At 42.3% G+C, this 103862-nt stretch carries 83 protein-coding genes, 1 rRNA gene and 1 pseudogene; 34 read left to right on the plus strand and 51 right to left on the minus strand.

All coding sequences use genetic code 11. The features are described from left to right. Positions 1-136 precede the first annotated feature (136 nt). The 6 genes from ABMY45_RS19835 to ABMY45_RS19860 all read right to left on the minus strand — a co-directional run bounded on the left by ABMY45_RS19835 (position 137) and on the right by ABMY45_RS19860 (position 4618). On the minus strand, positions 137-1168 hold the full coding sequence (locus ABMY45_RS19835; protein WP_349289380.1) for a hypothetical protein: 1032 nt from the start codon (positions 1166-1168) through the stop codon (positions 137-139). Between the two features lie 112 nt (positions 1169-1280). Continuing rightward, positions 1281-2063: a hypothetical protein gene (locus ABMY45_RS19840; RefSeq protein WP_206471912.1), complete on the minus strand. Its 783-nt coding sequence runs from the start codon at positions 2061-2063 to the stop codon at positions 1281-1283. A 383-nt stretch (positions 2064-2446) separates the two neighbouring features. Then, positions 2447-3022: a hypothetical protein gene (locus tag ABMY45_RS19845; RefSeq protein ID WP_206471911.1), complete on the minus strand. Its 576-nt coding sequence runs from the start codon at positions 3020-3022 to the stop codon at positions 2447-2449. A 49-nt stretch (positions 3023-3071) separates the two neighbouring features. Further along, complete coding sequence (locus ABMY45_RS19850; RefSeq protein ID WP_206471910.1) at positions 3072-3695, minus strand: hypothetical protein; 624 nt, start codon at positions 3693-3695, stop codon at positions 3072-3074. Between the two features lie 126 nt (positions 3696-3821). Then, the gene (locus ABMY45_RS19855) at positions 3822-4184 is read right to left on the minus strand and encodes a hypothetical protein (RefSeq protein ID WP_349289381.1); all 363 of its coding nucleotides are present in this window, start codon (positions 4182-4184) and stop codon (positions 3822-3824) included. Further along, the gene (locus tag ABMY45_RS19860) at positions 4181-4618 is read right to left on the minus strand and encodes a hypothetical protein (RefSeq protein ID WP_349289382.1); all 438 of its coding nucleotides are present in this window, start codon (positions 4616-4618) and stop codon (positions 4181-4183) included. Before ABMY45_RS19860 ends, ABMY45_RS19855 begins: the two co-directional genes overlap by 4 nt. 248 nt (positions 4619-4866) lie before the next feature. On the opposite strand from ABMY45_RS19860, the gene ABMY45_RS19865 reads away from it, so the two are divergent. Next, entirely contained in the window at positions 4867-5838 is a 972-nt protein-coding gene (locus ABMY45_RS19865) for an integron integrase (protein WP_130165411.1), read from the plus strand. A 203-nt stretch (positions 5839-6041) separates the two neighbouring features. On the opposite strand, the gene ABMY45_RS19870 is transcribed toward ABMY45_RS19865, so the two are convergent. Continuing rightward, on the minus strand, positions 6042-6740 hold the full coding sequence (locus ABMY45_RS19870) for a hypothetical protein (RefSeq protein WP_349289383.1): 699 nt from the start codon (positions 6738-6740) through the stop codon (positions 6042-6044). Between the two features lie 332 nt (positions 6741-7072). Here ABMY45_RS19870 and ABMY45_RS19875 point away from each other — a divergent pair, with 332 nt between their 5' ends. Further along, positions 7073-7681, plus strand: a complete 609-nt coding sequence (locus ABMY45_RS19875; protein WP_349289384.1) for a hypothetical protein — start codon at positions 7073-7075, stop codon at positions 7679-7681. Between the two features lie 106 nt (positions 7682-7787). Here ABMY45_RS19875 and ABMY45_RS19880 read toward each other — a convergent pair whose 3' ends face one another. The 3 genes from ABMY45_RS19880 to ABMY45_RS19890 all read right to left on the minus strand — a co-directional run bounded on the left by ABMY45_RS19880 (position 7788) and on the right by ABMY45_RS19890 (position 10443). Beyond that, a complete protein-coding gene (locus ABMY45_RS19880) occupies positions 7788-8408 on the minus strand; it encodes a LysE family translocator (protein WP_349289385.1) in 621 nt (206 codons plus the stop codon). A 104-nt stretch (positions 8409-8512) separates the two neighbouring features. Further along, positions 8513-10126, minus strand: coding sequence for a PepSY-associated TM helix domain-containing protein (locus ABMY45_RS19885; RefSeq protein WP_349289386.1), 1614 nt, complete (start codon positions 10124-10126; stop codon positions 8513-8515). Then, the gene (locus tag ABMY45_RS19890; RefSeq protein WP_211865734.1) at positions 10123-10443 is read right to left on the minus strand and encodes a hypothetical protein; all 321 of its coding nucleotides are present in this window, start codon (positions 10441-10443) and stop codon (positions 10123-10125) included. Before ABMY45_RS19890 ends, ABMY45_RS19885 begins: the two co-directional genes overlap by 4 nt. 540 nt (positions 10444-10983) lie before the next feature. Between ABMY45_RS19890 and ABMY45_RS19895 the strand changes: the two genes are divergently transcribed. The 3 genes and pseudogenes from ABMY45_RS19895 to ABMY45_RS19905 all read left to right on the plus strand — a co-directional run bounded on the left by ABMY45_RS19895 (position 10984) and on the right by ABMY45_RS19905 (position 14420). Continuing rightward, the gene (locus ABMY45_RS19895; RefSeq protein WP_349289387.1) at positions 10984-11733 is read left to right on the plus strand and encodes a transporter substrate-binding domain-containing protein; all 750 of its coding nucleotides are present in this window, start codon (positions 10984-10986) and stop codon (positions 11731-11733) included. 115 nt (positions 11734-11848) lie between these two features. After that, positions 11849-13999, plus strand: coding sequence for a DUF6351 family protein (locus tag ABMY45_RS19900; protein ID WP_349289388.1), 2151 nt, complete (start codon positions 11849-11851; stop codon positions 13997-13999). 62 nt (positions 14000-14061) lie between these two features. Then, positions 14062-14420, plus strand: a pseudogene (locus tag ABMY45_RS19905) (gamma-glutamylcyclotransferase family protein). A 45-nt stretch (positions 14421-14465) separates the two neighbouring features. Here the strand turns inward: ABMY45_RS19905 and ABMY45_RS19910 are convergent. After that, the gene (locus tag ABMY45_RS19910; protein WP_174169342.1) at positions 14466-15527 is read right to left on the minus strand and encodes a hypothetical protein; all 1062 of its coding nucleotides are present in this window, start codon (positions 15525-15527) and stop codon (positions 14466-14468) included. A gap of 373 nt (positions 15528-15900) precedes the next feature. On the opposite strand from ABMY45_RS19910, the gene ABMY45_RS19915 reads away from it, so the two are divergent. Beyond that, entirely contained in the window at positions 15901-16656 is a 756-nt protein-coding gene (locus ABMY45_RS19915; RefSeq protein WP_010605259.1) for a hypothetical protein, read from the plus strand. 287 nt (positions 16657-16943) lie between these two features. On the opposite strand, the gene ABMY45_RS19920 is transcribed toward ABMY45_RS19915, so the two are convergent. Together ABMY45_RS19920 and ABMY45_RS19925 are read right to left on the minus strand one after the other, a co-directional pair. Beyond that, a complete protein-coding gene (locus ABMY45_RS19920; protein ID WP_349289389.1) occupies positions 16944-28736 on the minus strand; it encodes an Ig-like domain-containing protein in 11793 nt (3930 codons plus the stop codon). Positions 28737-28975: 239 nt separating this feature from the next. Next, entirely contained in the window at positions 28976-30043 is a 1068-nt protein-coding gene (locus ABMY45_RS19925; RefSeq protein WP_349289390.1) for a TIGR03032 family protein, read from the minus strand. A 165-nt stretch (positions 30044-30208) separates the two neighbouring features. On the opposite strand from ABMY45_RS19925, the gene ABMY45_RS19930 reads away from it, so the two are divergent. Beyond that, a complete protein-coding gene (locus ABMY45_RS19930) occupies positions 30209-31501 on the plus strand; it encodes a sulfotransferase (RefSeq protein ID WP_349289391.1) in 1293 nt (430 codons plus the stop codon). Here ABMY45_RS19930 and ABMY45_RS19935 read toward each other — a convergent pair whose 3' ends face one another. Together ABMY45_RS19935 and ABMY45_RS19940 are read right to left on the minus strand one after the other, a co-directional pair. After that, positions 31502-32017, minus strand: coding sequence for a GNAT family N-acetyltransferase (locus ABMY45_RS19935; protein ID WP_349289392.1), 516 nt, complete (start codon positions 32015-32017; stop codon positions 31502-31504). Between the two features lie 10 nt (positions 32018-32027). After that, entirely contained in the window at positions 32028-32786 is a 759-nt protein-coding gene (locus ABMY45_RS19940; RefSeq protein ID WP_349289393.1) for a sulfotransferase domain-containing protein, read from the minus strand. Positions 32787-32836: 50 nt separating this feature from the next. Between ABMY45_RS19940 and ABMY45_RS19945 the strand changes: the two genes are divergently transcribed. Next, positions 32837-33391: an aspartyl/asparaginyl beta-hydroxylase domain-containing protein gene (locus ABMY45_RS19945; protein WP_017216640.1), complete on the plus strand. Its 555-nt coding sequence runs from the start codon at positions 32837-32839 to the stop codon at positions 33389-33391. Here the strand turns inward: ABMY45_RS19945 and ABMY45_RS19950 are convergent. From ABMY45_RS19950 to ABMY45_RS19975, 6 genes are all read right to left on the minus strand, one after another. Then, entirely contained in the window at positions 33351-34637 is a 1287-nt protein-coding gene (locus ABMY45_RS19950) for a S8/S53 family peptidase (RefSeq protein WP_017216639.1), read from the minus strand. The genes ABMY45_RS19945 and ABMY45_RS19950 overlap by 41 nt on opposite strands. A 126-nt stretch (positions 34638-34763) precedes the next feature. Beyond that, positions 34764-35294 (minus strand): tail fiber protein, encoded by a 531-nt coding sequence (locus tag ABMY45_RS19955; protein ID WP_349289394.1) that lies wholly within the window; start codon positions 35292-35294, stop codon positions 34764-34766. A gap of 11 nt (positions 35295-35305) precedes the next feature. Beyond that, a complete protein-coding gene (locus tag ABMY45_RS19960; protein WP_349195788.1) occupies positions 35306-35824 on the minus strand; it encodes a tail fiber protein in 519 nt (172 codons plus the stop codon). 13 nt (positions 35825-35837) lie between these two features. Beyond that, the gene (locus ABMY45_RS19965; protein WP_349289395.1) at positions 35838-36386 is read right to left on the minus strand and encodes a tail fiber protein; all 549 of its coding nucleotides are present in this window, start codon (positions 36384-36386) and stop codon (positions 35838-35840) included. 12 nt (positions 36387-36398) lie between these two features. After that, on the minus strand, positions 36399-36698 hold the full coding sequence (locus ABMY45_RS19970) for a hypothetical protein (RefSeq protein WP_349289396.1): 300 nt from the start codon (positions 36696-36698) through the stop codon (positions 36399-36401). A gap of 203 nt (positions 36699-36901) precedes the next feature. Further along, positions 36902-37510, minus strand: coding sequence for a hypothetical protein (locus ABMY45_RS19975; RefSeq protein WP_349289397.1), 609 nt, complete (start codon positions 37508-37510; stop codon positions 36902-36904). 279 nt (positions 37511-37789) lie between these two features. Here ABMY45_RS19975 and ABMY45_RS19980 point away from each other — a divergent pair, with 279 nt between their 5' ends. From ABMY45_RS19980 to ABMY45_RS19995, 4 genes are read left to right on the plus strand one after another with little or no spacing between them, the layout of a single operon-like run. Then, the gene (locus ABMY45_RS19980; RefSeq protein ID WP_349289398.1) at positions 37790-41662 is read left to right on the plus strand and encodes a TOMM system kinase/cyclase fusion protein; all 3873 of its coding nucleotides are present in this window, start codon (positions 37790-37792) and stop codon (positions 41660-41662) included. Beyond that, positions 41655-43142 carry a hypothetical protein gene (locus ABMY45_RS19985; RefSeq protein ID WP_349289399.1) on the plus strand — a complete coding sequence of 496 codons (1488 nt, stop codon included), beginning with the start codon at positions 41655-41657 and terminating at the stop codon, positions 43140-43142. The genes ABMY45_RS19980 and ABMY45_RS19985 overlap by 8 nt, the downstream gene beginning before the upstream one ends. Beyond that, positions 43135-43380: a hypothetical protein gene (locus ABMY45_RS19990; RefSeq protein ID WP_069019668.1), complete on the plus strand. Its 246-nt coding sequence runs from the start codon at positions 43135-43137 to the stop codon at positions 43378-43380. Before ABMY45_RS19985 ends, ABMY45_RS19990 begins: the two co-directional genes overlap by 8 nt. A gap of 20 nt (positions 43381-43400) precedes the next feature. Continuing rightward, positions 43401-44315 (plus strand): hypothetical protein, encoded by a 915-nt coding sequence (locus tag ABMY45_RS19995; protein WP_349289400.1) that lies wholly within the window; start codon positions 43401-43403, stop codon positions 44313-44315. Positions 44316-44460: 145 nt separating this feature from the next. Here ABMY45_RS19995 and ABMY45_RS20000 read toward each other — a convergent pair whose 3' ends face one another. Beyond that, positions 44461-46638, minus strand: a complete 2178-nt coding sequence (locus tag ABMY45_RS20000; protein ID WP_349289401.1) for an OsmC domain/YcaO domain-containing protein — start codon at positions 46636-46638, stop codon at positions 44461-44463. A gap of 262 nt (positions 46639-46900) precedes the next feature. Here ABMY45_RS20000 and ABMY45_RS20005 point away from each other — a divergent pair, with 262 nt between their 5' ends. Further along, positions 46901-47803 (plus strand): phytanoyl-CoA dioxygenase family protein, encoded by a 903-nt coding sequence (locus ABMY45_RS20005; protein ID WP_211865762.1) that lies wholly within the window; start codon positions 46901-46903, stop codon positions 47801-47803. A gap of 81 nt (positions 47804-47884) precedes the next feature. On the opposite strand, the gene ABMY45_RS20010 is transcribed toward ABMY45_RS20005, so the two are convergent. From ABMY45_RS20010 to ABMY45_RS20045, 8 genes are all read right to left on the minus strand, one after another. After that, complete coding sequence (locus ABMY45_RS20010) at positions 47885-48493, minus strand: GNAT family N-acetyltransferase (protein ID WP_349289402.1); 609 nt, start codon at positions 48491-48493, stop codon at positions 47885-47887. Positions 48494-48621: 128 nt separating this feature from the next. Then, a complete protein-coding gene (locus tag ABMY45_RS20015; protein WP_349289403.1) occupies positions 48622-49215 on the minus strand; it encodes a sulfotransferase family 2 domain-containing protein in 594 nt (197 codons plus the stop codon). A 70-nt stretch (positions 49216-49285) separates the two neighbouring features. Next, positions 49286-49948: a hypothetical protein gene (locus ABMY45_RS20020; RefSeq protein ID WP_017216626.1), complete on the minus strand. Its 663-nt coding sequence runs from the start codon at positions 49946-49948 to the stop codon at positions 49286-49288. A gap of 398 nt (positions 49949-50346) precedes the next feature. Next, a complete protein-coding gene (locus ABMY45_RS20025; protein WP_349289404.1) occupies positions 50347-53463 on the minus strand; it encodes a CusA/CzcA family heavy metal efflux RND transporter in 3117 nt (1038 codons plus the stop codon). Positions 53464-53475: 12 nt separating this feature from the next. Next, complete coding sequence (locus ABMY45_RS20030) at positions 53476-55203, minus strand: efflux RND transporter periplasmic adaptor subunit (protein ID WP_349289405.1); 1728 nt, start codon at positions 55201-55203, stop codon at positions 53476-53478. Then, positions 55196-56518 (minus strand): TolC family protein, encoded by a 1323-nt coding sequence (locus ABMY45_RS20035; RefSeq protein WP_349289406.1) that lies wholly within the window; start codon positions 56516-56518, stop codon positions 55196-55198. Before ABMY45_RS20035 ends, ABMY45_RS20030 begins: the two co-directional genes overlap by 8 nt. Next, positions 56518-56991 carry a DUF411 domain-containing protein gene (locus tag ABMY45_RS20040; RefSeq protein WP_227387849.1) on the minus strand — a complete coding sequence of 158 codons (474 nt, stop codon included), beginning with the start codon at positions 56989-56991 and terminating at the stop codon, positions 56518-56520. Before ABMY45_RS20040 ends, ABMY45_RS20035 begins: the two co-directional genes overlap by 1 nt. A gap of 124 nt (positions 56992-57115) precedes the next feature. After that, entirely contained in the window at positions 57116-57499 is a 384-nt protein-coding gene (locus ABMY45_RS20045; protein WP_349289407.1) for a hypothetical protein, read from the minus strand. A gap of 152 nt (positions 57500-57651) precedes the next feature. Here ABMY45_RS20045 and ABMY45_RS20050 point away from each other — a divergent pair, with 152 nt between their 5' ends. Then, a complete protein-coding gene (locus ABMY45_RS20050; RefSeq protein WP_010605235.1) occupies positions 57652-58260 on the plus strand; it encodes an outer membrane beta-barrel protein in 609 nt (202 codons plus the stop codon). A 33-nt stretch (positions 58261-58293) separates the two neighbouring features. Here ABMY45_RS20050 and ABMY45_RS20055 read toward each other — a convergent pair whose 3' ends face one another. Beyond that, on the minus strand, positions 58294-59211 hold the full coding sequence (locus ABMY45_RS20055) for a LysR family transcriptional regulator (RefSeq protein WP_239422179.1): 918 nt from the start codon (positions 59209-59211) through the stop codon (positions 58294-58296). Positions 59212-59327: 116 nt separating this feature from the next. Between ABMY45_RS20055 and ABMY45_RS20060 the strand changes: the two genes are divergently transcribed. Then, positions 59328-59957 (plus strand): LysE family translocator, encoded by a 630-nt coding sequence (locus tag ABMY45_RS20060; RefSeq protein ID WP_211865778.1) that lies wholly within the window; start codon positions 59328-59330, stop codon positions 59955-59957. 68 nt (positions 59958-60025) lie between these two features. Here ABMY45_RS20060 and ABMY45_RS20065 read toward each other — a convergent pair whose 3' ends face one another. Continuing rightward, entirely contained in the window at positions 60026-61060 is a 1035-nt protein-coding gene (locus ABMY45_RS20065; protein ID WP_174169404.1) for an MBL fold metallo-hydrolase, read from the minus strand. 197 nt (positions 61061-61257) lie between these two features. Here ABMY45_RS20065 and ABMY45_RS20070 point away from each other — a divergent pair, with 197 nt between their 5' ends. Both ABMY45_RS20070 and ABMY45_RS20075 read left to right on the plus strand, forming a co-directional pair. Further along, entirely contained in the window at positions 61258-61869 is a 612-nt protein-coding gene (locus ABMY45_RS20070; RefSeq protein WP_010377743.1) for a TetR/AcrR family transcriptional regulator, read from the plus strand. A gap of 120 nt (positions 61870-61989) precedes the next feature. After that, positions 61990-62700, plus strand: coding sequence for a DUF4336 domain-containing protein (locus tag ABMY45_RS20075; protein ID WP_349289408.1), 711 nt, complete (start codon positions 61990-61992; stop codon positions 62698-62700). A gap of 74 nt (positions 62701-62774) precedes the next feature. Here the strand turns inward: ABMY45_RS20075 and ABMY45_RS20080 are convergent, their stop codons facing one another. After that, a complete protein-coding gene (locus ABMY45_RS20080; RefSeq protein WP_010605229.1) occupies positions 62775-64331 on the minus strand; it encodes an AbgT family transporter in 1557 nt (518 codons plus the stop codon). 186 nt (positions 64332-64517) lie between these two features. Here ABMY45_RS20080 and ABMY45_RS20085 point away from each other — a divergent pair, with 186 nt between their 5' ends. Beyond that, the gene (locus ABMY45_RS20085; RefSeq protein ID WP_010605228.1) at positions 64518-65381 is read left to right on the plus strand and encodes an HDOD domain-containing protein; all 864 of its coding nucleotides are present in this window, start codon (positions 64518-64520) and stop codon (positions 65379-65381) included. Positions 65382-65496: 115 nt separating this feature from the next. Continuing rightward, positions 65497-66729 (plus strand): divalent metal cation transporter, encoded by a 1233-nt coding sequence (locus ABMY45_RS20090; protein WP_349289409.1) that lies wholly within the window; start codon positions 65497-65499, stop codon positions 66727-66729. Between the two features lie 384 nt (positions 66730-67113). Here the strand turns inward: ABMY45_RS20090 and ABMY45_RS20095 are convergent, their stop codons facing one another. The 6 genes from ABMY45_RS20095 to fadI form a co-directional block, all read right to left on the minus strand. Next, positions 67114-67389, minus strand: a complete 276-nt coding sequence (locus ABMY45_RS20095; protein ID WP_010377735.1) for a YfcL family protein — start codon at positions 67387-67389, stop codon at positions 67114-67116. Between the two features lie 13 nt (positions 67390-67402). After that, positions 67403-68524 (minus strand): ATP-NAD kinase family protein, encoded by a 1122-nt coding sequence (locus ABMY45_RS20100; RefSeq protein ID WP_349289410.1) that lies wholly within the window; start codon positions 68522-68524, stop codon positions 67403-67405. Further along, complete coding sequence (locus tag ABMY45_RS20105; protein ID WP_045990526.1) at positions 68514-69080, minus strand: elongation factor P hydroxylase; 567 nt, start codon at positions 69078-69080, stop codon at positions 68514-68516. Before ABMY45_RS20105 ends, ABMY45_RS20100 begins: the two co-directional genes overlap by 11 nt. A 76-nt stretch (positions 69081-69156) precedes the next feature. Next, the gene (locus ABMY45_RS20110; protein ID WP_235368676.1) at positions 69157-70689 is read right to left on the minus strand and encodes a sensor domain-containing diguanylate cyclase; all 1533 of its coding nucleotides are present in this window, start codon (positions 70687-70689) and stop codon (positions 69157-69159) included. 204 nt (positions 70690-70893) lie between these two features. Continuing rightward, positions 70894-72996, minus strand: coding sequence for a fatty acid oxidation complex subunit alpha FadJ (gene fadJ, locus ABMY45_RS20115; protein ID WP_349289411.1), 2103 nt, complete (start codon positions 72994-72996; stop codon positions 70894-70896). Next, the gene (fadI, locus tag ABMY45_RS20120; RefSeq protein ID WP_349289412.1) at positions 72996-74306 is read right to left on the minus strand and encodes an acetyl-CoA C-acyltransferase FadI; all 1311 of its coding nucleotides are present in this window, start codon (positions 74304-74306) and stop codon (positions 72996-72998) included. The genes fadJ and fadI overlap by 1 nt, the downstream gene beginning before the upstream one ends. A gap of 268 nt (positions 74307-74574) precedes the next feature. On the opposite strand from fadI, the gene ABMY45_RS20125 reads away from it, so the two are divergent. From ABMY45_RS20125 to ABMY45_RS20165, 9 genes are all read left to right on the plus strand, one after another. After that, positions 74575-75531, plus strand: coding sequence for a MoxR family ATPase (locus tag ABMY45_RS20125; RefSeq protein WP_010377722.1), 957 nt, complete (start codon positions 74575-74577; stop codon positions 75529-75531). 4 nt (positions 75532-75535) lie between these two features. After that, positions 75536-76489, plus strand: a complete 954-nt coding sequence (locus ABMY45_RS20130) for a DUF58 domain-containing protein (RefSeq protein ID WP_349289413.1) — start codon at positions 75536-75538, stop codon at positions 76487-76489. Further along, a complete protein-coding gene (locus ABMY45_RS20135; RefSeq protein WP_010605220.1) occupies positions 76490-76921 on the plus strand; it encodes a DUF4381 domain-containing protein in 432 nt (143 codons plus the stop codon). Then, positions 76914-77897 carry a VWA domain-containing protein gene (locus ABMY45_RS20140; RefSeq protein ID WP_349289414.1) on the plus strand — a complete coding sequence of 328 codons (984 nt, stop codon included), beginning with the start codon at positions 76914-76916 and terminating at the stop codon, positions 77895-77897. Before ABMY45_RS20135 ends, ABMY45_RS20140 begins: the two co-directional genes overlap by 8 nt. Positions 77898-77901: 4 nt before the next feature. After that, a complete protein-coding gene (locus tag ABMY45_RS20145) occupies positions 77902-79893 on the plus strand; it encodes a VWA domain-containing protein (protein ID WP_349289415.1) in 1992 nt (663 codons plus the stop codon). Next, the gene (locus ABMY45_RS20150) at positions 79887-81518 is read left to right on the plus strand and encodes a BatD family protein (RefSeq protein WP_349289416.1); all 1632 of its coding nucleotides are present in this window, start codon (positions 79887-79889) and stop codon (positions 81516-81518) included. The genes ABMY45_RS20145 and ABMY45_RS20150 overlap by 7 nt, the downstream gene beginning before the upstream one ends. Positions 81519-81674: 156 nt before the next feature. Then, positions 81675-82190: a sigma-70 family RNA polymerase sigma factor gene (locus tag ABMY45_RS20155; protein ID WP_010605216.1), complete on the plus strand. Its 516-nt coding sequence runs from the start codon at positions 81675-81677 to the stop codon at positions 82188-82190. Beyond that, a complete protein-coding gene (locus ABMY45_RS20160; protein ID WP_010605215.1) occupies positions 82190-82909 on the plus strand; it encodes a DUF3379 family protein in 720 nt (239 codons plus the stop codon). Before ABMY45_RS20155 ends, ABMY45_RS20160 begins: the two co-directional genes overlap by 1 nt. Before the next feature lie 144 nt (positions 82910-83053). Continuing rightward, on the plus strand, positions 83054-83899 hold the full coding sequence (locus ABMY45_RS20165; protein WP_010605214.1) for a Tim44-like domain-containing protein: 846 nt from the start codon (positions 83054-83056) through the stop codon (positions 83897-83899). A 26-nt stretch (positions 83900-83925) separates the two neighbouring features. Here the strand turns inward: ABMY45_RS20165 and ABMY45_RS20170 are convergent, their stop codons facing one another. Next, complete coding sequence (locus ABMY45_RS20170; RefSeq protein ID WP_349289417.1) at positions 83926-84705, minus strand: kinase; 780 nt, start codon at positions 84703-84705, stop codon at positions 83926-83928. 172 nt (positions 84706-84877) lie between these two features. On the opposite strand from ABMY45_RS20170, the gene ABMY45_RS20175 reads away from it, so the two are divergent. Beyond that, positions 84878-85519, plus strand: coding sequence for a hypothetical protein (locus ABMY45_RS20175; RefSeq protein WP_349289418.1), 642 nt, complete (start codon positions 84878-84880; stop codon positions 85517-85519). A 46-nt stretch (positions 85520-85565) separates the two neighbouring features. Here the strand turns inward: ABMY45_RS20175 and ABMY45_RS20180 are convergent, their stop codons facing one another. The 6 genes from ABMY45_RS20180 to ABMY45_RS20205 all read right to left on the minus strand — a co-directional run bounded on the left by ABMY45_RS20180 (position 85566) and on the right by ABMY45_RS20205 (position 90550). After that, entirely contained in the window at positions 85566-87581 is a 2016-nt protein-coding gene (locus ABMY45_RS20180) for a TonB-dependent receptor (protein WP_349289419.1), read from the minus strand. Between the two features lie 136 nt (positions 87582-87717). Then, positions 87718-87978 (minus strand): hypothetical protein, encoded by a 261-nt coding sequence (locus tag ABMY45_RS20185; protein ID WP_010379248.1) that lies wholly within the window; start codon positions 87976-87978, stop codon positions 87718-87720. A gap of 171 nt (positions 87979-88149) precedes the next feature. Next, complete coding sequence (locus ABMY45_RS20190) at positions 88150-88401, minus strand: hypothetical protein (protein ID WP_206471881.1); 252 nt, start codon at positions 88399-88401, stop codon at positions 88150-88152. 6 nt (positions 88402-88407) lie between these two features. Continuing rightward, positions 88408-88818, minus strand: coding sequence for a DUF1761 domain-containing protein (locus ABMY45_RS20195; RefSeq protein WP_010605209.1), 411 nt, complete (start codon positions 88816-88818; stop codon positions 88408-88410). Between the two features lie 51 nt (positions 88819-88869). Then, entirely contained in the window at positions 88870-89385 is a 516-nt protein-coding gene (locus tag ABMY45_RS20200) for a response regulator (protein WP_010605208.1), read from the minus strand. After that, positions 89366-90550, minus strand: a complete 1185-nt coding sequence (locus ABMY45_RS20205; protein ID WP_349289420.1) for an ATP-binding protein — start codon at positions 90548-90550, stop codon at positions 89366-89368. Before ABMY45_RS20205 ends, ABMY45_RS20200 begins: the two co-directional genes overlap by 20 nt. A gap of 237 nt (positions 90551-90787) precedes the next feature. Between ABMY45_RS20205 and ABMY45_RS20210 the strand changes: the two genes are divergently transcribed. Together ABMY45_RS20210 and ABMY45_RS20215 are read left to right on the plus strand one after the other, a co-directional pair. Beyond that, on the plus strand, positions 90788-91858 hold the full coding sequence (locus ABMY45_RS20210; protein ID WP_010605206.1) for a ketoacyl-ACP synthase III: 1071 nt from the start codon (positions 90788-90790) through the stop codon (positions 91856-91858). 97 nt (positions 91859-91955) lie between these two features. Next, a complete protein-coding gene (locus ABMY45_RS20215; RefSeq protein ID WP_102057899.1) occupies positions 91956-93428 on the plus strand; it encodes an aminoacyl-histidine dipeptidase in 1473 nt (490 codons plus the stop codon). Between the two features lie 101 nt (positions 93429-93529). Here the strand turns inward: ABMY45_RS20215 and ABMY45_RS20220 are convergent, their stop codons facing one another. After that, a complete protein-coding gene (locus ABMY45_RS20220; protein ID WP_206471879.1) occupies positions 93530-94891 on the minus strand; it encodes a leucyl aminopeptidase family protein in 1362 nt (453 codons plus the stop codon). A gap of 55 nt (positions 94892-94946) precedes the next feature. Further along, positions 94947-95321 carry a hypothetical protein gene (locus tag ABMY45_RS20225; protein ID WP_102057897.1) on the minus strand — a complete coding sequence of 125 codons (375 nt, stop codon included), beginning with the start codon at positions 95319-95321 and terminating at the stop codon, positions 94947-94949. A 532-nt stretch (positions 95322-95853) separates the two neighbouring features. Here ABMY45_RS20225 and ABMY45_RS20230 point away from each other — a divergent pair. Further along, the gene (locus tag ABMY45_RS20230) at positions 95854-98445 is read left to right on the plus strand and encodes a TonB-dependent receptor (protein WP_029215790.1); all 2592 of its coding nucleotides are present in this window, start codon (positions 95854-95856) and stop codon (positions 98443-98445) included. A 98-nt stretch (positions 98446-98543) separates the two neighbouring features. Beyond that, positions 98544-100010 (plus strand): sulfotransferase, encoded by a 1467-nt coding sequence (locus ABMY45_RS20235; RefSeq protein WP_349289423.1) that lies wholly within the window; start codon positions 98544-98546, stop codon positions 100008-100010. Here the strand turns inward: ABMY45_RS20235 and ABMY45_RS20240 are convergent. Further along, complete coding sequence (locus ABMY45_RS20240) at positions 99952-100872, minus strand: alpha/beta hydrolase (protein ID WP_237117468.1); 921 nt, start codon at positions 100870-100872, stop codon at positions 99952-99954. The genes ABMY45_RS20235 and ABMY45_RS20240 overlap by 59 nt on opposite strands. Positions 100873-101048: 176 nt before the next feature. Here ABMY45_RS20240 and rlmF point away from each other — a divergent pair, with 176 nt between their 5' ends. Continuing rightward, positions 101049-101906 carry a 23S rRNA (adenine(1618)-N(6))-methyltransferase RlmF gene (gene rlmF, locus ABMY45_RS20245; protein WP_349289421.1) on the plus strand — a complete coding sequence of 286 codons (858 nt, stop codon included), beginning with the start codon at positions 101049-101051 and terminating at the stop codon, positions 101904-101906. Between the two features lie 304 nt (positions 101907-102210). Here the strand turns inward: rlmF and ABMY45_RS20250 are convergent. Continuing rightward, a protein-coding gene (locus ABMY45_RS20250; RefSeq protein ID WP_349289422.1) for an IS630 family transposase occupies positions 102211-103249 on the minus strand; the annotation gives its coding sequence in 2 pieces (ribosomal slippage) (positions 102211-102784 and positions 102783-103249; 1041 coding nt in all). 326 nt (positions 103250-103575) lie between these two features. Further along, a 5S ribosomal RNA gene (rrf, locus tag ABMY45_RS20255) occupies positions 103576-103689 on the minus strand. Positions 103690-103862: the final 173 nt, after the last annotated feature.

Raw genomic sequence — 103862 nt, forward strand, 5'->3', positions numbered from 1 at the left:
ACTCAGAGACGGATGGATAAAAGTACATTACCCAAACGGGTAATCTGTTAGATGAAACGCCCTGTGCGGACCCGCATGCAGGGTGTTGTGGGGGCTGAGGGCTAGATACCCTCGGCTACCCGATTAGGCTGACACTCTAATTTATGTATAAAATCCCAAATTCTGTTTTTGGTTGTTCCCGCTGCTTAAAACGAATATTCACTTTACTATTGCTGATGTCAACTTTATCCAAAGTATACTTCTGATTTATAGTGATCCCCGCTTTCTCATTTAATATTGCACTTGATTCAGCATGCATAAACTCTTGTTGCCAGAAATTACCTATTTCTTCGCCCAAAGATGGTGGCACGTCTATGCCGCAATATACCAACTCTTCACTCACTCTAGAAAAGCATTTTTTCTGTACGTTTGGAAGTTTGCTAGAGAAGTACTTTTTAGCCTCAGATACATCAGCAAACTCTTTAGAAAACGATATTTCTATTCCAAAGTCACCATGCTGTAGCTCTGCAAATATGTTAGCTGGGTTCATTAAATGGCTGTCTAGTTTAGCTTTAGGGAAGTATATTGATGACGATTGGTCATTGCCCGCTAAAGACAGATAATCATTATTTGGACCAATTTTAAATTCGTCTTCATAGCTTATCGAAAAACCTCCGAAACCTACAATTACTACTTTTAGAGCGTCAAGATAACTTTCAAAGCCAGCCACTTTCGTTATTCGTGAAAAAAAAGTGTGTGGATTTGACATTCCGTCCCATTGCGAAAAACTATTTCCTTGCTTTCTAAATGTAAAACTAATTTGAGAATCTGTGGCCTGGTAACCTGATGCTAAAGTAGAGAGCAGAGTAATTCGGTTTTGCTCCGCGAGTTGCTCACGAGTTTTGGAAAGCGTTTCACGTAAATTAGACAAGGTATTATTTGCGTTTGTAAGATCACTTTCTAACTTCTTCTGACTCAGATCTGATTGTATTTTGTTTTTAGTTTCATGAACTTCCTTAGCGATACCAACAATCAACGTAAGTGTTAAACATAAAAGTGAAATATAACCTCTTTGGGTGATTCTCAAATAAAGAGGCTTATTTCCTTTATGCCAGGTGTCACCACCAAATGCACTCAAAGCAGCTGTTGAGCTTAAGATAAGTAAAGCGATATTTATTAGTAGTGTCACTTATTTCATCATCCCTATCCTAACTAGCTTTCGGAAGCCTAACGCTCGCATTTGCGGCTGATTTGGAGCACAGCGGAAAATCTGTCCGACAACATGCGTTTGTTATACAAATTTATACCAACCCAATTTGCAGCTCGTCGATTGAAGGAGAGACACCTCTCCCCCCAAGGTAAAAACGTGCTATGCCTTCGTGAGGCTTCATAAAGCTCCGGTACCTATGATGAACCAGACAAATATTATTTAGATTAATTTCAAAACAATCGAAGGAATAGCTATTAATCGACTTTAAATATTTTTCGTAACTGAATGGCAGCTTTCTTTTCAGAAATGCAACTGTACAATGAAGCAATATATGATTTTCTTCAATTTTAGGTTTTCTAGACCTCAATCTAGAGATGCTATCGAATGAGTTTGAAACTGGTTGAATAAACTTGTCGTGATATGTAGAGGTAGTACTTATCAATCTCCCCTCGACAAAAAGATCCGTTCCATCTTCAGACACCCCCAATCTATCCATGCATACCTTAATGCCATCAATGTTGGTAGAAGCATCAGAAACTTTTTGAGCGATTTCCTTGATACTATGCCCAGGAGTGAGTAACTTTTCTTTCTGTATTGGGCCGGTAGGACTACTTCTGCATAATGTTATGTGTGTAACATGCAGTTGCTCAGGGGAGAGAAATTCAAAGTATTTCATGCGATCAGATGAAATCGATTTACTAAGCCCCCCTAGGTACTCAAAAAATCTATTTACTTCACTCTGAACTTTAGAAATATCTTCCCTTTGCAGAAAGGATGCTATCGATAGCCCCCATCTTTTCTCCAAGTTCTGTATGATATTTTCTACTGAGTCGCTCTCGCAATGAGAAAAATCAATGGTTACATTTTTAATCATATTTTCCTCATAAAAAATATACAAGAATTGACAATGTGCCGTATATAACCAAAACCGCATTTAGTATTCGATTTGTAGACCAGTATTCTGAGTGTACTGTCTGGTTTAACCTTTCCTGAAAATTACAGCCAATCTCGCTTTCTAGATCTACAAGGTAATCCGATACGCTCTGATTAATACTTCTATATCTTCCATAGAGCAATATTCCTAACGACAAAACCAAAAGACCAAAAAGCCTTGTTATCAGACCCATTAATTCATTTTCTTGATTCAATCCAAATACAAGTATTGCTGAACTAGCTGTAACAAACAAAGAAAGCACACTCCATTGTGTAATGCCTATGCTTCGTTTGTACTCAATTGTCTTGAGATATAGATTTTCTTTAAACTGAGAGTTGCAATTCATTTCTTTTTCCTGGGATGATTTTTTTAATAACCTGATAGGAAGACAGCCTAATATCTTGGTAATAAATTATATCGACACAATTAATTAATATATCGTCGATAACGATTTTTCTAAATTCTTTTTTTATTGTGCTTATATAGGACGCATCAGTGAGATCACTTTTACCGATGCACCCTAATGTACACCAAGCATGAGATTGGACCCTGACATCAATATCAAAATTCGCAAAATATTGTTCAAATGTCCTAGTATCAATTTTTCTTTCTATATCCAGTAATTTGAAGGCCGCCCTTATGGCACCATCCACTCCAACTTCGATACCTTGAAATGAGGCTAAGATATCACTATCTATCTTTATTGAGCGTGCGGCTTCTTGAATCGACTCTAAATCCAAGGGATGATCCTTAGACTTTCCTCTGATAACTGTGATATGTAGACTGTCAGAAGAAAACCAATCAATACCGTCTAATACTTTTTGTGACAATTGACTGGGAATTTCAAAAAACACCTTGTGTGCCAAGCATGATTTTTTAGCAAAAAAAACGCCCGACACTCCGTATCGTTTCTGTTGTCTTCGCAACCTCCAAAGGTTAGATTTGTGCTCACATATCATTGTTTACGAACTCATGAATAGAGTTACAAATAGTAAACATCTCGCTCACCCCAGAAAACGTATTTTCAATCACTAATTTCTTTTCCGCTTTGTCAAATAGCTCTTGGTTCTTTAATAAAACATCTCTATTTTTACTAGTTGACGGTTTGTTCTTTTCCTCTCTAGAGTGTTTTGCTGAATCAGCTGGATTTGCAGTAATGAATACAGTTTTTATATGGGAGTGGAGATCCAACAGAGCCTTAGCTCCTGTGTTCCTAAACATTAAAATACCGATAGATCCTTTATTTATAACTCTGAAAATGTCTTCAACAAGGTAACCGTACATCCCCCTTTCCTTTTCACAGAAAAGCATAAAGTCATTATTTTTTATCATTGACTCGTATCTATCTTCCGAAATATAGCTAAAATGACCTGAACGATCATCGCTCCGTTTATACCGGGTCGTATAGTTTCTTATGATTTCATACTGAGGCATTTTATTTAGGATCGAGGAAATTGAAGATTTTCCTGATCCGGACGGCCCAACAACCAAGAGTATATTACCTGAAATATCTTTTGCTCTTCTTCCAAACAAATATTCATGTGCATAAAAATCACCATAGATCTCTCTCATTGATTAATCCCTATATCAGGAAATCCATATATACCTTTCATTCACTGGTCATAGTCGGCTGTATAACGCCCGCATTTGCGGCTGGTTTGGAGCGCAGCGGAAAACCAGTCCGGCAATATGCGCTTGTTAGAGCTCATCGGGGCTTTTGCTAATCCACTCAGGTGAATGTAAAAGAACCGGCGCCCTATCTTTTCGATTCCAAATTGCAGAAGAAAGCCCCCAATAGAAAAAGTGCGCCGATCTACCACCTTTTAACTCTTTCGTGTTTTCTTTGCCCGACTTTGTATAAAGCACCACCAAATCACCAGACGAAACAGCTTTATAAGGAAACCAATAGGTCTGATACGTTCCTATAGTCACTTCTCCATCATTAAATCCTGTTTGTATGACAAGGTAATCGCCTACATCTGCATCTGATCTTACCTTCAAAACGAGGCGCTCTTTTTCAAATACACCTTTATCTGCGATAGACTGAATTTCAAATTTCATCGTTTCACCACCTTAGAAACGACTCCGCCAACAATCAATACAAAACCCAGAGCCAAAGAGATCCACCCATGAGGTTTATCAGGAACCCATAATGAAGGAGTAAACCCGAGGAGGGCAGCGCCAACTGTAAGGCATACCCCAAAGACAACCTCTTGTGCTACGTTAGTTTTTAGCTTTTCATCCAAAACAGCTGATTTCTTATCGGCTTTGTAAAATGAGTCTTGGTAATCGATAAGCTTTCCGTTCTCCTTTTCCAAGCGTTCTATGTCGTCCAGAAGTAATCTCTGAACTGCTGGAGACGATAGCTCTTCATCAGTCAGCTCGCGCCGCAGTTTACTAAATGCACGTCGTCCTTTGCTATGCGATATTGGAGTACCATCCCCAGTATCCTCAGTGTCCTCAGGCGCAAACTCTTGATCATTATCTTCTATCATTCAAAGTTCCATAATTGATATTAAATTGCTCTAACAATTTAATATCGACCCAATGGGTCGTTTATCTACCGGGTCATGGGTCATTATTCTCATTGTACCAGTTTTATCACAATAACTAACTTGTTGCTACAGATATATTTTTCATCATTATGAAAAGGATGAAAACGACCCAGTGGGTCGTTTTCTTGACTATAAGAGAAATACGCCAACACTGTATATAAATACAGTTTCTTTTTAGAGCTAATTCAATGAGAACTCGTTCACCATTTCTAAACCACATCGCAGAGTTTATGCTGACTAAGCAATATTCGCTCAGAACAGTTGATACATATCTTAAGTGGATTTCTTCCTATATTCATTTTCATGATAAGCGTCACCCAGCTTCAATGGGCGATAACGAGGTTGTCGAATATCTCGACTACCTTGTGCTTAAACGTAATGTGTCGCCTAAAACACAAGCGACAGCGTTAAATGCATTATCTTTTCTGTATAAGCAAATAATTAAACAGGATTTGTGCCCCAATCTAACGTTTATCAGAAGCAAGCGCCAATCTAAGTTGCCAATTGTTATGACCCCCGAGGAGGTTAAACGTCTCATGTCGTTTTTAAGTAAACGATATTATTTAATTTCAGGCTTAATGTATGGTAGCGGCTTACGTGTAATGGAAGCTGTTCAACTACGAGTTCAGGACATTGACTTTGACTACAAGTGCATTCGGATCTGGAATGGAAAAGGGAATAAACATCGGGTGGTTACTCTCGCCACAGAACTTATACCTTTGCTAAGAAATCAAATTGCTCAGGCTGATGAATACTTAAAATTAGATTCCCAGAATGAACGATATGCAGGTGTTTGGATGCCAAACGCACTAGCAAGAAAATATCCTAGCGCCAATAAGTCAATTGCTTGGCAGTATCTATTTCCCTCATATAAGTTAAGTGCAGACCCTGAAACTGGGGAGATCCGCCGACATCATTTTCATCAAACAGGAGTACGTAAAGCGGTTAAAGAGGCAGCCAAAAAAGCACAAATAACAAAACCTATAACGCCCCACACTTTTCGCCACTCTTTTGCTACACACCTGTTACAAAGTGGGGCAGATATTAGAACAGTACAAGCTCAGTTAGGCCATTCAGACGTTAAAACCACTCAGATTTATACCCATGTTTTACAGCAAGGCGCAAACGGTGTTGTAAGCCCTTTGAGCAAAATTTTCTAGCTTGTTTTGGGGCATAAACGAGTTAGTGGAACGTGCGCTTTGTGGAACAAAAGTAACGTTGGCGGCCGTCTTTTGTTCCACAAAGCGTATGTCAGGTAAAGTCTCGCCCCGTTCTTTTTAAACGGTGAGTTTCGGGTATGGGCTACTACATTTTATACCTGGTAAAAAGTACAAATCCCAGCAAACAATAATGATCACGGTAATCAAGTCGTGCCAGTTACAGGCATATCCGAATCAAAGCCAACACTGGTAAATAGGCTATCTAATTCAAGCTCAAAATCTTTGCGATTTACATCCAACGCTTTTAATGTTGTTCCGCCAAGTAACGCCTCTTGGCCCTTTTCTAGGCGTGCATGTAAACTTGCAATTACCGCACGAATGCGATCTCTATCTTGCTGCACCAATGCTTTTTGACTTTCAGTTTCATGGTCAAGCTTTGCTAACATTTCCAGCCGCTCAGAGAGCTCCTTGTACGCTAAAAAATCTAACTCTAAATTTTTAAACAGTAATTGCTGCGCTTGATCTTTACTACTGATATCAACCTTTACAGGCCCTGTCATTATATCAGCCAACAACGCTCGGAGCTTTTCGTAAGCAGCCTCATCTTGAGAGTTGATGCTTGTAAGGTCGAATAGAACTTCGTGATCTGCAAATTGGAACTGCAGTAACGCTTCATTTTTGTCATGTTGCGACGTTTCGCTAGCCGAGCCATTGCTCATGGCATTCATAAAGTTTTGTTTAAAGGTGTGAGCACGACCCCCACCTGCAGCAAGGTGATTATCATTTGCTGTAAGCTGATTATGAGCGCTCGGGATCACTAGTTTATCTCGCTCTAAGGGTGAAAAGTTCAGTGAAGTAGGCTCTATGAGCGCTACTTGATGTCCAGTTAAAAACGTTGGCATTGGGCAAGTCTAAAAAAACAATCTCGGTGAGGGATCTTTGCAAGCATTATTCCAAATAAATATTTTCAACAATCAGCCGATGAATTGATATCAATAGCCACTGAACACGGAAATATTTCATTTTCTTAAATAACACGTACAGCTTCATGGGCAATTCATTGCCGCTTAGGTACGTTAGATTGCCCTATTTGAAGGCTAAATGGCAACAAGTCTACTGCTGAACAAATTGCAAAGCCCGTACTTAAAAAAGAAACGCCGCAGTAGCAATCAAAGCGGAATTTGGTATAAACCTTGCTGTATAAATATCAACCACCCAATGGATGTGCTTAATCATGAAATTGACGAAGGAAGAATTACAATTCATTAACCGAACCCTAGCCGGTAATCGCGTTACAAGCTCGCTATTGCCGGAAGCTAGGGCTCAAAAACAGCAAACGCTCAGTGAGATTAAAAAGTTACTTGCGAGTATTTCAAATAGTTCTCAGTTTAGTCTCGTTGCCAAAAATGCCAACGAGCAGGTCGAGTTTCCACTTAGCGACCTATCGGCATTGATGGAGATTTTAGACAACAACCTAGAAGCCCCTAATATCGTAGAAGCCGCTAACTCTAGTGCACCGCGAAGCTGGCGCACCTGCCCATCAACGCCGGTCAGGTTTAGATTGTCCCCTCAAATGATGCCATTTAACATGGTCTCCATATCCCAATCCGGTGGACTGATTAATACTTTTCCCTATCAAGCAAGTGCAATCCAAATTAATGTGATCAGTCGGATAGCTAAATTATATCTTGCCGACCCTATTCCACTGTTTGCAAACGTCCACTCGATAAAGGTGACAAGCCCATTGGAGCTCGCCGTATCCTTTGCAATGAATAAAACCGATAACGAAAAACTCAAAGCATTTATTCTTCATAACTACATACAGCGCAAGGGGTTAGATTAGTTCAGCTTGATAAGCGCGAACTGGCGATCCCCGCTCCCTATGCATATTATGCAATCATTCCTGATGGGCGCACAGATAGAGCGCCTGCCAAGAGTGCTTACATTGGCTATAAGGATTGGTAAATCACTCGTATGGCGAGCAGTAAAAAGGCACAGCCAAGAATTTTATCAATCACAGCTCGCTTAGCCGTTAAATCGAATTTATCTCTTGCTGAAGCACTCAAAATTGAGACAATAAAATACCACAACGCATCTATCGTTAGCACGGTGATACACATGATAAAACCTACCGTTAAAGTCATCTTTTCTGGGTCGATAAACTGCGAAAAGAGCGCAACGAAGAAAATAGCTAATTTCGGATTCAAAAATGCAATTGCAAAACCATCCTGTGCCGCTTTGCCATACGACGTTGCCACTTGAGACTGTGATACCGCCAACCCTTGGCTCTTACTCATTAGGATTTTTATCCCCATCCATGCCAAGTAGGCAGCACCACCGTAAACCAAAAATTGATATACAATCGGAAATTGATGAATAAGCCCTGACAACCCTAAAATTGCTAGGCTGGCATAAATCCCAACTCCCAAGCCATGCGCAAGGCTTGCGACAATACCGTGTTTGGCACTATGAAATAGGCTATAACGCAAGACAACCGCTAAACTTGGACCTGGTGACATCGCACCAAAAACACAAATAGCAGCAAGGCTTAACCAGGCTGTAAGCTCCATAATTTTTCCGTAGAGAATTGCAAAACGAGTAGGATAACAGATTTGAAAAAATAGATGGCACTTTGTAAGTAAAAAGGAGCTACCAGCCCCTTTCTACGTGTTTTTTATACAGACTGCGTTTGTAATTCACATTCTGTTTTATGCTGACCAATAAACCAAATGCTGTTGGCTTCGCCATAGTAAGCTCTATGCTTTGTCTTATCTGCCATTCGCCAAAAAATAAAACCTAGGATCATAGCAGTTAACTCTAAACCAATAGAAGACCAAGCTGTCGCAGGCCAAATACCTAGACTTGGGATTGCAAACGCAATGACTGAAGTCAGTGGCAACGAGAAGCACAAAATGGCAATCGCCTTTTGTGACCAAATTGCCGTTTTACTCATACCGATAACGAATGCTGCAATCAAGGTAAAACCAAAACACAGATAATAGACCCACATATACACAACATTGATGTTTATTGTGGTCAAGGCGGCCCATTTTGTTACAGCAAACGCGGCAGCTACACCAAGTAATGAGCCCATTGCCACGCCAATAGTCAATTTACCCATCACTCGGGTTGATTTTGACTGCTCCGGCTGCTTTTGCTTACGGCGCTTCTCAAGCCACAATAAGTTACCCGTATAAAACAGCACTGCGCCTAAAATACCCATAATAAAATAAGCCCAACGACCAAACTCACCACCGTAACTCCCAAAATGAAGACCGAATAACGTGGTCACTACCGCACCCCAAACCCCTTGCGCATCATCCGCGACGCTGCTTGCCGATACTTCAAATGTGTAAGGGTTCATAAACAAATAGTCAGTTTTAGGTCCACGCATCAAGTGTTTATCACTTAACAGTTGAATTGACGCAGAAGGCATGGCGCTATTTAATCGACTCAGGGTTATACCTTTGACTTGGTAGTCAGGTGCGTAGTCTTTCGCTTTTTTCAAAATTACGTCGAGACTTGGCAAGTTTTCAACCTTGTATTCAACAGCTGAGGGGGCTTGACGTGAAAAAAGAGGTTTATCTCCATATAATTTACCTAACCCATCGTACAAAATATCGTGGAATGCGAATACAATCACAGTGATGGCGATAATAATATGAAACGGTAAGCTAGTGATCCCAATTAGGTTATGAGTATCAAGCCAAAAACGGTTCGCGCCTTTTTTATCTCTTAGGGCAAAAAAGCTTTTTACTAAGCTCGGCAATAAGAAAATAACGCCCGAAACAAGCGCAATAAAATACAAAATTGCCGCAATACCGAGTACATAAACCCCTGCCTGATCATGGCCAATTTCCCCCGCAATGCCTGCACTGCGGTGAAGATAATCCACTAGTGATGATAGTTCATTAATATAGCTGGTATGCGCCTCAAGCTCCCCTGCTTCATTTAAAGTGCCGTGCCAGAGCGTTTTATCAAGGCTCAAGCCCCGAGCGCCACCTTGCTCATACCAATTAACTGGAGAATTGTCTGCTTCGAAACTAATATTGATACCACTTAGAGCTTCAGGATGTTGTTTAAATACACGGTGGATAAGCGCATCATATTGGCTGGCATCGACTTGAGGCAAATGGTGAGAAGGAGGCGTTGCCCACTTGTCGATGCTACCTGCAAACATGGTGATAGCGCCAGCAAAGAAACCGATAAACAGCAGTAGACCGGTCGTTACTCCCGTCCAAGTATGTACACTTTGATAAATCCTTAATATATCGGCGCGGATCTTCATGCCATCCCTCTTACAACAAATAAAATAACGTAAACAACTAAATTAGCGCCGCCAAGCCAAAGTACTGCTTGTTTTGAGTTTTTGAACATAAAAACAAAACTCAAAGTGAGCAACCAGATAGGAGAAATCATCCACATACTAAATTGAGTCCGCCAACTTTGTCTCGCAGGAGTTAACGTCTCCATCAAACCATCACTGCCCACCCAAGCGAAAAGACCAACGATCCCAAAGCTTAGTGCCAAGCCAAGTATGACACCTGCAAGTGTCTTCCCCCACCAGTCAGGCTGAATTTTATCAGCATGTGACAACCTGCTCATTGTGATTTCCTAAAAAGTATTAAAATGGTGAAGGGAATAAGCGCGGTAAGTACCATGACACCGATAAGCCAACTAAATACGACCGCAGCACCAGTGAAAATTTGTATTGCAAAAATGAATGTAATTGCCAGAAGAATGTAGCCAGCAGTTCTAGCATTGTTTGGCAGTGGTCGCTTTAACAAGCGCTGATGCTTGTTTGTGCAGTAAATTAACGTAATTGCAAGGCTCAGAAGAGCGACAAAAAACACACTTAACAAGGTAAAACTCCGTTTTACAATTAGATTGAGGATTAAGGTGAGGTTAAGATTATAGCGAATGTTTTATTTTCAGCAACACAAAATACAATTGATATGATAATCATTTTTATTACATACAAGATATAACGAATAGCCTGATACTTCTGGATGCAACGGTCAGCTAATAGCGGCCACATTGAATTGATTTATGTATAAACGTAAAACAGTCATAATATGTTCTTTTGTTGCGCTTTTTCCAATCTATCATTACGCTTAGAGAAGGTAATTTAGGACAAACTTGCCGATGCGCATTTTTTTTATTTTGCTACTAACTCTCTCCAGTATTTGTACTCAGGCAAAAACGGATAGTCGTGCGGTACACATTTGCTTTGAACGGTGGTGGCCTTACAGCTTTGTTAACGAGCAAAAACAAGTTCGGGGCATAGAGGTTGATATAATTAAATCAGCACTTATAGGTACTCCCTATCGAGTGACATTTCATGAACTTCCTTATCGTCGCTGTTTAGCAGGCGTTGCCGATGGTACATTTGATTTTACCTTACATGTGGATGAGGCAGATGGCTTTCCAATTATCGATGTGTCATTCACCACCTGGCTGCTTTCTCTTGCAGTAAAACAAGGTCGCTTCAGCAACCCTGATGACTTTTATCAACTTGCCGCCCCAAGAGTCATGATCTCAGAGGATTACAGCTACCCGGAAGCGGCTGTACAAGGGCTGAAAAAAATCAACGCAGCCATTGTCAGACGTTCGTTTTATGAGCAAAACCACGACGACGGAAAAAAGTTTTTTAGCGTACTCAATAACAACAGAGTTGATGCCATTTTAGTCGATAAAGTGTGGGCTTTAGAGATGATCCGCTGCCATCAACTCGAGGTCACTTTTCTACCGCGTCCCTTTCATGCTGAGCAGCAATTTATGGGATACAACATCGCGAACCAAACTATGGCGAGGCGTATCGAGTCGCTCTTAGAAAGGGTTCCAGATAAAACAATTAAAGCTATTGAGATTAAATACCTAGGCGATGATTTTTAATTCTCAACGCAATAATTTCATGTTCAAATAACAAACAAATAACCACACTACGATGATCTAGTCCTACACTTATAATATCCGTTTATCCATTTGCCTAGCACTCGAAGGAGCTCATATGAAATCCTTATTTTCTTGGCTCATCACATTATTATCTTTGATTGTTCTTGGCGCTTGTGGCTATTGGTTTTGGCTAACGAGTGAGCAAGAAGAAATTTACAGCGTAGAAAGAATAGCAAGCAGCGAAAGTAATCCTATTCTTGAGTTTTATCCGCATATTTCAAAAGTTAACAGGCCCGTCGATACCTTCGTATTTCCGATTGCGCTAGGAGATATTGGTCCGAATACCAACCTATACTCTGGCCCTAACCAATATCCTTTTTACTGTATGACTCTGGACTCTGGCCTTGGTCAACCAGAAATAGATAACCACTCGGGACTCGGTGTGCCGGTGATGGATGAGCAATCAAACCAAGTACTTGGTTTTAGTAAAGATTGCATGGCAAAAACGCGTTTACGCTACTTTGCGATAACTTCTGACAACCAAATCAAGCCGCTAGACGAAAGAAATAAAGCGATAGACACAAACTTACTGTTACGCGTTGAGCAAGGCACCATCAATCGCTTCATTTACACTATCGTTATGCCAATTACAGTTGACGAAGTGGGTGATAGACAGGCTAAGTCTCAATGGAATAACCGGCTTATCTACCAATTTAATGGCGGTTCAGGGATTGGCTTTAGACAAGGTAGGCAAAAACCGGAGCGTGTAATAGATAGACAGCTAGAGCAGTTAAAGCTTGGCTACGCAGTTATAAGCTCTAGTGGCAATAAAACCAGCTACACCTACAATATGTTACTGGCCGAAGACACTGCAAGACGGGTGAAAAAGCAATTCACGAGTTTATACGGAGAGCCACTCTATACAGTTGGGATTGGAGGCTCTGGCGGTGGGCTCGCTCAATATTTGATTGCACAAAATAGCCAAGGGATCTTAGATGGCCTTATCCCACTTTATAGTTACCCTGATATGATCACCCAAACCACTTACGCGTTAGATTGTGATTTACTGAATAATTACTTCACCTTTAGAGCCAATGACAGAAAAGCATGGCGTGATTGGACCCGCCGCCGCCATATTGAAGGCATGAATGCAATCAACGACTTTCCGCAACGAGCTGGTTTTTTACAACCACTCAACCAATTAATGTCCGGGTTTGTGCCCTCCTTTCCTGACGGCAATAGTGAATGCATCAATGGTTACTTTGGATTATCTACTTTTATTAATAATCCGAGGCAAGGGTTTTTAAGGGCCTTTTTTGAGGATGAGGTAGTAGAGAGAACAAACTGGAGTTACTGGCAGGACATGGCCAACGTATTTGGCACGGATCAATCAGGCTTAGGATTAAGCACTTGGGATAACGAAGGCGTTCAATATGGACTAGAAGCATTAAAGGCTCAGCAGATCACGATGGCTGAATTTATTGATCTCAACAAAAAAATAGGCGGATGGAAGCCCCAAAACCAAATGCAACAAGAAGAAATTGTATTACCGTTTGGCCACAAAGTACCTATTTGGCTCACTCTTTGGGGCAATCATAATATCACCACGCCAGATGACAATGGTATAGCACCAAGGCACAGTGGCAGCCTTGCGGCGATGGAAAAAGCGTATCGCTCTGGACAGGTATTTATTGGCAAGGTTGATATCCCTATTATTGATGCCAGACATTATCTTGAGAATGAGTTAGATATGCATCATATGTCTGCTTCATTTTATACTCGATTGAGAATGTCCGCCGCTGATTCAACCCCAGAGAATCAAGTGATTTGGGTTGCACATCAAGCGTTTAACCCAACTCAACTCGCATTTGAAAAAATGGATGAATGGTTACTCAATCTCAAAGCGCAGCCGAATTTATCCGTTGCAGACGCAAAACCGAAGACACTTGCTGATACGTGTTTCGACGAACAAGGTAAAGTCATCGCCAGCGGCAACGCAGTGTTTAATGGTATCTGGAATAACCAGCCGCAAGGAACTTGTACCGCCAGATATCCAATGTTTTCTACCAGCAGAATTCAAGCTGGTGCAAACTGGGCTGGTGATATATTTAAGTGTCATAAAATATCGATTGAAGCGGCGCTCGCCCAAGGGATATACGGGGATGTAGATATCTCAACACAACTCACCACACTTAAACAAATTTATCCTCAGGGCGTATGCGATTATAGCCAGTCCGATATGGGTAGACCGCAAGATCTTGATTGACCATGAAAATGTCGCAGCTTAGACTTAAAACTTACAGGAGAGCAACGGATTAGAATTAAGTGATGCAAGCATTATTTTCGTACGGCACACTGCAGCAGGAGCAAGTGCAACTTGATACATTCGGCAGACGATTAGAAGGCGAGAAAGCGGTACTTTGTGGATTTAAAATTGACAAGCTAAAATAACAGATCCCGCTGTTATTGCCAGTAGCCAAAAAGACATTCATCCCATTTTAATCGCGACAGGTGATGCAGAGGATAAGGTAGAGGGCACTGTATTTTTAATCACGGAAGCTGAATTAGCTCATGCAGATGGGTACGAAGTGGATGAATATCAGCGCATTTCGGCAACTGTTGTTTCTGGACAACAATGCTGGATTTATGTAGCAAACCAAAAAGCAATTCTCGTAGAAAGTCTATAAAATGATAGAGCTTTCCTAGCTCTATCATTAGCTACTACATATAAACTACTCACACGCCTTACCGCAGTTACTTATTGTGACTTGTTTCTGGCCCATATAGCTCGCAACGCCATATACTCGATTAAACGCAATCGCGCCGATAAACTGCCCATCATATAAAATACCTGGAGTCCAATCACTGCTATGCCAGCGACCGCTTGTTAACGCGTATTTATTTATACGATTCGCACCATTGGCAGCAACACTGAAGTTACCTCCCCAAGAAGAATTTATAGTCGGAGTACTCTGGTACACTCCAATTTGAGCAAAATGTTTGCCATAGCCATTTGCATCACGCTTTAAATCAATATAAATATTCATACCTGTAACCAAGTTAGCGATTGTTTCTTCAATATCGATATTTAACGCTCGTTCAGCACTGCTGATATTTGCAGATACGCGCCTATCCGCTAAAATTTTCTGCATTCCAAACAATGCCCCTGGCTGCTCTAGCTCACTGAACTTTCTTAAATTACTTTTGATCAAATCATCAACTTTCGCTTTTGCGTAATCACTTGCAAAGTAATCAACAAATATACTTACGCCTGGTATGGAAAATAATCCCGTTGAGCAACTTGCATCAACCTTTCGATTGTAGTTAATCGCAAGGTCTTCCAAAGCCCCTGTATAGTAGTTATATGTTGCGGTAGGAGCTAAGTTATTTAAACGTGCCGTCACAGTTACGCTGGGGCAAAGGATATCAATGCCGGAAAATTTGACCTTGGCATATAAGTTTATATTCTTGAGCGTCAACTTTACTTTGTAGTTAGTTGTTCCCGAAAAGGTTGCTGACACTCGCTTGGCATCAACGTCTATCGCATAAATACTTTTTACTTTACTCATGCCTGCAATATCACGACGCATACCCGATTCAGTTTCTACCTCAAAGCTCCTCAGATCAGAAAACAAATTGTCGGCTACTGAGCCAATATTTATCGAGCGAGCAGACTCCACCGGTGAGGGCAGGCCGCTTGGTTTTGATAACTTAAGTGTTGTCTCTCCGGCATTAACACTTAGTGTGGTAATACCAATCAAAATCAAACCAGCAAGTTTACAGATGTCTTTCACGTTCACTTTCCTTATTATGAGTTGAATGAACCCATAATATGTACAAATGATGTAACAGAAAAATGATGTGTTTATGTCGGTACTATTAACACAACTGAGCTGTTTTACATCCAGATACTGAATTAAGCCACCCCATTTGATTTAAGTCGTATCATTTGCAGCCTCATCCTTTTTACATACACAATTGCGACATAGTATATCGGCGTTTTCTAGAGACATGGACGTCTCCTTTACATAATTTCTTTTAGATATCCACTTACTTAGTGCTTCATGCATTTAAAAAGCAAATTGTTATAAATTGTAATACCCTGTTCTAGAAACATTAAAATAGCGCTACACTATTTTTGTACATATTGAAGAAAAGGAAAGATTCGTGAAGCGATTCAGCGTTATCGCAACTAGCATAATAATTGCCTCATTAGTTGGTTGCTCGACCGAGTCAACGCAGTCGGATATTGTAAAAACAGAAGGGATTTGGGCGGATATCCGCGTTACTTCAAATGGTGACACATCTCGTGTTGTTACAGAGTTCAATTTAAACAACAGTTCTGGCGCAAACATCATTCTTTCCGAAGGTGATAGTGTGGTTGCCAAACTAGGAAACGAAAAGAAACAATTAGAAAAAGATGACGACTTATTTGATGTCGATTATCAAGGCTATTTTACAGCGACCGAAAAAGACACTGAGTTAACTCTTGAGTTTCTTCGAGATAAAGAAGATGAAACGCTAACCTCCAAAGTTAGACTTCCTACTCCAATTAAACTTTACTCTCCTGTTTCTGAACAGTTTAATCGTAATGATGATCTTTTAGTCGAGTGGAAACCGGAAAGTGACATAAATACCACGTTACTTATCAGCTTAAACTCAACTTGTATAGCGAATAATGGCGCTTCACATTTTGTTAATTTTGAGTCTGAAATCTCTGAGTCTAGCGGCCAATATAAAATCCTGTTGGGTGAATTAACTGGCTTTGATAACGAAGCACTGGATAAAACTAAACCGTGTGAGACAACAGTTAAGTTGTTCCGTATCCGAAAAGGTACTATTGATAGCAAGTTTAAACCCGGTAGTCGAATTAATGCGATTCAAGAAAAAGAATCTGAAGAATTCAAAATTACTTTAAATTAGTTTATTAGCGTAACTTACCCCTCTTCTAAAAGTTCGTTCGAATAACTAGTCTAGAGTAAACATAGCCCAAAAGCTCTCGCAAGAGAGCTTTTTCTTTAATGTGTATCCCACTTCTTATCCGCACTTTCCGATTCAAAGCAGCTGAAGATTTCCAAATAAGCTATTGAAGAGACTTACCTCGTATCAAAATGGCTCCATCATGAAACAAGCTGCACCGAGTGACAGCCAATATAAAAAGGCCTCAACATTTAGTTGAGGCCTTTTCAATGCTAAAACTGCAGTTAAGCTTAAAAACGATAGCTCAAATTAAGAGCTAGGTCATTTACATCATTTGCTGAAATGAAATAATGGCTATAATCGACTCCAAGTGATAATGATTCACTTAACTGATAGTGAACACCACCACCTATGTAACCGCTAGTACCGCTGTCTTCATAACGAGTGGAAAATTGACCATCCCGAACGCTGTTAATCTTGTAATCCCAATTAAATGCGCCCAAGAACATCTTCCCTACAAATTTGTCTGCAAATGGTTTTGAATAATTGAACTGCAACGCAAGACCATCAGGCAAGACAGGAGCAACTCGTGCCAAAGTCATTTGGCTTTGTTCAGGATCAGCACTTAAGCCCGAAAACTCAACGCTACCTTGGCCAAGATCGATATAACGAAGTCCAATATGCCAATTGGGTATTAATTCGTAAAATGCGCCTATCGACCAACTGCTACTTTTCTCATCTAAGCTGACAACGTTTAGCTCAGTAGAATTAATTTCACTGTCTGCATTTGACTGCCCAAATGTCGCCTCTAACTCCCAATTGCTCGCCTGTGCCTGTGTTGTTAATAAACAACTACTACTTACTAATGCAAAGGCAGGTAAGAGTGATTTTCTGCGGCGAATCACCACCGCGCTGATTAATAGTATCAACATTCCTCCCATAGTCCCTGAGGACTTGTTAGTTATTGATGTAACTTGTTTCACCGCTACAGTGACATTTACTTGGCCTTCAGCCGTCGCACCAAACTCATCTTTAACAACATAGTTAATTGTATCTGTACCTTCAAATCCCGTTTTTGGTGTGTAGCTCAACGTACCATCGATATTGACGGCCACAGAACCTTGGCCTGCTGTTGCAGAAACAATGCTTAGCACGCCACCTTCAGGGTCACTATCATTTGCAAGTACATCAATGATAATTTTTGAGCCATTTGAGGTTGCCGTATCGTTCGCAACTTGTGGTGGTTGATTAGCAATAATAGAAACCGTTGCGGTACTATTACTCGATCCCCCCTGACCATCAGTGACACTATATTGAATAGTAGCATTACCCATAAATGCAGCTGGTGGTGTGTAATTCAGTTGGTTATTTTCTATACTAACCACACCAAAATCAACGCTTGCACCAGTTATGGCGAGTACATCATTATCACTGTCCGTATCGTTTGCAAGTACGTCAATAACAATAGTTTGCCCCGAAGCAATTGTCACACTGTCGGCGTTAGCTATGGGTTGTGCGTTATCCGTAATTGGTACTGCAATTCCACCTGGGTCGACAATACTGCCATTGGCAATACCATCGTCATCATTTGGGCCCCCATCAACTATACGTAGTTGCACACACCAATCACCATCGCTAAGGCCTGCGCTCCATTCGTTGCTTCCAGGTGGTGGACAGAAACCTGGCTCACCTTGAGTTGAGAGCAACTCGTTACCTTCTCCAATCACAAAGTCTTGCCACTCACCGCCAATTAATTTGCGATAAACCGCATTAAGTGGGATAGGTTTGCGTTGTGGTAACACGATACTATATACATCTCCCGGTTGTGGTAACCCCGTCGCAATAAAGTCGAACAAACCACCTGCATTATTTGCATCCGGATCTGAAGGTAACTCAGACTCTAACAGCTGTAAGCCACCCGTATTATTCTGCGGTACAGTTGCACCTTTACGTAAGCAAACACCAGGATCACCTTCCACCAAGAACTGATTTGATTCTAATGCTTGTTCTTGCACCACATTACAATCGGTGATCGCATCCATGAAGTCAGGAATACCATCACCATCCTGATCGACATAGCCTTCTTGATCATCAGGAATTAAATCCCCATCAGTATCTTCTCCGGACAATAATCCTAATGACGGAACAACCTCAATAAACACGGTTCGAGATGTCGACAAACTGGGGGTCGCATTATCTTCTGCCGTAACCCCTACTTTATAAATACCCGTAGGTACATTTTCAGGGCTAAACTCAAAGATAAATGGATCATCCGATGTATTGACTAACACTGCATCTGGCTGCCAACTGACACTCACTTGATCATTCGGATTAGGATCAGCAACCAAAGCTTCTATGGTAACCACATCATTAGAGGCGGTAATTAGGCTACGCTCTTCACCACTTTGCTTCACGACCGCCGTTAAGCTTGGTGCCACATTCTGCTCAACAATTGTTACTGTTGAAGTAGATTTAGCGCCTCTGTTAACTGAGTCACTCAAGGAAATCACAATGGTTTCGTTATCTTCACTTATACCATCAGCAAAGATATTAAAGGTGATGGTAGCACTAGTACCTGCGTTTATTACCACTTCACCCGACTGCAAATCGTGATCACTACTATCGGCTGTACCAGTTACGGTATAAGGCACCGTTACTGGGTAACTTGGTGCTGTGCCATTTAGATACACCTTCACAGAATGACTACGATCTTCGGCAACTCGACTATCTTTTTGCAGCGAGATCAGAGGATTGACGTTTAGATTTTGACTCGCAGTGGCTTGTTGTCCTTGATTATCAGTTGTCTGCCAATAAACAATATGTTTACCAGGTGCAAAGATAGGTGTACCTCTAACCAATGATACTGGCAGTGGGTTTCCTGAGCTATCTGTAGCGACAGCAATACCAAGGTTCACTTTTGTGAATAACCCAGTTGCATCCACTGTTAAATCACTTGGCGTAGTGATTGAAGGAGCATTGCCGGTGCTTGTATTATTAATCGTAATACTTGCATTAGCCTTTGCTCTGGCTTTACCTTCATCTTCAATCATATAAGTGACAACAATTGGCCCTTGTGTATTTTGCACGGCTTGGTAAGTCAAGGTGTTATTTGAAATAAACGCAGAGCCTATCGATGCTTTTGCACCTATAATTCTTAGCGTTCCGCCATCTGGATCACTATCGTTGCTCAAGACTGGCAGAACATACTGATTAGAAGCCACAGCATCGAAGGTGAAACTGTCATCAACGGCAATAGGTGCATCATTTACGGAAGTTACTGTCATCGCGACTGAAGCCGTATTTGACTTAAATTCACCGTCTGACACTGTGTAAGTAAATACATCGGAACCATTAAAGTTTGGCAATGGTGTATAACTAAACACGGTACCTTGAATTTGAACTGCACCATTTTGTGGCTGCGACACTAACTCCATTGTTAATGCATCACCATCTGGATCGCTAACATCTGCTGAGAAGCTTGTCGTTCCATCCTCAAGCACGCTTCTTTGCATATTGTTTGCAATCGGCGCTGCATTAACTGCCTCAACATTGATTTCAAATGCAGGTAAGCTTGCTTGCAAGGCACCATCGCTTACGCTAACGACAATATTGCTATAAGTACCTACATCTTCTCTAGTCGGCGTCCCCGCAATATTACCAGAGGACGTATCAAAGCTTGCCCAAGCTGGTAAGTTGGTCACAGCAAACGTCAATGTTTGAGAATCTACATCAGATGCCGTCGGCGTAAAGCTGTATGCGTCGTCTTGTTTAACACTTGTTGATGGCGTACCTGAGATAACTGGAGCGTCATTCACAGCGTTTACCACTATGCTGAACGCAGGCAACGATACATCAGCTTGGCCATCTGACACCGTAATAACAATACCGCTATATGTACCATCTTGTCCTTCAGTAGGTGTACCTGTAATAGCCCCTGTTAAGTCGTTGAAATTCGCCCAAACTGGAAGGTTTGTGACGCTAAACGTTAAACTATCACCATCTATATCCGTCGCCGTCGGTGTAAAGCTATATGCATCATCTTCATTGACAGAAGTTGAAGGCGTTCCCGAAATAACAGGTGCATCATTTACTGATGTCACGGTGAGATTCACTGTAGCCGCGTTTGAAACTAGCCCTTCAGTATCCTGTACCGTATAAGTAAAGCTATCATTGCCGAAGAAATTAGCATTTGGTGTATAAACAATATTACCTGTTGTGAGTACTTGTAGTGAACCGCCTTGAGGCTGACTAACAATAGCAACACTTGCGACATTAAGCTGGCTATCTACATCCGTATCGTTACCCAATACGTTGATTTCAATGTTGCCATCCTCAAGTAATTGAGCCGTGTTGTTAACAGCAACTGGCGCATCATTAACCGCAGTGATATTAACAGTAACCGTTGCAGGGTCAGAACGCAGCCCTTCACTATCTTCTACGGTGTAAGTGAAGGTCAATGTACCATTTTGGTTTTGTTTTGGTGTGATCGCGAGCACACCATCCGAACCAACCGTAACGGTAGCGAGATCGTAGTTGCCTGCACCATCACCTTTATCTTCAAGCGCAACATCTGAACCATCAAAACCTTGGTCTTCAACATCAGAGTCATTTGCAAGAATTGCCAATGTTGTCGCGGTATCTTCGTTTGTTGTTACCGTGTCATTACCCGCTATAGGTCGGTCGTTTACAGCGCCAATATTGACGGAAATAGTCGCAATATTTGACTTCCCACCCTCACTGTCAAGAATCGAGTAAGTAAAGCTATCACTCCCCGTCTCATTGGCATTTGGTGTATAGGTAATAGTGCCATTATTCAAGTCTATTGCCGCTTGACCTTTACTGGGCTGAGACTCAAGTGCAATAGTACCAGTTGGGTTGGTATCTTCGACATCCGTTGCATTTGCTCTCACGGGCAATGCTGAAGTTGGCGTGTCTTCGTCTATATTCGGTGTAAAGTTAGCCACGACTGGTAAATCATTTACAGGTGTAATGGTTATACTAACCGTTGCCTCATTAGATTCAGCCAGAGTCGAGTCTTTAACCGTATAAGTAAATGAATCCGAACCATTTTCATTCGCGGTTGGCGTAAAGGTCACTACCCCATTAGTAACGCTTAACTGTCCCTTAGTCGGTTGAGTTTTGATAGTAACCGATGAGGCAACCATGTTGTTTTCAGGGTCACTATCATTAGCAAGCACATTCACTGAGTTTGAGGCATCTTCAAGCGTAGTCAGCGTATCATTCACAGCCGTTGGTGCGTCTTCAATCGCGTTCATATTGATTGTTACGGTGTACACCGGTGAGCTGGCATTAGCACTGTCTTCAACATGATAAGTGAAGCTATCGGTATGATTCTCACTCCCCCCGTGAACATAGCTAAAACTACCGTCGGTGTTGAGGGTTAACGTGCCGTATTGCGGATCGGTGTCTTTCACTATCGTTAGACTGTCGTTGGAATCAAGATCATCGTCACTCGCAAGCGACAGTAGACCATTATTAAAGTCCCGCGTTAGTGTTGCGCCTTCATCTATAGTGAAGCTAGTACTTTGCCCAGTTGGTGCATCATTGGTATTAACAACTTCAATATTAAATGCGGTGAGTGTATCGCTATCCGTACCATCGCTCACCGAAATTTCAATATTAGAAGTCGTGCCAACATGAGAGTCATCTGGAGTACCTGAAAGTTTACCCGTTTGCGTATCAAATGTTGCCCAACTTGGTTTATTCGTAATACTAAAGGTATGAGTATCGGCTGTGTCAGAATCAGTCAAGGTCGGCGTAAAGTCGTATTCACTGTCTTCATTGACGCTCGTTGCCGGTGTGCCTGTGAGCACAGGGGCAACATTATACTTTTTAGTGACGGTGTCAGTTACTGCACTCGATTCATTCCCAGCGTTATCAGTTACAGTAACAGATAACGTCAATGTTCCTTCGTTTAATGAGGTGACATTAATTCCAGTCTCTTGGTGGGTAGTACCCGTTATAGATATTGCACTTGAGCTAGTTACTGAACTGCTACCGTCTGAGATTTCATAAGTAAAACTACCCGCTGATTCCAAGCCCGTTAATGTGAAGCTAAATGCAGTTTCATTACCTGCATTGATTAAATCTTGGTCAATCGCAGCTGAAATCCCACTTGGTGCGGAGTTGTCTAGCGTGACTGTCGTGCTCGCTGCGCTTGAGGTATTGCCTGCAGCATCACTTTGCGATGCCGTTACCGTCAATGTGCCATTGTTAAACGTGCTAACATCAAATTCTGAGCCACTTATTGTCCATTCGCCGGAACTATCAGCAGTGACAGTACGATCCGCACTATTCACACCATCATTGATAGTGACAACTACGCTATTTCCAGCTTCCGCTCCCGTTCCTACTATCAAAACATCATCATCTTCTGATGCATTTATTAAATCATCGCCTTCTATAGGCGTTGTGATCGCAGGTGCTGAAGGTGCTGAGTTATCCAATGTGATCGTGGTGCTAGCTGCACTTGAGGTATTACCTGCTGCGTCACTTTGAGTAGCTGATACAGTCAATGTGCCATTGTTAAACGTACTGACATCAAATTCCGAGCCACTTATAGTCCAGGCCCCTGAGCCGTCCGCAGTGACCGTTCGATTAAAACTATTTGCACCGTCATGTATAGTAACGGTTACACTATTACCCGCTTCAGCGCCCGTTCCTACAATCAACACATCATTATCTTCCGCCGCATTTACTCGGCCATCACCTTCAATTGGTGTCGTAATTGTCGGTGCAGAAGGTGCTGTATTATCGAGTGTAACAGTGGTACTTGCTGCACCAGAGATATTTCCTGCTGAATCTGTTTGCGTCGCCGATACAGTTAATTCGCCATTACTAAATCCACTAACATTGAACTCACTGCCACTGATAGTCCAGTTCCCGCTACCATCGGAAGTTACATTTTGATTCAGCGTTGCTGAACCGTCAGTAATACTCACGCTAACAGTCACGTTAGCATCGGCACCAGAGCCAGCAATCAAGACATCATTGTCTTCAGCGGCATTAATTTGACCATCTCCCTCAATTGGAGTCGTAATACTAGGCACTGAAACACTCGTATCGATGACCATTGATAAGCTACTGCTATTGGTAATATTACCGGCGGTGTCCGTTGATCGCGCTGTGATTGCGTGCGTACCACTGGTCATCGCCGAACTTGGAGTAATAGTCCATGCACCTCCCGCAGCTGTGGCTGAGCCAACAACGCCATCAAGATCAGAAATTAGTGTCACTGTGTCGCCCGTAGTTGCACTTCCTGTGAATGTGGGCGTTGTATCATTAGTAATGTTATCTGCATTTGAGGAGCCGGTATCACTCCCAGCGGTCAGATCTGGCGTGCTTGGCGCGGTAGGGGCTGTATTATCGATCGTTACGCTTAAAGAACTAGAGCTACTACTTACGTTCGTGCTCGCATCCGTGGCAGTCGCAAAAATCGAATGTGATAACCCTGCAGTCAACGGATCCGTTGTAATTTGCCAATTACCACCTGTTGCTGTGCCAGTACCAATGACCGTGGTGCCTCCACCTACCTGATCACTATATAATTTAACCGTCGCCCCGCTCTCAGCAGTACCACTGAAAGTTGGTGTGGTGTCATTGGTAATGTTGTCTGAGCTTGAAGCCCCAGAGTCTGAAGCCGCATCCAAGTCTGGTGTCGATGGCGCATTTGGGGCCACGTCATCGTTGACTGTTATCGTGAATGACTCTTGATAACTTGCGGTTCCATCACTCGTTTGAATACAAATAACATAGTCACCCGGAGATGTTGATGCTTGCGTTTGTAACGTAGCTCCTGAAAATTGGAAACTGCCGTTACCCGTATTTGCGCTACATGTACCACCATCGCTACTGCCAGCCGTAACCAAGCTATAGGTATGACTGTCACCACTTTCCACATCTGTGGTGCTGGCTGTCGCCACGGTCGCAGCAGTTCCGGTATTCGATTGGTCTATGCTTGTTGCTGTCAATGCAATATCGGTAGGGGCATCATTTACGGGAGTAATAGTAACTGCGGCCTGATTTGTACCAGTACTGTCTGCCGTACCATCATTAAAGGTATAGTTAAGTGTTACAGATGAACTTGGATCCTCAGAGCTGTTACCATAGCCAATTGATTGCAATACATTATCCACTAGCGCAGAAGTAGCACTGCTGTTGAAAGTAAGTACCAGTGTGCCTGCAGAGTTAGTTGTTACTGTACCGACCTCAGTGCTATTGTAACTTAGCGCGCCTCCCTGAGTCAGTGTGCCTAGCAGCCCTGTGTTACTAAATACATCTTCACTATTAGCACCACCTGAACGTGAGATTGTTAGCGATGCACCGTCATAGTTACCATTTCCACTATTGAGTGCGTCAAGTTCAGTATCTGCAATGGTTACATCGCTGTCTATCGCAATCGAAGTTCCATTTTCAGTAAAGGTATTACCACCATTTAAATTACTAAAGATAGGCTCATCATTCGCAGCTTCAAAGGTGATCACTGTATCACTGCCAGAGTCAGCGACCGTGAATGCTAGGTCCTCCCCTGGGGCGTTCGTAAGGGAAAGCGACACTTCTACACTGGCGAAATCAGTTGCATTGGTATCCACCTCTAACGTGCTCGTGCCGCTGAAACGAATATTGCTGGTTGATAATCCTGTGACGCCTGTAATTGTTATCTTATCTCCGATGCTAAGATCGGCTATTGTGTCACCATTTAAATCACTTTGCTCACCGACAAAATTATCGTTTCCATCGTTACCTGTCATGGTATCTGTACCGCCGCCAGGACGTATAGTGTCTGCACCACTACCACCTGTGATCGTATCAGAACCATCCAAATCTGTTGCCGTTATTTCTAACACATCACTAGAAAACGCAGAAGCGTCTATGACTAGGTCAGACGTGATTGCACTGCCGCTGCCATTTGCAACCGACACCGATTGACCGTCAGCATTAAAGTTGTCTGTGAGTGTGATCGTTGCTGCGCTGTTTGTTCCTATAGCAATACCTTCAATGGCAGAAACCGAGGAGGTTGAGAAGTCAAATGTTCCACCATCCATGAGTTTTAATGTCTCGCTGCCCGCAGCCCCTGAAATCGCTGTTGCAAAATCACTCAAATTGGCTACATCAATCGCGACAGTTGCGCCACTAGATAGGCTGAGGTTTCCTACATTGAAGAATCCACCTCCAGTTACATCCGCACCATCTGACGCTAAAACGGAGTCTGCTACATTTGGATCGCCAGTTAAATCGCCAGTGTAGGTGCTACCACCAATATTAAAGGTAACAGCATCATCGCTCGACGTTGCAGAAACATCAGTGGTACCGTTACTGATGGTAATGGTCCTAGTATTGCTAGAATCGTCACCAACACTATAAACTTCAACCGAAGAGAAAGTGGTGATATCCCCATCACCAGAGATATTGATAGTTTCTGATCCAGCTGCTGAAATATTACCAGTAAAACTTTCATGTTGAGCTACTGTCATGGAAACAGACGCGCCGGAGGCTATCGTTAAATTACTGACCGCGTTTATACTTGCTGCCGTAATATCAGCACCAGAACTTAAAGACAAAGTATCGGCAGTGGTATTTTCGCCTGTAATTGTTCCAGTATAAGTGAGCGAACCTAAATCGAAGGTAATTGCGTCTGAAGTTGAAGTACCAGTAACAGAATGACCTGCACCGCTCACGGTCACCGTTCTTGAATTGGTTAAATCATCAGATAAAGTATAATTTTCAAGCGCTGAGACCGTTGTAATATCGCCATCACCAGAGACAGTTAGAGAATTAGTGCCGTCGCCGGAAACCGAACCAGTAAACGATGACAACTGAGATACTGAAACTGTTGCAGAGCCACCAGTTGCTACAGAAAGGTTTTCAAAACCGCTTACTGACGCGCCTGCGATATTTCCGCCATCACTAATTGAAAGCGTATCTGTACCACTGCCTCCTGCTAGAGTACCAGTAGCTGTGAATGTACCAACATTTACGGTGTCGTCACCACTGCTGCCTGTTACACTTTGCCCAGCAGCGCCAAGCGTAAAGGTATTAGCCGCTGAAAGTATGTAAGTTTCAATTGCACTGTTACCTGTTAAGCCATCACTCACATCACTGATAGTGATACTCTCAGAGCCTGCCGCAGTAATCGTCGTAAAGCTGTCATGCTGCGCTTCCGTCATAGTGACCGATGCATTATCGCTTAAGGTCAGTGATTCGAAACCACTGAGTGTAGCACCACTGATGTTTGCACCATTATCTGCTTGTAGAGTATCTGTGCCTGCGCCAGCTGCGAGCGTACCTGACGGCGTAAACCCGGTTACATTAAGCGTGTCATCCCCGCTGCTACCCGTCACGTTTTGTGCCGCCGCTCCCATGGTAAAGTTCATTGCAGCGCCTAACACATAAGTTTCAATATCGCTATCACCGGTTAGGGTTTGATCTCCATCAGCGCTAGATATGGTAAATTGGTTTGTACCTGAGCCATTGATGGTAGTAAACGCATCATGCTGCGCTTCGGTCAGCGTTAAAGCACCGTCATTGTCTGGGGTTAATGTTTCAAAATTAGCTAGCGACGTAAAGTTAGCTAGATTAGAGCCAGTTACTACAAATAGTGTATCGGTACCTGCGCCCCCATCCGCAGTTGAACCCGTTATATGGCTAGCGTCAGCAATAGTCAGTGTTTCATCGTCACCAGTAAAGGTGATTGCTGGAGATAAGTTTGTGCCGTTTGTTGTATTAAAACTGGCTGCGGTACTGCTTGCTGCAGTGACATTACTCACGGAAATAGTCGCTGTGCGAGAAGCACTATTAACTGTACCATCATTTATAACAACAGTAACAGTTCTTGCGGTTTCATTGGGACTACTGGAGGTGTTGTTGTAAGTGACTGCCTGTAAGAAGGTTTGCACTTCTGCTGCTGAGGCTGTAAGGCTCGAAATGCTAATCGTACTTGCTCCCTCAAAAGCTGAAGATCCTGATGTACCTTTTAACGTATCTACAGCGGAAGCGGAAACATATAGTCCTTCTCCTGTATCTCCCTGCGTATTTGTTAGTTCAATCTGTACTGAGCTTATCGTATCACCATCAGACTCAGTCACACTCGCATTTGGAGCTATGCTAACGGCCCCACCCGCTTCTGAGAAAGACGCGCTACTGTCATCACTACCACTTGTTGAATCTAAATCGACCACTGGCGCTGTGTTGGCCGCCTCTATCGTCGCCTTAATTTGAAAGTTATAAGGGTTTTCGTCTGAATCGTTATTATTAAATGAAACTGTTGCGGTCTGTTCACCGACACTCGACGGATCTAATGTTACGACAAACGTTGTACTACCACTTGATGAGACGCTGCTAGCTGGTTGCGTAGTCACACTAAAATCAGAAGAACCAGAAATCGAGACCAAAGGTGAGCCGCTCAGCGTCAAACTCCCAGTTCCTGAATTACCAATAGTGAAAGTGCGGGTTAAGTTAGCATCACCTGAGGTATGTGTGCCGAAGTCGGTATGATCTGATGTTGAGGGTGTCGCATCTCCGTCGACTATAGTCTGACCATTACCTGTTACGTTTACCTCCGGCGTGAGTGGTGTTGAAGCACAGTCTGTATCGCTTGTGCAGGCCTGTCTATCATTCGGACCACCATAGCAAAAACCGTCATAACATACACCGTCAGCCGCGGTATTGATTTTCCCTTTAGTATCGTTATCCCCGATAAAAGACTTATGATTATTTGAAAACAGCTCAAGCTCTTTCATCACTTGTTTTAATACAGGGCTATGACGGTTTCTAGCTTTTGAGCCCGCCAAAAAATCATCGAGATCAAACTCAACCGAAGGCTCTAAAGGCTCACCTATCTGCGCACTGGAAGCTTTTTCAGGATGTTGATAACTAGACGTTTGCGCTGAGCTAGTCACACTATAACCCGCGGAAAACCCCATTAAAGCAAATGTAAGTACCTTACAACCATTTAAATGAAGGATGCGTTGATTGTTCTCTCTCCAAGTTTTTCTATCATCAGAATGTAAAACTTGGCTAGTCGCGGTTGTGATCTGCGAAAAATTAAAACTCGAACGATTCATACTGGTTCCCTAAAACTCCCTGCATTAATGCAGTACTGAAAAATAAACTAACACGCAGAAAGAAAAGCAAAGCCGTCATTCCAGTTTTGCTTCTAAATGCCAAATATTTTCAAATAACCAACTAAAAATTGTAATCCGATCAATATAATTATTCAATTACATGCAATTACACTGAATTTCTTATTTTGTATCGAAATTAAGAAGAAGGTGCAACCTTACGAGTTGCACTGAATTTTGACTTAACTATAGACGATTATCTCACTTACTTCATTCTCGTCCATCTCAAATATTTTAGGGAACCGTTCGCCTTTTATTATCGTAACATCGTAAATTTGATCTAATACTCCAGAAAAGTTTAGTGTGGCGATTTCTTCTCCACTTCTAAGATCAAAAGCCACAATACCGCTTGATAGCTCATCGGTGTTCGACAGTAACGGCATATCACTAAAACGCTTACTACCGTCTCGTGCACCGCGTATTTTCGAGAGACCAACAAAACCGAGCTTACCAGTCAAAGTAAGCCCTCTTGTAAATCCGTTTACTTCAATCACTTTTTTGAGCCCGCGTACATCCCAACACCAAACGCTTCCAGTACCTGACTCACAAAAATACAACGAATCATTATGCCATTTTGGGCTATGTGGCAAACTGAGCTCGTTTGCAATTACCTTCTCATCACTAATACGCATAATTCCCCCAGTAAAACTGCTTTCACTCTGCCAACTAAGCTTACTATCTAAATCGCTAAAATATGAAACAAACTCAGGCTTGCCACCTTTCATCGCCATACCGTTTAAGTGGCAGTGGTCTTGCGCAACTAATTTACTAATAAAAGGGGGTCGCCAAAAAGACTTAAACTGTTTGCCATTTTCTATCGTCGCTATACAGTTGAAACGTGTATTAACTAAGTATATTGGTTCGTCATCGTTGAGTCCTCCAAATGCTACGTCATGAGTATCTAAAAAGCCCGTGACGTGTGTTTGTACTGGATGATAAAATGAGTCGTGCTTAGTCTCTAAAGACTGCAAAACTGGGTGTTCATGTGGCTTCATTACTCTGTCATATCGCAATAATTGTGCATAGGCTGCAAAAGCCATTTTAGTTTGTGAAGCATTAACAGCAACGCCCAGCACTCGTGGCATTCTCACCACTTGTAACTGAATTTCACAACCATCGTTCGAACTGATAATCAGCAATCCATCTAAGTTATGGCTTGATACGAGAATAGTAGAACGCATTGCGTGTAATAAGGCAGGAAAACGTTCGCAATATTCGATGCCAAATGATAGTTTAGTCTCTGCCGTCATATCTAGATCATTAATATTTATCAATAAGATAGATGAAAATGTATAATATAGTTACAGTTACCGCTACTGATTTCTTCCTTTTCGCAACATATTTTTGTGGTGGTAATGTATTTAACTCATTAAAGAATCAAAAGTTAAGTTTTGGCAAGTGTCTAAGGAGCCAATGTGCGATTAACAAAACCCTTGCTCACAATAGGGCATGTAGATATCAACGATATTTGTTCCGCGGTCGATGCTTTGGCCGAGTCTCATTGGCAAGAAAATACTTATCGACAAACTTCTTATGAGGTACATAAGCAAACAAGTAGCATTGTTTTACTTTTTAAATCGGATTCATATACGGGAGTCAATGAGCCTCTGCTCAACGTATTTCAGCCATTACTCGCACCAATTTTTGCAAGATTTGCTCAGTACTATGGCTATCATAAGTTGGATATATCAAAAATAATGTTTGCTCGTTTACCAGCAGGTCGCAGCATTTCACAGCATTACGATTCAGATCCAATGTTTGCCAGATACCACCGCGTACATGTACCACTTAAAACCAATCCCCTTGTTGATTTTCACATAGAAGATAATTCCTACTCTCTTAAAGCAGGCATAATGTACGAGCTTAATAACCTTGCTTTACATGGCGTTTTTAATGGTTCACAAGAAGACCGCATTCATCTGATTTTTGATGCTCGGCCAATAAAACGCGTCGCTCAGGCAACTACACACTTATTTATTTTAAGTCCAAATAATTCAGGCTCGACCCTATTGTCTAACACATTAGCAGCAGGAAAAAATGTACTTAGCCTACCAACCGAGGGCCAATATCTGCCTGAGTTTATCGGACCAAACCCTGCTCATGATGCTAGCATGTACGTGTGGAGCCAATTTAATACACTAAACCGCCTAACTGATCCTCGAAGTTACAACTGGCCAGCTATCAGAAAAGGGTGGAGTAATTGTGTTACACAGCCTCAAAATGGTGCCAACTTGTTTATCGAAAAGTCACCATGCAATATCGCTCGCATGAATATGCTTATTGAAGAATTTGATAACGCCAAGTTCATTTTTTTAGTTCGAAACCCGATCGCAACCTTTGAGTCGATAATTCGTGGTCGAGCTGACCTTTACAATATTGAGCAACTCGCTGTCGACCACATTATTTGGTGTTTTATGCAACAAAAACAAAATATAGAGTCTTGCGCTGCTCCATATTTGCTTATTCACTATGAAGCTATTTGTGATAACCCTACAATAATTTCGAAGCAGTTGGCGGAGTTTGAGCCAACTCTTGATTCTGTGGATTTCTCAACAATACATAACGTCAAGGGTCGGACATCTCCGTTAGTCAACTTTAACAATCAGCAAATGGAAAGCCTGAGTGAAGCACAACTAGCCTTTGCTATTAATGCCTTCACTCCTTATGCCGCACTGTTTGCTTATTTCGATTATGACCTCTTAGTATAGTCAAACATAGATTTTAGATGCTGCCTGCGGGTACCACATCATCTTTTCCGACGGGCCTTCTATGCTCGTCACTCTGAACCCCAGTCTTAAGTATAAACGTTTTGCTGCGAAATTATGAGAAAGCACACACAAACTCATTGAAGCACCAATTTTACCTGCTATGTGCATAAATGAGCGTAATACAGCCTCCCCAAACCCATTTCCTCTAGCCTTTTTAATAATAGCTAAGTCTACTAAATGCACTTGATTCTCAGAAAAATCGATTACAGCTCTGCCAATCGGTTCATTCTGCTTTTCGATGATAAAGTACATTGCATTTGGAAATTGCTCTCCATATCCTTGATTCATTGCTTTGAATTGTAATTCAATTAAGGACTCTATAAAGTCTGGCTCGCCCTCTACTAGGCGTAAATCGTCACGCTTTTCATTGTGTACTCTTTGTAAAAATCCGCTATCGCTTGGCTTCGACATTCTTACATGTAGTCCTTTTGGTAATACGAGTTCGCTAAAATTCATAACCTTCCTCTTAAAAGTATTCGCTTAACAGTGTTTTTGCTGGCGATGTTAGCCGACTGTCCAGTATATTTTTTATATTATCAATTTGTGGCTGCGAAAAATGTTGGATATGTCCGTTAACCTTCCCTTCTCTCGCTCGCAAAGAGTTTGGATTAGCAGGGTCTATTACTATCCGTGAGTTTGGAAACCCTTTTTCTATTTCCAAACGCCTCAGCGAATCAAAGGTTGAACATGCTATGGCTTGCGTTAATTTATCAACTTCCAGCGGCAGTTCAAAAAACTCGATCACTGAGCTCATCACAGCTATTGTATTTCTATGTAAACTCTCATAACTTATCGTCTTTAACTGTTCGGAGCGTTTATTGATGAGTGTTGCTGCAAGTTCGTTGTAAAATTCAATTAGTGAAAAAATACCTTGTGTTACAGTGAACTCTGATAGCGAAGGCAAATCTCTATTGTGACGATTTAACAACTGGAAATAGTATGAAACCAAAGTGTCTAATGGACAGCGTTTGATAATAAGCAACTTATCAGCTTCTTTGCTATGAGATACTGCATGACTAAAAGTAACGAAAGGGTCTTGCTGTGATAAAGCATATGCAGGGAGCCCTCTCTCGGGATCTAAGTTATAATTGGGGCATAAGGTGAACACGCTAAAAAAATCTATTGACTTGTGTACTTTTACATACTGATTAATATAATTAGCAAGTATGAATCTGACCCAGGTTCTACCGCATTTGGGGAAAGAGCATACTAAATTAGTTTTCAAAACACATTCTCTCTCAATTATGATACTTTAACTATTTATTCAGGACGCCCATGTGTTATTTCGATGGAAAAATACGTCAATTAACAACTGTTCCAGACTCTATCTTTGAGCCACTGTATAAAAAAGTACAACTAAGCAGTACAAAATGGGACAGCATAAATAGCGCTAAACCTAACAATTTCCAATGTTTTCATAGCACAGAGCACATTGTTTTCCAATTCCCAAAAAATCTAGACAATCACCTAGAGTCATATTACACCCATCAGTGGGAAAACTGGAAAATGACTATACAGCCATTAATTGATCATGTAATTAAAGTTTACAATTATCACAATGGCAGGACTGCTCGAATTATGCTTGCAAAGCTACTACCACACAGCCATATAGATTTACATATTGATCAACATGTTTCAGCTGATATCCCCCATAAAATTCATATCCCTATAATAACAAACAAAGAGGTTCTTTTTATTGAGGAAGATAAAGGCTTCCATTTATCACCAAAAATAGCATATGAAGTAAACAACAAGATAATGCATGGTGTAATCAATAAGTCAGATCAAGCTAGAATCCATTTAATATTCGACTTTTTTGACTCTCCATAATCACCTTAATTAGCTCGTTTACATTTAGGTTTTTACTATTATTGCGCTTAACAAAGTTAATAAATTGCTCTCTTGTTAACTCAGGATACGCACTTAAAATCGCTGCGGAGACTCCTGTGAATGCAACACTAGCAGCAGATGTCCCTGTATAAAATGCGCTGTAGTCAGCCTGATTTTCATTATAAACCGTATAAGGAACAGGCAATGCTATAAGTATATTTTCCCCTTTTACTGGCCCATAATTTTCGCCATGCATCGCATTAATGGCGATCACTTGACTTTGATTTGCTAACATAAAACCGCCATCTAACTGCATAGGTATGTTACCAGCTGCTACAATCACCAATGTCCCTCTTCCTTGCCGACCGTTTTTTGCTAGATCAGTCAAAACCTGCTGTAGTGAGGCCGGTACAAACATTAATGTCCAAGGGCAAGAGATCACATCCGACCCAGACATTTTTGCCAAAAAAAACGATAAGATAATATCGGATGTCCAGTTATACTCTCTAGCGATTAATACTGCATCCGCTTTAGGCGCTAAACCTTGATATTGCTCATGTGTTGACCAAATTAAAGCACTACCTGAATTACCATGAAAGCCATCTTGTTTTAGATTTTTTAGCTGCTGGGGATTATCGGATCGAGCCTTTAACTCATCAACACTATAATGGAGTTTAATAGGGGTACGTCTCAGAAATGGGTCTTCTAATGTAAATGCTTTATCTATTATTGCAACGACAGTCCCCTCTCCAGCTCTGTCAAACCAGCGCTTAACTGAAAGTGATTCTCGAACTGGTGTATGAGTGTAAATTTTCCATATATCAGGAGTCTCATTATTTTTTCGTTCTAGTCGAACTTGCAAAAAGTCTGGCTCAAAGTCTATTATTCCGTCTACATGAGCTAAATTTTCCAACAACTCAAACGTATGATTTACACCATCTGTAAATACTACGCTCCAAGCTTCACCCAAAAAGTTATAAACCTTAAAGTGAGACAGGGAAGATATTTCTTTTATTTTATCTATCTCAACACTATGCTTTATTAAAATACGTTCACCAATAAGTAAGCCAAAATTATCTAAGTTTGGATGATGGTACACTGGAGCTTCTTTGAAATCAGAGTGATAATCTAAAGTAATTGAGCTATTACCATATTTAACATTCAGATTCTTTGGCCACCCAACAGAATTTAACGCATAAGAAGAAGCAATATTAAGGAAAGAAATTAAAAATAAGTATAACCTCATCAATTACAACCATATAAAACGCATAAAGCATTAAATAACTAAAATAAAATACGGAATTAACTCTTAATAAAGCCTTAGGTATCTACACAGTACATTGTATCCTATGTAGATACCTTTGGAAAAGAGTTAACTACGAGACGGATAAATCCCATCAAGGCAAATGAAAAATTTTATTGCAAGCCAAGGTTGCCTATTTTCATGGGCTTGCCCACCTCCGGTAATTGCAACACTCCCATCATCTAGCTCGCTACCGTCACTGTTTAAATCGAAATGATCAAATATGGTGTTATTGCTAATTAATGCAGCAGGTAAATTACCCGGAATAGTAGACTCCACATTATTACTCGTGCTCCCCATCATTTGATGAGTATGCGAGGGTATCTGTTCTGTTGTTAACTCCACACTGCTAGCTCCTCCATGTTCAGACACCGCCCAATCAAATAAGCCTGGACCTTGTCCAGAATGTATTGGCGTGCGCCCTATCAAGTTTGGTATCGCGAAAGAGACACGGCCGTCTCCCCCGTACATGTTCCCAATAAGTGAAAATAGCGCACTATTTTGGCCAATTGGCATTAGTTGCCCCTCACAAGCAGCCCAACGTTCAGGCGTGAAAGTATAAGGCATCATTGAAATTTCACCGTAAAACGAGTCGCTCATAACGTTTCCTTTTAGCTTCTAGGGGGATATACACCGGCCATACAAATAACAAAATTGACAGCTAAGCTTGGCGCGACATTCAAATGTCGATCACTTTGACCAGCTGAAGATACAGCAGCAGCACTCATGGGCACTATCGAACCACTTTCCGTTTCAGGCGCAAATTGCTCTGCTGCTCCAAGCACAGCACCAGATGGGTCTCCTAAATTTGCAGGTTCAGAACTAGCCCTAAATGAGTGGGTATGGGATGGGATCTGGGATTCAGTCAATGTTTCGAACTCTGTACCAAATTTTTGACCCAAAGCTCGAGGCGTCAATCCAGGCCCAGAGCCTTGCCCTACAGGTACTCTTCCCCTCATCTCTGGTAGAGCAAAGCTAGCTCTCCCATCTCCGCCAAATGTAGTCCCCAATAAAGAATATAAAGCTTGATTTGTCGAAACTGCAAGCTGCTGGCCGTCACAAAAGGACCAATGCATTGGAGCAAACGTGCCCGCAAACATAATAATTTCTGATAAATACCTACTAGACATAAACTATTCCTTATTAGCTTCGCTGAGGGTATAACCCGTCCAACGCTATACAAAAGTTGATAACGCAACTAGGCTGCATATTATTATGGGCTTGCCCACCCGATGCAGGGCTAGCTGTCAATGTTTGCAAGCTGGTATCTTTCAAACTAGATGGGTTTGAAGGTGCTTTAGTGTACGCTTCGGCACCATCAGGATTTACAGAAGCAAATACAGCAGGTTTTGCTTGTTTGTTATTATTTGGTTTACGCAGCGTCCCGCTTAGACTTGAAACATTCACTTTGTGAGAATGAGCGGGCATTGTCGCATTGGTAATAAAAACGTTTTCCAAACCACCGAATGATCCCTGATGTTCTCCAGCTTGGTAGTTCGGGTGAATAGGTACTCTCCCACATAGATTGGGGAGGGCAAAATTCGTTCGACCATCACCACCAAATTGAGCTCCCAATAATGAATACAACGCTTGAAACTGGTTTATTTGCATCAAGCTGCCGTTACAGAAAGCGTAATCCGCAGGAGCAAAATTACATGCAAATTGTTGAATCATACCAAAATAAGGTGTCATAAGACCTCCACTCTACGGCTCGTTAAGCACTTTTTTACGTGAGAAAATAATTTCAATTTCACTCGGTGAATTGGGACACATAAATAACTCCACAGAGCCCAGTTCAGGATGACTTACCATATAATTTCCCTGTTTGGGTACGTTGCTGGTATCTGTATTTTTTAAATAGACTATATACCCTTCCCAGTGTTCATTATTCGTGGGGGAATAGGTAACTTCTGAAATTTGCAAATTCGCCTGATAATCAGGTGACTTTATTTCTAGCGGTTGTCCTTCTATTGATTTTAAATTTTCAAACGTATATTTTTCCATATTAAGCTCCTAGCCGGTGACGTTTGGACAGTATAAAAACATTAACAGAGCCCCTCGTATTACTGATACTTGGCTCTTTTTCATTTAAAGCTAAGTTTGTTTCGTTACTAGGGTTTAGTACATATTTTACGAGCCTACAAACTTTTATTCTTTATATCTGTGGCTGATAGACTCACATAGGCACCTACAGTAAGCTCTTATTTTTATAAAAGTACATTGTTAGCGACACGACTAACATTAATCAACACGCCACTCGATGTATATTCGAACTGCTGTTGTCGCATACCGCAGAGCACAACAATATTGCCACTAGAATTCAACTCCAACGATTTAATCCCATTAACTCTGTTAGGAGCGTCATACGCGAGCTCACCAATTGTCATCAAATGCGTGCCGTCGAAGCTTAATTGATCTATGGTTGATAACTGCCTGCCCACAACATAAATTAATTGTTTTTCGGCATCGACAGTAAAATCGACAACCCTATTGATATTATTTGGTAACGAGATGTGATCTACACGATGACCATCAAGTGTGTAGATGTCTATTTGTCTGGACAATTCAAAATAAATGTATAAGTGATTGTCTCCACGTCGAATAATAAGAGGCTGGGCATCGAAAGTTACCAACTCCCCCTGCGGATTATGGATTGAAATCTTAGGTCGAGAGATACCTAAACTATCAAATTGCTCTAAGGGCAATTTGGGGATAACTGTGATGCTTCCTCGATAAGCAGCAAAGGTGAGAGCTGGCACAAACGCCATTCCAAAAACACCAGCCATGGCTACTTTAACAAATCCTCTTCTATCCATTGTTGCAGTTCCTTATTTAAAAATTGTTATTTACTGCATTCAAGTTCGAAAATTCTATATGGTTACCAAGATGTAGACAATTACACCTCATTACACACAACTATACCTGAGTACCAAAAAAAATAAAACTCGTTAATTATCAGCAACTTGAAAATCTTGAGAATAAAAAGTAAGCCTAAACAGTTTGGTTTTTAAGAACAATTAAAATTCTCATACTAGACAAGTATTTACATTCCAATTACCCTATACCATTAACAAAAAATAAGAATTAGTAATCATATGTCTCTGACACAGTTTTCGGATAGCCATATTGTCGATGTATTCCAGTCTGACAAATACCAACTACTTGAAAAAATTGGAGAAGGTGGATTCGGTAAAGTTTTTAAGGCGCGCCAAATAAACACAGGGCAAATCGTTGCACTAAAATTTTTGGCGTTAGAACCACAACTAGAAGCGACGAAAAAACAAAGATATGCAGAACGTTTCAATCGTGAAACCTTACTTTGTAGTCAATTAAACCACCCAAATATCGTACGATTATTAGATAAAGGACAATTAAATGAAAACTTAATGTTTGGAGTCTTCGAGTATGTGGAAGGACAAACATTAAGGGACTATCTAAGTCAAAATGGCGCGATTGATTCTGTGTATGCAACCGACATCATGTTGCAGGTGCTAGATGCACTTATTCATGCCCATCAACAAGGCATCATTCACAGAGACATAAAACCAACCAATATTATGCTAAGCCAATCTGGTGCTAAGACTTACGCCAAAATACTTGATTTTGGTATCGGTACACTTGCGCAAGAAAGCCGCCAACATGACTTTGAAACAATCACGCTTACGCAAGAAACATTGGGCACGCCTTCTTACAGCGCACCAGAACAATTACGTGGCGAGCCAGCTTCTGCCAAATCAGATCTTTATGTATGGGGTCTAGTATTCTTAGAATGTTTAACTGGCGTGCCTGCGGTAACGGGCACTAGCGTCGCATCGATTTATCACAAACAATTAAGCGATGTACACATTCCAATTCCAAGCGCCCTACTTGGCCACCCCCTTGCGGGACTGCTTAGGCGTGTACTCAATAAAAGTGCGTTGGAACGTGTGATCACCGCAACCGAGGCATTTTCTGAACTTGCTCGGATGAACGTATCGAACCTTGTTGGTGTGCTAAATGATGTTAAAGCCCAGCATGGTTACGACGAAACCACAGTAATGATCCGTGATGACGATCCTAATCATCGCGCCATTCAAGAATATACTGCGCTTACCGAACGCAAACAGCTAACCGTTCTTGCGGTAAGGTTAAGTGTCAAAGCACTCGACAACAATGAAAAAGACTTCGATGTCATAGACACGGTTTATAAATCTCAACGCAATCACTTTATTGATATCGCGACTCGTTACGGCGCTTATCATGTGGGTAATCTCGCCGATACCAGTTTGTTTTATTTTGGCTACCCCGTTAGCAGCGATAATGATGCGCGATTATCTGCCCGTACCGCACTTGAAATGATAAGCGAGCTTGCGAAGCGTAACGCGCTAATGCAAGAAGCTCACAGAGTCGCGCTTAACGCCCATATAGGCATTCACACTGGGATATTTATTACCTATGCTAATGCCGTACCTGAAGGACATCACGCGAATATTGCAGCAGCACTCTCCCGTGAAGCTGGCGAGCGCCAAGTCTTATGTAGTGCAGAGTCACGCTCACTCCTTGATGCTTTTTCTGAATTCAATCTGTACGGTCAAGTACAAATAGGCCCGTTATTTGAACTAACGCCGGTTTATAACTTGCAAGGAGAACGTCGCATCGAAGCATTTGGCTTTATGCGTGGTACAAAGAACCATCACGAACTTGTTGGTCGTCACCTTGAGCTTGAACAGACACTTTCACTCATTAATAACGAGGTCGAAGGTGCAACCCGCATCGCTCACATTCATGGTGAGGCTGGCATAGGTAAATCTCGGCTGCTGCAAGAAATTCGTGCTAATGCACCGCAATATCAACATTTAGTCGCCCAGTGTTTACCAGAGCATCAAAATAATGCTTTGTATCCAATTTTAACGCTGGTCAAGTATCTATTTAACACCGAGCAGCTAGATGCTCATTCAGCCAATACCGTTTTTAGTTATGTATTATCCAACATGGATAGTAAGCTCGATTTAGCACAAGCTATCCCTGTGTTGCTAGTTTGGCTCAATATCTCACTTGATGATGAAATCACGCCTTCTACACTTTCTCCCGATGAGCAAAAGCAAGTGTTGTTTAAAGGGCTTTGTGCATTGTTATTGTCAAATCGCCATGGACTCAGCAAGTTTAAGCTCTACATTATCGAGGACATTCACTGGGCAGATAGCACCACCTTAGAGTTTTTACATCACTTTGTCGGTGCGCTCGCTTCAGGTGATGTTTTACTAAGCACTTCAAGACAAGCGGTACCAACTCAGTTAAAAGACCTCACCTTAGTGGATGTTTGTCTGAAAAAACTAACCGAAAAAGCCACAGAAGATTTTATCATTAATTTGTTTGATGGCCGCCGAGTGTCAGAGCAAGTTCTCAAATTACTTACCAGCCGCACCGACGGGATCCCGCTATTTATTGAAGAGCTCGTCAACATGCTTAAACAAAAGGCATTAGTTGGAGATAAAGGCGGAGAGATTGACTTCCTCGCACCAGATAAACTTGACCATGTACCTACGAGTTTAAGGGAGTCATTACAACAAAAACTAGATAGCCTTAGTCACGCCAAAGAAACAGCCCAACTAGCAGCCACAATTGGCCGAGAGTTTGAATATGATTTACTCGTTGCGGCATCTTCTTTAAGCGAAAACCAGATCCAAAACGACTTAAATGAGTTGATAGCAAACGACCTTATTGTGCAGCAACGTCGTGTTGATAACGATAGCTATATTTTTAAGCATGCGCTGGTGAGAGATGCGGCTATAGCTAGCATTCCTAGCTTTCTACACACACAGCTTTATAAAAAGTTAGCAAACGTTCTTTTGTGCAATGATAGTACTCACTTTAATAGCCGTGTTTCTTTACAGCTCCAAGCTGAATATTACATTGGTGCAGAACTCATTGAACTTGGAATAGGCTCCCTGATTGCCGCTGGTAATGAACAGAATCAAAAAGGTGCCTATAAAGAGGCAATGAACCTATTATCAGGTGCTGAAGGCTTATATCAAAGTAAAGCGCTTGATAAGGTAGAAATTGCGTTGAGAATTTACCTTGGGATTGCGCACAGCCTCTCAGCAACCCTTGGTTTTTCTGATCCTCATGTCGAACTTTATTATAATAAAATTAACGAACTGGAGTTATCGGCAGCTGATCCTGAGCTAGTGTTGGCTGCTCACTTTGTATCTTCAGTCTTTGGTATTGTTACCTGCCAACATCACATGACAAAAAGAGCGCTTGATAGCCTCTCAGAAATAGCAAATGAAAAAAATGGTCAGCATTTAAAAGTACCAGTTTTATTTCAGCTAGGGCAATTTGCTACTGTAAGCGGAAAGCCAGAAGAAGGTTTTTCATACTTAAAGCAGAGTTTAGCTGTATATGACCCCACGCACCGTAAGTTTTATAGTGAGCTAATAGCATACGATATAGAAGTTGCGATTCGAGTTTATGGCGCGCTAAATGCGGCACAGATTGGTGATCGTAAAATCGCTTTAGACTGGCTTGAAAAAGCCTTAAATCAGGCAAAATCTATAAACAACCCCCACACTATAGCCCATAGCTATGTGAGAGCATCTCAGCTTTATATAATACTTAGGCAACCAGAAAAAGTACTTGAATATGCTGATTTAGCACTAACAGTATCCAATTTACACGGCTATCAATTATGGACAGCTTTTGCGAAATGCTTTAAAGCATGGGCATTAGCAACACTTAACGGCAACCGTTCGGAGGAAAGCCCTGTTTCACTGTTTGAACAAGGAACACAGTTTCTAGACGCTGTAGGACTAAAATCTCATGCACTCTGGTTAGCTGCGTTAAAATCCCAAGTTTTATATAAACTTGGCCACAAACCTCAGGCTTTAACACTTATTTCAACTACAATCAAAGATCTGAAGACTAGCGATGAAAAGCTATATCAACAAGAAATTATCGACACAATAAGGATGATTGAAAATAATGAATAAGTTATTAATTAAACTAACTATTAATTTATCCTTTGTATTCTCTATTGCTTCCTCATGGGCAGCCGATCCGCTGACTGAGTTAAAGAATGAAATAAATAAAAGTATAAATTCCAAAAACTCTAGATTCCTAAAATATGGCAATACGAATAAAAAGTCTGAATTCCCTAGAGTGCCCAATCAGTTTATATGCACTTTCCCTGATGGAAGTCAAATTTATAATATAATCAAAAAAAACAATGAAATTATTGAAAATATTACCGATAAATCAGTGCAACTTGCAATGGTTCAGGAGCTAAGGGCATTTGAAGAAAAAATAATGAACATTTCCGCTTGGGATTTGTTTCTCTCGGTAAACAGTAACATAAACAGTAAAGACAGTGCTTTTCCAGGTTCAGTGAGTTTTACCTCTGATTACATCCCTCGCTGGGGAACTTGGCTTCACGACACGACATCGTCCCCCAAATTAGTTGATGCGAATACATTTGAGATGAACGCAAAATCAGTGAGTGATGGTAATTGGAAGTGCCAAGGTGATTGTCTGAAGAATACACTCGACTTGGAACTGTTTTCTAAAGAGCAAAGAGTAGATGGCGGTGGTATCCTAATCGACCAAGCTGGAAATCCTATCTACTACGAAAGCCGTGCAAACGGGCTGTTATATCAAGATCTTGCTGAAGGGTTTCAATATAGTGTTCCTATGTCTTTTCCTCTTGGGCAATGTACTGAATACATAGACATTGGACTTGAAGTAGGTGGAGAGGCCGGTAAAAGGCAAAATATTTTACCTGTTGTTTCTGTGAAACTTGGATGGAAAATTCTTACAAAGCAAGACGATCCAAACAAATACTTTTCAATGGAAAACATTACATTAAATCAAAATGGCAAGACAGTTCAGTCCAAATTGGGACTAGTCGCAATGCATGTTGCTATTAAAGAGCAGCGCCAATATCAGTGGCGTTGGGTAACATTCGAACATATTGATAACCTCAACGAGCCAGAACAACATAGCTCTGAGACGCCAACTTTTAATAACCCTAATTGTCATGATTGCTGTGACAATTTACTACCAAAGAAAAGTGATAGTCCAGCTCAGCTAACACGACTTGAGCCCCTTTCAACTAATACAATTTTGCTAAATAATAAAATGCGCTCATTATTGAAAAGCAATAACTCCGTTTTTCAGCACTATAAGCTAGTAAGAACTCAATATACGAGTCTTGTCACTCCTAATTTGAAACAATTTTTTATCGAGCGAACACCTAGTGACGCAAGAAATGCTGTTTTAGAGCCATTTGTATTGCCAGAAATAACAAATTGCTCAAATAAAGAAAAATACATCGTACCTATACATACATTCAAAACTGGCTGTATGGGGTGCCATAAGTACGCAGAATATAAAACGAAAAATGGTAAATCTGAAACCGCAGACTTTACTTTTATCTCTCCATTAAATATACAAAAGGAAAATACAAATGAGTAATAACAATATCGATTTCGCATATGCAGTGATCCATAATATTGATAATGCAACGGAAGATTTCAAAGCAAAACCAGAGATCCTTATGGCAAAGTTTGAACTAGAAGAAAACGCTAAAGAAAAGCTAAGAGAAATAGGTAAGGCTTGGAGTAATGGACAAACCACAGATGTAGAAAAAGGCTGGGCAGAATTTGCAGAGCAATTCATAGGCCCTGAACTGTTCGCTGCAATGCGCTGGTAGTCATAATTATGCAGGTTGTTATGTCAAACTATATCAAACTAGTCGAAAAAAGTCTTATCGCTCTGCGAGTAGATAACAGTGCGATAAGTAAGGTGCTGGATAAAGTCAATCCTATTGAAGCTTCTACTTCTAGTATATTTATCGAAACAAGACCTTTAGATCAAAGTAAGCTGGATATAACAACCTGCCACCACTTTACAAGAGATTGGGAATGCGCAGGCCTAGACAACTTAAAATTTGACCTAATAAAGAAACTGGATTTCAAATATAGACCAAAGACAGTCTGGTTGGAATACGATGACATTGCTGAAAGTGAGACTTCACCCGGCTTGCACCTTAGTGTAAACCAACAGACCATGGTCAATATATCTGAACTATGCGATATCCTATTTAATAGCGGCACACCTATCAACAATGAGCATTTTGAACGGTTATTACAATTAGCTGAAATACAGCATATTTCTAATCTTCACAGAGACCATGATGAAACGCTGAAACTACACCTCAAACCCAATAATTTGAGCAGTATCAAGCTCATAGAGGAGTTTTCTACATTTATCACTGACAACTCTTGTATGGAAATGGTTGAAAGTGTTTGCCAACTAGATGAAAGTTATTTTGACTATATATTTCTAGACTTAAGCTTTTATAACAACGCCCCTCTTCCCATAATTGGGATATATCTTTCTAATAAGAATAAAAAAAGTAAAAATTATTTAAGTGACTTTAAGCGGATATTAGCCTTCTTAGAGCTGGAAATTTCAGCTGTGGAAGCAATATTTTCGCTCATTAATAATGAAGAAGATGTCTGTCTAGACATAAAAATCGTCATCACAGCAGAAACTATTTACACTAAGCTTTACACCGGTGTCATAAATAGCCAAGCAGTAGATGTGGAAGAAATGGCAAAAAAACTGAAATTGGTTTTTAGTTAATGTAAAAACCAATGTCAGCGTATACGAGTTTTAAAGAGCCACTTTGGTATTTGTTAAGCACATTAGTGAATAATACTTACATTAATGTTAACTCGATAAGAAATGTTAATAAAGGTGCTAAAATCTCAGCACCTTTAAGTTTATTTTAGGCAAATTTCCCTCTTGCTGCATGAAGCTTCTTATAACTTTCAATAAGACGCAGGTGCTTATCCAAACCTTCTAGCTTCATGTTAGTTGGCGTTAAGCCATAGAATTTCACATCGCCATTAATTGAACCAATAACCGCATCCATCACGTCTTTAGAGAACATGCGGGTAAAGTTATGAATGTAATCTTCAATTTCTAGTTCCTCATCCAACGCGACTTCAAGTGTGGCATGCATCGCTTGGTAGAATAAGCCTCGCTCAACAGTATTGTCGTTAAACTGCAAGAAGGTTTCAACTAGTTCAATAGCCGCTTCGATATCGCCAAGCGCTAGATAGATTAAAATCTTAAGCTCAAGAATTGTAAGCTGACCCCACACCGTATTTTCGTCAAACTCAACACCAATTAGGGTGATAATATCGATATAGTTATCAAGCTGGCTGTCCTCTAAGCGCTCAACCAAATTAGCTAATGCCTCGTCATCTAGAGAATGGATGTTGAGAATATCTTCACGATATTGCAGTGCTTTATTGGTGTTGTCCCAAATAAGATCTTCGGCAGGGTACACCTCAGAAAAGCCCGGAACCAAAATACGACAAGCGATCCCTAACTCTGTAAATTCCGCAATATAGGCTTCTTTACCTAACCCTTCCAAAATGCCAAATAACTTATCGCACTCTTCTTCATTCGTGCCTGTAAAATCCCACTCAACAAAATCGTAGTCATGCTTTGCACTAAAGAAGCGCCAAGAGATCACCCCCGTTGAATCGATAAAATGCTCGACAAAGTTCTCCGGCTCAGATACCGCCATGCTGTTAAACGTAGGTTTTGGTACGTCGTTTAAGCCTTCAAAACTACGACCTTGTAACAACTCGGTTAAACTGCGCTCAAGTGCCACTTCGAAACTTGGATGCGCGCCAAAAGAGGCAAATACGCCGCCTGTTTTAGGGTTCATCAAGGTCACACACATCACAGGAAATTGGCCGCCAAGAGAGGCATCTTTCACCACCACAGGAAAGCCCTGTTCTTCAAGCCCTTTTATCCCTTCAACAATACCTGGATATTTAGCAAGTACAGACTCTGGCACGTCAGGCAACACAATTTCCTGTTCGATGATTTGCTTTTTCACCGCGCGTTCAAAGATCTCAGATAAACACTGCACTTTCGCTTCAAACAGGTTATTACCAGCACTCATACCGTTACTTAGGAATAAGTTTTCTATTAGATTTGACGGAAAATACACGGTTTCACCATCTGAATGGCGAGTGTACGGAATAGAACAAATACCGCGCGCTACATTACCTGAATTTGTGTCGATTAGATGCGAACCGCGTAGTTCACCTTCTGGGTCGTAAATTTCACGAGTGTAGTCGTCTAAAATTTCAGTAGGAAGCGCATCATCAGCTTCGGGTTTAAACCACTTTTCGTTCGGGTAGTGAACAAATTCAGCATTTGCGATTTCTTCACCAAAAAACTGATCATTATAAAAGAAGTTGCAATTTAAACGCTCAATAAACTCACCGAGTGCCGAGCAAAGCGCGCTTTCTTTGGTTGCCCCTTTACCATTGGTGAAACACATTGGTGAAGCAGCATCACGAATATGCAAAGACCAGACGTGTGGCACGATATTACGCCATGATGCGACTTCAATCTTCATGCCTAAATCCGACAGGATCTTGGTCATATTTGCAATAGTCTGTTCAAGCGGAAGATCTTTGCCTAGGATAAAAGTGCTGTCGCTTTCGCTGGTATCAACCATCAACATCGCCTGAGAATCATCTTCAAGGCTTTCAACCGCTTCCACTTGGAATTCAGGTCCTGTTTGGATCACTTTTTTAACGGTACAGCGGTCTATTGAGCGCAGGATACCTTGGCGGTCTTTTTCAGAAATGCTTTCTGGAAGCTCCACCTGAATTTTAAAAATTTGGTTATAACGATTTTCAGGGTCAACGATGTTGTTTTGTGCCACACGAATTCCATCCGTTGGAATGTCACGCGCATTACAATACACCTTCACAAAGTAAGCAGCACAAAGCGCTGAAGAAGCTAAAAAGTAGTCAAATGGACTTGGTGCTGAGCCATCGCCTTTATAGCGAATTGGCTGATCTGCAATGACAGAAAAGTCGTCAAATTTAGCATCAATTCTGAGATTGTCGAGGTAATTTACTTTGATTTCCATTGGAAGGTTCCGGTGTGTTGCAATCGAAAACGCTAATTGTACTTGAGGATGCAAAGCGGTGCCAATGGAAGTTTCTGTTTATTCGAGTTGAGTTAATATAAGCAAAATCCACAATGTAACCCACCGTAATTGCGCTAACTGGCATTTTACGACACTATAGTCAGTGCTGTAGCTGAGACAGACTCTATTGGCAGGCGAGTGAATATACTCGACAAACAACACTTAAGTCTGACAAGCAACAAAATAACTAGGAAGTACACGCATGACGATTGTGAGCAAAAGCAAACTCGATTTTTACAAAAACAACGGCTTCGTTTTATTTGAACAAACTTTACCCGACACACTGCTGGAAAAACTGAAGCGACTATCTAATGCGCTCGAGAGTAAAGCAAAACAAGCACAGCAAGATGGAAAAATCGCGACTCAATACCATTTATCAAATGAATCAGGTGAGCCAAAACTCTTTCGTTATAATGATTTGCTTTTTGAAGCGCCCGAGTTAATTATCGAACTACTCGCAACACCAGCAATGTTAGCGATCAGTGAACACCTTTGTGGCGTAGGCAGCGTTCCATTGCAATGTGACTTAGTCTGCAAATATCCACATCCCCACCCTCACATAGCTTGGCATCAAGATGCTCCTCATTCTCGTCATTTTGCATATTTAAATGTCGGTATCTATCTTGATGATGCGAATATAGATGACGGGTGCTTACGCTATTTGCCAAATTCCCAACACCAAATTTTGGATATTTATTCTCTCTCGAGCGAATATGGCTGGAACATTCCAGGGGTTGTACAGCAACCAGCTAAAGCCGGAGATATCTTAGTTCAAGACATGATGGTTTTACATGGCTCAGAGCCGAAACGCAGTGAAGGTCCGAGAAGGACAATATATGTAGAGCTTCGGCCACTTGCAGGTGTCAATGAGAATCAAAGTAGTGAATGGGCTGAGCTTAGAAAGCAGTGGATGGCGCACGTTATTCAGGCTGCAGACCCAGAAGACGTACCTGAGAATTGGCTAGCCGTTTATGGTGAACCCAATTATGATTTGAATACACTAGTAGAGCGTATCAAACAGAAACGAGAGGCCGTGATCCCAGCAGTTTGGGCACCGAAAATTGTTGAGCACCCAGACTATCCTACACCCGCCGACCTACGTTAGTCTGCATGAAGTAATTGTCACCGCTTATCGATGACAATTACCTCTGACCATACGGTGTTTGAAATTTCCTCTCACTTCACCTTAGCTAAAATCAAAAACACGATTTACTTCAATGCCATAGCACACTTCTTCAAACCTAAATCGTTTCATTGTTATCCCTTGGGCTTGGTCGAGGTTTACCGCCCCATGCTTTTCGTAAAAGCGTCTTGCTTGTTTGTTCTGCTCATAAATCCAGGTATACGCGCTTTGGCAACCTTGCTCATAAAGCTTTAATAGACGCGCCTTCAACAGCGCTTGACCTAATCCACGGTTCTGATGGCTTGGTAAAATGTAACCACGATAAAGCTCGCCAGCATTCGTTCTCGATACTTTTTGGCTAACCGGGTTATACATTCGGCGATAAATCCCAGCAGCACCGCAGCCTAATATTTTCCTGCCATCAGTCACAAGCAAAGCCGTTTGGGTTGCAGAATTCTTAATGATATCAGACCAAATGGTTGCGAAAAATTCGACGGTTCCCCCTGCTAGCACTTGCTCTGGTAAAAAGCCACTGAAAGCCGCTTGCCAACTCACTTTGGTCACAAACGCCATTTCCTCTATATCTGCGGTACTGGCAGTCTTTATGGTGATTTTTTCTGGCAGGTTAAATACGTCAACAAATGCCTTTTCATCTAACTCAGTGATATCCATATAAACACTCAAAAGCTCTTTTAAGTAACAATTAACACATTATTGTTACAAGTTATGATTTATACAAATATTTATTCCAACTTCCTTCTTGTTTTGATAGTTACCGTTTTTCACAAGGCTGACTACTATCAAAATTTATACCCAAATTGATAAATATCATCTAGGAAAAGCTCCTCGGCCAATTTTAACGCTAAATCAGAGTAGTAATGACGGTAGTGCCTACTTGATGCTTGATTATAATAAGGTAAATAATAATCTTTGCTCCCCAACTTCCTTAAAATTCGCTTACTGTCTTTTTGATAGTTTTCAAAGCGGCAAATTTCATTAACGAGTGAATTTCCCAAATGGTCAGATAACTGGGACCATTGACTCCACGCTATTCCGGCGTGCTGCTCTGCAACCATCTCTTGTACAAATAGTTCAAACCTCTCTTTCTCATCATAATGACGTTTCTCAGATACCGCTTCTGAGTGTAGACTTTTACCTTTCTCTAATAGTGAATACCAAGAAACGAGTCTTTCCCATGGGTTACGTACAAAAGCAAATTTAAACGTACTCTCAAACGCTTCCGGCAATGCCGCTCTAGCCTCTAGAAGCGATGCATGCTGGCTGCATATCATCCTTAGGTCTGGCGCCGTTTGCCTGAGGACACTACATAACGACGTACCGCCAGTGCGGCTAATGTGGCAGAACAAAAAATTGTACTTTTTAGAATAAAACATAAGCCTCAATCATTTCAGACTACAAAATGCATTTTCTTCACTTTGTTAAAGCATCCTTGGTCAAGAATAACTACAAAGTCGAAATCAGGTCTCGCTGACTCACCTTACCAAGTTTAAGCTGTTCGTAAGAATGATAGATAGCCTTTTTGCTATCTTGCAGTCGCTGGGTAATGTCTTCACCTTCAAGTAACGCGGCTTGCGCAGCTTCTAGCCTATCTTGCGTATCGGTAATAATTGCGGTTAGTTTTGCTTTATCTGATCTAATTAGCGTACTGTCCTGCTCAACTTTTTGCTCAAGCATAGTTAACAACTCTGAACGCACTGAAACGGTTTTATACTCTTTAAAGTCTAATCCCAGATGATTAAATAACAGCGCTTGATTCATCTCTTCTGGTGCAATTTCTACTTCAATCGGCATCTCTACAATGTTCGTCATCATTTCACGATACATCTCGATGTTATATTCACGGCTGCCTATTTTGTGACTTGAACTTACCAAAGATTCATGGGCTAGCTTTTCAGCTTGCTCAAAATGCTTGGTAAGGTAAGTCGATTTTGTGTTGTTCGGCGCTTTTTCTTGAACGGCCTTTGCTGCTTCCATAAACGAAGGTGTTTCCGAGTTTTTTGCAGCCGAATTAGAAATATCTTGATCACTCACAACATTATTGTTCTTACGACTATAAAAATCATTCGAACTATACATTTGTGAATAGGGTGAATTTTGAATGTACATACTCGCTCCTTGGTGCATTGGCTATTCTAGTACAGCAATAAGTGCGCCAAGGGAGCGTTGTTAACCTGCTCTCGGATTAGTTAGGCTCCTAAGAATCTTTTAACCACTTTTTCGATGTAATCGGGTTCTACCAAACCAAAGTTTGCCGTTCAAGCGCTTAATATTACTGCGCTTGAGGCAAACTTTTTCCGCTATTGATTAATTAACCTGAGCTTCGGATAATTAATGCCTTTCTAGCAGTCAATTTTAGCGCTAACTGCGTTGAATTCACTTCCAATAGCCAGCTATTGGTACGTAAATTCGTCTAGTTATCCCTAAAACTCTCTGGCTAGATAAGGGGATAATTTAATGTGTGTTTAAAAACAATTAGTTAGTTCATTCCTTATCCAAACCTCAGGTTAATTATTAACTTTCTCACGCCAACGGATCATCAACATATACACTACAGGTAACACCACTAAGGTAAGTAATAGTGCGCTTGCCATGCCGCCTACCATAGGCGCGGCGATGCGGCTCATTACCTCAGAACCTGTGCCCGAACCGTAAAGGATTGGCAATAACCCGATAATAATTGTTGCCACCGTCATCATGACTGGACGAATGCGTTTGCCCGCACCTTCTAAAATGGCATTATTAATGGCTTCAAGGGTTATGATCGGTTGTTTCTCCTTAAGCTCGCTGATGGCTTGGTTGAGATACACGAGCATGATAACGCCTATTTCAACGGCAACACCAGCAAGCGCTATAAAACCAACGCCAACTGCGACCGAAAAGTTAAACCCCTCAAGGTATAGCAGCCACAGTCCACCAATCATCGCCATAGGTAACGTCGCCATGATAATTGCCACTTCGCTAAAGCTTCTAAAGTTCAAATAGAGTAAAACGATAATGATCCCAAGCGTGAGCGGCACCACATAAGTCAATTTAGCTTTAGCACGCTCCATATATTCGTATTGACCAGCCCAACTGATGGAATAACCTGCAGGTAACTCCAACTGCTCGCTCAGTACTTGTTTAGCGGCTGCCACATAGCTGCCAACATCGACACCATCTAAATCAATAAACGTCCAACCATTAATGCGAGCGTTCTCGCTTTTAATGCCCGGTGGCCCATTTTCAATATAGATAGTTGCCACATCACCTAGGGCAATATTTAATCCCTCGGCGGTGACTATAGGAAGCTTCCGCAGTGCTTCTGGAGAATCGCGTAAGTCTTGCGGGTAGCGCAAACTAACCGGATAGCGCTCTTGTCCTTCAATGGTTTGCGTGACGTCCATTCCACCAATTGCAGTTGCGACCACTTGCTGTACATCAGCAATATTGAGCCCAAATCGCGCGGCTTTATCACGTTGAATATCGACCTTGATATAACGCCCCCCAGCTACCCGCTCTGAATAGACCGAAGCTGTACCCTCTACCTGACTCAAAATACGTTCAAGATCTTGACCAATCTTTTGGATAGTATCTAAATCTGGACCCGCGACTTTAATCCCGACAGGCGTTTTAATCCCCGTCGCGAGCATATCAATACGCGTTTTGATGGGCATCACCCAAGCATTGGTCAAGCCCGGAAACTGCACAAGCTTATCGAGCTCTGCTTTGAGCTTTTCAGTGGTCATTCCCGCACGCCACTGATCTTTAGGTTTTAATTGAATAAAGGTCTCGATCATCGTCAACGGGGCAGGATCGGTTGCGGTTTCCGCGCGACCGATTTTACCAAAGACATTTTTTACCTCAGGCACCGTCGCTATCAACTTGTCGGTTTGCTGCAAGATTTCTCTGGCTTTACCAATCGAAATACTTGGATATGTAGTCGGCATATACATTAAATCCCCTTCATCCAAAGGCGGAATAAACTCACTGCCGATTTTATCCATTGGATAAAAGCCAACGACAGTAATAGCAGCAGCAGCCAACAACGTCAGCTTAGGAAAGCGTAAAACTTGTTTCAACAAGGGCATATACGCGCCAACCAACATTCGATTGATTGGATTTTTATGCTCGGGCACAACTTTACCGCGAATAAAGTATCCCATCAGCACAGGAATAAGCGTAATGGCAAGCCCTGCCGATGCGGCCATCGCATACGTTTTAGTGTATGCCAGAGGGGCAAACATACGCCCTTCTTGCGCCTCAAGAATAAACACAGGTAAGAAGCTTACGGTAATAATCAGCAAACTAAAGAACAGCGCAGGGCCTACTTCAGAAGCCGACTTCGCGACGATTTCCCAGCGGTTTTCATCATTGAGTGGCGTTTTTTCCATGTGTTTGTGCATGTTTTCAATCATCACGATTGCACCGTCGGTCATCGCCCCGATAGCAATGGCTATACCACCAAGGGACATGATATTTGCGTTCACCCCTTGAAAATACATCACGATAAAAGCCACCAGAATGCCAAGTGGCAAAGTGATCACCGCAACCACGGAAGAGCGAATATGAAATAAGAACACCACACACACTAAGGCCACCACCACCAGCTCTTCAAGTAACTTAGACCAAAGATTATCAATGGCTTTGGTGATAAGCTCGGAGCGATCGTAAACCGTCACCACTTCCACCCCTTCAGGTAAGCCTTGTTGTAGCTCAGCAAGTTTTTGCTTTACCCCATCTATGGTCTTTTGCGCGTTTTCTCCAAAGCGCATGACTACAACACCGCCGACAACTTCTCCTTCACCGTTAAGCTCGGCAATGCCACGACGCATTTGCGGTCCAATATTGACAGACGCAACATCAGCTATCGTTAATGGCGTGCCTTTGACAGCTTGCCCAAGTGGGATAGCTTCAATATCTTTAACGCTTTGAATATATCCCGTACTTGTCACCATATATTCGGCTTCAGCCATCTCAATCACAGAAGCGCCCGATTCTTGGTTACCGCGTTGCAGCGCCTGCTGTACATGCGTAAGCAGAATACCGTAAGCGCGCAATTTGTTGGGATCAACCTGTACTTGATACTGTTTCACCATACCGCCAATCGGCGCTACTTCTGACACGCCAGCAACCGATTGCAACTCAAACTTTAAAAACCAATCTTGTAGGCTGCGTAGTTGGCTAATATCGTGTTTACCGGTTTTATCAACTAATGCATAAAGATATACCCAACCCACCCCAGTGGCATCTGGGCCCAACTGCGGCTTAGCCGCATCGGGTAATTGTGGTGCGACTTGACTTAGGTATTCAAGAACACGACTGCGCGCCCAGTAAAGATCCGTTTTATCGTCAAAAATAACGTAAACATAGGAATCCCCAAAGAAGGAATAACCACGTACGGTTTTTGCGCCCGGCACAGAGAGCATGGCGGTGGTCAGCGGAAATGTCACCTGATCTTGCACCACTTGTGGTGCCTGTCCAGGATAAGGTGTTTTGACAATAACTTGTACATCAGACAAATCTGGAATGGCATCGACAGGCGTGTTTTTAAGAGTAAATAGCCCAGCCCCCACCAGCATAAGTGTCAGCAGTACCACAAAAAAGCGGTTGTATACTGACCAGTGAATTATTGCTTGGATCATTGTAAATGCTCCTTAGTGGCCAGAGTGCATATTCATCGACATCTCGCCTGCAGGTTTGATATCAGTCACCACAAATTCGTCACCCACTTCAAAGGTGAAAGTCACCTTCATTCCTGTCATAAGCTGGCTTAAATCAATGTGCTCAGCTGCAACAAAGTCCATCGTTGTTGCGGGACGGTCCCATTTTTCAATGGCATCGCGAGAAATATTAAGCACTCGGGTGTCAGGGGTGATGGTGTTTATCACACCACCCACGGTTGCTGTTGGTAAGGTATTTTCGGTCGTATTTCCTTCGGACATAATGTGAATGCCTGTCAGTAATACGCTACCGTCATCCTGTTTCGTGACTTCAAAATGCAAAGTCTGTCCAGCGTTTAATTCGTCAACATCGACACTTTCAGCCACGGTAAAATCCATCACCATTTCAGGCCATTCCCACTCGGGTACGGGTTGATGATCGATATTCACTACTCGACTTTGGTAGTTCACGCTTTGAATTTCTCCTTCAATCCAAACTGACTTAGTCTCAGCAACTGGCGCCATACGCATAAAATCAGAAGTAATGCTCGATTGAGAATCAATCAGGAATTGGGCTGACGTAACAATCTTGTCTCCTTCGTTAAGGCCTTTGAGGATTTCAATGTTTTCATCACCAATTTGACCCAGTTCAACGGCAACCGATTTAAAGCTACCGGGTGCAACTTCAACGACAACACGATTTTGTTTGGCAGTGCGGATCACAGCTTCACTCGGCACTTGCAATACATCGTCACGAGAATCGGCATGAATGTTCACTTGCGCAAACATATTTGGCTTTAATAGCGCATCACTGTTGTCAAATCTGAGCCTTACTCTAAGTGTCCGTGTTTTTTCATTGAGTGAGGGGTAGACGTAATCGACTTGTCCTCGCCACGTTCTGCCGGGTAAAAAGTCTAACCTCATGGAAACCGCTTGCCCCTGAGCGACCAACATAGCATCACGTTCAAATACATCAGCTTCGACCCAAATCTCGTCTAGTTTGGCGATACTCATGAGCGTTGTGCCTGGTTTTACGTAAAACCCTTCTCGGATCTGGAGTCCATCCAACACCCCAGATTGACGCGCATAAAAGGTAATGCTTTGATGCACTTCACCCGTTTTTTTAAGCGTATTGATAAAGTCATCACTCAGGTGCAATGCCTTGAGCCTTTCATGCGCTGCGTTTATCAGCGCCTGATTATTACGCTTTCTAGCAATAAGATATTCTTCTTGCGCATTGACCAGTTGCGGCGAGTACAAGGTGTACAGAGGTTCGCCTTGCTTCACCGGGTCTCCTGCTGCTTTCACGTAGAGCTTTTCAACCCAGCCCTCAACTCGAGGATGAATGTGAACTAAGCTATCTTCGTTGTACTGAACATACCCAACCGTACGGATTTGGTGAGACATCGCTTGACGCATGGCCACCGCAGTACGAACGCCCAAGTTGTTTTCAACGTGAGGCGCTATCTCCACAACCCCCTCACCAAATTTTGCATTCGCAGACTCTTCTTCGTACACAGGTACGAGATCCATTCCCATCGGAGACTTACCTGGCTTATCACGACGATAGTTCGGATCCATAGGCGCAACCCAATAAAGCGGCGCTTTTTCAGTGTTTTGCGCTACCGCAGACTCGTTACTTGAAGAGAGATTTATCCCAACTAGCACGCCTGCCGTTAATGTCGTGACGGCAACCAGCGTCATTTTTAAGTTGTTATTCATGGCTTGCATCCTCTTCAATTTGAGCCAAATAGTAGTTACTGCGTACCACCGCTTTTAACAATGCAATATCAATGGAAAGTGCTGATAACTGCGCATTCAGTTTCGCGATACGCGCCCTCACTACCTCGGAAAAGTCGCCATCATCATTGGTATAAGCAGTCAACGCAGCTTCGGCCTGTTCAGCGCTTTGTGCCACAATTGATTTTGCGTATAGCGATTGCCTCTCTTGCAATCGTTGGATAGTTTGAATTTCTCCATTTAAGTTTGAAAACAGCTGCTTTAGCACCAGCAACCGGTCGGTTTTACTCGCCTCAACTTGTGCAGTCGCTGCCACTTTTTGCTGATCTTGTTTTCCATCTGTGAATAACGGAACGTCGAATGACACACCAACGCTAAAAAAGTCGGTGCGAGACATCTGATCTGGTGCATCATCCCGATACGCGTAACTCGCATTGACTGAAAACTGTGGTTTATATGCCTGCTCAGCTAACTTTACCCCTTGATTAGCACGGAATGTATCAACGTCGGCTGCAACAACCAACGGGTGATGAGTCAAATGTTGTACTACAGCTTGGCTATCAACTGGGCGTTGCTGCATCAATTTTGGCGCAATTGAGCGGATCAACGGCAGTGTCACTTCGTTTTGGTCAAGGACACTCAGCGCATTTGAATTAGTGAATGCATCATTTAACAGCCATTGCGAAAGCTTTGCCTTAGCAGTGTTAAGCTGCTGATAAGCCGCGGAACGCTTGTCATCTAATTGCATCACCTCAAGCTGAGCACGGATCACATCTTGCTGGCGTGTAGCACCAAGCGCATTGGAGTAGCTAGCATTGGCAATTTCTACCATTTGGTCAAACAACACACTATCGCGTTCAATCAATTCTAACGTCTTTTTGGCTTGTACAATATCAAGCCACACCTGAGAAACATCGCGGCGCACTTGCGCTTTTCTATCCGCTTGTAAAATCGGTTGCTTTTTAGCGTCAAGTGCCAATTGTTGGCTCTTAATTTCGAGGCTATCTCCTCGCGGCAACATCTGCATCACACCAACTTTAAGCTGGGTCATCCCCTCTTGATTAAACTCCCAACTATCAACAGGCAGGTTCATCATGCCTATGGACACCTGAGGATCAGGATAGCTTAGTGCTTCTCGGCTCATCGACTGCATCGCAGATCGCTTGTATTGGCTAGATTGAAGCCAAGGATCGTTGCTGATGGCTGCATCTATCGCTTGCTCTAACGTTGCAATATTGGCCTGTGCTATCTGTGGCAGTATCAGAGTTGCAATAAACAGGGAAACTTTGATTGTCATTAGAATTGCTCCTCATAGCTGTCGATTTTAGCAAAAATCTCATAGCTCCCATCTTTTTTGAGTAGCAATACTTGATAAGGCATAAAACGCTCGCCAACTTCCATACCGGGCGAGCCAAGTGGCATCGCAGGCACACTCAAGCCGATGTTTTGTATGTCTTGAGTTAACGTTTCGTTTTGCAAAAACAGTTTAATAAACTTGGCAGGAACATGCCCTTCAAAAATAAAGCCACTTTTAGAAACCCCAGTGTGGCAAGATTGATAATTTTGCTTAATACCAAACTTACTCTTAAGTGAGCCAAGATAATTTAAATCGGTGGCTTTGTGCGCGATACCTTGTGCAGTTAAATGGTTTAACCACAGTTCACAACAGCCGCAGGTTGGGGACTTAAAGACTTCCAATTCTATATTAGATTTACCATATGCCATGGCGCTCATAAGCCATAGCGTCATCACTAAATAAAACTTTTTCATGCTAACCTCGCATGTAATACCTATTGCGTTACTGCAACTGGTATCAATCAATTCGTTGAAAATTACGCCAAAAAAGACGATTAATCGTACAAAACTTTGAAATTAAGGCAGATCTGCCCTGAGGTTAGGCAAGTATTGGGGGTTTATAAAGAGAGCGAGGATAGTCGCTAAGCTGACCAGTTGTGAAACTTAATTTATCGTTTTTCAGTACAATAGGCGCTATCCACTCTCTTGGCGAAAACGCTGCAAGATTTGTAGAGCACATATGTGTAGGGCAAGTGCAATCACTGCATTGTGCTGTGTTCTGAGGGTCACAGCAATCCATTTCAATCATCATTTCATGGTGATGAGGATCAGCCAATTGCACGTCACTTTGAAGCATTTGATGAGATGTTTTATGACTTGCAGTACCATGCATTTCACATGCTGCCCTGGAGGCAGCCGCGTTTTGACCACTGAGTGTAGCCACCACGAGCAATGTGATAAGTAAACGTAAGAATACTCGCAAGGTACTTTTCCAAATCAAAAATCAGATTAATAATAAAAACCTAACCAAAGAAATGCAAGTAAATCACCCAACCTCGTTATTATTTTTTTTCATCATTGATATACTAGCGCCCAAATCTAAAAAAACTCCTCCAACTCAAGGAAATGAACTATATGAAATTAGTTACAGTAGCAACTATTTTAGCTTTGGCAGCATCTTGCAACGTCAGTGCTACAGATTTCGGAGACTTTGGTATCTCTATATATGGTGGCAAAACTTATAGCAGTGATATCGAAACTTCTCGCCACCAAAATTATGAATTAGAAGACGATTCGCATTTTGGAGTGAGCGTAGACAAATATGTGCCTGAAGGCCGTTATGGTTTCTACTACAGTAAAACCGAGACTCAGCTTACCGCATACCCTCTAAATAAAGTGGAAATGGAATACCTACTATTTCAAACTGCAGTACTACGCCCTATCAATGATGATTTAGATGTTTATCTAGGTTTACAAATTGGTGCTACCTTCATGGATCCAAACTTTATCGACTCTGACACTTTTTTTGCATCAGGGTTATACACGGGTTTTGAATACAACCTTGGTGCAGGTTTTCATCTCGGTGCTGAAGCACGATGGATTGCAACTATCCTTAACAACAACTCTAAAGTCAGTTGTGATGTCGACCCAGACACCAAAAATACCTGTAGCTGGCACTTCGACAGTGAGGTAATGAGCCAATATCAAGCGAGTGCAACATTAAGTTATCGCTTTTCGCTGTAATTATTACGAGCGGGTTTTAGTATACAGTAAAACTCAACAACCCCTGGTAAGTCTTTGTACAATAAAGTCAGCAAAAACACTTACTTTTGCGGGAATATGGCGAGTAGCTGGGTATAGCATCCACAGCTCGCCAGAATAATTCGTTTCAAATTGCCATTCTGGTAATACCTGTATCAACTCCCCTGACGCTAACGCATCTTTAGCTACAAACATAGGTAAGCTTGTGATCCCAAGCCCTTGCAGCGCAGCATCTAACCTTACTCTAGTGTGATTTGCCTTATAGCGCCCGTTAACTGGGGTTGTGTGTTTTTGTGTGCCTTTTCTGAATCGCCACTTAGCATCGGCATCCGTTTCCCCCAAAGCAATGCAGCTGTGTTGTATTAGTTCTTTAGGGTGAGTAGGAATTGAGTGTGTTGCAAGATATTTTGGTGATGCCGCTACTATATGTTCTATCGTCATTACGCTTCTGCCTATTAAACCCTGCGGTGGTTCGTTAGTAATTTTAAATAGAATGTCTATTTCATCTCGGATCAGGTCCAGTGCGTTGTCATCCAACACCAAATGAACATCAATGTTTGGAAATTCGCCTAGAAACGCCATTACACTTGGATGAATTAGTGTATGTGCGACCGCTTTTGGCGCTGCAATTTTAACTGTTCCTTGTGCCGTTTGATGATGGCTTTCACAAAGCGAGATGACGTCTTTGGCGGCTTGTTCCAACTGAGTACAGCGCTCATACACAGCTCGTCCTGTTTCGCTCAATCTTAAGCTGCGGGTGGTACGCTGAAGTAAACACACCCCCAATTGCTGCTCAAGTTGTTTTATGGCACGACTCACTGATGACGGCGAGACACCTAATTGCCGAGCGCTTTCAGAAAAACTTCCAGTATTCACTACCGAAACAAAAATCGACATTTCTTGCAGTAGTTCAATATGTTTACTGGTCGCCATAGCTCTCCCATTTGTGCGCTCTACGCAAAAGTTATTTCTATTTTTAGATTATTATCTTCTCAGGAGAATGAAAATACAATGTTCTCAATTATTCAATATTATATTGGGAGCTTATTATGGTGCAGTATTGGCCAGAGTTTTTGTCATTAGCCATCATTCATTTTGTTGCAGTGATCTTGCCGGGCCCCGACTTTGTTATTACAGTCAGACAGAGCTTAAAATACGGCAGACTACATGGCGCAATGACAGCCTTGGGGATTGGCGCTGGGCTTAGTGTTCATATCTTATATACCTTACTTGGTGTCGGCGCACTGATGCAGGCCTCACCTTGGGTTTTACAAGTAGCTAAATTAATCGGCGCTACGTATCTTATCTACATCGCTATTCAACTGCTCAAAAGTGCAGGAACGATTCAACTGGATACAGAAAATGCCCAAGCTGATGTAAGCTCACAGTCGCTCAAAAAAGCCTTTAGTCTTGGTTTTTTAACTAATGCAACCAACCCAAAAGCAACCCTGTTTTTCTTAGCCGTGGTAACCAATGTCGTCAGCCAAGGAACTCCGTTACATATTCAACTTTTTTACGGCGCTTGGATGTGCAGTGTTAACGCTTTATGGTTTATCTGTGTCAGCTTATTATTCTCAGCTCCATCTTCTCGCGCTTGGTTCTTGAACAAGATGAACTTGGTTGAAAAGGCACTTGCTGTGTTGCTTATGGCCTTTTCATTAAGGCTGTTGATTGCTTAACACAAGAATGCTGAATAAGGGTTTCAGCCTCATGCGTTAGCCCTCATTCAATCACTAAGATATGGATATTAGGGCATCAACGCTTCCCACCAGCTGCTACTTGATAGCGTTTCTGAAAGCGTCAATACTTCACCCACAACAGGTGTTACCAGTGCTACTTGATTTTGCTCAGCTGCGATTTTCACTCTTGCGAGCGGATCAAACCAAGAGTGAAAGGCCAAGTCAAAAGTACCATTATGAATGGGGATCATATGCGTTCCTCGCAAATCTATATGAGCCTGTACGCTTTGCTCTGGCGTCATGTGAATATCAGACCAATCTTTATCATAGGCACCAGTCTCTACTAAGGTTAGATCAAACGGGCCAAGTCTTTCACCTATTTCCTTAAATCCAGCAAAATAACCAGAGTCTCCACTAAAAAAGATATTTTTGTCTGCTGTGCGAATAGCCCACGCTCCCCAAAGGGTTTTATTTGCATCTCCAAGTCCACGTCCAGAAAAATGCTGAGTAGGTGTAAAGGTGAGTGTTAACTCAGCGGTTTCTTCAAACTGCCACCAGTCAAACTGCTTTATTTTTTCAGCGGGAACTCCCCACTTTTGCAAATCCCCCTCTACACCCAAAGGTACATAAAATGCCCCCACTCTGTCTGCTAATCGCTTTACGCTTTCCTTGTCTAGGTGGTCGTAATGGTTATGTGAAATCAGCACCTTATCAATTTGAGGCAATGATTCAATAGTAATCGGTGGTTGATGAAAACGTTTTGGACCAATAAATGAAAACGGCGATGCTCGTTCAGCAAAAACGGGATCAATCAGAAGATACTGCCCTTGCGCTTTAATGAGTACTGATGAGTGTCCCAGTTTAATAACGTGAGTTTGCGTATCTGAAAGTGCCTTTAAATTCGCCTCTGTGAGCTCTTTTATTGGCATATCAACCTTCGGCACCGCATTGACTTTTTGTTCGGTAAAAAAGCGCCAAAAAATTTCCAGCGTCTTACCTAGGCTCGTTTTTTCCGTTTCATGAGTATTATGAAATTTACCATCACTATATTGGGTTGATGAATACCCACCTTGATTTACCGCAGCATTTAAATTAGAAACCATAACTCCCCCTACTCCTATCAGCAAGACCACAATCAAGCCAAACCATGTTCGCTTTTTCATACAACCACCAAAAGTAAACTACACAGTGTAGTTTACACATCAAGAATAGAAAGTAAACTAAGCAGTGTAATTTATTTTAGTTTTGCTAAAATGCGGAGTATCCATTTGTTGATATTCCCTTGCCTGTAATAGATAAAATGAAACAATCAGAAAGAAAGCGACTGCAAATTCTAGAGGCTGCCCAACAGTTATTTGCTCAGCACGGTGCTCAAAATACCAGTATGGATCTCATCGCAAAGCACGCTGAAGTGTCTAAACGAACGATCTATAATCACTTTGAGACCAAAGAGCTACTACTGTATAACGTACTTGAACACATGATGCTTCAGGTTGACCAAGGTGATATTTATCAATATCGACCCGATGTCTCGATTGCAAAACAACTTCAAGAAATCGCTTTACGAGAAGTCAATCTGCTCACCTCTGAATCATTTATCAAAGTGGCTCGCGTGGCATTTATCGAGTTGTTGCAAGACTCTACATTGGCTGCGCATTTCAATAACAGTAAAGTAGGTTGTATGCGTTATTTAGAAACGTTTTTAGCCGATGCTGTCGCTAACAATGCACTGTATATCGAACATCAGGCATTCGCAGCACAACAGTTTTTATATCAACTCAAGTCTTTTATCTTTTACCCACGGCTTTATGGATTTGATCTCACAAATACGGAGGAAACGGACTTTATTGTAGAGCAAAGCGTTGCGCTTTTTATGGCGAGATATGGGACTGAACAACGCGCCCAAGATTAATGATAAGGTATGCAAATACAAGGATTTAGATAAATTTCATACAATCTTGTATAAGGCTATATTTTAAACAAATAACTTCCCTGATATAGTCATCCACGCTAACAAGAGTAAGGAAATCAGATGAGCGAATTAATTGCAATTGGTAAAAACATTTGGATCCACAATGGCCCAACTGTACCATTCTTTGGCATGCCATACACTACCAGAAGCACCATAGTAAAGCTTTCTTCTGGCGCATTATGGGTGCACTCTCCTGGAAAATTAACGGAAGGATTACTGAGTGAATTGACGCAGCTTGGGCAAGTGGCCTACCTAATTTCTCCAAATAAACTTCATCACCTATTTATGGGAGATTGGCAGGAAAAGTTCCCACATGCGATTATGTTTGCTTCTCCAGGTGTCGACAAAAAACGGCCTGATCTTACTTTTCAGCGCCAACTGGGCAACATGGCAGAACCCGAGTGGCAAGGAGATATTGAGCAACTCATTTTTAAAGGCAGCGCGGTGATGGAAGAAGTCGTATTCTTCCACAAAGAGAGCAGTACATTAATTTTGACAGATCTTATCGAGAACTTTCACCCTAACCACTTCTCCGGTTTTAAAAAAGTATTAGCGAAAATCACCGGGATTATTAGCCCTAACGGTAAAACCCCCATAGACTGGCGAACTTCGTTTATGTTTGGGAAGCAGCAAGCCCGAGCCTGTTTTTCAAAAATGGCCGCATGGCAACCCCAATATATTGTTATTGCCCATGGTGAATGCATTACAACAGGCGCTGGGGCATTTTTACATCGCTCATTTTCTTGGCTGGGTATCAATAAAGCCGCGTAAGGCGCAGAACAAATAGCAGTATATAAAAAGCGCTGTCACTTTACTGAACAGCGCTTTTTTTACTTAACCTAAAATTACATACCAGCAGGGTATGTATAACTTGCTTGTAGACCTAGCGGAATACCAAGCATCCAATAGATCAATAAGAAGATGCTCCAACCAATCAAAAAGGCAATTGAGTAGGGCAACATCATCGCTATCAAAGTACCTATCCCGGTCGACTTAACGTATTTCTGGCAGTAAACCACAACCAACGGGAAGTAAGGCATAAGCGGCGTGATTATATTTGAGCCGGAATCACCAACACGATAAGCCGCTTGTGTTAAATCTGGTGAAATACCCAATTGCATTAACATCGGAACAAAAATCGGCCCCAACAACGCCCACTTCGCAGAGCTTGACCCTACAAATAGGTTTACAAATGCGGTGAGGAAGATAATACCAACCACGGTAACATAGCTTGGCAGCGCCAATGCCTTTAATATTTGGGCCCCTTCAATAGCAAGCAGTGCGCCCAAATTTGAATGGCTGAAGGCACTGATAAAAAGTGCACAGAAAAACGCCATAACAATATAGTAAGACATGCTATTCATGGCTTTAGTCATGGCATCAATCATGTCTTTTGAAGTTTTGAACGTACCAACAACGAAACCGTATACCGCACCTGGGATCCAAAACAGTAGGAAAATAAGTGGCACAATTGATTGCATTAACGGTGCACTAAAATCAGTTAAAGCACCCGACGGACTGCGTAGTGCTGAATCTTCACCGCTTGATGCATAAACCAATAACGCGATACCTGCTAACATCACCATAGACGCCACCACAAAGCCCTTCTTTTCTTTGCTTGTGATCTCATCAAACGAAGGCAAACTATCAGTATCGCCGTCAATTTCTGTCGCTTTTAGTCTTGGCTCTATGATTTTATCGGTGATATACCAACCTAATAAAATAATGAATAAACTCGATGCTGAAGTGAAAAACCAGTTATTTAGCGGGTTAATCGCGATTTCTGGATCGATGATCTGCGCTGCACTTTGGGTAAAGCTTTGTAGCAACGGATCGATACCAGAAGGAATAAAGTTCGCGCTAAATCCGCCGCTTACACCAGCAAATGCCGCAGCAATACCCGCAAGAGGATGTCTTCCCATCGCATAGAAAATAACACCAGCAAGCGGAATAACTAACACGTATCCAGCGTCTGTCGCCGTGTGGCTTACAATTGCGATAAGAATAATAGAAGGAGTTAGTAGTGCTTGAGGCGTGCGTTTAAGCATGATTTTAAGGCCAGTATTAATATAGCCAGAATGTTCAGCGACACCCACACCTAGCATAGCAACTAGCACCACGCCTAATGGCGCAAATCCCGTGAAGGTTTTTACCATCGTTGCCATAAATCCGGCAAGCGCATTTGGGTCTAATAAATTGTGAACGACAATCGCCTGATTGGTTCTTGGATCAATAGCGCTAAATTCTACGCCTGAAAATAACCAAGATAGCAGCCAAATCAGCAACATTGCTGATAAGAAAATGATTGCAGGATCAGGGAGTTTATTCCCCACCCGCTCAATCCCGTTTAAAAAACGGGTGATCGCAGAGTTTTGCGAGTTCGCTTGTTGTGTTTCGTGCATACCATTGCCCTAAGAAAAAAATTGCTTAACCATAACTTAATATTTACATGTTAAGCAAGAAAACGTGCCTATTGACGAGACACTTTGCCGAATTAGTAGCCGACTTGGTATTTTTTTGTCTCAAGTCAGTGTTCAATAAAGAATTTACGCTATGCTTTTTATATGTCTGAAATTAAGGATTTTTAGATGATAGATCTAGACGACAAAGTGTTAGCTGACGTCAAACATGGTTTCAATTTACCACCTAAACCTGCGCTGATAAGCGAATTGCAAGCAGCACTTGCTACAGCAGATCCAGATCTGAACGACATCGCTTCTATTATCGCTCATGATGTCAGCACCTCAGCCGCGGTGCTAAAAATCATCAACTCGCCCCTATACGGCTTGGCAAGAACGGTCACTGATGTAAAACAGGCTGTCGTCTTTCTAGGTCTAGACTCTATTAGTAAGCTGGTGACCGGCTTTTTGCTCAAACAAACCTTTGACCAACGTAAGTGTTGTATTAGTTTGGAGCGGTTTTGGGATAACGCTTCAGACATCGCGGATAGTATCATGGTGATTGGTAATAAACTTAAATCGCGTGTTCCTATCGAAAACTTGCACTTACTAGGCTTATTTCACGACGCAGGGATTGCCGCTATGGCAGTAAATTACCCCGATTATATGGAAACGCTCATTGCCGCTAACAAAGATTATGACAAGCTGTTAGTCGAACACGAAGAAGAAAAGTACGAGACCAATCACGCTATTATCGGCTACTTCCTCGCGGCTTCCTGGAACTTGCCACAAAGTATTTGTCAGATGATTTTATGCCATCATGACCCCGAGTTTTTGGGGAACTGTAAAGATGAAGAACAGAAATTAGCTTTCTCTGCTCTAAAAATGGCGGAAAATTTTGTACATATCAATAAACGTTTTGTTGCAGCGCCTGATTGGCACTTAATGAAAGCGGATGTATTGAAGGTTTTAAATTTAGATGAAGATGATTATCAGGACATCAAAGAAGACCTAGATGAATACTTCTTAGAGCAGGATGGGGTAAGCAACTAGTTATCTCACACTCAACACCGCCTGTGAAATGCGACTCAACGACACTGTTGCGGCAATTCTTAAAACTTCGTAGACTGGCAGCAAAATTAAAATAAAAAAACTTAAGGAATTTACATTGCCAGCGCTGCTATCTCTTAAAGGCAAATTTGCCATCTTTGGGCCTGGAATATTAATGGCAACTGCTGCTATCGGTGGTTCACATCTCGTTTCATCAACTCAGGCTGGAGCACTATTTGGTAGTCAATTGATCTGGTTAATAGTTGTTGTTAATTTGCTCAAATATCCCTTTTTTAAATATGCAGTCGAGTACACAAGCCACTCTAAGCATAGTGTCGTCGAAGGTTATCACGCACATTACCGCTTCGGATTTAAGGTTTTTGTGCTACTCAATATTTTCGCAGCCATTGTAAATACCGCGGGTGTGCTATTACTTACCGCAAGTCTCTTGAGCTACTCGCTGCCATTTCCAATAAATATTGAATTGTTAAGCTTTATACTTTTGACTAGTTGCTTGGCAATCTTACTGGTTGGACACTACAAAATACTCGATGTAACAAGCAAATGGGTGATGATAATTTTGACAATTTCCACTGTCATAGCACTTGCCATTGCGGCTAATAATGGACCGGCCCATCCAGCCCCCATTGATCCGATATCCCCGTACGACATCGCGTTACTGGGCTTTTTAGTTGCCTTAATGGGTTGGATGCCCGCACCAATCGAGATTTCAGCCATTAATTCCTCTTGGCTAAAGACGAAGATGGCTAAACAATCACTAACAAGTGGCCAGATCTTACTGGATTTCAAGGTGGGATATTTTGTTACGCTGGGTCTTGCGGTCGTGTTTTGTTTACTCGGTATGCTAATGCAATACGGTCAAGATAAGCCTGTGGAACTCGCTGGTGTTGCGTTCTCACAGCAGCTCATTGATATGTATGCCAATACAATCGGCGAATGGGCTAGATGGCTAATTGCTGGCGTCGCATTTTTGTGTATGTTTGGAACAACGATCACAGTGTTAGATGGCTACTCCCGAGTGCTTAGTGAATCACTTCAGCTGTTACGACCGAACACAACGAAAAAGAGTTACACGCTCATTCTATTGCTACAAGCAACGCTTGGTATGGCCGTAGTGCTGTTTTTTAAAGCCGACTTAAAGAGCATGCTAATGTTTGCCATGAGCTCAGCGTTTGTCACTACTCCTATCTTTGCTTGGATGAATTTAGGATTAGTGAAAGGTGAGATCTATCGCAGTCAACCAATTTATACCAAGGTTCTAACGGGACTGGGGCTGATTTATTTAGTGGGCTTTGCACTGTTATTCATCTATTGGCGATTTTTGATGTAAAGCCAAGCGAGGCGAAGTAGCAGATGCAAATTAGACTTCTAGGGCCTGTTTATCTTTCAAGTTTGTTTTTGCAGCAGTTTGATTGGTATTTATACAAGGCAGAGCCTGCGTAGCATAGTTATTCTATGTGAGTCAGGCGATAAAGACTTTGTGCTCCTGCAAAGTCACCTTACCCCACATCCTTGTGGGGCAACACAGAAGAAATGCTAATCAAGCGCTGCCCTTTGGGTTCACCTGAGTGCGCTTTGTTCATTGTTGCTCAACTTTTGCCTAGATTACTAGGCGGCAAGTCGAGCGTCGCGATCAAAGCACACTCAGGTGAACAAAAATCAAACAGCAAAGGTCAACAGGCCCTAGCATCTGCTACTCTCAGGTGAGGTGCGGTTATTTTAGATTTTGCACCTGCTCCCAAATAGAAACCACGTGCGCTTTATCATCGTCATTTAGCTCTCCATTTCGGTATGCTTTTACCAAGCTGCTTTCAACTTTGGCATTTAGCTCATCAATCGAAAGATCTGCTTCCTCTACTTGTGCATAGCCTACCGCTAAGTCAAAGTGACCGCGTAAATAGCCACCAGCAAATAATTCATCATCGCTCGCTCTATCAACAAGCTCATCAAAAAACTGCTGCGCTTTCTCTACATATTCTACTAAAGACATAGTTATTCCTAAATTATTCTTGATGGCCTATGGCGTACATTACATGGTCATTGAACCCAGTGATCACTTTAATAAATCCAGCTAAGGACTCATCAAGTTGTTCGTCACCGGTATCAGCAATTAAAGGACGACCATTTAAGGCCTTTAATTTCGATTTTGTGGCGATAAGGATAATATTATCTTTGCCGATTTTTTTGATGAGGTTAGGGCTTAGTTGCTGATTACCGCGGCCAAAAATGTGTCCTTGCCCACCAATTAATGTGATCACTAGCTTTGTTTTGTCATCAGCAAGCGACAACAATTGCTGCGCGGTTTGGTCTTGCGCGATCAGCACTTGGTCCCTTACAACATCAACACCAAGAAGTGTATTATCAAGTCCCATCTCTTCCATCACTGCTGCAACGGTAGAACCAGATCCCATAATGTAGGTTTCATCTTCGTCCATTTCGGCAACCACATAGGCGGCGATATCTGCCAACACCAGCTCATCGCTTTCTTTACCACCGTTTTTCACCGCTTGCACATATCTCAGCTCGGCCGGCACTTGCATTTCACCAAATCGCTTAGCGCGCACAGTCCCTTCACGAAATGCAGCTTCATCAATGTCCATCACATCGGCTTCACCAATGGAGACGAGCTCTCCGGTAACCAAAAGTTCAACGACTCTACCTGCTGCTTTTGGCGTTATCGCGTATACGCCGCTATGAATTTTGCACCCAGCAGGGATCCCAAGTACAGGACATGAATCACCCACCGCGTGGCAAATGTTGCGGGCAGTACCATCGCCACCAGCAAACAAAATCAAATCGACACCTAGCTGTTGCATCATTTGCGCTGCGGTCTCGGTATCTTCAGGACGAGTTGCCGTGCTTTGAGTTTGGTAAATCACTTGGGTGTTAAAACCCAGCTCTTTTGCCGTACGCTCCCCCATCTCACCATTAACAGTGTATATTTCGATATTTTCTTGATGAGAAAGCAGTTGTGTTAAAGCCGTTTTTGCTCGCTGATTAGCGCGAGGCTCTGCACCTAACGCCAAAGCTTGTTGAGCTGTTTCTGCGCCATCGCTACCTTTTAGTGCAACGCTCCCACCTAGTCCAGCTAAAGGATTGATGATAAGTCCAAGCTTAAATTGCATCGTCAAACTCCATGCTTAGCTCTGTCGGGATATCCCAGTTAAATTGCTGCTGGCGTAAAGGCCAAGGTGTATTATAAAAATTGCTTAATGCGTTGAGTAGTTGAGTTGTTCTGGTATTAAATCCGCTTTCTAATAAAGCTAGCACTTGCTGATGCACCCGTTGTTGAAAGCTGAAACGGCAAGTTTGTTCACCGTTGAGGTTATCAACGGAAACATTAAATGAAAAACCAGCTGCGACGCTTAACGCCCACTCAATCGCTTGTGGTTTCACTTCCACTTTTTCAAATTCGAGCTGCTGCGCTTTATCTCGTCCATCGGGACAATACCAGTAGCCGTAATCTTCGAGTTGACGACGCGCTTCACCCGCAACAAGCCAGTGCGCAACTTCATGCAAAGCACTAGCATAAAAGCCATGAGCAAAAATAATGCGGTGATGAGGGTATGATTCATTTGCAGGTAGATAGATGGGCTCGTCGTCGCCCACTACCAGCTCCGTGTTGAGCGTGTGCAGGAATAACCCATTAAAAACAGCAATGAGGTCTTCTATTTTATGCATCAACATCCGCCACAAGTCTAAACAGGGCGCAAATTGTAAAGTTTTTAGCGGCTAAAGTAAAAGATCTCGTTTTAGACTATGCCTTTTTGTCCAACGAGCTGCGTGGCGCGATATAAAGCGAAGCACGATCTCGACCTGACTTTTTCGACTCATAGAGGGCTAAATCAGCTTCTTCAAAACATCGTTTGTGATTAAAGCTTTCGCCAATAAGCTCGTATCCCGCGACGCCAATGCTAAATGTCAGTCCAAAACTGGTGAAACGGGTAAATTCATGCACCAGTCGTTGTGCAAAATTAAGCGCGGCATCCGGCCGAGTTTCAGGGCAGATAATCACAAATTCATCACCGCCCCATCGTCCAATATGGTCGCTTGGGCGTGCTTGCTCTCTTAGAAACTGCCCAACTTCCTTCAATGCATTATCACCATCTTGGTGTCCTGCGGTATCATTTAATTGTTTAAAATGATCAACGTCGATTACCAGTAGCGATAGCGCTCGATGATAACGTATGGCCCGCTGCACTTCTTCTTTCAGCAGCGCTTCAATCTTTCTGCGATTCATAACCTGAGTTAAGAAATCCAGTTCAGCTCGGTTCTTCAATTCTTGTTCTTGACGTAAATCTCGGATCACCGCAATAAAAACATCATTTTTAGAGACGGACACCGTGGATAACGCGATATCCACCGGGATCTCCACACCTGATTGATGTCGCCCTACAATTTTAAGGCCATCATGCGTCACTCTGCGCATCGTAGAGGTACCTTGGAACTTTTCTCTGTCCGCGACGTGTTTACCGGTATACCGTTCTGGGATGAGGTCTTCAACCTTCATACCTAGTAGTTCTTGAGGTTGATAACCAAACAAGTCAGTACACGCCTTATTGACTTCTTTAAGCCTACCGTCTTTGTCACAATATAAAATGGCATCAGGAGTAGAATTGAATAACTTTCGTTTCTCGTTGATAAGTTTAACCACAAAAATGAGCGTGAAGATGTTTAAGCAAGCAAACAACAAGACTATTGGTAGTAACAACAATACACCGGTGTTACTCAACTCTTGGGTTTGAGCAAGCTTTACAGATTGATTTTGCTTTGCAAGCTCAAATTTTTCTCCAATCAACTTACGCAAATAGTTAAATGCAACTTCTGCGTCAGTGTCATCTACTCTCACTAAGCGGTCCACCACTTCAGAGCTCAACCTACCTGATGTAAATTTTGACTTAGCAAGCGCAAGCATTTGTGTATATTCATCAAAGGTGTGTTGAATAACGGCTAATGCCTTTGTCTCTTGACTGCTTAGCGCCGTACTTTGCAATTTTAAGATGGTCGCTTTGGTGGCTTCAACATCAGCTAAAGCCTGTTCGTAATAAATCTCGTCTTGGCGTAGTACATAATTTTTGAAGTGATGAATAAAGCCGTTATAACCAAAACTACGCTCTAGCTCAGCTAGCAGCTCGGCACGTTTAATTGCAACTTCAGTTTCTGATTGCCATGACTGATGAAATGAGGAAATGGAGTGGTTTAACAAAGTGGACCAATAAAATAGACCACCACTCACCAAAATAGTAAATATAACTAAGCCACTGATCTGCAAAAAAATACGTTTATTCATATACTCTGCTGTCCAAATTCAGCAAATCCTAGAGCGCAGTGTGCAAAAGAAGAAATTAGAGGCCGTCTAGGTGCTGTAGAATCTATGTCGATGGTACAAAAGTTACATACCATTACAGCTATTAAGTCTAGACCAGAGAACGAAAAAAGCCGCATTACAGCGGCTTACAGATAGGATATTTTCAATTAAGATAAATTGGTATCGTTACTCGTAATAAGCTTTGCCTTCTTCAGCCATTGCAAGTAGCGGCTCCGCAGGTGTAAATGCAGGGTTATCAGCAGCGTATGTTGATAACTCTGAGCACACCTTATTGGCACCTTTTTTGTCCATATAACTAAATGGGCCGCCCAAGAATGGTGGGAAACCAATGCCAAAAATAGCACCGATATCACCATCTCTTGCATTACGAATAATACCTTCATCAAGACAGCGAGCAGCCTCATTGAGCATCTGTGCAACGCAGCGGTTCGCAATTTCTTGTTTATTCAATTTAGGAGAAGGCGTGACCCCGAGTAACTCATAAACTGACTCGTCCACTTGCTTGCCTTTTTTACCTTCATAGGTGTAGAAACCACGACCAGATTTGCGACCAAGACGTTTGCTATCTATCATACGTGCAAAAGCATCCGGCGCCTTAAAGCGAGCACCTAATTCTTTTTCTAGAATTGGCGCAATCTTAGAGCCAATGTCTACACCTACTTCATCAAGAAGCGCAAGAGGACCAACAGGGAAACCAAACTCAACCAAGGCTTGATCGATTTTCTCTATCGGCTCACCGGCAAGCAAAAGATTTGCCGCTTCGTTGACATAAGGAGCCAGAATACGGTTTACGTAAAAACCAGCTTTGTCTTTTACTACGATTGGGGTTTTCCCCTGCTTGCGAGCAAACGCCACAGTGCGCGCAATAACCTCATCACTGGTGGTATCGTGCGGAATGATCTCCACCAGCGGCATTTTTTCTACTGGCGAGAAATAATGCAAACCAATTACGTTTTCAGGACGCGTTGCTTTTGCCGCGATTTGGCCGATTGGTAATGATGACGTATTACTTGCAAATATCGTACTCTCACTGCATTCGCGTTCAATATCCGCTACCATCGACTGTTTCAGGTCTAAGTCTTCAAATACAGCTTCAATCACCATGTCTGTGTGTTTAAAACCAGAGTAATCTGTTGTCCCCGTGATCATATTCAAAGTTGACTGCATCTCTGCCTTTGAAATAATACGGCGCTTTTGGCGTTGCGTTAGGATCTTATAGCTGTAATTTAATGCGTTGCTAATGCCCTGATGCGCAACATCTTTAATACGTACTGGAGTGCCTGCTTTAACCGCACTAACATGGGTAATACCTGCGCCCATTAAGCCACCACCTAGCACTGCAACACGCTTCACAGGAGCAAGATCTTCACCTTGGAAATCCTTTTTCATTTCCGTTGTGGCAAAGAAAATCCCACGTAGCGAGCGCGATACTTCAGACATCACTAAATCAGCAAAACCCTCGGCTTCGGTTTTATAACCTTTTAGCTTGTCCAGCTCTACAGATGCACGTACCGCTTTGATGATAGCGAGCGGCGCTGGATAGTGACCACCCGTTTTCTTCTCAACATTTTCTTGTGCTTTTTTGAAAATGATATTGCGTCCGAACGGGTTAGACTCTAGCAATTGGCTAATTTTGTCTAAATTCGGTTTGCGAGGCTTAGGCTTACCTTTTCTGGCAAGCTTCACCGCTACGTCGAGTAGAATACTGTGTGGCACGGAATCGTCAACTAGGCCCGCTTTTTTCGCTTGCTTAGGTCGAACTTGTTTACCAGTTAGCATCCATTCAAGTGCTTTTTGAATACCAACTAATTTCGGTAGACGCTGTGTACCGCCACCACCTGGCAATAGACCAAGCTGTACTTCTGGAAGACCCAGTTTAGTCTTGCTGTCTTCAGTACATACACGGTAATCACAAGCCAGCGCAAACTCCAAGCCGCCACCCAGTGCTACACCGTGGATCGCAGCAACGGTTGGGAATGGTAAATCAGCCAATTTAAAGAAGGTTTTATGACACATTTCCGAAATCGCTAACGCATCTTCACGGGTTTTCGCGCTGTCTAGCATTTTAATGTCTGCACCAGCGATAAAATTATCGTCTTTACCACTGATAAAAACCATACCCGTTACGTCGTCTTGCTTACTCTTTGCGATGATCTCTAGTAATTCATCAGCAAATGTATCACGTAGGGTGTTCATTTTTTCGCCCGGTACGTCGATTGTAACGATGGCGACTTTATGGTCGTTTAATTCATAAGAAAATACTGACATTATGCGCTCTCCAATACGAATGCTGCTCCAAGACCACCTGCAGCACAGGCAGTTGTCAATGCAAGACCACCGCCGCGGCGCTTAAGCTCATGTAGGCTTTGCGTGATCAAGCGTGCGCCGGTTGCTGCGAATGGGTGACCATATGCAAGTGAACCACCAAGCACGTTAAACTTATCCATGTCGATTTCGCCAATTGCTTTACTGCGACCAAGTTTTTCTTGCGCGAATTTGTCTGAGCCAAACATTTTCATATTGGACAGCGCTTGCGCTGCGAAAGCTTCATGCATTTCTATCAGGTCAAGATCAGCAAGTGTAATACCCGCTCGGTCAAGTGCTACAGGCGTTGAATGTGCAGGACCCATCAACATATCTTCATGTACGCCGATAGCAGAGAAGGCGAAACTACGCACATAACCTAAGATGTCATAACCAAGCGCTTTGGCTTTGCTTTCGCTCATCATTAATACTGCCGCCGCACCATCGGTCAGTGGCGTTGCATTTGCTGCAGTTACTGAGCCGTGCTGTCTGTCAAATACAGGCTTTAACTTGGCGTAGCTTTCCAATGAGGAGTTTTCACGGATGTTATTATCTTTATCAATAAAGCTTTTGTATGGCTCAACATGGGCAGCCATCACTTCATTGTTTAATAAGCCTTCCGACCATGCTTTTGCAGCTAAGGTATGTGAACGGTGCGCCATCACATCTTGATCTGCACGGCTGATCCCGTGAGTCTTAGCCATTTGCTCAGCGGTTTGCCCCATTGATAAGCCAGTTGAATATTCCGCAACTGCCGGTGGCACTGGCAGTAAGTCTTTGAGTCTTAGCTTTGAGAAAATCTGTAAACGCTGCTTAAGCGTACGTGCTTTGTTCAAGTCAACAAGGCTACCTGCAAGCTTTTTGCTCACGCCAATCGGTAACACTGATGAAGAATCCGCACCACCAGCAACACCGACACTCACTTGGCCTGAAATAATGCTCTCTGCAACGTTAGCAATCGCCTGGAAACTGGTTGCGCATGCACGTGATACAGAGTAAGCATCAACAGAAACTGGCATGCCAGTGCCAAGCACAATTTCACGCGCAATGTTTGGTGCTTCCGGCATTTGTACAACTTGGCCGAATACCAGTTGGTCGATTTCTTTACGATCGAAGTTCAAACGCTCAAGCATTTCGTTGACGACGATTTTACCTAAATCTAGGGCTGGAACGTGGTGAAAAGCGGTAGCTTGCTTTGCGAATGGCGTACGCAGGCCGCTCACGATAGCGATTCGGTCGCCTTTTGATGTTTTTAGTATGTTTTGTTCAGACATGAATTTTGCTCTCCCGCTGACAGGTCTGACCTGTTAATTTCCTCCGATTCTAAACAACCAAATCGAAGTTGCCAATAGCAAAGCACGAAATGGCTGCTTTTTAAACCGTGAAAACCAACTTTAGATGCTTTTTCAAGCAATCTCAAAGTATTTGAAATTGTTATTTAAAATTTATGAACTTTTCTAAAATTATGGGTCTAATCAACTTGATTATTCATTCAGCGTCCATATAACTATTTTTATTTTTGTCGGCTTAAAAGGCAGTCTCATGGCAGTAAACGAGTTTTCTCAACTAAAAGAATATTTAGATACCCAAATTTTAGGACAAAGTGCACTGACCGAATCCTTGCTTATCGCGCTTTTAGCAGATGGTCATTTATTGGTTGAAGGCCCCCCTGGTCTTGCTAAGACCCGTGCAGTAAATGCGCTGGCTAAAGGCATTGAAGGGAGCTTCCAACGCGTCCAATTTACCCCAGACTTATTGCCTTCTGATGTAACTGGTACAGATATCTATCGCCAACAAACCAATGAATTTGTATTTGAGAAAGGCCCGCTTTTTCATCATTTGATTTTGGCTGACGAAATCAACCGAGCCCCAGCCAAAGTGCAATCAGCGCTACTAGAAGCAATGGCTGAGCGCCAAATAACCGTTGGCAAAACAACGTATCCGTTACCTGAGCTATTTATGGTAATGGCAACGCAAAACCCGCTTGAGCAAGAAGGTACATATCCGTTACCGGAAGCGCAGCTTGACCGCTTTTTACTCCATCTGAATATCGATTATCCGGATGCAGAAACTGAGGTCGATATTTTACGCCTCACTCGTGGCGAGGCATTGGAGGAGTACCAAGCAACCTTCACACCTATTAGTCAAGCAACCCTATTTGAGGCCCGTAAAACCGTACTAAGCATGCATCTTGCTGAGCCACTAGAGCAATATCTTGTGCAATTAATTATTGCGACCAGACAGCCACAACGCTTTGATGCAACACTTGCGAGTTGGATTGATTATGGTGCGAGCCCTCGAGCTACAATTGCACTTGATAAATGTTCTCGTGCTCATGCTTGGCTACAAGGCAGAGATTTTGTCACACCAGAAGATATTCAAGCTGTGGTGCATAACGTGCTACGCCACCGTATCGTGCTGAGTTATGAAGCACAGGCCGATGGGATCACCAAAGATCAGGTGATCAGTAAGATTTTAGAATTGGTTGCTGTTCCATAATACTATGAACGACATCAAGCAGTTTAACTCGGCCAGCTGGTTTAATGAAAGCCACAGTAATGGTGTCGAACTCAGCCTGAAAGAGCTACTTTTTTATAAGTCCAAAGCGAATTTACTTTCGCTTAAACCGAGAGGAAAAGTGAAAAGTGCTCAATCAGGTCAATACCTTGCACCGCATAAAGGTCGAGGTATGGAGTTCGCTGAAGTCAGACAATACCAATATGGTGATGATATTCGTGCAATTGACTGGCGAGTTACCGCACGTACCGGTGAAGCACACACGAAACTCTTTCAAGAAGAGAAAGAGCGACCCGTTTTTGTATTTTGTGACTTTTCCTCAAGCATGCTATTTGGTTCAAAGCTGTTACTTAAGTCAGTACTTGCTGCGCACTTAGGCATTTTAGTGTCTTGGGCTGCATGCCAACGCGGCGACCGTGTTGGTGGTGTGGTATTTAATGACAGCAATCACCACGAGCTAAAACCGATTGCTCGCGACCGTGGAGTGCTTGCGCTAGCTCATCAGTTCTGTGCCCTACACGAACAAGCATTAATTCAAAAAGAGACTCACCCCTCGGGGGATCGTTTCAATGAGAATTTAAAACGACTTGTGCATCTAGCCAAACCTGGCAGCCTGATTTATCTCATTTCGGACTTTACGGAGTTGAATGATGAAAGCTTTAAATTGCTAGAGCGAGCCACTCGCCATAACGAAGTCATTGGTTGTATGGTAAGCGATCCTTTTGAGCATCATCTGCCTGAATACAGTCAAGCAATTGAGGTCTCTGCTGGTGAACAAAACTGGACATTGCCCTTGATGGACAAGCAATTTAGAGACAAATTCTCGCAAAATGCGTCTGACTTTTTCAATCGAAGATTAGCGCTACTTAAGCGCTCTGGTATGTCGTTACAAAAGTACGACGCGTCATTACCAATCGAATTACAAATCATGAGGGGTTAAATGCAAGTCAATCCACTCGACCAGCTTAATGATGTGGTCATCCCTCAAAGCGTGAGCTGGTGGCCACTTTCTTATCCAATGTGGGGAGCCATTTGTGTTCTACTCACAATATTTGCGGCTACGTGTTGGCTATTATATCGTCGCCAGCAATTTTTAAAGGCAAAAAAGGAAGCCGTAAAACTGAGTCATTCGCAGGATAATGCCCAAGCATTACACACCATACTCAAACGTTTAGTAAAACATTATTACGGTGATACCGCTGCGAGTAGATCGGGCCAAGCATGGTTAACGCTGCAAGCAAGACTCACACGCGTTGAACTCACTCAGCAAGAGCTCGACTCGTTATATGCTCCGACTCAAGACCCCGCACTCAGCGATAAACTATGTCGTGCGATTAATACCTTCAAAGTGAAGGAGCGTCTCGATGTTTGAGTTTAGTTGGCCCCTTGCCTTTTTATTGTTACCTCTGCCTTGGCTAATTGCGAAGTTTAAACCGAGTATCGCGCAGACCAACATCAATATTCGTATGCCAAGTGCCGCAAAGTTACAACTCGCGAGCACAAATCAACTCAATAAACGCGCAAAAGTGAGCCTGATGGAAACACTTATCTGGCTACTACTGGTAACCGCAGCGGCAAACCCGACTTGGCTTGACGACCCAATCGTTGTGCCAAACGAGGGGCGCGATATTATGCTAGCCGTTGATTTGTCGGCTTCAATGACAGAGCAAGATATGGAATACCAAGGTCGTTTAGTTGACAGGTTGTCTGTCGTCAAAGCCGTTGTTAGCGACTTTATCGAAGCGCGCCAAGGAGATCGTCTAGGACTTATTCTTTTTGGTGACACCGCGTTTTTGCAAACGCCACTCACCCGAGATTTAGCGACGGTTAGCCAAATGCTTAGTGAGGCACAAATTGGTTTAGTTGGACGCGCCACAGCGATTGGCGATGCTATTGGTTTGTCGGTAAAACGTTTTGGTGAGCGTGAACAAAGTAACAAAATCTTGATTTTGCTGACCGATGGTCAAAACACCGCGGGCAACCTTCAACCAGAAGAAGCACTGATCTTAGCCCGAGAAGAAGGCATAAAAATTTATACCGTTGGTGTTGGCTCTGATGGTAGACGCGGTTTTGGTTTATTTGGCTTTAATTCAATGGCCGGTAGTAGTATCGACGAGAAAACGTTGCAACATATCGCCAAAGAAACTGGTGGGCAATATTTTCGCGCAAAAGACGTGGAAGGCCTACAACAGATCTACGCTATGCTCGATGAGCTAGAGCCAATAAGTGATGAAACACAGACTTTCCGTCCTAAGATTTCACTGTTTTATATTCCTCTCCTCGCGATACTCGGCTTGCTTTTTGTGGCTCAGCTAAGTCTCGTATTAAGAACAAAATTAAGAGGGTAAATATATGGAATTTGAATTTATTCGCCCACATCTGCTTTGGTTATTTATTCCTTGGGTGATATACAGTGCACTGCAATGGTCTAAAAAGTCCAATCAAAAATCAGCGCAACTTATCGCACCGCACCTGATGAAGGTGGTGATGGGATCCAGTGGTCAAAAACACCAAAAACAAAGTAACTCTTGGCTTAGTATTGTGTTCTTTTTGTTGGCCGTTATCGCAGTTTCAGGACCAAGTATTGAAAAACAAGAAGTACCAGTATTTAAAACTCAAGCACCTAGAGTGTTAGTGCTCGATATGTCTTATTCTATGTACTCAACCGATCTCGCGCCAAACCGCTTAACACAAGCGAGATTTAAAACTTTAGATATGCTCAAGCTTTTTAAAGAAGGCGAGACAGGTTTAGTTGCCTATGCAGGTGATGCATATACCGTGTCGCCACTCACAACGGACGTCACCACACTTGAGAATTTGATCCCGAGCCTTCGTCCAGAGATCATGCCCTCAAAAGGCTCAAACGTGTATGCAGGCATCGAAGAAGCCGTTAACCTCTTAACAGGTGCAAGTGCAACCTATGGTGACATTATTTTAGTAACCGATGGACTTGAACAAGAAGACGCTGAAGATGTACAAAAGCTTCTTTCTGACAGCCCATTTAAGTTAAGTATCTATGCCTTAGGTACGGCGCAAGGCGCACCAATCAAATTACCTGAAGGCGGCTTTTTAAAAGACCAATATGGTCAGATAGTCGTACCAAAGTTATTCCCGACTCGACTTGAAAAACTCGCTAGAGTTAAAGGTGGAAAATTTGCCAGCTATACTGCTGACAGCAGTGACATAGAGACATTTAAGCCAAATTTGGGTGCAAATACATCGGTGCTTAAACGCGACCAAGAAAGTGCTAAGTGGCGAGTAGATGCGGGAATATATCTGTTGATTGTACTTATTCCACTCGCACTGCTATTGGTTCGAAATCACGCAGTTATGCTCAGTGCTTTGGTTGTTTTTACGATGTTGCCGCAGCAAAAAGCGCTGGCGAATGAATGGACACAGTGGTTTAAAAATAGCGACCAAAACGCGCTGCAGGCCTACCAAAATGAAGCGTTTGATGAGGCCGCGCTTGCCGATAATCCGGTACTAAAAGGCGCAGCCCTTTATAAAGCCGGAGATTACGAAGGAGCAGTAAAAACACTCGAGCAAACAAGCTCAGCAGAAGGCCAATACAATTTGGGCAATGCGCTAGCACGGCTTGGTAAGTTAGACGACGCGATTTCTGCTTACGAAAAAGCCTTATCCTTAGATCCTGAGTTTACGCAAGCGAAGGATAATAAAGCGCTAGTCGAAGCGTTAAAGGACCAGCAAGAGCAGCAAAATCAGCAGGACCAACAAGGTCAGCAGGACCAACAAAGTCAGCAAGACCAACAAGGTCAGCAAGACCAACAAAGTAAGCAAGACCAACAAAGTCAGCAAGACCAACAAGGTCAGCAGGACCAACAAGGTCAGCAGGACCAACAAGGTCAGCAGGACCAACAAGGTCAGCAAGACCAACAAGGTCAGCAAGACCAACAAGGTCAGCAAGACCAACAAGGTCAGCAAGACCAACAAGGTCAGCAAGACCAACAAGGTCAGCAAGACCAACAGAATTCACAAGCAGGAAGTGAGTCAGAACAAAACAACAACGAGCCAGAGCTAAATGCTGCCCGCCAAGACCAGCAAGCAGCCGAGGAACAAACTCAAGAGCAAAAACAACAGCAAGCGCAAGCCGCACCTACGCCCGATCCCGAGCAACCACCGCAGGATGAAGAAAAGGCACAGGCTGCAATGATGCAAGATAGTCGGCCGCTTACCCCTGAAGAAATAGAGAAAGCGCAACAGCTTAATCAACTGCTTAGAAAAGTACCCGATGATCCGGCCATATTATTGAGAAATAAAATGCAACTAGAAGCACAACAACGCAAACAAAGACGTCTACCAAGAGGAGCTGAAAAATCATGGTAAAACGCATTCTATTTTTTCTGTCTTTGTTGATATTAAGCCACGCCTCGTTGGCATTGGAAAATCTCACAGCCAGCGTAGACAAAAACCCAGTGCTCGCAGGTGAATATTTCACGTTGTCGATTATCGCTGAGGGCAAAGTCAAAGGCACTATTCCTGATGTTTCTGTGCTTAGTAACGACTTTATCACCAGCCCGGTGAATACCAGCTCTAGAACCAGTATCATTAATGGTAGTGTTTCAAGCTCCACTACCTGGCAAATGCAGCTCGTTGCTCGCACTCCGGGTACTTACACCATTCCTTCGTTAGAGGTAGATGGTGAAACGACCCAGCCGATCGAAATCAAAGTTGTTGCTCGTGATGATGAGCAGCAAAGTGAAGATATATTCGTAAAAACCGAACTCAAGACAAAAAATCTCTATGTTCAACAGGCTGCGCTTTATACCGTTAAGCTCTATGTAGGAAAGGAACTACTAGATGGCCAACTGAGTGCCCCAATCTCAGATGGTGCTAACTTCACACAATTGGGCAAAGCTAATGAAGAATACGAAGTTATTGACGGCCGACGCTACATGGTGCTCACCCGAGAATACATGATCCAACCGCAAAAGAGTGGCAATTTCACTATTGAACCACCTATCTTCAACGGCCAGATCAGAGATGGCTATCGTAGAATGGCGACTTCTGCGGTTGGCAATACCATTGACTTTTCAGTATCTCCAATTCCAGCTAACGCTGCTGATAACTGGCTGCCCAGTGAGTATTTGAATTTTTCTGAAGAATGGCAGCCCAAAGATACCGAGTTTATGGTTGGGACGCCCATCACGCGAACACTAACACTCACAGCAGTAGGTGTTACTAAAGAGCAGCTCCCTGACATTCAGCTTGAAGACGTTAATGGGTTTAGAATTTATCCAGACGCGTCAGAGCGTAAGCAAATTACCCGAGATGGAAAAGTCATCTCACAGTTAACCATTTCTTTTGCTTACCTACCGCAACTCGCCGGTGATTTTACTCTGCCCGAAGTAAAACTCCCCTGGTTTAATACCATCACTAAACGTGAAGAGTTTGCGACATTACCAAGTAAGTCTGTCAGCGTGATTCTCGATCCAAACCAGCCCACTTTACCACAGACCGCTCCAATCCCGCAGCCGCTTTCAAGTCCAAGCGTAAATCCATCAACGGCTACGCAAACCAACGTGGTCACAGAACAAATTATCCCGCTGTGGATGTGGGGACTCGCCGCTTTCGGATACGCATTATGGCTAATAACATTACTAATATGGCGTCTAAGAACAAAACCGACCGCAAGCCCCATAGTAAATACGGTCACTGATGAAAATTCAGCACCTTTTATTTCGTTTGAAAAAGCGGTTAAGCAAGATAACCCAGCGGGCTTTTATCAAGCGCTACTGCGCTACACCAAACAACAAAATATCACCATGGCACAATGGCTAGCACTTCAACCCAGCTCATTGCGAGCACAAGTACAAACGCTGCAAAGCTCGTTGTATGGAGGCAATAGAGAAAAAGTAGACTTGTCTCAACTATATGGTGAAATTAAAACCAGTGTTAAAAGCACTGTTCACACAAATAAAAGCCAAAGTTTAGGTAATCTATACCAATAAGCGCCTCAGGGCGCTTTTTTATTGCAAGACGAGTTAGATTTGTTAGTAAATAATTAACAGATCAATTATGCTTGGTGTGAGATACACTCCCAGAATCAACTAAAATAAAATGAGTTTTTGTTGAAATAAACCTGCAAAAAGATAGGTCTCATAGATATGGCCAGTAAACAACATCACTACGAGTCACTGGTTCGGATGTACCACAAAGAGCTATATAAGTTCGCTTATTGGTTGTCTGGCGATCCGACAATAGCAGAAGACTTAGTACAAGAAACTTTTTTGCGGGCTTGGCGCGCACTCGATTCATTACAAGATGAGAATGCAGCAAAGCCTTGGTTATTAACTATTTTAAGACGAGAGAATGCACGTCGTTTTGAGCGTAAGCAATTTGACTATGCGGAGGTTGAACAAGATACGCTGGTCGACGATACCAGTTCGGCTTTGGATGATGCAATGGAGCAAACCGTTGTGCAACGACAAATAGCCAACTTAGCACCAGAATATCGTGAACCACTGCTTCTGCAAGTGGTGATGGGATGTTCTGGGGATGAAATCGCCGATATACTTGAGCTGAATAAAAACACGGTGATGACAAGATTATACCGTGCTCGAAACCAGCTGAAAGACGCTTTAACGACTGAATATGAACCAATAAAGGGGGCATCAAACTAATGGATGAACTCGAATTTCGACGCCGCCTCGTTGCTGATCCTCATGATGAAGAGGTCAAAAAACAGGCCGAACAGCAACCTGAGTTGCAAGTGCTGGTTGAAGAAATGCAAGCTTTCGACGATTTCTTGGGTAAATCACTCGATATTGATGTGCCAGAGGGGTTGGCTGACAAGATAATTGCAAAACAAAAGGAGCTTGAAACGGAAGAACAAAAAGTGGTGAAAGCGTCTTGGTTTAGACGCGCTACCGCACCATTTGCGATTGCCGCCAGTGTATTTTTTGCCGCCGTGGTCTTTTACTTTGGCGGTTTTGGACACCCTGTCGATACCGGTGAACATGCGCTTGCTCATGTGTATTACGAAGAAAATGCACTGCAGAAGCAAGAAACAGTGTCACTGCAAACCGTGAATGAGAAACTCGCGATGTTTGGGGGTAAGTTCGACAACTTGCCGGGTAAAGTGGTTTACGCGACATTTTGTAATTTTAAAGGCCAAAAAAGCCTTCACTTGGTTATGCAATCCGAATTTGGTCCACTCACGGTTTTTGTCGTGCCAGCGGGTCAACAAAGTACGATTGACGGCAAAGATAGTTTTGGTGATAGCCGCTTTGAGGGCTTAATTGCCCATGATGGTAAAGCCAACACTATACTGGTGGCAAACCGAGGTGCGCCAATTGAAACCTTCCAATCAGAAGTGACAAGCTCACTACGCTGGTTATAATGCTACCGCCCCACTCTTTGGGGCGGTGTCTCAATATCCTTACTAAACCTCTCAAAATACAAATTTAATTGAGGTACATACCTATTTAAATAGCCATGTTAGTTCTTTACAATGGCGACAGTTATTTTGGTATATAGGAACTTTATGAAACATTTCATTGTGTTACTTTCCCTTGTTTCTTTTTTATTTACAGCCAGTTTTAATGCTGAAGCGAGAAAGAAGTTTGGTAGTAAGAGCTCAGGCAAAACCCAGCAAACGCAAACGACTCAGCAAAAGCAACAAACTGATACACAAGCATTAAATGCAAAATCTACAGCAAAGCCTAAATCGAGTAAAAAAGGCATTATGGCTGGTGTACTCGGCGGATTACTAGCCGGTGGTCTAATTGCCGCGATGCTTGGCGATGATTTTGAAGGATTCCAATTCCTTGAGATGATTCTGCTTGCCGCTGCTGCCTTTTTAATTTTCAAATTGGTTAAGGGCATGCTTGCAAGAAAACAGCAGCCAACTTATGCCGGCGCGCCACCTATGGGTGGCTACAACAATACTCCACCACAGCAATTTCAAAGCCAAGGACCAATTGGCGGTGGTTTTGGCGCAAGTAGCGTGCCTATGAATTTGCCGAGAGATTTTGACATCAATGGCTTTTTACAAGGCGCAAGACAGCATTATCAAACCATCCAAACCGCTTGGAATAACAACGACTTTTCGACGGTTTCTGAATACTTGAGCCCAGAGTTGGTTGAAGAGTTCAAGCGTGAACGAGAGCAACAAGGTGACGTTAACACTGAGGTGATGTTTGTTGACGCTGAGTTAGTTCGTGCAGATACACGTCCTGACGTTTGGGAAGTAAGCATTAAGTTTACTGGAAAATATCGTGATCTCGGCGATATGCAAGAGGAACCTATCCACGAAATATGGCACTTAGAGCGTAAAACGACGGGAGATGCACCTTGGCTAATCGTTGGTGTTGAAGAACTAGCAGCATAACTCATCAACTTTAACAAAAATTACACTCAGCTTGTGTATTCGCCAAGCTGAGTGTTTATTTGCAGCACTTCTCTATTCTCACCCAAACACACTTCAATATCCGCTATTCTTGGCAAGCTTCGAATTCCCCATGCCGATAGGCGTTGAAATGGCTGAATAAATTGTCTAACTTGCTCATCACTCATCCCTTTTCCGTTCGATGCTTTGAGCACATGCTCTTGTTGCAGCCGCCACTGATATACTCTGTCGAAGCTCATTCCATTTAAATAAATGAGACTATCTAATTGTGAAAAAATAGCTTGATACTCTTCACATAAAATTTGATTCACTTTTAAGCGAAACGAACCGTCTTTATCAAACTCTTGCTCAAATTGATTAACGGGAGATGCTAACTCATCGCTAGGCTGCTCCTCCAATCCCATACACCATCCCTCGATAATAAGTACCTGTAAACCCGCATCAACTTTTCGCCATGTTGATTTTGGCAACTTCCTATCTATTGATTTATCGAATACTGGTAAAATTAATGCTGCGCCGCGTTTAAACCTGCTTATAACATCTTGTAATAGTTGCAGATCGTGTGTACCAGGCAAGCCTCTTTGTTGAAACAGCGGATGAAACTTTGAAGCAAGCACTGCCCGCTCTTCTGGGTCTAAATAAAAATCATCAAGAGACACACACTTACAGGTAATGCCAACTCCCCTAAGTTGTTTACAAAGAGAATAGCTGAGTGTTGATTTACCAGAGCCCTGAACGCCAGAAATTCCTACTAATAGAGGGTATGAGAAGCCTCCAGTTGAAAACATCTTGTCTATCCTACTCTTTAACTTATAAGCCAAAGCCATTTCGATCACCACTTTATAAAACCAAAAAATCAAGATACCAAATATTTACCATTAAGAAATAAAAAGATATCTTTTGTATGTAATATAAAAACAATAAGGAAAACGTATAAAAGCAATAATCTATTCAATTTTAATGTGTGTTTCATGCCTCTCAAATGCCATAGAGTATGAACCGGTTAACTGCAGAAGTGAGCAAACAGGTACTAAAAACTTTTATGAAGGTGAAGCTTCGTGCGTAGGTGAATATGCCTATAGCACATGTCCCTATGGAATTGGAAGTTGTCATGTTGTGGATGATAACTTTGTTACAATTCGCAAGTATATACCATTACAAACTTCAAATAGCGCTCAGCTACAAGAATTAGTAGAACAGTGGGTTACCGGAGTTACTGGGGCACGCTTACGAGAAACTCACTTAGTATCTTGTACAGCACATAATGTTCCTTTTTCTCATTCGGAAGCAGTTTATGAAACTGTGTGTGACTATAAACCGTCGGTCGAAATTTGGCATAGTGCAATAGCTGGTAGTGCTAATAAACATGTGTATATCGTTGCCAGAGATAAAGATGGTTCGATTGGTTCTCAGGAGCTTTGGGTTAATGGCGTAAAACAGAGTGGTTCATCCACTGAGCTTGTTGGACAAGATGGAGACTCTTTCGTTGTAATGGCTAAAGTTCGTGATAACGATGGTTATTCATCCTCCTCAACATCGCGAAATATCATCCTCAGATGGAATGGCTACCCTTGTAAAGGAAAATGTCCTGATCCTTTCTAAAAAAACAATTAAACCACCATTAGTTCATAAATGGTGGTTTTAATTATCATCTAAATCCAAAGCGATATTCAAACAGAATCATGATATTTCTGCCCTGTTGTGGCACATGACCATCAATCAATCTTGGATCAAATACAGTGTATTTTTTATCAAAAAGATTTTCAGCTTTCAGTTGAATTTTAGTATTGTTATCCAAATTAAAAGAAATGGTACCGCCAATGAGGTAGTAACTTGACTGCTTGAAATCATCTACAGTTGACTCTGGGGGTGCAAGTATCAATGTTGTGTCTCGCCAAATTGCATTTAAAGTAACTTCTACCGCCTCTCTTTTATGAGTAAAGGCAAGTGCAGCAAACTTTTTAAAACTGCCGTTTAATGGCTCGTCAAATAAATGGGTGTATGCACCTTGTATCCATGTTGAGTCACTCAAATTAAAATTAGCATTAACTTCAATACCCTGCATACTCGTCTCAAAGACATTATCAAATGTAAACTCAGCTTGCTCATCATCAATGGATACAAGATTAATAAAATCTTCTAGTTCATTGTTAAACAGTACCGCGTCAAATTGTTTGGACTCGTCTTGATAATGCCAGACCAGCTCTGTCGTTTTTACATATTCTGAAGTTAAGTTCGAATTACCTGATGTAACGTCATCGTTTGAGTTAAGCTCATTACTGACTGGTGTACGAAAAGACTCTCCATATTGTAGCTTAAAAGTGTTTGCTTCATCGTAGCCGTAAACGAATGCAAGCCTTGGCGATAAATTATCGTCTATGTCTTTCACTTCGTCATATCGTGCTCCTGCAAACATACTAAGTTGCTCGCTAAATCGATACTTAGCTTGAACATAACCCGCATAAGAATCAAAATCCTGACGTAGCGAATAAAATGGCGCGTAGTCAGATATTGTCTGCACACCACCCAAATAGGTATGGTTATAAATAATGATGTCACCAGCAGTTTGGTCATAGTAAGTAGTTCTTACACCTGCTTTACTTTGCTCTTCCTTTGACAACTCAATGCCGAAATTCCATTGTAAATGGTCATTTTGTTTATAACCACCATCTAGGTTATAAGTTAAGTCTCTAGATTGCCAAGCTGGGCCAACTAAAAAGTCACCTCCTTGCGTGATACCTATTTCTGCTGCTGTAACGATGAGCCCTGCACTTTCAATGTTATGCTCAATAAAGCTCAGTTTATGGGTTAACTCGAGTAACTCAGTAATTTGCCACTGATACTCAAATGTTGCCGCATAGTTCTCGCTTTTGTGTTCGTTTTCAGGGGAATAACGGGAAAGATTTAAAAACTCGTCAAGTTGAGTGCGGTTAAACCTTACTTGCCATGTTAACGCTTGATGATTGCCGCCAAACACAGCAAAAAGTGATTCTAACGGGTCTTTTACGGCACCTCCAAAATAGCTATCACCGGTGCGTTTATTAAATGCAATATTAGCGTAGACCTGTGTTTCGTTAGACACTTGCTTTGAAATGTTGATCGCCGCTTGAGCGCTGCCATGCTCACCATAGCCAACAGAAAGCTGATTACTATGTTTTTTGGTAATAATATTCATTACACCAAGAAAGGCATTGCTACCATAAAGCGCGGAGCCCGGGCCTCTAATAAATTCAACTTTATTGATAATTTCAATGGGAATGTACGGGGTGTAGACCGACGCTTTACCGAATGAAGACTCATTCAGCCTTTGCCCGTCAATCATCACTAACACATGTCCAGTATCCAGATACACACCACGGGTATGCTCTTTTGGCACGGCTCCAACCCAATCGCCTCGAGTAGATTGAAAGCCAGGTACAAAATTCATTAAATCATAAACATTGTCGACACCTAGGCTATTGATTTGTTCTGAATTAAAGACAGTAATACTAGAGGGAACCGATGCTCTAGTCTCATCGGTTTTGGTTGCGATAGAGACGTTTACATTCAACAGCTCTTCAAACGACAGCTGATAAAGGTCGGCGTCCATAGCTTCTGGTTCAGCGACTACCGCACAAGGAATTAATAATGGAGTGACTTTAATTAACGCGCTTAAGTTTTTCATATTATACGAGCTCTATGTTCCCACACTTCACTCGTAGTGTTAGATTACTCTAACCTACGTAGCAGCATATGATTAACTTAATAATACTTGCTCCTAGCCACTACGCAAGTTTTTGATTAGCCTTTTCTTTTAGACCCTAAGCAGATGCCAACTTTCTCGCTTTGAAATATTTAAATAAACCAATTAAAGACGCTGCGATCCAAAATAACTCTATCACAAAGCTTGCAAGGTTAAAGTTATAACAAAGGCTAATCAGTAGTAGGATCGCACCACTTAAATTCATCAAGTTATACGTTAAACTATCGGGAGATGCCTTTTCCAGTTGTAGCATAAAGAATGCACCAACGACCAAGAAAGTGCCTGTCATACCGATGATATCGAACATTAAATCGATCATGTTTTTTCCATTTAGCAAGACCCAATAGGCTGGCCCAGTTCCATGGGAAGGGTCATTTTCATTCATTGAAACAGCAAAGCCAAACGGCGAAATAGTAACAAACTGGGAAATTCAAGACAGGACATTTGTCTGATAACAAAAAAAGGTGAGCAATAAGAATTGGAGTAATAACTACTTGAAGGTGACCTTGCCACCAATTATTTTCAGTGCTGGCGCACCTCTCACTAGTGTATCCCGGGCAAACTCTTGCTCACAATTGGGGCAGTTTACTTGGTTGGTGGTAAAGTCCTGCGTGATCCGTTCTTTAAAACATTTAACGAGGCTGCCCTTGCCTCCCTTACGATACTTAAATAGCTGCTGGCGGCATCCAGAACAATAAATATCGACGGTTCTAACAGGGCCTTTTTTATTGGGTTTTGCCATACCGAGTTAGCTCATGATCCTAAGTACAAATGCAATGAGCGTAAACTGTAACACATGATAGCCACCGTTGACTAAAAACAGTTTCATCGGGCGCTGCTCAAATATATAGCTTATTCCTAATGAACAGGCGACGAAAAAAACCCCCACACCAAGCCCAACTCCGGTAGCCGCTAACAAAGAGAGCGATAGATCAAGCATCACAGCCATAAACACAGCGGACAACAAAGATAACAGAAATGCGACGCCAAAAGTCATTTTGGGATCGCTCGTTTGTAAGTCAAGCTCTGTCAACCCACACCCCTCCATCCATGTTTTTTGGAACAGCATAGGCGAATACCAAATACCACCTAACATAAAGGAAGACAAAGCGGCGAGAATAATTGCCCAAAGGTTCAATGCTTCAAATGAGAATATCATCGACTAACTCAGCATATTTCATTTTATTTAATAATGAGTATAAGTGAAAACCTACTTATAAACAGGTTTCTTTTGTAATTTCCTCTGCAGCGTTCTTCGGTGCATATTAAGTTGCCGTGCAGTTTCAGAAATATTACCTTCGTTTGCCTTTAGAACTTGCTGAATATGTTCCCACTCAAGTCGTTCTGGAGACATGACTTCTTCTACGATTTCTTGAGTTTTCTCTCCCAATAGCGTTTGTACTATCAAACTGGTACTTGCTGGCTTAGTTAGGTAGTCATCAGCACCCAATTTTATCGCCTCAACTGCAGTTGCAATGCTAGCATAACCCGTTAATAATACAATGCGAGCGCTTGGATTGAGCTGCTTGATTTGTGTTATGAAGTTTATTGAGTTGGCCTCACCTAGCTTCATATCCAACAATATGTAGTCGAAAGCTTCTCGTTTACAAGCCACCTGCATATCTTCAATTAAAGTGACGTGTTCAACACCAAAGTCTTGTTTTTCCAAGCGCCTCATCAATGTTTGTGCGTAAGGCACGTCATCTTCAACAAGCAGTAACTTCATCACTCACCCTTGGTAGTTTAATCGTACATTTTGTCCCATCGGTAACGTCGCTTTCAATAAGCAGATGTCCACCAAGCCGTTCAATTGTCGCATGACTAAGCAGTACCGCCATGCCAAGCCCAGATTCACTATTCACTACATTGTGCCCCAGCTGCGCTAGCCTTTCTTCTGCTATTCCCTCACCTTTATCAAGAATGGTTATCACATGCTCAGTCGGCTCGGAGGTAAATATCACCTCTATGTCCGTCTGTTTTGCTTGCTCATTTGCTCGCACACCGTTACTAATAAGGTTCAAAATCGAAGGCATCAACATAGGATCATCGCACAGCCCCCCCTGAACATTAGTAATATCGAATCGAAAATGCTGCCGTGGAAATTGTAAATTCGTTAATTCTTTTAACTGCTCTGCAAGATGCTCTGCAGTTATCATTTGTTTAGACGCTGACTTTAAATACTCAGTGAATTCTCTAAAGACATTAAGCTGCTCCTTACATTTCCCAAGAGGTTCCGACATTTCTTGAACACATGGATCTTTTGGATACGACTCCTCCAGCTCTTCGTGTAATAGCGCCAAATGTGCGATTGGCGTGGCGAGTTGATGGGTTGCTTGTGCGGCCGCACTACCTAATGCGATTAATTGCTCTTGCTGTAGCTGCTGCTCTCGTAACATGGCAATTGCCCGCTCTTTTTTTCGATTTTGCTTTACCAATATGCTCACCACGGTAACAACGACTATAATAGTGAAAGTAAAGTTAACTAACATCCCGAGCAAGTGAGTGCTCATGTCCATATGGTGGACATGTTCATGAGACATTTTTATATAAAGATAAAGATAAGCCCCAATCGCCCCAGCCGACACCATCAACATGTTGATAGTTGGAATAGTTACTTCTGCAATAACCGTTGGCAATACCAGCAAGGACACAAACGCATTGGTCGCTCCACCCGTCAGGTCCAACAAAATAGTAAGAAACAAAATGTCCGCCAACAATTGCATTGTCATACCAATAGACGCGGCTTCTTTTGTGTTACGGTAGGCGTAAATACTTAATAGCTGAAATACCGACTCCGCTGCCACCACTCCAACCACTGCAACAAAATCAAATTGTTTACCAAAAACTAGAGCTGCGATAGCGAGCATCACTATTTGAATGATGATTGCCACAGATCGCAACAACAACAGTTGACCCAATGCAGAGCTGGGAGAAAACGCAATTTTCATGAAAATATAAGAAGCTAAGCTAAGATAAAAGAATTATACCTAATCTAGCGAAAATAGGTGTGATCGAACTCAGTTATATCGCCGTTTTACAAGCCACAGCTTCGCTTTTATGGCAATACTGTGAAGGATTTGGTATAAATAAAAAATTGGCCAACTGGTCGGATTAGAATAAGAGACACTATGGTTTATGCAAAAATCACGGGCTGGGGTAAGTGCATTCCACCAGCGAGCATCAGTAATGATGAAATTAGCACCATCGTTGATACCAATGATGAATGGATAAGTACAAGAACAGGTATAAAATCCAGACGCGTTAGTCATGTTAGCACTGCCGAACTTGCAACGGTTGCAAGCCAACACGCTTTGGCATGTGCAGGACTTGAAGGTAAAGACATCGATCTTGTTCTACTTGCAACCTGCACCCCGTCAACTATGGTGGCAAATACAGCTTCTTTAGTACAAAAGAATATTGGAGCCGTGGGTGCTGCAGCATGTGATACCAATGCGGCCTGTTCGGGCTTTTTGTATGCATTACAAAATGCCACCGCACAGATCCAAGCCGGTATGATTAAAAGAGCAGTCATTGTTGCAGCTGAGCGTATGACTTGGTATGTAAACTGGGCAAAGCGCGACAGCGCGGTATTATTTGGCGACGGTGCTGGTGCTGTCGTGCTTGAAGCAAGTGAGGAACCAACCGGCCTATTAGGCACCAAAACTGGCTGTGATAGCACTGACAGAAGTATATTACACATTCCAAACTATGGTACCGATATGGACCGCTGTGCAGGCACCGGACCTTCTGACCTCTCTTTTGAGGGACGTGAAATCTTCAAGCGTGCTGTAAAAGGTATGAGTGAAGCATGTGATGATGTACTCAACCAAGCACAGCTATCACTAGAAGACATTGATGTACTTATCCCGCACCAGGCAAATCTTCGTATCATTCAAGCGATCCAAAATCGTTTGGAAATTTCAGATGATAAAGTCATGGTCAATATCGACAAGTACGGTAATACCTCAGCTGCAACAATTGCAATTGCACTGTGTGAAGCTGTCGAAAGTGGTCTTATTAAGCCACACGCTAATATTATGTCGGCGGCATTTGGCGCTGGATTAACCTGGGCTGCGAGCTATTTAAAATGGGGAGAAAGAACGACCCCAATTGCGATGTCGGATGCACGTTTACCTGATTGCGATAAAACAGGTCTTGAGTTGATTGCACCAGCAGTGGCCGCGAGTCAAGCTCAATAACTAACCTACTCTCCCGAATTAAGGTTAATTGCTCGATCTTGCCCTTGGGTGGGTGGTAATATTGCAATATTATTATCGCTCATCCAAGGAGTTTATTGTGCTCAAAGCGCATACCGAGATCAGTCAATTAGAACCACAAGCAATTTGGAAGTTTTTTGACCAAATTTGTGCCATTCCCCACCCTTCAAAACACGAAGAAGCGCTAGCAAGCTTTATTGTTGACTGGGCTAAAAGCAAAAATTTAGACGTACGTCGTGATAACACTGGTAATGTGTTCATCAAAAAAGCTGCAACAAGTGGCATGGAAAATCGTAAGCCTGTTGTACTACAAGCACACATTGATATGGTGCCACAAAAGAATGACGATACAGCACACGACTTCGTTACCGATCCAATCAAGCCATATGTTGATAATGATTGGGTAACTGCAACTGGCACTACATTAGGTGCAGACAATGGTATCGGCATGGCATCATGTTTGGCCGTATTAGACGCTGACGATATCAAACACGGTCCACTTGAGGTGTTACTAACCGTTGATGAAGAAGCAGGCATGAGCGGCGCGTTTGGTTTGCAATCTGGCTGGTTAGAAGGAGAAATTCTGCTCAACACCGATTCAGAGCAAGAAGGCGAAATCTATATGGGTTGCGCAGGTGGTGTAGATGCATCCTTAACTCTACAACTCGTGCGAGAAGCGTTACCTAAACACCATCAAATCTTTGAGCTGTCTCTAAAAGGCTTACGCGGCGGACACTCTGGCGTCGACATTCACACTGGTCGTGCAAACGCTAATAAATTGCTCGCAAGATTCTTAAAGCATCATATCGCAGACTTTGATCTAAGACTTATCGAGATCAGAGGCGGCTCCCTACGCAATGCAATTCCGCGCGAAGCATACGCTGTCATTAGTTTTGATGAAACGCAAATAAGCGAGTTCCAGGCGCTGATTGAAGCTTATGAAACCATCATTAAGCAAGAATTATGTGCCATAGAAACCGGGATCACATTTGCGCTCAGCACCTCAAAAAGTACCACGTTGCCAATGAGCCAAGCTTCTGAAAGCAAAGTATTAGCGCTTCTCAATGCTTGCCCTAATGGTGTTGTACGCATGAGCGACGATATTCCAGGTGTTGTTGAAACCTCACTTAATATGGGTGTAATTTCTACTACAGATAACAGTTTAGAAGTCCTATGTTTGATCCGTTCATTAATTGATTCTGGTCGCAGTGATGTCGAGGGTATGTTGCGTTCACTGGCTGAGCTGACACAAGCAGACATTGAATTTAGTGGTGCTTACCCAGGCTGGAAACCTGATCCAAGCTCAGAAGTATTAGCTATTTTCCGTGATATGTATGAATCAATCTACGGTGAAAAGCCACATATTATGGTTATTCATGCTGGTCTTGAATGTGGTTTGTTCAAAGAACCTTACCCGAACATGGATATGATTTCTTTTGGTCCAACCATCAAATTTCCACACTCTCCCGAGGAAAAAGTAGAAATTTCAAGCGTTGGCCTATATTGGCAGCAAATGAAAGGGATCTTAGAAAACATTCCTGAAAAGCAGTAAAACTAATCTAAAATTAATTATACCAATTCGGTTATTAGACAAACTAAAAGCCCAGCTTACGTAGCTGGGTTTTTCATAGATTTCAGGCTCTGTGATTGTGATTAGCTGAACTTTTTCTCAAGATAACTAAACATGGTTCTAAGACCCAATGCTTCACCACCAACAGGTCTACCCGGTAACGCTCTCACGTTCCAAGCCATCACATCAAAATGTAGCCAAGGTGTCGTGGCTGGCTCAACAAATTCTTTTAGATACAGTGCAGCTGTTATTGAACCACCAAACGGCGTCGAACCACAGTTAGCAATATCGGCGATATCGCTCTTGAACAGCGCCTTATACTGATCAAACAAAGGCAGTTGCCAAATAGGATCCGAATTACCCAGACCAATTTCCATTAGCTCAGAAGCAATCGCTTGATCTGTAGAATAAAAACCAGGCAGTTCAGTGCCAAGTGCAACGCGACACGCACCAGTCAAGGTTGCAAAATCTATCAATAGCTCAGGCGCTTCTGTTTGCGCTTCTGCCAATGCGTCACATAAAACCAAGCGTCCTTCGGCATCGGTATTGTCAATTTCAACCGTAATACCTTTACGTGTTTTGATCACATCACCTGGCCTAAAGGCATTGCGAGAAACCGCATTTTCTACCGCTGGGATAAGTACGCGTAATCTTACAGGCAGTTTTGCCGCCATAATCATATTGGCCAACGCGATAACATGAGCCGCTCCGCCCATGTCTTTTTTCATATTACGCATTCCAGACGCAGGTTTTAAGTCCAGACCACCAGAGTCAAAACATACGCCTTTACCAACTAACGTAAGTTTTGCGTGGTTTTCATTACCCCAACGTAAGTCAAGCAAACGCGGAGCATTGTCACTCGCACGGCCCACCATGTGGATTGTTGGGTAGTTTTGCTCTAATAACTCATCACCAATGATTTGTTCAAATGATGCGCCATATTGCTCGGCAAGTTCTTCCATTACTTCAGCCATGTGCTGAGGCATCATATCGGCAGCCGGTGTGTTTACTAGATCTCTTGCAAGATTAATAGACTCGACAGCCGCTTTTACTTTGGCATATATATCAGCATCTTCGATAGCAAGCTTTGCGACAATCGCTGGTAATTCTTTATAAGCAGAAAATTGATACGCCCCCAGTAAAAACGCAATAGCGTGGCTCTCAACTTGCTCAGAAGCGATATCAATAAAATAAGTACCTTTTGGTAACTGCTTTGCAAGATCGCCCAATAGCCAAAAATCATCGTCTTCAGCAATAACAATAACTCGCTCTACTTCTCCAGAATCAGCATTCGGAATAAGAATATTTTTTTGCGATTGAAGTTGTGCGGTTTTTACGAAAAGCTGTGTCGTACTTGACTGCTGCGCTTGCCATGACGCTAATTCTGCAGCAGAGAAGATAGAAATGGGTGTACCCTTCGCAGAGTGAACGAGTAGGTTGTTCATGTAGGCCTCAAATTTATTATGTTCGTACTTAGATTACCAAGGCTAAAAAGAAAATTCACTGTTCCTCGGTTTTTGTTGGCTTTTTTTTCAAGTTGAATGAGCTAGGCAAAACATCCACGCCCACTAATTGACCGACCTTTACGATTATCGGAATGGTAATGGGGGCAAAAGGTAAAACGGCAAACACACCCAATCCTAATCCTTTGAGAATATCCACAAGTTGGGCGTTTGCTGTTTTTAGCTCAGCCTTATGCGCTCGCCCCAAAGTATATCGCTTGTATATCTCAAGCATTTCTTTCGTTTCTTGTTTCTCTTGTTCCAGTGCGCATTTGAGCGCAATCATTGCTCTGCGCAATCTTATTTGCTGTCTGCGTTTACTGATCCGAGCAACGCGCATCGGTGCTTTATGGACAACTTTGATCAGTTTCATTAATAAACTCAAAGATAGTGTTGTCCAGAGTCTATCAAAATTTTTAGCACTTTAGCTATTAGCCATTGGTACAAATTAGCTATTCTAACGAGTAAAGTTATACGTAAAGTGTGCAAAACAACGAACTAGAACAAAATCAACCTCAATTACCACACAAAACTGTACAATAATCACTCACACAAAGACTAGCACCTAGCATTGCTCAATTAATCTACAAAAACTGAATAATGAAATTTCCGTAATCTCGCTAAACTTTGTAACAACAAATTATAAGCAACAGGGTGTTTCTCTTCAAAACTAGTTAAACCGTCCAAAAGTTCATCTTCAACAATAACTTATCATTCAACCTTTGCAATTCTTCTTAGCCTAAACAAAAAGTTATTAAGAAAGTTGCAGTTTCAGAAATCACTGCTAATTTTAAAAAAGCGCTTGCCAACACATAGCAAATTAAATTATATGTGTATTAAAGGTAAAAATATTATAAATGGCCTTTTTTATTGGTATGACAACAACAATCAACTGGGGAAACAGGATGAAACTAAAAAGTAACACGGTGCGCCGTGCAATTCGCTTCGCGCTCGCTTCAGCAGCAACAACCTCACTTCTTACTACCACCGCAATGGCTGAAGAAGCCAACCAAGCAAAAGCAGATGAAAAAATTGAAAAAATCGCGGTAGTTGGCTCCCGGGCTGCTCCTCGCTCTGTAGGCGAGTCACCAGTACCAATTGACATCATCGGTGCTGAAGATATGTCGAAAGCTGCGGGCTCTGACATGCTGGAATTACTGAAAGGATCTGTACCATCTTTGAACGTACATGCAAACCCAATCAGTGATGCAGCGACTCTAGTAAGGCCAGCTAACTTACGCGGATTGCCTGCGGACAGTACGCTGATTTTGTTAAATGGTAAGCGTCGCCACCGTTCATCGGTTATTGCTTTTTTAGGTGGCGGTATTAACGACGGTGCTCAAGGTCCTGATATTTCAGTGATCCCTAGTATCGCGCTCAAACAGGTGGAGGTACTTCGCGACGGTGCTGCCGCGCAGTACGGTTCAGATGCAATCGCGGGTGTAATGAACTTTGTACTTAAAGACGCTAGCGAAGGGGGCTCGTTCTCTATTCGTCAAGGTGAATACTACGAAGGTGACGGCGACACGACGGTTATCGAAGGTAACGTAGGTTTGCCATTTACGGATGATGGATTTGCTAACTTAAGCTTTCAGTACAAAGAAGCGGATGCGACTAGCCGCAGTGTTCAGCGTCCTGATGCAGCAGCTTACATTGGTGCCGGAGTTGAAGGAGTTGGTGACCCAGCGCAGATCTGGGGTGCGCCAGAAATTAAAGATGATATAAGTATCTTCGGTAATGTTGGCGTAGATGTCACTGACAATGCTCGATTCTATATGTTTGGCAACTACTCCGAGCGAGACGTTAAAGGCGGATTCTATTATCGAAATCCACAAACCCGTCCTGGTGTATACTCTAACGACGGTGGTGAAACGCTGTTAGTGGGAGACTTAGATGGTGTAGGTGTGGGTATCGAATGTCCGGTAGTTAACTTGACGGATAAAAATGTAGCGAACATCCCAGCGTATCAATTAATTGCTGCTGATACCGAGTTAGGTAGAAACTGTTTTGCCTTTAATGAAATTTTACCTGGAGGTTTCACGCCGAACTTTGGTGGTAACATCACTGATACCTCTCTAACTATCGGCGTTGAAGGTGAGTTTAAAGACGGCTTTTTGGAGGGGGGTTACTGGGACTTAAGTGGCTCGGTTGGTCGTAACGAATCACGTTACTTCATCACTAACACGGTAAACGCTTCACTTGGCGCAGATACGCCTATGGACTTCAGCCCAGGTAAATACATCCAACTGGAAAAGAATTTTAACTTTGACGTGTCAAAAGGCTATGACTTTGACCTAGCTTACGATGTAAACGTTGCAGCAGGTCTTGAGTGGCATGAAGAAACATTTGAAGTACTTTCAGGTGATGAAGCATCATTTATTGCAGGGCCACTGACTGAGCAAGGCTTTGGGATAGGTTCAAATGGTTTCCCAGGCTTCAAACCTTCTGCAGCAGGAGAATACACTCGTCGTAACTATGCTGCTTATGTGGATATCGAGACCCCATTTACTGAAGAGTTTATGATGGGATGGGCGCTTCGTTACGAAGATTACGATTCATTTGGTTCGACTACAAACTTTAAGATCACGGGTCAATATCATGTTACCGAAGACTTCTCGGTTCGTGGTTCAATCAGTACCGGTTTCCGCGCGCCAACGGTAGGTCAAGCTAACGTGTCTAACGTGCAGACAAACTTAAGCAGTGGTGTATTGGTAGATTCAGCACTATTACCACCAACAAACCCTGTTTCAGAGCAGCTTGGTGGTACTGAATTGACTCCTGAAGAGTCAGAAAGTTACACACTAGGTGCGGTATATCGCTCTGGCGACTTATTTATTACGTTAGATTACTACAACATTGAAGTAACTGACCGTCTAAGCCAGTCTGAAAAAATCGTTTTAAGTGATGCTGACAAAGCAGCCCTTAAAGCGGCGGGTGTTCCTAACGTTGATAACTTAGCGCAGGTGAGCTTCTTCACTAACGACTTCGATACCACGACTCAAGGTATCGACTTAGTTGGTAACTATTCTATGGATATGCTGGGTGGTTATGCAACATTCAGTGCCGCATACAACTGGAATGAAACCGAAGTAGACCGCTTCTCTGCTATCACAGGTGACTTCAAGGTATCTCGTTTAGAAAACGACTTACCGAAGCACAGAGGCACATTAACTTGGGCTCAGCAATGGGATAACTTCTCAGGTTTTGTTCGTATGAACTACTTTGGCGAATACCAAGGCGTTCACGTCGATTATGATGCAACAGCAAAAACAGCGGACGCGACAATCACATTTGATGCAGAGCTTACCTACTTTGCAACAGATTCGATCAGTCTATCTGTTGGTGCAAATAATATCTTTGACCAAGATGCTGAAGAACTAGACTTCTTTGACGCTACAGGTATCCCAAATAACAACTGGGGTGGCAAATACTATGAAACTTCACCATACGGTATTAATGGTGGTTTCTACTATGTGAAAGCAACCTATACGTTCTAACTTTTACTGTAACCCAGAAACAAAGGCGAACTAGCATTAGCTATTTCGCCTTTTTATTTTTATCCTATATAACAAAGCAGTTAATTTTGAATACAAACATGTTGTTATTAAAGCGAGCCAACGAATTATTAGCCGAAAACAAGCTTAGAGAAGCTGAGTTTATGTACAAGTCTGTACTAAAACAGTCACCTAACAACGGTCCAGCTCTATTTGGTCTAGGCCGCATTTGCATGCGTTTAGAGCAGTATGATAACGCAATCTACTATTTAAAAAGAGCCTGCGAACATTTACCAAAAATGCTTGAGCCGCTCTTCGCATTGGCCGATGCATTTTTAGCCGTAGGTTCACCGGTTGACGCAAAAACCGTACTTGAATACACCTTAAGCGTGGCAAAACATAATGCCCAAGCCCATTACCAACTCGGTCAATTTTATCTGGACTATGGCTTTATTGAACAAGCCAAAAATGTCTTTAAAGCGGGGTTAGATTGTCCTCATAGTACAGTGACTGCCTTTATGCTGTACGAACTGGTACAAATGTCCTCAGCCAAAGAATTACCTACATATTTAGCAATTTTAGAAAAATTGGAAAATGAGTTTGAAGCACCGAGACTAAAAGCCGTGGTCCACTATGCTCTAGCTAAGTGTCATGAACAATTAGGTAACTTTAATGCAGCCCAAGATAACTATGCTTTAGCGAATGATACACAGCTGCTGATGAGCGAGTTTCGTACTGTAGACATGCTGCCATTTTTTGAATCAATCAAAAAGTATTGTGGCAAAGCGTTTTTTGATAAACCTAGTGATAAGGTTAAGACAACATTTACCCCTGTTTTTATTGTTGGTTTGCCAAGAACTGGCTCGACTCTCCTAGAACAAATGCTAGTGCAACATTCACATGTTGGTACACTAGGCGAGAATACCGTGATCAGCGATAAAATTGTCCCTTACCTCAGTAAACGCAATAATGCAGAGTTCCCAGGTTGTTTAGACCAACTAAGTAACTCTATGTTAGATCATTGCCGCATACTCTATGTCGACGAGATAAAGCGACATCGATTGCCGGAAGAAGTGGTGATCAATAAACTTCCAGCTAATTTTCAAAATCTGGGCTTAATCCACAAGCTCTTCCCTGAGGCGCGAATTATACATTTAACTCGCAACCTCAATGCAACAGCCTGGTCGGTCTACAGTAATCATTTCGCCGAAAGCGAGCCCTACTTTTGCTCTTTAAGTGAATTTGCCTTGTATGCGCAAGCGCAAAGCGACTTGATGTCACATTTTAACCAATTTATGAAAAGAGATATTTTTACGCTCAGTTACGAACAACTTATTGCAGAGCCTGAAAAGTCCCTTAAACAATGCTTGAGCTTTTTATATCAAAAATACGAACCTGAATGCTTGGAGTTTCACAAATCTAAAAAGCCGGTGCATACCCTAAGTAAGGCGCAGGTCAGAAAGCCAATCAGTACGCAGCCACTGGAAAAGTGGCAGCGCTATGAAGCATTTATTGAGAAGATGATTGCTCAACCACAAAGCGATCAAACCACGCCAGCAAATCTTTAAACTGATCATCACGTGCATGTTTATGGGTTAACATGTCTATGTGCCCATAATTGTGCCGATGGCCGTGCTTTTTTCCATAAATTCTGAGTTCTTGTATCCCCTTTCCAGATTCACGAATAAACGCTTGAATATCGACAGGTTGTGCCAGTGCTTTATCTTTAACGCCAGCAATGTGCAAGATTGGAGGCAACGTCATGTCTTGTAATACCGCGGCATAATTAAAACCGTCATCCGAGTCAACCCATGGGTGCTTCTGTGCCCAGTCAGCGCTTTGTGCATGTGACTTTAAAGACTCATCATCACTTCCCCAACCAAGTCTCTTCGCAGGTAAGTACCCATGCTTTTTCGAATAATAGTGCGCAACGTTAAACCATATCAGGTTTGCTTTAAGTAATTTGCTCGGGTGATTGTTATGTAAACTACGCTTAGAGCCAAAATAAACACATGCTTTAACATGCTGAATTTCTTCAGGAAAGCGTGCAAAAACACTATTCATCAATACTCCTCCCCAAGAATGCGCAATCCAATATTGTGCTCTAGATCCGGTATATCGTTCGATAAAATTCAGCATTTCAGGGATTTCGTGCAAGATTGATTCAGTTTGACCATAATCCGCTTCAGCGTCGATTTTAGGTATGCTCTCTCCTCGCCCACGAAGATCACCAACAAAACAGCGATAGCCGTGTTCAGCTAAAAAAGGCGCTAGCCCTTTATTACTTTCAGTATAAAAAATTTTGCCATTTTCAACCGCACCATGCATAAAAAACACAGCGGGGCCGCTACTATCCGGTTTTGCTATATATCTGAGGTGGAGTTTATGTCCATCTGCTATATCTACTAATAGTGATTTTTGCTCTATCATTTCTTTGTTTTTATTCTTTTAACACTAACCTCATCGTACCAGTTGACTGATTGATAAGTAAACTCTTAAACGAAGCAAATAAAAGGGTTGATATGCCTCTAAGATAAAGCCAGTATTCAAGACTTAAGCGTTCGATTAAAAGTGTTATAATCCTTTTTATTTATTCGAAGAATCCTGTGCACCCAAGAAACAAGCATAATTCAGGCTATGATCTAGACAAGCTTATAGCGATTGAACCCGCTTTAAAGAATTTTACTTACAACCGAGCTGATGGCATAAAAAGCATCGACTTCACTAATCCAGATGCCGTAAAACTGTTAAATAAAGCATTGCTTAAATCAGACTACGATATACAAGTTTGGGATATCCCCGCACAATTTTTATGCCCGCCGGTTCCAGGCAGAGCAGACTATATCCATGCGTTGAAAGATCTGTTAGATGAAAGTAACTTGCCAGATAAGGTGCAAGGCGTAGATATTGGCACTGGTGCCAATTTGATCTATCCCATCTTGGGATCAAGAGAATATAACTGGCGCTTTGTGGCCTCTGACATCAATCCTCTTGCTGTGAAGTGTGCCAAAACCATCGCAGAACTAAATAAGTTGCCGGTAAAAGTGATGCAACAAAAGCAGCCTAATCACTTTTTTAAAACAATAATAAAAGCAAACCAGTTTTATCATTTTTCAATGTGTAACCCGCCCTTCCATTCCAGTGAAGCAGATGCAAACAAGGGCACGCAAAGAAAGTGGAAAAACCTTAACCGAGCACCACAAGCCTCGCTAAATTTTGGCGGCCAAGCTCAAGAGTTATGGTGTGAAGGGGGAGAAAAGCGTTTTATACTGGATATGATCTCTGAGAGTGTCACTTTCAAAGAGCAAGTTTATTGGTTTACTTCCCTTATCTCTAATAAAGACAACGTCAAACCACTTAAACAGCAACTTAAACAGTTCGCTGCAGAGCAAGTAAAAGTGATCGAGATGGAGCAAGGTAATAAGACAAGCCGTTTTATCGCCTGGAGTTTTTTCACACCCTAGCAATGTATATGGTGGGCTCGAGCTCACCTCGCGTGACTCTCTATACCCCACCGTTGCATTGCTACAACGGGTTTTGATGTACATGGTTTTTTGCCGGAACTTCATTACAACCCATCGGCGGGTGAACCACCTCCTACCATGTTGCACTGTGCCTATACTGTGATAGGAGCGAGTTTACCTCGCGAGGTTTTTAAATCACACATAGCAAAAAACCCGTCGCATCTCTGCAACGGGTTTTGATGTACATGGATGTTCGAAAGTTCATGGATGAACGCTTTTCATCAACCTCTTATACCAATCCATCTTAACTTTTTCCCACCTCTATCCAGTCACGTTGACACATTTTAACCACTCGTTTTGTACATGATACAAAGTCATTCCAAGCCTCACTACAACTCTCAACAATATCTTCATAACCTTTGAAACAACGATTCGCTAAATGATGCTGACGCAGCCAACTCCATACTTGCTCTATTGGGTTTAGCTCTGGTGAATAAGGAGGGAGTTTGATAATGGAGACATTATCAATATCAGTTATCAGTGATCCCTGGTGCCATCCTGCACCGTCCATTAACACAACAGCATGCCGTCCAGATGCTGTCTTCTCAGATATTTGTTGCAAGTGCTGTTTCATAACACTCATATTTACCCATGGTGTGATGAGTGCTTCAGTCTGCCCCGTGCTTGGGCAAACAGCGCCAAATAGATAAGCATAATCAAACTGTTGTTGTTTGACTGCTTTAGGCCGAGTTCCCTTTTTTGCCCAAAGGCGTGTCGTGGTGTTTTGCTGACCAAATCTGGCCTCGTCTTGAAACCAGATATCCACGTCATTCAGGTTGATAAATAGCGGGATCGTTTTGATCAATTCCGTTTGCAGTTTTTTTAAAGTCCTGCTGAACTTGTTCGGACTGTTTCGGGTGGCGAGAGCGGCTAGTTATCCAGCTAAAGCCTAATTTTTCCAATAATTTATAAATCGCATTAGGGTGGTAAGAGACGTTAAATTCATCTTCAATGTATTGTTTTATACGATACCCCGTCAGTCTACCACCGTTGTCATTTTGACTGTATTTTTCAATATACTGGCAAAGTTGTTTCTGCTGCGCATCGTTTAGATAACAACGTTTACCGATAGGTTTTTTAGCGTCAAGGCCAGTGAGCCCCTCATTAAGGTAGCGCTTTACCCACTCATTTACCATTCTTCTGCTGACATTCAGCATGGCAGCAATTTGCGTTTTATTGTGGTTATCACGGTAGTGCGCGACCGCTAAATAACGGATCTTTTTACGCGCGTCTTTTTCTGATTTAGCTAACTTGAAAAGTTCGGCAGAAGTATGAGTATTCAAAGTTTATTTGTCAGTTGGAAAATAAATACAATTAGATCACAAATCATTACGGAATGGTATTATTTGGCCCTAGCTCGCTACGAAGTAGGATGTTCTCATTTTTTAAATAGAGAGTCACATGGGTGATCCACACTATCATTGACCGGGGCCGACCCTTTGGCTGTTTTGTTTCACTTCTGAGTTTGGGTGACGAGAAACCGAAGCACCGCTTCGCAGTTCGAGGAAGCGAGCGCAAGGACGCGCGAAGGGGAGATGCTATATGGAAGTACTTTACCCCAAACAGCAAAAAACCCGTCGCATTGCTGCAACGGGTTTCTCTTATTTGGCCCTGGCGATGTTCTACTTTCACATGGGTGATCCACACTATCATCGACGCTGTTTTGTTTCACTTCTGAGTTCGGCATGGGGTCAGGTGGGTCCAAAACGCTATAGTCACCAGGAAATTCTGTTCATCAATGAAGTCTCCTTCATCAATGTAAATCTGGAAAAAGCGATTAAATTCTTTGTCTACTTTAGTCTATTAACTTCTGTCGCTTATAAACCACTTTGGCGTTGTATGGTTAAGCCTCTCGGGTAATTAGTACGAGTTAGCTTAATGCCTCACAGCACTTCC

The organism is Pseudoalteromonas sp. XMcav11-Q, assembly GCF_040104525.1.
GTDB lineage: Bacteria > Pseudomonadota > Gammaproteobacteria > Enterobacterales > Alteromonadaceae > Pseudoalteromonas.

Excerpts from the sequence above, each read along its gene's own strand:
- ABMY45_RS19840 (WP_206471912.1), bottom strand. The coding sequence starts at position 2,063 with ATGATTAAAAATGTAACCATTGATTTTTCTCATTGCGAGAGCGACTCA.
- ABMY45_RS19850 (WP_206471910.1), bottom strand. The coding sequence starts at position 3,695 with ATGAGAGAGATCTATGGTGATTTTTATGCACATGAATATTTGTTTGGA.
- ABMY45_RS19855 (WP_349289381.1), bottom strand. The coding sequence starts at position 4,184 with ATGAAATTTGAAATTCAGTCTATCGCAGATAAAGGTGTATTTGAAAAA.
- ABMY45_RS19860 (WP_349289382.1), bottom strand. The coding sequence starts at position 4,618 with ATGATAGAAGATAATGATCAAGAGTTTGCGCCTGAGGACACTGAGGAT.
- ABMY45_RS19865 (WP_130165411.1), top strand. The coding sequence starts at position 4,867 with ATGAGAACTCGTTCACCATTTCTAAACCACATCGCAGAGTTTATGCTG.
- ABMY45_RS19870 (WP_349289383.1), bottom strand. The coding sequence starts at position 6,740 with ATGCCAACGTTTTTAACTGGACATCAAGTAGCGCTCATAGAGCCTACT.
- ABMY45_RS19875 (WP_349289384.1), top strand. The coding sequence starts at position 7,073 with ATGAAATTGACGAAGGAAGAATTACAATTCATTAACCGAACCCTAGCC.
- ABMY45_RS19880 (WP_349289385.1), bottom strand. The coding sequence starts at position 8,408 with ATGGAGCTTACAGCCTGGTTAAGCCTTGCTGCTATTTGTGTTTTTGGT.
- ABMY45_RS19885 (WP_349289386.1), bottom strand. The coding sequence starts at position 10,126 with ATGAAGATCCGCGCCGATATATTAAGGATTTATCAAAGTGTACATACT.
- ABMY45_RS19890 (WP_211865734.1), bottom strand. The coding sequence starts at position 10,443 with ATGAGCAGGTTGTCACATGCTGATAAAATTCAGCCTGACTGGTGGGGG.
- ABMY45_RS19895 (WP_349289387.1), top strand. The coding sequence starts at position 10,984 with ATGCGCATTTTTTTTATTTTGCTACTAACTCTCTCCAGTATTTGTACT.
- ABMY45_RS19900 (WP_349289388.1), top strand. The coding sequence starts at position 11,849 with ATGAAATCCTTATTTTCTTGGCTCATCACATTATTATCTTTGATTGTT.
- ABMY45_RS19920 (WP_349289389.1), bottom strand. The coding sequence starts at position 28,736 with ATGAATCGTTCGAGTTTTAATTTTTCGCAGATCACAACCGCGACTAGC.
- ABMY45_RS19925 (WP_349289390.1), bottom strand. The coding sequence starts at position 30,043 with ATGACGGCAGAGACTAAACTATCATTTGGCATCGAATATTGCGAACGT.
- ABMY45_RS19935 (WP_349289392.1), bottom strand. The coding sequence starts at position 32,017 with ATGAATTTTAGCGAACTCGTATTACCAAAAGGACTACATGTAAGAATG.
- ABMY45_RS19945 (WP_017216640.1), top strand. The coding sequence starts at position 32,837 with ATGTGTTATTTCGATGGAAAAATACGTCAATTAACAACTGTTCCAGAC.
- ABMY45_RS19950 (WP_017216639.1), bottom strand. The coding sequence starts at position 34,637 with ATGAGGTTATACTTATTTTTAATTTCTTTCCTTAATATTGCTTCTTCT.
- ABMY45_RS19955 (WP_349289394.1), bottom strand. The coding sequence starts at position 35,294 with ATGAGCGACTCGTTTTACGGTGAAATTTCAATGATGCCTTATACTTTC.
- ABMY45_RS19960 (WP_349195788.1), bottom strand. The coding sequence starts at position 35,824 with ATGTCTAGTAGGTATTTATCAGAAATTATTATGTTTGCGGGCACGTTT.
- ABMY45_RS19965 (WP_349289395.1), bottom strand. The coding sequence starts at position 36,386 with ATGACACCTTATTTTGGTATGATTCAACAATTTGCATGTAATTTTGCT.
- ABMY45_RS19970 (WP_349289396.1), bottom strand. The coding sequence starts at position 36,698 with ATGGAAAAATATACGTTTGAAAATTTAAAATCAATAGAAGGACAACCG.
- ABMY45_RS19975 (WP_349289397.1), bottom strand. The coding sequence starts at position 37,510 with ATGGATAGAAGAGGATTTGTTAAAGTAGCCATGGCTGGTGTTTTTGGA.
- ABMY45_RS19980 (WP_349289398.1), top strand. The coding sequence starts at position 37,790 with ATGTCTCTGACACAGTTTTCGGATAGCCATATTGTCGATGTATTCCAG.
- ABMY45_RS19985 (WP_349289399.1), top strand. The coding sequence starts at position 41,655 with ATGAATAAGTTATTAATTAAACTAACTATTAATTTATCCTTTGTATTC.
- ABMY45_RS19990 (WP_069019668.1), top strand. The coding sequence starts at position 43,135 with ATGAGTAATAACAATATCGATTTCGCATATGCAGTGATCCATAATATT.
- ABMY45_RS19995 (WP_349289400.1), top strand. The coding sequence starts at position 43,401 with ATGTCAAACTATATCAAACTAGTCGAAAAAAGTCTTATCGCTCTGCGA.
- ABMY45_RS20000 (WP_349289401.1), bottom strand. The coding sequence starts at position 46,638 with ATGGAAATCAAAGTAAATTACCTCGACAATCTCAGAATTGATGCTAAA.
- ABMY45_RS20005 (WP_211865762.1), top strand. The coding sequence starts at position 46,901 with ATGACGATTGTGAGCAAAAGCAAACTCGATTTTTACAAAAACAACGGC.
- ABMY45_RS20010 (WP_349289402.1), bottom strand. The coding sequence starts at position 48,493 with ATGGATATCACTGAGTTAGATGAAAAGGCATTTGTTGACGTATTTAAC.
- ABMY45_RS20015 (WP_349289403.1), bottom strand. The coding sequence starts at position 49,215 with ATGTTTTATTCTAAAAAGTACAATTTTTTGTTCTGCCACATTAGCCGC.
- ABMY45_RS20020 (WP_017216626.1), bottom strand. The coding sequence starts at position 49,948 with ATGTACATTCAAAATTCACCCTATTCACAAATGTATAGTTCGAATGAT.
- ABMY45_RS20025 (WP_349289404.1), bottom strand. The coding sequence starts at position 53,463 with ATGATCCAAGCAATAATTCACTGGTCAGTATACAACCGCTTTTTTGTG.
- ABMY45_RS20030 (WP_349289405.1), bottom strand. The coding sequence starts at position 55,203 with ATGAATAACAACTTAAAAATGACGCTGGTTGCCGTCACGACATTAACG.
- ABMY45_RS20035 (WP_349289406.1), bottom strand. The coding sequence starts at position 56,518 with ATGACAATCAAAGTTTCCCTGTTTATTGCAACTCTGATACTGCCACAG.
- ABMY45_RS20040 (WP_227387849.1), bottom strand. The coding sequence starts at position 56,991 with ATGAAAAAGTTTTATTTAGTGATGACGCTATGGCTTATGAGCGCCATG.
- ABMY45_RS20050 (WP_010605235.1), top strand. The coding sequence starts at position 57,652 with ATGAAATTAGTTACAGTAGCAACTATTTTAGCTTTGGCAGCATCTTGC.
- ABMY45_RS20055 (WP_239422179.1), bottom strand. The coding sequence starts at position 59,211 with ATGGCGACCAGTAAACATATTGAACTACTGCAAGAAATGTCGATTTTT.
- ABMY45_RS20060 (WP_211865778.1), top strand. The coding sequence starts at position 59,328 with ATGGTGCAGTATTGGCCAGAGTTTTTGTCATTAGCCATCATTCATTTT.
- ABMY45_RS20065 (WP_174169404.1), bottom strand. The coding sequence starts at position 61,060 with ATGGTTTCTAATTTAAATGCTGCGGTAAATCAAGGTGGGTATTCATCA.
- ABMY45_RS20070 (WP_010377743.1), top strand. The coding sequence starts at position 61,258 with ATGAAACAATCAGAAAGAAAGCGACTGCAAATTCTAGAGGCTGCCCAA.
- ABMY45_RS20075 (WP_349289408.1), top strand. The coding sequence starts at position 61,990 with ATGAGCGAATTAATTGCAATTGGTAAAAACATTTGGATCCACAATGGC.
- ABMY45_RS20080 (WP_010605229.1), bottom strand. The coding sequence starts at position 64,331 with ATGCACGAAACACAACAAGCGAACTCGCAAAACTCTGCGATCACCCGT.
- ABMY45_RS20085 (WP_010605228.1), top strand. The coding sequence starts at position 64,518 with ATGATAGATCTAGACGACAAAGTGTTAGCTGACGTCAAACATGGTTTC.
- ABMY45_RS20095 (WP_010377735.1), bottom strand. The coding sequence starts at position 67,389 with ATGTCTTTAGTAGAATATGTAGAGAAAGCGCAGCAGTTTTTTGATGAG.
- ABMY45_RS20100 (WP_349289410.1), bottom strand. The coding sequence starts at position 68,524 with ATGCAATTTAAGCTTGGACTTATCATCAATCCTTTAGCTGGACTAGGT.
- ABMY45_RS20105 (WP_045990526.1), bottom strand. The coding sequence starts at position 69,080 with ATGCATAAAATAGAAGACCTCATTGCTGTTTTTAATGGGTTATTCCTG.
- ABMY45_RS20110 (WP_235368676.1), bottom strand. The coding sequence starts at position 70,689 with ATGAATAAACGTATTTTTTTGCAGATCAGTGGCTTAGTTATATTTACT.
- fadJ (WP_349289411.1), bottom strand. The coding sequence starts at position 72,996 with ATGTCAGTATTTTCTTATGAATTAAACGACCATAAAGTCGCCATCGTT.
- fadI (WP_349289412.1), bottom strand. The coding sequence starts at position 74,306 with ATGTCTGAACAAAACATACTAAAAACATCAAAAGGCGACCGAATCGCT.
- ABMY45_RS20125 (WP_010377722.1), top strand. The coding sequence starts at position 74,575 with ATGGCAGTAAACGAGTTTTCTCAACTAAAAGAATATTTAGATACCCAA.
- ABMY45_RS20130 (WP_349289413.1), top strand. The coding sequence starts at position 75,536 with ATGAACGACATCAAGCAGTTTAACTCGGCCAGCTGGTTTAATGAAAGC.
- ABMY45_RS20135 (WP_010605220.1), top strand. The coding sequence starts at position 76,490 with ATGCAAGTCAATCCACTCGACCAGCTTAATGATGTGGTCATCCCTCAA.
- ABMY45_RS20140 (WP_349289414.1), top strand. The coding sequence starts at position 76,914 with ATGTTTGAGTTTAGTTGGCCCCTTGCCTTTTTATTGTTACCTCTGCCT.
- ABMY45_RS20145 (WP_349289415.1), top strand. The coding sequence starts at position 77,902 with ATGGAATTTGAATTTATTCGCCCACATCTGCTTTGGTTATTTATTCCT.
- ABMY45_RS20150 (WP_349289416.1), top strand. The coding sequence starts at position 79,887 with ATGGTAAAACGCATTCTATTTTTTCTGTCTTTGTTGATATTAAGCCAC.
- ABMY45_RS20155 (WP_010605216.1), top strand. The coding sequence starts at position 81,675 with ATGGCCAGTAAACAACATCACTACGAGTCACTGGTTCGGATGTACCAC.
- ABMY45_RS20160 (WP_010605215.1), top strand. The coding sequence starts at position 82,190 with ATGGATGAACTCGAATTTCGACGCCGCCTCGTTGCTGATCCTCATGAT.
- ABMY45_RS20165 (WP_010605214.1), top strand. The coding sequence starts at position 83,054 with ATGAAACATTTCATTGTGTTACTTTCCCTTGTTTCTTTTTTATTTACA.
- ABMY45_RS20170 (WP_349289417.1), bottom strand. The coding sequence starts at position 84,705 with ATGTTTTCAACTGGAGGCTTCTCATACCCTCTATTAGTAGGAATTTCT.
- ABMY45_RS20175 (WP_349289418.1), top strand. The coding sequence starts at position 84,878 with ATGTGTGTTTCATGCCTCTCAAATGCCATAGAGTATGAACCGGTTAAC.
- ABMY45_RS20180 (WP_349289419.1), bottom strand. The coding sequence starts at position 87,581 with ATGAAAAACTTAAGCGCGTTAATTAAAGTCACTCCATTATTAATTCCT.
- ABMY45_RS20185 (WP_010379248.1), bottom strand. The coding sequence starts at position 87,978 with ATGATCGATTTAATGTTCGATATCATCGGTATGACAGGCACTTTCTTG.
- ABMY45_RS20190 (WP_206471881.1), bottom strand. The coding sequence starts at position 88,401 with ATGGCAAAACCCAATAAAAAAGGCCCTGTTAGAACCGTCGATATTTAT.
- ABMY45_RS20195 (WP_010605209.1), bottom strand. The coding sequence starts at position 88,818 with ATGATATTCTCATTTGAAGCATTGAACCTTTGGGCAATTATTCTCGCC.
- ABMY45_RS20200 (WP_010605208.1), bottom strand. The coding sequence starts at position 89,385 with ATGAAGTTACTGCTTGTTGAAGATGACGTGCCTTACGCACAAACATTG.
- ABMY45_RS20210 (WP_010605206.1), top strand. The coding sequence starts at position 90,788 with ATGGTTTATGCAAAAATCACGGGCTGGGGTAAGTGCATTCCACCAGCG.
- ABMY45_RS20220 (WP_206471879.1), bottom strand. The coding sequence starts at position 94,891 with ATGAACAACCTACTCGTTCACTCTGCGAAGGGTACACCCATTTCTATC.
- ABMY45_RS20225 (WP_102057897.1), bottom strand. The coding sequence starts at position 95,321 with ATGAAACTGATCAAAGTTGTCCATAAAGCACCGATGCGCGTTGCTCGG.
- ABMY45_RS20230 (WP_029215790.1), top strand. The coding sequence starts at position 95,854 with ATGAAACTAAAAAGTAACACGGTGCGCCGTGCAATTCGCTTCGCGCTC.
- ABMY45_RS20235 (WP_349289423.1), top strand. The coding sequence starts at position 98,544 with ATGTTGTTATTAAAGCGAGCCAACGAATTATTAGCCGAAAACAAGCTT.
- ABMY45_RS20240 (WP_237117468.1), bottom strand. The coding sequence starts at position 100,872 with ATGATAGAGCAAAAATCACTATTAGTAGATATAGCAGATGGACATAAA.